This is a genomic window from Streptomyces sp. NBC_01116, assembly GCF_041435495.1.
Taxonomy (GTDB): Bacteria; Actinomycetota; Actinomycetes; order Streptomycetales; family Streptomycetaceae; genus Streptomyces.
The window spans coordinates 5,207,457-5,320,404 of sequence record NZ_CP108644.1 but is presented as its reverse complement, the minus strand read 5'-3'; the positions used below and the strand labels follow the sequence as shown (position 1 = coordinate 5,320,404).

General features: G+C 71.5%; 114 protein-coding genes (2 of these 114 only partly in view). 31 read left to right on the top strand and 83 right to left on the bottom strand.

Annotation, left to right across the window (positions count from 1 at the left end):
- Positions 1-389, top strand: partial view of an NlpC/P60 family protein gene (locus tag OG245_RS23530; RefSeq protein ID WP_371625434.1) — the 3' end only. It extends 814 nt beyond the left edge of the window; only the last 389 of its 1,203 coding nucleotides appear in the window; its start codon lies off the left edge, out of view; its stop codon occupies positions 387-389.
- 45 nt (positions 390-434) lie between these two features.
- On the opposite strand, the gene OG245_RS23525 is transcribed toward OG245_RS23530, so the two are convergent.
- Positions 435-788 carry a hypothetical protein gene (locus OG245_RS23525; protein WP_371625433.1) on the bottom strand — a complete coding sequence of 118 codons (354 nt, stop codon included), beginning with the start codon at positions 786-788 and terminating at the stop codon, positions 435-437.
- A 256-nt stretch (positions 789-1,044) separates the two neighbouring features.
- On the opposite strand from OG245_RS23525, the gene OG245_RS23520 reads away from it, so the two are divergent.
- Entirely contained in the window at positions 1,045-2,124 is a 1,080-nt protein-coding gene (locus OG245_RS23520; RefSeq protein ID WP_371625432.1) for an NlpC/P60 family protein, read from the top strand.
- Between the two features lie 609 nt (positions 2,125-2,733).
- Positions 2,734-3,504 (top strand): GNAT family N-acetyltransferase, encoded by a 771-nt coding sequence (locus OG245_RS23515; protein WP_371625431.1) that lies wholly within the window; start codon positions 2,734-2,736, stop codon positions 3,502-3,504.
- Positions 3,505-3,540: 36 nt separating this feature from the next.
- On the opposite strand, the gene OG245_RS23510 is transcribed toward OG245_RS23515, so the two are convergent.
- From OG245_RS23510 to OG245_RS23490, 5 genes are all read right to left on the bottom strand, one after another.
- Positions 3,541-6,774, bottom strand: coding sequence for an N-6 DNA methylase (locus OG245_RS23510; protein WP_371625430.1), 3,234 nt, complete (start codon positions 6,772-6,774; stop codon positions 3,541-3,543).
- Positions 6,775-6,865: 91 nt separating this feature from the next.
- Complete coding sequence (locus OG245_RS23505) at positions 6,866-7,582, bottom strand: RloB family protein (RefSeq protein ID WP_371625429.1); 717 nt, start codon at positions 7,580-7,582, stop codon at positions 6,866-6,868.
- The gene (locus OG245_RS23500; protein ID WP_371625428.1) at positions 7,582-8,835 is read right to left on the bottom strand and encodes an ATP/GTP-binding protein; all 1,254 of its coding nucleotides are present in this window, start codon (positions 8,833-8,835) and stop codon (positions 7,582-7,584) included. Before OG245_RS23500 ends, OG245_RS23505 begins: the two co-directional genes overlap by 1 nt.
- Before the next feature lie 65 nt (positions 8,836-8,900).
- Positions 8,901-9,596, bottom strand: a complete 696-nt coding sequence (locus OG245_RS23495; RefSeq protein ID WP_007450924.1) for a response regulator transcription factor — start codon at positions 9,594-9,596, stop codon at positions 8,901-8,903.
- Positions 9,593-10,879: a PspC domain-containing protein gene (locus tag OG245_RS23490; protein WP_371625427.1), complete on the bottom strand. Its 1,287-nt coding sequence runs from the start codon at positions 10,877-10,879 to the stop codon at positions 9,593-9,595. The genes OG245_RS23495 and OG245_RS23490 overlap by 4 nt, the downstream gene beginning before the upstream one ends.
- A gap of 217 nt (positions 10,880-11,096) precedes the next feature.
- On the opposite strand from OG245_RS23490, the gene OG245_RS23485 reads away from it, so the two are divergent.
- Both OG245_RS23485 and OG245_RS23480 read left to right on the top strand, forming a co-directional pair.
- A complete protein-coding gene (locus tag OG245_RS23485) occupies positions 11,097-12,449 on the top strand; it encodes a PspC domain-containing protein (protein WP_371625426.1) in 1,353 nt (450 codons plus the stop codon).
- Positions 12,436-12,699, top strand: coding sequence for a hypothetical protein (locus OG245_RS23480; RefSeq protein ID WP_371625425.1), 264 nt, complete (start codon positions 12,436-12,438; stop codon positions 12,697-12,699). The genes OG245_RS23485 and OG245_RS23480 overlap by 14 nt, the downstream gene beginning before the upstream one ends.
- On the opposite strand, the gene OG245_RS23475 is transcribed toward OG245_RS23480, so the two are convergent.
- The 6 genes from OG245_RS23475 to guaA form a co-directional block, all read right to left on the bottom strand.
- Entirely contained in the window at positions 12,606-13,115 is a 510-nt protein-coding gene (locus OG245_RS23475) for a DoxX family protein (protein WP_371625424.1), read from the bottom strand. The two genes, OG245_RS23480 and OG245_RS23475, sit on opposite strands and share 94 nt — an antisense overlap.
- Positions 13,116-13,234: 119 nt before the next feature.
- Positions 13,235-14,503: a hypothetical protein gene (locus OG245_RS23470; RefSeq protein ID WP_371625423.1), complete on the bottom strand. Its 1,269-nt coding sequence runs from the start codon at positions 14,501-14,503 to the stop codon at positions 13,235-13,237.
- Positions 14,504-14,616: 113 nt separating this feature from the next.
- The gene (locus OG245_RS23465) at positions 14,617-15,405 is read right to left on the bottom strand and encodes a class II aldolase/adducin family protein (RefSeq protein WP_371625422.1); all 789 of its coding nucleotides are present in this window, start codon (positions 15,403-15,405) and stop codon (positions 14,617-14,619) included.
- Between the two features lie 94 nt (positions 15,406-15,499).
- Entirely contained in the window at positions 15,500-16,255 is a 756-nt protein-coding gene (locus tag OG245_RS23460; RefSeq protein WP_371625421.1) for a cyclopropane-fatty-acyl-phospholipid synthase family protein, read from the bottom strand.
- A gap of 46 nt (positions 16,256-16,301) precedes the next feature.
- Entirely contained in the window at positions 16,302-16,910 is a 609-nt protein-coding gene (locus tag OG245_RS23455) for a Uma2 family endonuclease (RefSeq protein ID WP_371625420.1), read from the bottom strand.
- Positions 16,911-17,036: 126 nt separating this feature from the next.
- Positions 17,037-18,623 (bottom strand): glutamine-hydrolyzing GMP synthase, encoded by a 1,587-nt coding sequence (gene guaA, locus OG245_RS23450; protein ID WP_371625419.1) that lies wholly within the window; start codon positions 18,621-18,623, stop codon positions 17,037-17,039.
- 378 nt (positions 18,624-19,001) lie between these two features.
- Between guaA and OG245_RS23445 the strand changes: the two genes are divergently transcribed.
- A complete protein-coding gene (locus OG245_RS23445; protein ID WP_371625418.1) occupies positions 19,002-19,319 on the top strand; it encodes a chorismate mutase in 318 nt (105 codons plus the stop codon).
- 452 nt (positions 19,320-19,771) lie between these two features.
- Here the strand turns inward: OG245_RS23445 and OG245_RS23440 are convergent, their stop codons facing one another.
- From OG245_RS23440 to OG245_RS23410, 7 genes are all read right to left on the bottom strand, one after another.
- A complete protein-coding gene (locus tag OG245_RS23440) occupies positions 19,772-21,523 on the bottom strand; it encodes a peptidase (RefSeq protein WP_371625417.1) in 1,752 nt (583 codons plus the stop codon).
- A gap of 101 nt (positions 21,524-21,624) precedes the next feature.
- Entirely contained in the window at positions 21,625-23,520 is a 1,896-nt protein-coding gene (locus OG245_RS23435; protein WP_371625416.1) for a GMC oxidoreductase, read from the bottom strand.
- Between the two features lie 60 nt (positions 23,521-23,580).
- Positions 23,581-25,197, bottom strand: coding sequence for a succinic semialdehyde dehydrogenase (locus OG245_RS23430; RefSeq protein WP_371625415.1), 1,617 nt, complete (start codon positions 25,195-25,197; stop codon positions 23,581-23,583).
- 275 nt (positions 25,198-25,472) lie between these two features.
- Positions 25,473-27,209, bottom strand: a complete 1,737-nt coding sequence (locus OG245_RS23425) for a serine/threonine-protein kinase (RefSeq protein ID WP_371625414.1) — start codon at positions 27,207-27,209, stop codon at positions 25,473-25,475.
- A 197-nt stretch (positions 27,210-27,406) separates the two neighbouring features.
- The gene (locus OG245_RS23420) at positions 27,407-30,487 is read right to left on the bottom strand and encodes a protein kinase (RefSeq protein ID WP_371625413.1); all 3,081 of its coding nucleotides are present in this window, start codon (positions 30,485-30,487) and stop codon (positions 27,407-27,409) included.
- Between the two features lie 280 nt (positions 30,488-30,767).
- Entirely contained in the window at positions 30,768-32,909 is a 2,142-nt protein-coding gene (locus OG245_RS23415) for a serine/threonine-protein kinase (RefSeq protein ID WP_371625412.1), read from the bottom strand.
- A 433-nt stretch (positions 32,910-33,342) separates the two neighbouring features.
- The gene (locus OG245_RS23410; protein ID WP_371625411.1) at positions 33,343-35,049 is read right to left on the bottom strand and encodes a glycerol-3-phosphate dehydrogenase/oxidase; all 1,707 of its coding nucleotides are present in this window, start codon (positions 35,047-35,049) and stop codon (positions 33,343-33,345) included.
- A 242-nt stretch (positions 35,050-35,291) separates the two neighbouring features.
- On the opposite strand from OG245_RS23410, the gene OG245_RS23405 reads away from it, so the two are divergent.
- Positions 35,292-36,554: a nucleotide sugar dehydrogenase gene (locus OG245_RS23405; protein WP_371625410.1), complete on the top strand. Its 1,263-nt coding sequence runs from the start codon at positions 35,292-35,294 to the stop codon at positions 36,552-36,554.
- Positions 36,555-36,686: 132 nt separating this feature from the next.
- Positions 36,687-37,343: a hypothetical protein gene (locus OG245_RS23400; RefSeq protein ID WP_371625409.1), complete on the top strand. Its 657-nt coding sequence runs from the start codon at positions 36,687-36,689 to the stop codon at positions 37,341-37,343.
- Between the two features lie 79 nt (positions 37,344-37,422).
- Here the strand turns inward: OG245_RS23400 and OG245_RS23395 are convergent, their stop codons facing one another.
- The 4 genes from OG245_RS23395 to OG245_RS23380 all read right to left on the bottom strand — a co-directional run bounded on the left by OG245_RS23395 (position 37,423) and on the right by OG245_RS23380 (position 41,770).
- On the bottom strand, positions 37,423-38,547 hold the full coding sequence (locus OG245_RS23395) for a GuaB3 family IMP dehydrogenase-related protein (protein ID WP_371625408.1): 1,125 nt from the start codon (positions 38,545-38,547) through the stop codon (positions 37,423-37,425).
- Positions 38,548-38,663: 116 nt separating this feature from the next.
- On the bottom strand, positions 38,664-40,166 hold the full coding sequence (guaB, locus tag OG245_RS23390) for an IMP dehydrogenase (RefSeq protein ID WP_371625407.1): 1,503 nt from the start codon (positions 40,164-40,166) through the stop codon (positions 38,664-38,666).
- Positions 40,167-40,304: 138 nt separating this feature from the next.
- Positions 40,305-40,880, bottom strand: coding sequence for a sigma-70 family RNA polymerase sigma factor (locus OG245_RS23385; protein WP_018960265.1), 576 nt, complete (start codon positions 40,878-40,880; stop codon positions 40,305-40,307).
- A gap of 278 nt (positions 40,881-41,158) precedes the next feature.
- A complete protein-coding gene (locus tag OG245_RS23380) occupies positions 41,159-41,770 on the bottom strand; it encodes a response regulator transcription factor (protein ID WP_003948568.1) in 612 nt (203 codons plus the stop codon).
- Positions 41,771-42,223: 453 nt separating this feature from the next.
- On the opposite strand from OG245_RS23380, the gene OG245_RS23375 reads away from it, so the two are divergent.
- Positions 42,224-42,553 (top strand): WhiB family transcriptional regulator, encoded by a 330-nt coding sequence (locus OG245_RS23375; RefSeq protein WP_371625406.1) that lies wholly within the window; start codon positions 42,224-42,226, stop codon positions 42,551-42,553.
- Positions 42,554-42,692: 139 nt separating this feature from the next.
- On the opposite strand, the gene OG245_RS23370 is transcribed toward OG245_RS23375, so the two are convergent.
- Entirely contained in the window at positions 42,693-43,583 is an 891-nt protein-coding gene (locus OG245_RS23370) for a LysR family transcriptional regulator (protein WP_371625405.1), read from the bottom strand.
- A gap of 80 nt (positions 43,584-43,663) precedes the next feature.
- Here OG245_RS23370 and OG245_RS23365 point away from each other — a divergent pair, with 80 nt between their 5' ends.
- The 4 genes from OG245_RS23365 (at position 43,664) to OG245_RS23350 (ending at position 49,163) form a co-directional block, all read left to right on the top strand.
- Positions 43,664-44,332 (top strand): MOSC domain-containing protein, encoded by a 669-nt coding sequence (locus OG245_RS23365; protein WP_371625404.1) that lies wholly within the window; start codon positions 43,664-43,666, stop codon positions 44,330-44,332.
- Between the two features lie 269 nt (positions 44,333-44,601).
- Positions 44,602-46,185 (top strand): PQQ-binding-like beta-propeller repeat protein, encoded by a 1,584-nt coding sequence (locus OG245_RS23360; RefSeq protein WP_371625403.1) that lies wholly within the window; start codon positions 44,602-44,604, stop codon positions 46,183-46,185.
- Between the two features lie 121 nt (positions 46,186-46,306).
- Positions 46,307-47,080 (top strand): SDR family NAD(P)-dependent oxidoreductase, encoded by a 774-nt coding sequence (locus tag OG245_RS23355; RefSeq protein WP_371625402.1) that lies wholly within the window; start codon positions 46,307-46,309, stop codon positions 47,078-47,080.
- A gap of 790 nt (positions 47,081-47,870) precedes the next feature.
- The gene (locus OG245_RS23350) at positions 47,871-49,163 is read left to right on the top strand and encodes a hypothetical protein (RefSeq protein ID WP_371625401.1); all 1,293 of its coding nucleotides are present in this window, start codon (positions 47,871-47,873) and stop codon (positions 49,161-49,163) included.
- Positions 49,164-49,226: 63 nt separating this feature from the next.
- Here OG245_RS23350 and OG245_RS23345 read toward each other — a convergent pair whose 3' ends face one another.
- The 6 genes from OG245_RS23345 to OG245_RS23320 all read right to left on the bottom strand — a co-directional run bounded on the left by OG245_RS23345 (position 49,227) and on the right by OG245_RS23320 (position 55,912).
- Positions 49,227-50,456, bottom strand: coding sequence for a cytochrome P450 (locus OG245_RS23345; RefSeq protein ID WP_371625400.1), 1,230 nt, complete (start codon positions 50,454-50,456; stop codon positions 49,227-49,229).
- Positions 50,434-51,141, bottom strand: coding sequence for a tRNA-dependent cyclodipeptide synthase (locus tag OG245_RS23340; RefSeq protein WP_371625399.1), 708 nt, complete (start codon positions 51,139-51,141; stop codon positions 50,434-50,436). The genes OG245_RS23345 and OG245_RS23340 overlap by 23 nt, the downstream gene beginning before the upstream one ends.
- A 130-nt stretch (positions 51,142-51,271) precedes the next feature.
- A complete protein-coding gene (locus tag OG245_RS23335; RefSeq protein WP_371625398.1) occupies positions 51,272-52,099 on the bottom strand; it encodes a class I SAM-dependent methyltransferase in 828 nt (275 codons plus the stop codon).
- 364 nt (positions 52,100-52,463) lie between these two features.
- Entirely contained in the window at positions 52,464-54,089 is a 1,626-nt protein-coding gene (gene groL / locus OG245_RS23330; protein ID WP_097871319.1) for a chaperonin GroEL, read from the bottom strand.
- A gap of 98 nt (positions 54,090-54,187) precedes the next feature.
- The gene (groES, locus tag OG245_RS23325) at positions 54,188-54,496 is read right to left on the bottom strand and encodes a co-chaperone GroES (RefSeq protein ID WP_003966899.1); all 309 of its coding nucleotides are present in this window, start codon (positions 54,494-54,496) and stop codon (positions 54,188-54,190) included.
- Between the two features lie 498 nt (positions 54,497-54,994).
- Positions 54,995-55,912 carry a polysaccharide deacetylase family protein gene (locus tag OG245_RS23320; RefSeq protein WP_371625397.1) on the bottom strand — a complete coding sequence of 306 codons (918 nt, stop codon included), beginning with the start codon at positions 55,910-55,912 and terminating at the stop codon, positions 54,995-54,997.
- A gap of 161 nt (positions 55,913-56,073) precedes the next feature.
- On the opposite strand from OG245_RS23320, the gene OG245_RS23315 reads away from it, so the two are divergent.
- Positions 56,074-57,297, top strand: coding sequence for a methyltransferase domain-containing protein (locus OG245_RS23315; protein ID WP_371625396.1), 1,224 nt, complete (start codon positions 56,074-56,076; stop codon positions 57,295-57,297).
- Between the two features lie 795 nt (positions 57,298-58,092).
- Here OG245_RS23315 and OG245_RS23310 read toward each other — a convergent pair.
- Positions 58,093-58,557: a VOC family protein gene (locus OG245_RS23310; protein ID WP_371625395.1), complete on the bottom strand. Its 465-nt coding sequence runs from the start codon at positions 58,555-58,557 to the stop codon at positions 58,093-58,095.
- A gap of 150 nt (positions 58,558-58,707) precedes the next feature.
- Complete coding sequence (locus OG245_RS23305; protein ID WP_371625394.1) at positions 58,708-60,225, bottom strand: MFS transporter; 1,518 nt, start codon at positions 60,223-60,225, stop codon at positions 58,708-58,710.
- Positions 60,226-60,352: 127 nt separating this feature from the next.
- On the opposite strand from OG245_RS23305, the gene OG245_RS23300 reads away from it, so the two are divergent.
- Positions 60,353-61,102 (top strand): TetR/AcrR family transcriptional regulator, encoded by a 750-nt coding sequence (locus OG245_RS23300; protein ID WP_371625393.1) that lies wholly within the window; start codon positions 60,353-60,355, stop codon positions 61,100-61,102.
- 108 nt (positions 61,103-61,210) lie between these two features.
- Here OG245_RS23300 and OG245_RS23295 read toward each other — a convergent pair whose 3' ends face one another.
- The 4 genes from OG245_RS23295 to tsaB are packed head-to-tail and all read right to left on the bottom strand — an operon-like array spanning position 61,211 to position 63,775.
- Positions 61,211-61,480 carry a hypothetical protein gene (locus tag OG245_RS23295; RefSeq protein WP_371625392.1) on the bottom strand — a complete coding sequence of 90 codons (270 nt, stop codon included), beginning with the start codon at positions 61,478-61,480 and terminating at the stop codon, positions 61,211-61,213.
- Positions 61,477-62,613: a tRNA (adenosine(37)-N6)-threonylcarbamoyltransferase complex transferase subunit TsaD gene (tsaD, locus tag OG245_RS23290; protein WP_371625391.1), complete on the bottom strand. Its 1,137-nt coding sequence runs from the start codon at positions 62,611-62,613 to the stop codon at positions 61,477-61,479. Before tsaD ends, OG245_RS23295 begins: the two co-directional genes overlap by 4 nt.
- Positions 62,613-63,098, bottom strand: a complete 486-nt coding sequence (gene rimI, locus OG245_RS23285) for a ribosomal protein S18-alanine N-acetyltransferase (RefSeq protein WP_371627965.1) — start codon at positions 63,096-63,098, stop codon at positions 62,613-62,615. Before rimI ends, tsaD begins: the two co-directional genes overlap by 1 nt.
- A 29-nt stretch (positions 63,099-63,127) precedes the next feature.
- A complete protein-coding gene (gene tsaB / locus OG245_RS23280; RefSeq protein ID WP_371627964.1) occupies positions 63,128-63,775 on the bottom strand; it encodes a tRNA (adenosine(37)-N6)-threonylcarbamoyltransferase complex dimerization subunit type 1 TsaB in 648 nt (215 codons plus the stop codon).
- Positions 63,776-63,909: 134 nt separating this feature from the next.
- Between tsaB and OG245_RS23275 the strand changes: the two genes are divergently transcribed.
- Positions 63,910-64,506, top strand: a complete 597-nt coding sequence (locus OG245_RS23275) for a hypothetical protein (RefSeq protein WP_371625390.1) — start codon at positions 63,910-63,912, stop codon at positions 64,504-64,506.
- A gap of 87 nt (positions 64,507-64,593) precedes the next feature.
- Here the strand turns inward: OG245_RS23275 and OG245_RS23270 are convergent, their stop codons facing one another.
- The 8 genes from OG245_RS23270 to glmS all read right to left on the bottom strand — a co-directional run bounded on the left by OG245_RS23270 (position 64,594) and on the right by glmS (position 72,218).
- The gene (locus tag OG245_RS23270) at positions 64,594-64,785 is read right to left on the bottom strand and encodes a hypothetical protein (RefSeq protein ID WP_371625389.1); all 192 of its coding nucleotides are present in this window, start codon (positions 64,783-64,785) and stop codon (positions 64,594-64,596) included.
- A 134-nt stretch (positions 64,786-64,919) separates the two neighbouring features.
- Positions 64,920-65,489, bottom strand: a complete 570-nt coding sequence (gene tsaE, locus OG245_RS23265) for a tRNA (adenosine(37)-N6)-threonylcarbamoyltransferase complex ATPase subunit type 1 TsaE (protein WP_371625388.1) — start codon at positions 65,487-65,489, stop codon at positions 64,920-64,922.
- Positions 65,458-66,699, bottom strand: coding sequence for an alpha/beta fold hydrolase (locus tag OG245_RS23260; protein ID WP_371625387.1), 1,242 nt, complete (start codon positions 66,697-66,699; stop codon positions 65,458-65,460). The genes tsaE and OG245_RS23260 overlap by 32 nt, the downstream gene beginning before the upstream one ends.
- Positions 66,696-67,874, bottom strand: coding sequence for an alanine racemase (gene alr, locus OG245_RS23255; RefSeq protein WP_371625386.1), 1,179 nt, complete (start codon positions 67,872-67,874; stop codon positions 66,696-66,698). Before alr ends, OG245_RS23260 begins: the two co-directional genes overlap by 4 nt.
- 60 nt (positions 67,875-67,934) lie before the next feature.
- Positions 67,935-68,324, bottom strand: coding sequence for a DUF488 domain-containing protein (locus OG245_RS23250; RefSeq protein WP_371625385.1), 390 nt, complete (start codon positions 68,322-68,324; stop codon positions 67,935-67,937).
- A 44-nt stretch (positions 68,325-68,368) separates the two neighbouring features.
- On the bottom strand, positions 68,369-69,817 hold the full coding sequence (locus OG245_RS23245; RefSeq protein WP_371625384.1) for an NAD(P)H-hydrate dehydratase: 1,449 nt from the start codon (positions 69,815-69,817) through the stop codon (positions 68,369-68,371).
- A gap of 127 nt (positions 69,818-69,944) precedes the next feature.
- Entirely contained in the window at positions 69,945-70,313 is a 369-nt protein-coding gene (locus tag OG245_RS23240; RefSeq protein WP_371625383.1) for a holo-ACP synthase, read from the bottom strand.
- Positions 70,314-70,370: 57 nt separating this feature from the next.
- Positions 70,371-72,218 carry a glutamine--fructose-6-phosphate transaminase (isomerizing) gene (gene glmS / locus OG245_RS23235; protein ID WP_371625382.1) on the bottom strand — a complete coding sequence of 616 codons (1,848 nt, stop codon included), beginning with the start codon at positions 72,216-72,218 and terminating at the stop codon, positions 70,371-70,373.
- A gap of 90 nt (positions 72,219-72,308) precedes the next feature.
- On the opposite strand from glmS, the gene OG245_RS23230 reads away from it, so the two are divergent.
- Both OG245_RS23230 and OG245_RS23225 read left to right on the top strand, forming a co-directional pair.
- Positions 72,309-72,530 carry a type II toxin-antitoxin system VapB family antitoxin gene (locus tag OG245_RS23230; protein ID WP_371625381.1) on the top strand — a complete coding sequence of 74 codons (222 nt, stop codon included), beginning with the start codon at positions 72,309-72,311 and terminating at the stop codon, positions 72,528-72,530.
- Positions 72,527-72,937: a PIN domain-containing protein gene (locus tag OG245_RS23225; protein WP_371625380.1), complete on the top strand. Its 411-nt coding sequence runs from the start codon at positions 72,527-72,529 to the stop codon at positions 72,935-72,937. Before OG245_RS23230 ends, OG245_RS23225 begins: the two co-directional genes overlap by 4 nt.
- Positions 72,938-73,008: 71 nt before the next feature.
- Here the strand turns inward: OG245_RS23225 and OG245_RS23220 are convergent, their stop codons facing one another.
- Complete coding sequence (locus OG245_RS23220) at positions 73,009-74,364, bottom strand: M14 family metallopeptidase (RefSeq protein WP_371625379.1); 1,356 nt, start codon at positions 74,362-74,364, stop codon at positions 73,009-73,011.
- Between the two features lie 197 nt (positions 74,365-74,561).
- On the opposite strand from OG245_RS23220, the gene OG245_RS23215 reads away from it, so the two are divergent.
- Positions 74,562-74,939, top strand: coding sequence for a hypothetical protein (locus OG245_RS23215; protein WP_371625378.1), 378 nt, complete (start codon positions 74,562-74,564; stop codon positions 74,937-74,939).
- 174 nt (positions 74,940-75,113) lie between these two features.
- On the opposite strand, the gene OG245_RS23210 is transcribed toward OG245_RS23215, so the two are convergent.
- The 3 genes from OG245_RS23210 to OG245_RS23200 all read right to left on the bottom strand — a co-directional run bounded on the left by OG245_RS23210 (position 75,114) and on the right by OG245_RS23200 (position 78,077).
- A complete protein-coding gene (locus OG245_RS23210) occupies positions 75,114-76,373 on the bottom strand; it encodes an RNA polymerase sigma factor (protein ID WP_371627963.1) in 1,260 nt (419 codons plus the stop codon).
- Between the two features lie 56 nt (positions 76,374-76,429).
- Positions 76,430-76,780: a YciI family protein gene (locus OG245_RS23205; RefSeq protein ID WP_050360936.1), complete on the bottom strand. Its 351-nt coding sequence runs from the start codon at positions 76,778-76,780 to the stop codon at positions 76,430-76,432.
- Between the two features lie 205 nt (positions 76,781-76,985).
- Positions 76,986-78,077 (bottom strand): epoxide hydrolase family protein, encoded by a 1,092-nt coding sequence (locus OG245_RS23200; RefSeq protein WP_371625377.1) that lies wholly within the window; start codon positions 78,075-78,077, stop codon positions 76,986-76,988.
- 149 nt (positions 78,078-78,226) lie between these two features.
- Here OG245_RS23200 and OG245_RS23195 point away from each other — a divergent pair, with 149 nt between their 5' ends.
- On the top strand, positions 78,227-78,682 hold the full coding sequence (locus OG245_RS23195; protein ID WP_371625376.1) for a MarR family winged helix-turn-helix transcriptional regulator: 456 nt from the start codon (positions 78,227-78,229) through the stop codon (positions 78,680-78,682).
- Between the two features lie 145 nt (positions 78,683-78,827).
- Here the strand turns inward: OG245_RS23195 and OG245_RS23190 are convergent, their stop codons facing one another.
- Complete coding sequence (locus OG245_RS23190; protein ID WP_371627962.1) at positions 78,828-79,832, bottom strand: hypothetical protein; 1,005 nt, start codon at positions 79,830-79,832, stop codon at positions 78,828-78,830.
- 379 nt (positions 79,833-80,211) lie between these two features.
- Complete coding sequence (locus OG245_RS23185) at positions 80,212-80,631, bottom strand: ATP-binding protein (RefSeq protein WP_371625375.1); 420 nt, start codon at positions 80,629-80,631, stop codon at positions 80,212-80,214.
- Between the two features lie 135 nt (positions 80,632-80,766).
- On the opposite strand from OG245_RS23185, the gene OG245_RS23180 reads away from it, so the two are divergent.
- From OG245_RS23180 to OG245_RS23140, 9 genes are all read left to right on the top strand, one after another.
- A complete protein-coding gene (locus OG245_RS23180) occupies positions 80,767-81,648 on the top strand; it encodes a helix-turn-helix domain-containing protein (protein WP_371625374.1) in 882 nt (293 codons plus the stop codon).
- Positions 81,645-81,836 (top strand): DUF397 domain-containing protein, encoded by a 192-nt coding sequence (locus OG245_RS23175; RefSeq protein WP_371625373.1) that lies wholly within the window; start codon positions 81,645-81,647, stop codon positions 81,834-81,836. Before OG245_RS23180 ends, OG245_RS23175 begins: the two co-directional genes overlap by 4 nt.
- Before the next feature lie 308 nt (positions 81,837-82,144).
- The gene (locus tag OG245_RS23170) at positions 82,145-83,092 is read left to right on the top strand and encodes a hypothetical protein (protein WP_371625372.1); all 948 of its coding nucleotides are present in this window, start codon (positions 82,145-82,147) and stop codon (positions 83,090-83,092) included.
- Between the two features lie 6 nt (positions 83,093-83,098).
- Positions 83,099-84,709: a M16 family metallopeptidase gene (locus OG245_RS23165; RefSeq protein WP_371625371.1), complete on the top strand. Its 1,611-nt coding sequence runs from the start codon at positions 83,099-83,101 to the stop codon at positions 84,707-84,709.
- Positions 84,710-84,913: 204 nt separating this feature from the next.
- Complete coding sequence (locus OG245_RS23160) at positions 84,914-85,546, top strand: RNA polymerase sigma factor (protein ID WP_371625370.1); 633 nt, start codon at positions 84,914-84,916, stop codon at positions 85,544-85,546.
- Complete coding sequence (locus OG245_RS23155) at positions 85,534-86,535, top strand: CU044_5270 family protein (protein ID WP_371625369.1); 1,002 nt, start codon at positions 85,534-85,536, stop codon at positions 86,533-86,535. Before OG245_RS23160 ends, OG245_RS23155 begins: the two co-directional genes overlap by 13 nt.
- A 154-nt stretch (positions 86,536-86,689) precedes the next feature.
- Positions 86,690-87,685: a type I pantothenate kinase gene (gene coaA, locus OG245_RS23150; protein ID WP_371625368.1), complete on the top strand. Its 996-nt coding sequence runs from the start codon at positions 86,690-86,692 to the stop codon at positions 87,683-87,685.
- A gap of 38 nt (positions 87,686-87,723) precedes the next feature.
- Entirely contained in the window at positions 87,724-88,689 is a 966-nt protein-coding gene (locus tag OG245_RS23145; RefSeq protein WP_371625367.1) for a DUF389 domain-containing protein, read from the top strand.
- Positions 88,690-88,752: 63 nt separating this feature from the next.
- Positions 88,753-89,850: a PP2C family protein-serine/threonine phosphatase gene (locus tag OG245_RS23140; RefSeq protein ID WP_371625366.1), complete on the top strand. Its 1,098-nt coding sequence runs from the start codon at positions 88,753-88,755 to the stop codon at positions 89,848-89,850.
- Positions 89,851-89,987: 137 nt separating this feature from the next.
- Here the strand turns inward: OG245_RS23140 and glmM are convergent, their stop codons facing one another.
- The 4 genes from glmM to OG245_RS23120 form a co-directional block, all read right to left on the bottom strand.
- A complete protein-coding gene (gene glmM, locus OG245_RS23135; RefSeq protein ID WP_371625365.1) occupies positions 89,988-91,346 on the bottom strand; it encodes a phosphoglucosamine mutase in 1,359 nt (452 codons plus the stop codon).
- 367 nt (positions 91,347-91,713) lie between these two features.
- The gene (gene rpsI / locus OG245_RS23130; protein WP_007453146.1) at positions 91,714-92,241 is read right to left on the bottom strand and encodes a 30S ribosomal protein S9; all 528 of its coding nucleotides are present in this window, start codon (positions 92,239-92,241) and stop codon (positions 91,714-91,716) included.
- A gap of 44 nt (positions 92,242-92,285) precedes the next feature.
- Positions 92,286-92,729: a 50S ribosomal protein L13 gene (rplM, locus tag OG245_RS23125; protein ID WP_018960214.1), complete on the bottom strand. Its 444-nt coding sequence runs from the start codon at positions 92,727-92,729 to the stop codon at positions 92,286-92,288.
- Between the two features lie 621 nt (positions 92,730-93,350).
- Entirely contained in the window at positions 93,351-94,970 is a 1,620-nt protein-coding gene (locus OG245_RS23120; protein WP_371625364.1) for an ABC-F family ATP-binding cassette domain-containing protein, read from the bottom strand.
- A gap of 146 nt (positions 94,971-95,116) precedes the next feature.
- On the opposite strand from OG245_RS23120, the gene OG245_RS23115 reads away from it, so the two are divergent.
- Positions 95,117-95,965, top strand: a complete 849-nt coding sequence (locus OG245_RS23115) for a hypothetical protein (protein WP_371625363.1) — start codon at positions 95,117-95,119, stop codon at positions 95,963-95,965.
- A 208-nt stretch (positions 95,966-96,173) separates the two neighbouring features.
- A complete protein-coding gene (locus OG245_RS23110; RefSeq protein WP_371625362.1) occupies positions 96,174-96,554 on the top strand; it encodes a hypothetical protein in 381 nt (126 codons plus the stop codon).
- A 12-nt stretch (positions 96,555-96,566) separates the two neighbouring features.
- Here the strand turns inward: OG245_RS23110 and truA are convergent, their stop codons facing one another.
- From truA to rplD, 29 genes are all read right to left on the bottom strand, one after another.
- A complete protein-coding gene (truA, locus tag OG245_RS23105) occupies positions 96,567-97,421 on the bottom strand; it encodes a tRNA pseudouridine(38-40) synthase TruA (RefSeq protein ID WP_371625361.1) in 855 nt (284 codons plus the stop codon).
- A gap of 94 nt (positions 97,422-97,515) precedes the next feature.
- Positions 97,516-98,019, bottom strand: coding sequence for a 50S ribosomal protein L17 (gene rplQ / locus OG245_RS23100; protein WP_018960210.1), 504 nt, complete (start codon positions 98,017-98,019; stop codon positions 97,516-97,518).
- 186 nt (positions 98,020-98,205) lie between these two features.
- On the bottom strand, positions 98,206-99,228 hold the full coding sequence (locus OG245_RS23095) for a DNA-directed RNA polymerase subunit alpha (RefSeq protein WP_003966937.1): 1,023 nt from the start codon (positions 99,226-99,228) through the stop codon (positions 98,206-98,208).
- A 137-nt stretch (positions 99,229-99,365) separates the two neighbouring features.
- The gene (gene rpsK, locus OG245_RS23090) at positions 99,366-99,770 is read right to left on the bottom strand and encodes a 30S ribosomal protein S11 (RefSeq protein ID WP_003956432.1); all 405 of its coding nucleotides are present in this window, start codon (positions 99,768-99,770) and stop codon (positions 99,366-99,368) included.
- Positions 99,771-99,874: 104 nt separating this feature from the next.
- Positions 99,875-100,255, bottom strand: a complete 381-nt coding sequence (gene rpsM / locus OG245_RS23085) for a 30S ribosomal protein S13 (RefSeq protein WP_007446719.1) — start codon at positions 100,253-100,255, stop codon at positions 99,875-99,877.
- A gap of 194 nt (positions 100,256-100,449) precedes the next feature.
- The gene (gene rpmJ, locus OG245_RS23080; protein WP_003956441.1) at positions 100,450-100,563 is read right to left on the bottom strand and encodes a 50S ribosomal protein L36; all 114 of its coding nucleotides are present in this window, start codon (positions 100,561-100,563) and stop codon (positions 100,450-100,452) included.
- 59 nt (positions 100,564-100,622) lie between these two features.
- Positions 100,623-100,844, bottom strand: coding sequence for a translation initiation factor IF-1 (infA, locus tag OG245_RS23075; RefSeq protein WP_003956442.1), 222 nt, complete (start codon positions 100,842-100,844; stop codon positions 100,623-100,625).
- A gap of 173 nt (positions 100,845-101,017) precedes the next feature.
- Entirely contained in the window at positions 101,018-101,854 is an 837-nt protein-coding gene (map, locus tag OG245_RS23070; protein ID WP_371625360.1) for a type I methionyl aminopeptidase, read from the bottom strand.
- Positions 101,855-101,988: 134 nt separating this feature from the next.
- A complete protein-coding gene (locus OG245_RS23065; protein ID WP_266424963.1) occupies positions 101,989-102,648 on the bottom strand; it encodes an adenylate kinase in 660 nt (219 codons plus the stop codon).
- Positions 102,648-103,961, bottom strand: a complete 1,314-nt coding sequence (gene secY / locus OG245_RS23060) for a preprotein translocase subunit SecY (protein ID WP_371625359.1) — start codon at positions 103,959-103,961, stop codon at positions 102,648-102,650. The genes OG245_RS23065 and secY overlap by 1 nt, the downstream gene beginning before the upstream one ends.
- Before the next feature lie 380 nt (positions 103,962-104,341).
- Positions 104,342-104,797: a 50S ribosomal protein L15 gene (gene rplO / locus OG245_RS23055; RefSeq protein ID WP_003966942.1), complete on the bottom strand. Its 456-nt coding sequence runs from the start codon at positions 104,795-104,797 to the stop codon at positions 104,342-104,344.
- 1 nt (position 104,798) lies between these two features.
- The gene (rpmD, locus tag OG245_RS23050) at positions 104,799-104,981 is read right to left on the bottom strand and encodes a 50S ribosomal protein L30 (protein ID WP_003966943.1); all 183 of its coding nucleotides are present in this window, start codon (positions 104,979-104,981) and stop codon (positions 104,799-104,801) included.
- Positions 104,981-105,586: a 30S ribosomal protein S5 gene (rpsE, locus tag OG245_RS23045; RefSeq protein ID WP_003966944.1), complete on the bottom strand. Its 606-nt coding sequence runs from the start codon at positions 105,584-105,586 to the stop codon at positions 104,981-104,983. The genes rpmD and rpsE overlap by 1 nt, the downstream gene beginning before the upstream one ends.
- A gap of 47 nt (positions 105,587-105,633) precedes the next feature.
- Positions 105,634-106,017, bottom strand: a complete 384-nt coding sequence (rplR, locus tag OG245_RS23040) for a 50S ribosomal protein L18 (RefSeq protein ID WP_015610732.1) — start codon at positions 106,015-106,017, stop codon at positions 105,634-105,636.
- A 2-nt stretch (positions 106,018-106,019) separates the two neighbouring features.
- Positions 106,020-106,559 (bottom strand): 50S ribosomal protein L6, encoded by a 540-nt coding sequence (rplF, locus tag OG245_RS23035; RefSeq protein WP_007446727.1) that lies wholly within the window; start codon positions 106,557-106,559, stop codon positions 106,020-106,022.
- A 21-nt stretch (positions 106,560-106,580) separates the two neighbouring features.
- On the bottom strand, positions 106,581-106,979 hold the full coding sequence (gene rpsH, locus OG245_RS23030; protein ID WP_007446728.1) for a 30S ribosomal protein S8: 399 nt from the start codon (positions 106,977-106,979) through the stop codon (positions 106,581-106,583).
- A gap of 224 nt (positions 106,980-107,203) precedes the next feature.
- A complete protein-coding gene (locus OG245_RS23025) occupies positions 107,204-107,389 on the bottom strand; it encodes a type Z 30S ribosomal protein S14 (RefSeq protein ID WP_003948630.1) in 186 nt (61 codons plus the stop codon).
- A gap of 2 nt (positions 107,390-107,391) precedes the next feature.
- The gene (gene rplE / locus OG245_RS23020; RefSeq protein WP_003966948.1) at positions 107,392-107,949 is read right to left on the bottom strand and encodes a 50S ribosomal protein L5; all 558 of its coding nucleotides are present in this window, start codon (positions 107,947-107,949) and stop codon (positions 107,392-107,394) included.
- Positions 107,949-108,272, bottom strand: a complete 324-nt coding sequence (gene rplX / locus OG245_RS23015; protein ID WP_007446729.1) for a 50S ribosomal protein L24 — start codon at positions 108,270-108,272, stop codon at positions 107,949-107,951. Before rplX ends, rplE begins: the two co-directional genes overlap by 1 nt.
- 2 nt (positions 108,273-108,274) lie before the next feature.
- The gene (rplN, locus tag OG245_RS23010) at positions 108,275-108,643 is read right to left on the bottom strand and encodes a 50S ribosomal protein L14 (protein WP_003966950.1); all 369 of its coding nucleotides are present in this window, start codon (positions 108,641-108,643) and stop codon (positions 108,275-108,277) included.
- 107 nt (positions 108,644-108,750) lie between these two features.
- The gene (rpsQ, locus tag OG245_RS23005) at positions 108,751-109,035 is read right to left on the bottom strand and encodes a 30S ribosomal protein S17 (protein ID WP_018960204.1); all 285 of its coding nucleotides are present in this window, start codon (positions 109,033-109,035) and stop codon (positions 108,751-108,753) included.
- Positions 109,035-109,259 carry a 50S ribosomal protein L29 gene (gene rpmC, locus OG245_RS23000; protein ID WP_003966952.1) on the bottom strand — a complete coding sequence of 75 codons (225 nt, stop codon included), beginning with the start codon at positions 109,257-109,259 and terminating at the stop codon, positions 109,035-109,037. The genes rpsQ and rpmC overlap by 1 nt, the downstream gene beginning before the upstream one ends.
- The gene (gene rplP / locus OG245_RS22995; protein ID WP_003966953.1) at positions 109,259-109,678 is read right to left on the bottom strand and encodes a 50S ribosomal protein L16; all 420 of its coding nucleotides are present in this window, start codon (positions 109,676-109,678) and stop codon (positions 109,259-109,261) included. The genes rpmC and rplP overlap by 1 nt, the downstream gene beginning before the upstream one ends.
- 5 nt (positions 109,679-109,683) lie before the next feature.
- Entirely contained in the window at positions 109,684-110,520 is an 837-nt protein-coding gene (rpsC, locus tag OG245_RS22990) for a 30S ribosomal protein S3 (RefSeq protein ID WP_007446736.1), read from the bottom strand.
- Entirely contained in the window at positions 110,520-110,867 is a 348-nt protein-coding gene (gene rplV, locus OG245_RS22985) for a 50S ribosomal protein L22 (RefSeq protein WP_004571827.1), read from the bottom strand. Before rplV ends, rpsC begins: the two co-directional genes overlap by 1 nt.
- 42 nt (positions 110,868-110,909) lie before the next feature.
- Entirely contained in the window at positions 110,910-111,191 is a 282-nt protein-coding gene (gene rpsS, locus OG245_RS22980; RefSeq protein ID WP_003966956.1) for a 30S ribosomal protein S19, read from the bottom strand.
- 12 nt (positions 111,192-111,203) lie between these two features.
- Entirely contained in the window at positions 111,204-112,040 is an 837-nt protein-coding gene (rplB, locus tag OG245_RS22975) for a 50S ribosomal protein L2 (protein ID WP_003966957.1), read from the bottom strand.
- A gap of 39 nt (positions 112,041-112,079) precedes the next feature.
- A complete protein-coding gene (gene rplW, locus OG245_RS22970; RefSeq protein ID WP_007446738.1) occupies positions 112,080-112,403 on the bottom strand; it encodes a 50S ribosomal protein L23 in 324 nt (107 codons plus the stop codon).
- Positions 112,403-112,948 carry the 3' portion of a 50S ribosomal protein L4 gene (rplD, locus tag OG245_RS22965; RefSeq protein ID WP_003966959.1) on the bottom strand. 105 nt of this gene lie beyond the right edge of the window, so the window shows 546 of its 651 coding nt (coding positions 106-651); the start codon falls outside the window, past its right edge; it ends in the stop codon at positions 112,403-112,405. Before rplD ends, rplW begins: the two co-directional genes overlap by 1 nt.

The window sequence follows — 112,948 nt, the reverse complement described above, 5'->3', positions numbered from 1 at the left end:
CCGGCTCCGGCACCGGTTCCGGTACGGGCAGCGGCTATGCCGCCAAGGCGGAGAAGGTGCTGGCCTTCGCCCGCGCGCAGATCGGGAAGCCGTACGTGTGGGGCGCGTCGGGCCCCTCCAGTTACGACTGCTCGGGGCTGACGCAGGCGGCGTGGCGGGAGGCGGGCGTGACCCTGCCCCGGACGACCTGGGACCAGGTGGAGGTCGGGACCCGGGTCGCCACGTCCGACCTGAAGCCGGGCGACCTGGTCTTCTTCTACGACGACATCAGCCATGTGGGCGTCTACAAGGGCGACGGGATGATGATCCACGCACCGAAGCCGGGTGCGAACGTGCGCGAGGAGTCGATCTACTCCATGCCGATCTACGGAAGCGTGCGCCCGGCGTAGTGCGCGTCCGGGGGGCGGCTTCCCGGCGGCCGCCCCCGGAACGTCTCAGGTCCAGACAGTGGCGATGAAGATGTTGGCGGCCGTCAGTCCGCCGACGGCGGCGAACGCGCCCTTGTCCACCGTCTCGTCGTCCCGCTTGACGTAGACGAGGGCGAGGATCACGACCAGCAGCGCGAGCTTGATGCCGATCTTGACGTTGTTCACGGCCTGGTCGTCGGCCTGGTTGAGTCCGACCAGGGCGACGCCGGTGACGAGCATGGTCAGCGCGCCGTGCAGCATGGCGGGGGTGAAGCGGGCGGTGCCCGCTCCCATGGCCTTCATCTGCGTCAGGAAGCCGCCCAGCAGGGAGGCGATGCCGATGATGTGCAGGGCGACGAAGACATTGATGAGTACGTCCATGGCTCCGGAGCCTAACCATGGCCAAGGTTTTACCTTTCAGTGAGGCAAGCCTTCCTTGCGCACCTCCTCCGGAATTGACCGCATTGTCACGCATTGCCCCGATGCACGGAGGTATCAGTGATCAACCAAGGCCACGGAAAGGTCACATCGGGGCAATAGCAGTCATGGCGACTCTTTTCCCGCCACCAGGATTAGCGTCCTTCACGGACCCGCCGGTATCCCCCGGCGGGCAGCCGGCAGGAAGGATGCCGCCCCCGTGGCAGCGCACCGCAGGTCAGCCCACCGAAAACCCAAGCAGCGCCCGCTCACCGGCTCTGCTGCCCGCACCGCCGCCACCCTGGCGCTCGCCGGGGCGGCCACCGCCGGCTCGGTCACCGGAGCGGGCGCGGCCCCCGCCGAACCGGCCCCCACCGCCACGCAGGTCAGGGCGAAGGCCGACCGGCTGTACCACGACGCCGAGGTCGCCACCGAGAAGTACAACGGGGCGAAGGAGAAGGCGGCCACCGCCACCCGCACCGTCGACGCCCTGACCGACGAGGCCGCCCGCCGCACCGCCCGCCTCAACACCGCCCGGCACGCCCTCGGTTCACTGGCCACCGCGCAGTACCGCAGCGGCACCCTGGACCCGGCCCTGCAACTGGCGCTCTCCTCCGACCCCGACGCCTTTCTGCAACGCGCCTCCTACCTCGACCGGGCGGGCGACCGGCAGAGCGGCCTGCTGCACGGCATCCGGCGGCAGGTCTCCCAGATCACCCGCGTCAAGGCCCGCGCCGACCGGGAGACCGAACGCCTCGCGGCCCGCCGCGCCGAGCTGCGCGAACACCGCACCGCGATCCGCGCCAAGCTGGCCGACGCCCGCAGGCTGCTGGACACCCTGACCGCCGACGAGCGCGCCGCGTACGAACGCGGCGCCGACGCCCGGCACGGCGGCGGCCCGGCCCACGCCGACCGCTCGGCCGTTCGCGGCGCTCAGGCCCCAACCGCCGGCTCCCGCGCCGCCCGGGCCATCGCCTTCGCGCACGGCGCGATCGGGAAGCCGTACGTCTGGGGCGCGACGGGCCCGAACGCCTTCGACTGCTCGGGCCTGACCCAGGCGGCCTGGAAGGCGGCGGGCGTGAGCCTGCCGCGCACCACCTACACCCAGATCAACGCCGGGGCCCGGGTCCCCCGCTCCGAACTGGCCCCCGGCGACCTGGTGTTCTTCTACTCCGGGATCAGCCATGTCGGCCTCTACATCGGCGGCGGCCAGATGATCCACGCCCCGCGCCCCGGAGCACCGGTCCGCATCGCGCCCGTCGATCAGATGCCTTTCGCCGGAGCGACCCGGGTGGCATAGTCCGCCGGGCGGGTGCCGGTTCCGAACAGAGATGCCCGGTACGCCCATGTGACACGTTACGAGCGCCGCTCGTACACCGTCACTCGTCGTCCGAGAACCTGCCGATCCGCCACCACCGTGCAGGACGCCCGCAGCGCCGACAGCTTCGCCTCGTCCCGCACCGCCGACAAGAATCAGCAGGGAGAGCCGGTTCAGCAGCGCGCACAGCAGCACCGTGCCACCGTATGCCGCCCATCGGCGCCGTCGGCCAAGGCCAAGGCCACGGCCACAGCCGGAAGCAGGCCGAACGCCAGCCCCGCCGTCAGGCCGACTGCCCGGCCAACCGACGGGCGATGACCGCCACACAGGCCGCCGCGCATGACATGGCCAGCACCGACGGCAGCCGCGGGGTCGTGGTACCGGACCCGAAGCAGGACAGTTGTTCGGAGGAGCTCGCCTCCGCACCTCTTGGCCGAAAGCGCACTCAACTCACCGTTGGCGGTTCACCCGGACCAGGACCCGACAGGAAGCCTGGACAACACGCGGGATCCCCAGGTAGTACGGACACCGGCCGACAACCGAGAACCGGAACCTGCGGCCGGTCCCGACCCCCGCCGGAGGAACTCCCGTATGACGTCGATGGCGAACGCCGTCCAGGACTACGCCCGGGCACTCGCGCTGGGCTCCCCGGATCACTACCGGGTGGGCCCGTTCACCGTCCGGCACAACCCGGGCTGGGAGCTGAAGTACGCCAACTACGCCATCCCCAACCGGGGCGCGGAACCCACGGCGGACGACGTGGCCGCCTTGGTCGACGCCTTCGGGAAGCACGGACGGCTTCCTCGCCTGGAGTTCCTGCCCGCCTGGGCACCGGCCGTCGAACCGGCCCTGCTGGCCTACGGTTTCACCGTGGAGAACCGCGCCCCGCTGCTCGCCTGCGGCCGCGAGGACCTTCGGCCGCCGAAGCCGGTGGACGGGCTGCGCATCGGCACACCGGTCACCGAGGCGGAGTTCACCGAGGCCGCCCGCGTCCAGCACCGCGGCTTCGGCGGCGAGGGCGACCCCGAGCCGGGAATGACCGACTGGCTGCGGGCGGCGGCCTCCGGCGACGGGGTCGCCGCACTGGCCGTCCTCGACGGCACGCCGGCCGGGGCGGGCGGCTGCTCGCCCGCGATCGACGGCCTGAGCGAGCTGGCCGGGCTCGCCGTCGCCGCCCGCTGCCGCCGCCGGGGCGTGGGCGCCGCGCTCTCCGCCTGGCTGACGGAACGGGCCTTCGGCCAGGGCTGCCGGGCGGTCTGGCTGGAGCCGGGCGACGCCGACGTCGAACGCGTCTACGCGGGCATCGGCTACCGCCGGATCGGCGAGAAGGTCAACATCTCGCTGGAGCCGACCGCCGTCTGAGGCATGGCTCCGCCCCAGACGGCCGGCGGTGAATGGCTAGAGGTAACTCACGGAGATCTGATCCGCAACGAGATCGTTCATCATCGTCTCTTTGATGAGCCGGAGCTTGGCCAGCTGCTTACGGCGTCGCGCACGCTGGCCAAGCAACACCGCGCAGGATTCGGCGAGCTGTCGCTGCTTCGAAACCGGCGGCAACTCGATCTCGACGTCGAGCATCCTGCTGACGGACAGCTGTCCCCGACCGGTCACGAACGAGGCGTCCGACTCGGCGATCGCCTCGGACCGCAGCCGGACCTGTGCCATCGGGTGACGGAGCCAGGCCACCAGATAGTCACTGTCCAGCCGGTCATGATCCGGTGTGAGGCACAGGACACCCTGGGAGACCGTCGCTTCGGGCAGGACCTTCCGCCAGACGGCCGCCCGGTGGGGCTCGTGCGGCTGGGCGAGGCCGAGAGTGAAGAGCACGTCACCATCGCGCAGAAGATGATCGGAGGAGACGACCGAGCTGGTGCGGGACATCCTTGAGAGTGCGATGCCGTCGTCAACCAGTGCGCTGCCCCGTACCGCCGGAAGCCCGTCACCCTCTCCTTCGGCGGCAGGGCGCGTGTAGTTGCCCTGCCATGCCACGCTCACGACATCGCGAAGGGGGCAGCTCGCCGAGGTTTCCCCGCTTTCCGCGCGGGGGGCGAAGAGCGGAATCAGCAGCATGTGCAGGTCGATGTCCAGCTTCGCCGTCGCGGCTTCGACTGCCTTCTCCGTGTCGATGATCTCGTGGAGACGGCGGGCCACCTTGTGGCGGGTGCCGCCCGGCACCGGCACGATGCTGTCGAAACTCCAAGGAGACTCCTGCGACCAGGGGTTGTTCTCGATGAACGCCTCTGGTTTCCCGGAGAGTTGGCGTTCGATCTCGCGAAACGAGAGCCGGTACTTGCTTTCCCAGTTCTCGTAGGATCCCAACAGCTCCCGCCGCCTCCGGAGAAGCTGCGCGTCCAGTCGGTCCGCAAGCCTGCGACCCAGGATCCCCAGCACGACGGCACGATCGCCCTGGGCGTCCAGAGCTGCCCGCGCCCGCGCCAGCCGCGGCATCGACGCGGGCGTCCCGTCGCCGGACCTCCTGCCCGGTGCGGACCCCCAGAAGCTGTTCTCCACAACGCGGACAGCGCGCTTGGCTCTCGTCTGGTCACGTCTGAGGTCAGCAGTGGGCCTCAGCTCCTTCAGATCCGCCAAGGCCTGCTCCGCAGCGGCCAGTTCGTCCACGAAAGTGGGCAGGATGGCTGAGACCACCTCGTGCTGGTACACCTGCCGGCGCTCCGCGGCGGAAAGCCCTGCCTGCCCTCGTCCCTCCATGAGGACATCGCCGACCCAGTGGTCCACGAGACCTCCGAAGCCATGGTGGGCAAGGATCTTCAGGTCGGTCCCGGTGGCCTGCCACCAATCGGCCAGGGCACTCCCGACCGCGTCCCGGTCGAGAGGCCCCACCGGGACGAGACCGTGTCGCGCGGAGGCGAACAAGCCGGCCCGGAGGTCCCCCGGAAACGGACCGGAGCGAGCCCGTTCTCCCCGCTGCCGTGCCAACGCGTCGACGTCCGCGGCGCGACCGGGCCACCATTCCTCGAACGTCCTCCGGAAATCCGTCTCCCGCTCCACCGTGAGCCGTGTCAGCCTTTCGGCCTGAGACTCTTCTCGGCCGGTGGGGTGGTCGACGTACGCGTCATCGTCGGGGCGCCCGGCGAACAGCCACGGCGTGGTGACACCGTAGGCGTCCAGCAGCGACTCCTTCGACCGGATCTCAGCCACGGGCACCCCGCCGACCAGGTGCGCCCGGAGGTCCTGCGGCTCCGGCGGCGGGCCGTCCACGTAGCGCTGGACGGCCAGGCTGTCGCGGGCCCCCGCGATCTCGTCGCGGCCCACGAGTCGCGCGAAGCCCTCGACGTCCGTCCGCGCGTGGAAGGCCGAGACAATCCGCTCCACGTGTTCGGGCAGAAGGACGTTTCGCGCCCGGGTAGCCCGGAAGTCACGCGAGCCGTCGATGAAAAGCACGGTGTCGCGCATCTCCTCCGACCGTGCCTCCGGCTCCCGCAGCACCATTACACAGGCAGGTATGCCGGTGCCGTGGAACAGGTTGGGCGGAAGCCCGATCACCGCCTCGACCATCCGGGCGTCCAGCAGCCCGGAGCGCACCCGCTGTTCCTCACCGCCTCGGAAGAGAACGCCATGAGGCAGGACGGTGAACACGGATCCGCCACGCCCCCGGACCATGTGCAGCATGTGCTGAAGGAACATCAGGTCGGACTTGCCCTTCTCGGGCGCCTCCCCGTACGGCATGCGCTCCTTCAGGTCCGGCACCTCGGCCCGGCTGTAGTCCATGGAGAACGAGGGGTTGCTCAGCACCAGATCGAAATCACCGCCCCGGTGCCGTGGGTCGGTGAGGGTGTCACCCACCTCCAGCGAGAAGCGCTCGACACCGTGGAACAGCATGTTCATGGTCGCCATGGCCCAGGAGCCGCCGTTGACGTCCTGGCCGGCGAGCAGCAGGTCGCTGGAGTCTCCGCTGTGATCGTCGACATACTCCTTGGCATGGATCAGCATGCCACCGGATCCCACGCACGGGTCGTAGACGCGCATCCCTGCCGTCGGGCGGGCCAGCTCGACCATCATCCGGCTGACTGCTCGCGGGGTGTAGAACTCGCCGCCCCTACTGCCCGCCGCGTCCGCGGACTCCTTGATCAGGTATTCGTACGCGGCGCCGATCGTGCCGGGGAACCCGAGGTCCTCATCGGTCAGCCGGAGGGTTCCCAGGCTCTTCACCAGCGCGGCCACCCGCTGGTCCACGACGTGCCCCGCCGTGGAGCCCCGGGCCGCATGACCTCTGCTGAAGTCGACGTGGTCGAAGAGGCCTCGCAGCTCCTCGTTGCCCTGGCGGATCTCCAGACTGTCGAGCGCCGCATACACATATCTGCCGACCACGCCGTCCGCCGCCGCCCCGGCCAGTCGCTCCCAGCGAGCCTCTTCAGGTACGTAGAAGACGCCACGGGTCCGATAGCTCTCGTGGGCCTCGGCGCTCTCCAGCGCCTCCTCGTGCGAGCGCCCCGTCGCCAGCGCCTCTGCGATGATCGCGTCACGCGTGGCTTCGAACGCGTCGTTGAACCGCTTGAGGAGAAGCAGGGCGGAAACGAGGTCACGGCATTCGGCCGCGTCCATACTCCCGCGCAGAATGTCCATGGCACCGACGAGATGTCGTTCCAACTGGGCGAGCGTGAGCCTGGCCACGTACGGCACTCCCTCTGCGTCCTACAGTGACATCGCGGTCATCGGGAAGCCTACGACGTGGAAACGAGCAGGGGCATGGGTGTGCTCCCCCTCAGTAGTCGCGGACACCGAGCCCCTCCTCCACGAAACGCCATACGTCCGTATAGGGGTCCCACTGGGTCTGGTCCGGCCGCCGGGCGTTCCTCGCATTCTGTTCCGCGAACTTCCGTGCCTTTTCGTATCTGCCCCGGAGCTGCTCCGGCATCACGTGCTTCGCTGCCTCCGGGGAGACGCGCAGCATGTTCGGACCGTACGTCTGCACGAAGCCCGGCTGCTGCTTGAGGCGGTCGGCCGCGCTGTCGCAGACGCCCCCGAAGGTACTCGTGTAGTTCTGGTAGTGAAAAAGGCGCCACAGCTCGAAGCAGGGGTGCGAATAGGCGATCCGCACGCCTGCCTTCTTGGCCCTGGCGAAAGCGGAGGGAATGTCCTCGTGCTGGTCACGATCGAAGAGGCACCACACCTGCGGCCAGTTCCAGGCATCCTCCTCGATCCCAGCCTTTCGGGCCGCTCGCTCCGCCGACGCAACGAAGGGAATGGCCTCCTCCACCAGTGGTAGCGGCTTCCGGCGCTTGGACGGCGCGTTCAAGTTCTTGTAGAGGATTTCCACTCTCCGGCCCGGCTCCCTCCGTGTGCCGTGGAGCCGTACGTACTCGACGAAATCACGTTCCGTGACTTCGCCTTCCATCAGGACGTACACCTCGCGCGGGCGCAGCTCCGGTGGCTCTTTCCTCTTGCGCCCCGGAGTGTCCCGCCCCCTGTCCCTCGCCATCAGGAACCCTCAGCCTCCCCTGCCCGCACTGCCAGCACGGTGCGCCCGATCTGCCCCGCCGTCACCTTGGGTACCCCCCCGAAGGCTCCCGCCAGATAGGAATCCGTGAGGTCCTCGTCCTCCCCCGGTTCCACGTCACTCAGCGGGTAGATCTGAGTGGCCCCGTCCCGGTCCTTCTGGGTGAGCCAGATCTGGCCCGGTTCCAGTTGACGACCGCCCCGGGGCGAACTCAGCAGCGAGGGGTCGTGCGAGGTGAAGACGAGCTGGGCGCCCCTGGTGTTGGCCCAGGGAGCCTGGAAGAGCCGCACGACCTCCGCCGCGAAGCGTGGATGCAGGCTGGCGTCCAGTTCGTCGACCAGCAGCACCGCACCTTCGTCCAGAGCAAGCAGAAGCGGTCCGATCAGCGCGAACCAGGAGCGTGTCCCGAACGACTCGTGCTTCCAGTCGAACGCCACGGGCCCTTCGCTTCCGCCCCCGTGCAACAGCCTGAACGACAGGTCCTGGCCGGGCCGCTGCTCCACCTCGGCTCCGCTGATGCCCAGGTCCGCTACGCGCAACAGCTCCTCGATGCGCTCCCGCGACCGCTCGTCCAGCAGCTGGCGGGCGGTGAAGGCCTCGCGCTGCGCGATCTCGGTCTCCGGGGTGATGTCCCACAGGTTTCGCTTGAACCAGTCGAAGATACGGGTGAGTTGCTGGTGGTTGTCGTTGGCCGCGCGGGAGAGCAGCAAGGCATCCGCACGGGTCATCCGGGCGAGCAGAGCACGGTCGTGGACGCGATCACCGGGAAAGTCGAAGATCTTCTCCCGGGTCGCATCGCGGTCGAACCACACCTGCCTTCGGCCCTTGGGGTAGGCATGCAGCCATTCGGATTCCACACGTTGTGCGCCGAGCTCGAAGCCATAGGTCCAGCGGACACCGTCCTCCAACACGAAGTCGGCTTCGTAGAAAGAGCTGTCTTCGACCGCCTTCGGGTCAAGGGCGAACACATCGCGGGGAATCCCCTGGTACGAAGCCCAACCGCCGTACGAGTTGAGAACAGCCTCACGCATCTTCTTCAGGGCGAAGATGACGTTGGACTTGCCGGACGCGTTCGCGCCGAAGATGCCGAGCAGCGGATAGACCTGAAGCTGTTTCCCGTCGGAGAGCGCGACCGTCCTCGCGACGTCGGATTCCTCGCCCGGCGGTACGACGAACGAAAGCTCCTGCTCATCACGTAGCGACCGGACGTTCGCCGTGCGGAAACCCAGCAGCATGCGGCCCTCCTCTCGTGGCGCACAGAATAACGGTGTGCCGGTGCGTCCGCCTGCCCCAGCCCGGCTCAGACCAGCCGTCGGGCCGTCGCCCACCGGGTCAGCTCGTGCCGGTTGGAGAGCTGGAGCTTCCTGAGGACCGCCGAGACGTGCGACTCGACCGTCTTCACCGAGATGAACAGCTGCTTGGCGATCTCCTTGTACGCGTAGCCGCGCGCGATCAGCCGCAGCACCTCGCGCTCGCGCTGGGTGAGGCGGTCCAGGTCCTCGTCGACCGGCGGGGCGTCCGTGGAGGCGAAGGCGTCCAGGACGAAGCCGGCCAGCCGCGGCGAGAAGACCGCGTCGCCCTCCTGGACCCGGAAGACCGAGTTCACCAGGTCGGTGCCGGTGATCGTCTTGGTGACGTAGCCGCGCGCGCCGCCCCGGATGACGCCGATGACGTCCTCAGCGGCGTCCGACACGGACAGCGCGAGGAAGCGGACCGGGTTCTCGGCCGTGCCCATCATGGGGGCGCAGCGGCGGAGCACCTCGACGCCGCCGCCGCCCGGGAGGTGGACGTCCAGGAGGACGACCTCGGGGCGGGTCGCCGTGATGACGGTGACCGCCTGGTCGACGTCGGCGGCCTCGCCGACCACCTCGACGCCGGTCTCCTCGGTGCGGCCGATCTCGGCCTGCACCCCGGTGCGGAACATCCGGTGGTCGTCGACGAGCACGACCCGTACCCGTCGCTCCGGGCCCCCGGTGGCTTCGGTGTTCTCGGTCATTCGCTCGCCCTCTCCATCTCCAGCTCGACCTCGGTGCCCCCGCCGGGCACCGAACGCAGCCGGGCGCTGCCGCCGTTGCGCTGCATCCGGCCGATGATTGATTCTCGTACGCCCATCCTGTCCCCGGGAACCTCGTCGAGGTCGAAGCCCGGACCCCGGTCCCGTACGGACACGAAGACCGTGCGGCCCTCGACCTCCGCGAAGACCTGGACGGCGCCGCCCTCGCCACCGTACTTGGCGGCGTTGACCATCGCCTCGCGCGCGGCCTGCATCTGCGCGGTCAGCTTGTCGTCGAGCGGGCAGTCCCCGACCACGACGACCTCCAGCGGGACGCCGTGCTTGTCCTCGACCTCGGCGGCGGCCCGCTTGACCGCCTCGGCCAGGGTCTCCGGCTCGTCGTCCTCGTCCTTGCCGGTGCCCTCGGGGTTGTAGAGCCAGTTGCGCAGCTCGCGCTCCTGGGCGCGGGCGAGGCGTCTGACCTCGCCGCCGTCGTCGGCGTTGCGCTGGATCAGGGTGAGGGTGTGCAGCACGGAGTCGTGGACGTGGGCGGCGACCTCGGCCCGCTCCTGGGCGCGGATGCGCATCAGGCGCTCCTCGGAGAGGTCCTGGGTCATCCGCACCAGGTAGGGGCCGGCGAGCAGGGCGATGCCGGTGAGCACGGCGATGGCGGCGGTGAGCACGTTGCCGAGCTGGGCGGCCGAGCCGCGCACCACCATGAACACGGCGAGGCCGAGGCCGACGAGGGCGACTCCGGCGAGGCCGCGGGCCAGGTGCAGCAGCTTGCGGTTGCGGCCGGTCTCCATCCAGCGGGCGCGGCGGGCGTTGTCCGCCTGCCGCCAGACCAGGACGGAGCCCGCGCCGATCAGGAGGGTGGGCCAGATGTAGCGGTCGGCCCCGCTGCCCATGTCGACGTTGGCCACGAACACGACGGCTCCGACGGTCAGGGCGACCAGCGCGAAGACCTGGCCCTTGTCCGGCTTGCGGAGCTTGCGGCGGCCGTCCGCCGACGTCTCGAACACCGAGCGCGGGGCGTCGACGCCGCCGACGCCGAGCGGCACGACGATCCAGAACACCGCGTAGAGCACCGCGCCGAGGCCGTCGGTGAAGAACAGCCCGAGGAAGAGGAACCGCACCCAGGCGACGGGCAGCCCGAGGTGTCCGGCGAGGCCGCGCGCGACGCCGCCGAGCAGCCGGCCGTCGGCGCTGCGGTAGAGCTTGCGCGGCGCGGGCTCCTCCGGGTCGGCGGCGAGGGAGCTGGCGGCTCGGGCGGTGGCGGCTGGCATACCCCGATCGTCACACGCGCGGACGCGGGGCGGCATCAGGGTAGGCCCCCGAAGTGACCCTGATGCTCTCCCCAGCGCACGCCTGACGGCAGCTCCCCTCCCCTGCTCCGCCCGGCGTGCGCGCCCCGGCCCTTCAGGGGCGTACGCGGGCAATATCAGGGACCGTCCAGGGTCGGCGCGGGTCCCGGCGGGCGGTCCGGACCGTCACCATGGAGGCATGACCGCTCCCTCGGACGCCACTCCCGGCGTCGCGCCCCCCGAAGCGCCGAAGCCGACGCTGCGGCGCACCCCGCGACAGAAGGTGGTCGCCGGGGTGTGCGGCGGACTCGGCCGGTACTGCGACGTGGATCCGGTGATCTTCCGGATCGTGCTCGGTGTGCTGTCGGCGACCGGAGGCATCGGTCTGATCTTCTACGGCTTCGCCTGGCTGCTGCTGCCCGCCGACGGCGACGACGAGAACGAGGCGCGCAAACTGCTGTCGGGACGGGTCGACGGAGCGTCCCTGGTGGCGCTGCTGCTGGCGCTGATCGGCTGCGGGCTGTTCCTGTCGATGCTGCACAACCGGGGCATGCTGGCGTTCGCCGCGCTGCTGACGCTGGCCGTCGTCGGGTTCTCCGTGTGGACGCAGTCCCGGCGGGCGGCGGGGGCCCCGGAGGACCCGGCGGCGCCGCCCGGCACGTCGGCGGCCCCGCCCGGCCCCGTGCACACCGGCGGGCTCGGCACGCCGCCGCCGGAGGTGAAGGCGCCGCCGACGCCGGGCGGGCCGTCGTGGTGGCGGGACCCGATCGTCAAGGACGGGACCACCGGGCCGGCCGGGTCCGGCTATCTGTGGGGTCCGCCGGACACCGACGCCGGCACGGTGCACGCCGGGGCGAAGGCCGGGCGGCCCACTGCGGACGCCCCGTTCCTGAGGCCGCAGCCGTCGCCCGTGGAGCGCGGGCCGCGTTCCATCGGCGGTCCGGTCTTCGTGGCGGCGCTGGTGGCGGGCGGTCTGGGCACCGGCCTGAGCTGGGAGCAGCAGCCGCTGGGCACCGCCCTCCAGATCGGCCTGGTCGCCGCTCTCGCCGTGTTCGGGCTCGGCCTGCTGATCGCCTCGTCGCTGGGGCGGACCGGTTTCGGCACGGTCCTGATGGCGATGGTCACGGCGGGCCTGCTGGCGGGTGCGGCGGTGCTCCCGAAGGACATCGACACCTCGTGGGCGCGCCAGGAGTGGCGGCCCGCCTCGGTGTCCGCCGTCGCCCCGCACTACGCGCTGCGTACGGGCGACGCCCGGCTGGACCTGTCCGGGCTGAAGGTGGCCGAGGGCGAGACCGTGCGCACGGGGCTCGACGTGGCGGCGGGGCGGGCGGCCGTCGTCGTCCCGGAGAACGTGACGGTGAAGGTGCGCGCCGAGGCGGGGCTCGGGGAGATCCGGCTGGAGGAGGGGCAGCGGGTCCAGGTCCGGATCAACAGCGACGAGGCGAAGCGGCGTACGCTGCCGCCGCCGGCGGGCACGAAGCCCGCCGGAACGATCGAACTGATGCTGGAAGTCGGCATCGGACAGGTGGAGGTCACCCGTGCTGCGTCATGAGTTCCGGCCCGGCCGCGCGGTGGCGGGCCTGGTGATGCTGGGCCTGGCCGGCGGGTACGCGGCCGATGCCGCAGGGGCCTGGGAGGTCCCGTGGACGTTCTTCCTGCCGCTGTACCTCGGCGGGCTGTGGCTCGCCGCGGCGGTGACGTGGGCCGCCTACATGCTGCGGCGGCGGCGCGAGGCGAGGAAGGCGTCCGCGGAGAACACGGTGGCGCCCGCGAGCACCAGCGGCAGCCACGCCATCAGGTAGGGCAGGTCGTTGCCGTAGTAGTACGGGGTGGCCTGCCAGCTCACGGTCAGCCAGAGGCTCAGGGAGATCAGCGCGCCGCCGAGCGCCGCGAGCCGGGCCCAGAGGCCGACGAGGGTGCCGAGGCCGACGAGGAGTTCGCCGATCGCGATGGCGTAGCCGAAGCCCTCGGGGCTCTTCAGCGCCAGGTCGACGAGGGCGGGGATCGCGGAGGAGTCGCGCACCCCGCGCATCATCTCGCCGATGGAGCCGGTGCCGGTCGCGGACAGGAACACGCTGTCCGTGAGCTTGTCGAGGCCCGCGTAGACGAAGGTGACGCCGAGGAAGATCCGCAGCGGCAGCAGGGCGTACGTGCCCGCCTGCTCCCTCAGTGTCCTGCGCTCGCCCAGACCGTACGATCCGCCGCCGTAACCGTTCATCACCGCTGCCCTGCTTCCCGAAGTCCCGTCACCTCGACCATACGTACGCCCTGGGCGCGCTGCTCACCAGGGCTGGGACGCGATCGGCGGCGGAAATCCGCCCGGGGGTCCGGTGCGGGTCAGTCCGTGACGTCGATCGGGCAGCGGTTGGTCTCCACCCCGGCGGCGGTGACGACCTGGACGTCCACGGTCCCCGGCTCGACCTCGACCGGGACGGGCACGGTCAGGACGGTGTCGGTCGGGTTGGCGAAGCCTCCGGCGACCGGGATCAGCGGTACGTGGACGTGGACCGTGCCGATCCGCACGACGAGCCGGGCCAGCCGGTCGGGGGTGCCCGCGCCGGGCGGTACGAAGCCGGCGCCCCGGATCTCGATGTCGTCGCCGGTCCGGATCGGGGCGTCCAGGTCCCCGGCCTCGCGGGCCCGCACGACGGACAGTACGACGGGCCGGCCGCCCTCCGCGTACTTCCCGGCGAAGTAGGTCGCCGCCGAGACCGCCACCAGCAGCGCGAGCCCCCACGGCAGGTCGGGCAACTGCTCGGGGCGGCGGGCCAGGCGGACCGCGGCGAACAGCACGGCGACGGCGCTGACCAGCACGTACTGCACATCGGTGAAGGAGCCGCGCCCCGAGTCGTCGGTGAGCAGGTCGGCGGCGCGCGGCCGGTCCGCGCGGAGCTTCTGGAGCCGCTGGCCCAGCACCCGTACGGTCACCACGCGGCGCACGACGACGGCGACCGCGCACACGAGCGCCAGCACGGCCACGACGCCGGCGGAGCGCACGAGGTCGAGCCCCTCGATCAGCGCGTCCCGCTCGTCCGGGTCGGAGGCCCCGGCCAGTTGCAGCGCGAGGACGAGGACGGCGAAGACGGCGAGCAGCACCCAGGCCCCGGCGACCGTGCGGGAGGTGGAGAGCCGGTTGTCCTCCCCGATCAGCGGGGCGAGGAGGCCGCCCCGGGCGCGGTGGAAGCGGGCGGCGGCGGTGAGCAGCCCGGCGGTGATGAGGGCGGCGATCAGTCCGGCGGTACGGGCGGTGGACCAGCCGGCCCCGATCGCGGTGAGGCTCGCGCCGACGAGGAGGGCGCCGGCCGCCCCCCAGACGGCGAACAGCGTCCCCCGCCAGACCTGGTGGAGCCAGGCGTCACCGGCTTCCCGGGCCCGTTCGGCGACGGTTCGGGCGGACCCGGTCAGCTCGTCGGACACCCACTGCCGGGAAGCGGAGGCGGACTGGGCGACCCCGGCGGGAAGCCCCTTGCCCGCCGCCAGTTCGTCCCGTTTGGCCAGGAACGCGGCGACGGCGCGCCGGTGTCCGTGGCGGGCTCCGTGCGGGCAGTCGCCGCACGTACAGCCGCCGCTGTGCATGCCGCTCGTCCTGGATTCGTCCAACGCCACGGAGGATTACGCCCTTTCCCGGCCCGGTACAGCCAACTCACTTGCGATATCTGCGAATTGTGCCGTACCGGGCGGGCGTTGCCCGCATCGGGGCGGACCGCGGGCGGGGGTCGTCAGAATGTTCGAGCGATCCGCTGCCACAGGGGCTGGTAGTTGATCCAGGCCACCAGGTCGCCGCCGAGGTGCTCGCGGGTGGTGACGGCGTCCCGGTGCGAGATGAGCACGGGCTTCCCGGCGGCCCGCGCCAGCAGCTGCACCTGGCAGGCGCGCTCCATGGTGAGGAACCACCAGGCCGCCGCGTCCACCGAGTCACCGACGGTCAGCAGCCCGTGGTTGCGCAGGATCACCGCCTTGTGCGGCCCGAGCGCGGCGGCGATCCGCCGCCCCTCGTCCTCGTCCACGACGACCCCGGAGTAGGCGTCGTACAGCGCGTGGTCCTCGTAGAAGGCGCAGGATTCCTGGGTGATCGGCTCGATCGGCTCCCCGAGCGCGGCGAGCGCCCGCCCGTGGGTGGAGTGGGTGTGCGCGACGGCCACGGTGTCGGGGCGGGCCCGGTGCACCGCGGCGTGCACGGCGAACGCGGCCTGGTTGACGTGGAAGCGGCCCCGGAGCACCTGGCCGTCGCCGTTGACGAGGATCAGGTCCTGCGGGGCGATGTCGGCGAAGGGCGCGCCGAACGGGTTGACCCAGAAGCAGTCCGCCAGCTCGGGATCGCGGGCGCTGATGTGCCCGGAGACCCCGTCCTCGTATCCGAGCTGCCCGAACAGCCGCAGCGCGCCCGCCAGCCGCTCCCTGCGGTACGCGCGCTCCTCGTCCGGCGAGGCGTGCACGGGCGGCATCGCGAACTGGAGCTGCTCGACGGGGATCGGGGCGGGGGCGGGCACGGCGACCGGCTCGGACATGGCGGCTCCTCGGGTTCCCTGGGCGTTCGGGACCGGAAGCTACCGCCGGGTGGGTCAGGTGGCCAGAGGTGCGACAAGGCCTCCCGGGCGTCTGTCAGGTGCTGAGCACCAGGTAGGCGAGCGTGAGGTACGAGCGGTAGCCGCCGTAGTAGCCGGTGCGGCGGGCGTCGATCTCGGCCGTCACCTCGGCGTGCAGGGGATGGTCCGGGTGTTCCAGGGCCCAGCGCTGGCCGCGGCCGATCGGCCCCTCGGACTCGAAGAGGTCCCATTCGCGCTCGTCGGCGACGGTGACCTGGAGCGCGCGCAGCCCGACGGACTCCGCCAGCCGGATCAGCTCCAGCAGCGACCCGAAGTCGCCCGGCTCGGCGCCGACGCCCTCCAGCGCGGCTCGGGTCGGCTCCTTCAGCCAGATCCCCTCGCCGAACAGGACCCGTCCGCCGGGGCGCACGGTGGCGGCGAGGGAGGTGAGGGCCTCCCGGGTCGTGCCGGGCCAGGCGTGCGAGGAGCCGATGGAGACGGCGAGGTCGTATCCGTCCCCGGCCCACTCGGCGGCGGGCACCTCGTGGAACCGCACGCGGTCACCGAGCCCGCGCTGCCCGGCGAGCTTCCGCCCGCGCGCCACGGCGTCGGGGTCGGTCTCGACGCCGTCCCCGCTGGCCCCGGGCGCGGACTCGACGAGCCGCATCAGCAGTTCGCCCCAGCCGGAACCGAGGTCGACGATCCGGGAACCGGGGGCGGGGGCGCAGGCGGCGATCAGCCGGGCCGCGTGCTCCTCGGAGAGCGGGGTGTTCCAGGTGAGGCGGTCATTGCCGGCGGCGGACACGATGGCGCGGACTTCTTCGGCGGACATGGTGGAGGAGCCTGGCACGGGCGGCGAGGCCCGCGCCAGGGATTTCCTACGGACGGCGCCGGTTGATCGCGGTGAGATCGATGGTCAGAGGGAACGGAGCGGTGAGGGTGAGCTTGTCGCGGTGGATGCCGGTGGGCACGTACACCTCCAGAGAGGGATCGAGTTCGTAGACGTACACGATCGGCACCCCCACGTCGTCCGCCTCCACACGCCAGAAGTGCCGCACCCCGGCAGCGGCGTACTTGCGTGGCTTTACCTCCCGATCACGCTCCACCGAATCGTCCGATACCACCTCGACGGCCAGCACGACGTCCTCGGGCCGGAACCAGGTCTGACGGTGGCCCGTGTTCGCCTCGACGGGGAACACGAGCACGTCCGGCTCAGGCCTGTTCTTCTCGTCCAGTTTGATCGTCATCTCGCGCAGGACGTCCAGATGAGCAGGCGCCTGGTCCAGAAGCGCGTTCTCGAACAGACGCATGGCACGCCCGTGAAAGGCGGTCTGCGGACTCATGAAGACGAGACTCCCGTCGATCAGCTCGGTGTGGGGCGGGAGGCCCGGAATCCGGTCGAGGTCGTCCGCCGTCCAGCCGCCCTCCGGCGGGACCGGCCACCGGTTCGGCTGCTGCTCAAGCCCGTCCTCGGGTGCGGCGCTCATAGTTACTCCCATACGCCGAAGTCTCGTCTCTTCACTCAGCGTACCCATCCGATACGACAATGCCGCCGCCCAAACGAATGAGCGACGGCACCGGCGTTGACGTGGGGGCTCAGAGAGCGGGGAAGGTCACTCCCACTCGATGGTCCCCGGGGGCTTGCTCGTCACGTCGAGGACGACGCGGTTGACGTCGGCGACCTCGTTGGTGATGCGGGTGGAGATCTTCGCCAGCGTCTCGTACGGCAGACGCGACCAGTCGGCCGTCATGGCGTCCTCGGAGGAGACCGGGCGCAGCACGATCGGGTGGCCGTAGGTGCGGCCGTCGCCCTGGACGCCGACCGAGCGGACGTCGGCGAGGAGGACCACCGGGCACTGCCAGATGTCGCGGTCCAGGCCGGCCGCCGTCAGCTCCTCGCGGGCGATGGCGTCGGCCTCGCGGAGCAGGTCCAGGCGCTCCTCGGTGACCTCGCCGACGATGCGGATGCCGAGGCCGGGGCCGGGGAAGGGCTGGCGCTGGACGATCTCCTCGGGGAGGCCCAGCTCCTGGCCGACCATGCGGACCTCGTCCTTGAACAGCTGGCGCAGCGGCTCGACGAGCTGGAACTCGATGTCGTCGGGGAGACCGCCGACGTTGTGGTGGGACTTGATGTTGGCGGTGCCGGTGCCGCCGCCGGACTCGACGACGTCCGGGTAGAGCGTGCCCTGGACGAGGAAGGCGACCTCCGGGCCGTCCTCCTGGAGGATCTCCAGCTGGGCCTGCTCGAAGACGCGGATGAACTCGCGGCCGATGATCTTCCGCTTCTGCTCCGGGTCGGAGACCCCGGCCAGGGCGTCGAGGAAGCGCTTCTTCGCGTCGACGACCTTGAGCTTCGCGCCGGTCGCGGCCACGAAGTCCTTCTCGACCTGTTCGGTCTCGCCCTTGCGCATCAGACCGTGGTCGACGTACACGCAGGTGAGCTGGGAGCCGATGGCCTTCTGGACGAGGGCCGCGGCGACCGCGGAGTCCACACCGCCGGAGAGGGCGCAGATGACGCGCTTGTCGCCGACCTGCTCGCGGACGAGCGCGGTCTGCTCCTCGACCACGTTGGTCGTGGTCCAGTTCGGCTCGATGCCCGCGCCGCGGTAGAGGAAGTGCTCCAGGACCTGCTGGCCGTGGGTGGAGTGCATGACCTCCGGGTGGTACTGGACGCCGTAGAGCTTCTTCTCGTCGTTCTCGAAGGCGGCGACCGGTACGACGTCGGTGGACGCGGTGACGGTGAAGCCCTCGGGGGCCGCCGAGCAGGCGTCGCCGTGCGACATCCACACCGGCTGCTCGGTGGGCGTGCCCTCGAAGAGAGTCGAGCCCGCCTTGCTGACGTGCAGCGGGGTACGGCCGTACTCACGGGCCCCGTTGTCGTCGACCGTGCCGCCGAGCGTGGTGGCCATCAGCTGGAAGCCGTAGCACATGCCGAAGACGGGCACCCCGGCCTCGAAGAGCGAGCGGTCCAGGGACGGCGCGCCCTCCGCGTACACCGACGAGGGGCCGCCGGAGAGGATGATCGCGCGCGGGTTCTTCGCCAGCATCTCGGCCACCGGCATGGTGGACGGGACGATCTCGCTGTAGACCCGGGCCTCACGGACACGGCGGGCGATGAGCTGGGCGTACTGCGCGCCGAAGTCGACGACGAGGACCACGTCGGCCGTGGCGTCGGGGGCGGCGGGGGGTGCTGCTGGCACGGGGGCGGCCTTCCGGCGGTGGTGAAGGGGGTCGGTTCTTCCGATTCTACCGGCCGTGCGCGACCCCTCCGCCGGGCCGGGGACGGGGCGGGCGCCTCACGATCGGTGCACGTGGCGTCTCGGGACCGCCGCGCGTCGCGTCTCAGGATCCGGGCCCCGTTTTGTGGAGGCCGCCGGGCCGGGGCCATACTGTGCCCATGCGTCAGCACACGACCTTCGTCTTTACCTATGGCATCCGGCCCGCCGGCTGCCATGGTCGTGCTGCTTGATCTACTGACAAGCAACGTTCCAGGCGCCCCGGGCCAGCAGGCCCGGGGCGTCTCGCGTGTCCGGGCCTTCTCGCCCCGGGGGGCCGTCACCCCACCGGGAGTCACCACCATGAGCAGCACCACCGGCACCACCGGCACCACCGCTGTCACCCCCGCCGAGCTGACCGGCGCCCGCACCGACGAGGCCGCCGCCCTGATCGGCGGCGCCCGGGAGCGCATCGACGCCCTCGACGACCGGATCATCGGCCTCGTCCAGGAACGGATGGCCGTCTCGGCGGTGATCCAGGAGGCCCGGATCACCTCCGGCGGCCGGCGGGTCAACCTCTCCCGGGAGACGGCCGTGCTCGGCCACTACAGGGACGCGCTGGGCAAGCCGGGCACCGCGCTGGCGATGACGCTCCTGGAGCTGTGCCGCGGCCGGGTGTGATAGCTGGTGAGCGCCCCGGGACGGAACGGTTCTCCGCTTGCCGGACAGGGGCCGTATCTGCGTTCGGGGCCCGTCTCACCCGTACGGCGCGTGACCGGGAGCGCGGTGCCTTCGTTGAGCCTGATGTCCGTGCCAACCAGGGGCGGCATCGGTAGGAAACCACGCGTGGCTCCGCCGGGACGTGTGACGTACTGCAGGTACGTCGTGGGACCACGTCCCGGCGTAAGTGACCGGTCCGCAGGGGACAGCAGCCCGGTCACCCCATATGCGGCCGGACCCGGGGACGCCCGGGTCGGCCGCATCGGAACGTTCCTGATCAGACATGCACGGATCGGAATGTTCCGGGCGGAGGCCGGCTCCCTCCTCCGCCGCTCTCCTCTTGCTCTTCTCCTCCTGCCGTTCTCCGTCGGCCTCCGCCCGTCTGACGTGCCGCCCGTCAGACGTGCCGCCCGTCAGACGTGCCGCCCGGCCCGTCGCCGCGCCGCCGTGAACAGCACCAGGCCCGCCGCCAGCGCCGCGGCCGCCGCGCCCGAGGCGATCAGGGCGGTCGATCCCGTCGAGGCCAGGCCGCCTCCGCCGCCGGAGCCCCCGGCCGCCCCCGCCGAGCCGCCGCCGGACGTGGCGGAGGCCGAGGGTCCGGAGGTGCCGGACGGGCTCTCCTCCGGGTCCGGGGCCGAGGTCGGCGGGGTGGGCGGTTCGCCGGCGCCGCCCGTCGTGCCGCCGGAGTCGCCGCCGCCCTCGCCGTTCAGGACGAGGAACGCGGTGTTGTCGGACGGCTTCGGGTCGAACGGCAGCGCCGGGTTCTGCGGCCAGGTGCCGCGGACGGTCACCTCGCCGCTCGCGCCGATCAGGGCCCTGTCGATCCGCAGCTCGAAGGACAGCCCGAGGTCGGCCCCGTCCCACACGGTCATCGAGGTGTCGCAGACATAGCGCGGCGCGGGGCTCCTCTGGTCCTCGCGGTACTTCCCGTCCGCGGTCACCGCACGGCAGCGGTCCGGCTTCGCGGTGACCGACGCGCCCTGCGGGACGGTGAAGTCGACGGTGGCGACGGGCTCGCCGGAACGGAGGTGGCCGATCCAGGCCGGGCCCTCGTTGCGGAAGCCGATGTCGGCCCTCACCGTGGTCCCGGCGGCTCCGGACGCCTCGTCGCCGTACGCCGCGAAGTCGGCCGTGTTCTTCGTACGGAAGTCGGCCTCCTGCTGGTTGTCCTCCGGATTGAGGTCGCCGCCCCGGGCGGTCGCGCCCTGCTGGGAGGCCCTCGCCGGGACCGCCCTCAGCACGGGGCCCGCGCCCCGCGCGAAGGGGGCGCCCGCACGCAGGGCGGTGCGCTGGGCGGCGCCGTCCTCGTGGATGCGGTAGACGAAGGTGTCGTCGTAGGCGCGGGTGGTGGCCTCGATGGTCAGCGGCGTCGCCAGGGTGTACGTCCCGCCCGCCTCGAAGGCGCCCTCGACGGAGCAGAGGGCCGTGGTCCAGCCGATGCCCGGGACGTCCGGGCCGTCCACGGTGTACTCGCAGTTGGCGTAGCGCTGCGGAATATCGAGGCCGCGGGTGTACATGAGGGTGAGCAGCACGCCGTCGGCGTCCCGGCTGCCCCGGTTGGTGAAGGTGATCGGGGCCTGCTGCTCGTCGCCCGGGTCCAGCTCCTGGTCGAAGGGGAGCCGCTCCATGACCAGGTCGGTGCCGCCGACCGTGAGCCGGGTGGTGAACGGGGTGAAGGTCGCGCCCTCCGCCTCACCGGTCACCCTGATCGTGCCCGTGGCCCCGTCCTCGCTGCCCTCGGCGGCGGTGACCAGGAGGTCGGCGACGGGCCGGCCGCCCGGCCGGATGCCCCGGTCCTCGCAGACCGCCTTCGCGCCGGTGACCTCGCAGTCCGCGCCGCCGGACTCGCCGTCGAACGCCACGTCGGCGACGCCGTCGATGCCGCTGAGGTCGAAGGTGAGCGTGAAGTCGCCCGCGTAGCCGCCGTTCTCCTCGTCCTGGCTCGGGTTGCCGACGGTGATCCCGACCGTGGAGTGCCGCGGCTCGCCGCTCTCCGGGTACGGGTTCAGCCCCGTCCCGGCGGGGCCGCCGAGGGCGAACACCGGGAGGTCCGCGGCCGCCGCCGGAGCGGCCGCCCCGGCGAGCGGGGCCGCGGCCAGCAGGCCGCCGGCGGCGAGGGAGACCGCCGCACGGCGCAGCGCTGACCTCGGGGAGAAGGGTGTCATCGGGGACCTCGGGGACTCGGCGGAAGCTGTGTGACCGCTGTGACGGTCACCGCGGTACGGGTTCGACCGCGCAGCTCACCGAAGAGTTGCCCGGAGGAAGATCACGGATTGGGTACGGGGGTGTTCCCGACGCCCTCGATGCCCGCCCCGGCCTCCGCCGTCCCCTTCGGCGGCACCACGGGGAGGCCCAGGAACGGCAGCTTCAGCGCGCCGAACGCCTCCTTCGGCACGGCCGGCGCGAGCGGCTCCACGGGCGTGAGCCGCTCGTAGGACTCGCCCTGTTCCGGGCGAGGGTCCGCCTCGCCCTTGTTGGGCCAGAAGGACATCGCGCGTTCGGCCTGGGCGGTGATGGTCAGCGAGGGGTTGACGCCGAGGTTGGCGGAGACCGCGGAGCCGTCGACGACGCTGATGCCGGGGTGGCCGTAGAGGCGGTGGTACGGGTCGATGACGCCTTCGTCGGCGCTCGCGCCGATCGGGCAGCCGCCGAGGAAGTGGGCGGTGAGCGGGGTGCCCATCAGCTCGCCGACGTTGGAGCCGGCGAAGCCGTTGATCTCCTCGGCCAGCAGAGTGGCGCTGCGGGTGGCCTCGGGAATCTGGGTCGGGTTGGGGGCGCCGTGGCCCTGGCGGGCGGTGAGCAGGCCCTTGCCGACGCCGCCCGCTTTGCGGTACGTCGTCAGGGAGTTGTCCAGCGACTGCATGACCAGGCCGATGATGGTGCGTTCCGACCAGTGGTGGTTGGAGAGCGACCGGGCGGCGAGGGTCGGGTGCTTGACCATGTTGGCGAGCCAGCCGCGGACCCGGTGGGCCCCGTAGGGGACCTGGAGGATCGACATCGCGCCCATGGCGTTGGAGCCCTTGCCGTAGCGGACGGGCTCGATGTGGGTGTTGCCGTCGGGGTGGATCGAGGAGGTGATCGCGACGCCCTGCGAGAAGTCGGCCTTCGCGGTGCCGTGCTTCTTGCGGTAGCGGCGGTCGCTGGTCTGGGAGCCGACCAGTGCCTCGGAGTTGGTGCGGGTCAGCTCGCCGAGCCTCGCGGAGAGCCGGGGCAGCAGGCCCCGGTCCTTCATGGTGTGCAGCAGGGTCTGGGTGCCGTACGTGCCGGCGGCGACGACGACCTTGCGGGCGCGCAGCTTCGTGGGCTTCGCCCGGCGGCGGCGGTCGGTGGGGACGGTGAGGACCCGGTAGCCGCCCTCGGGGTCGTCGGTGACCGCGACGACGGACGTCATCGGGTGGATGACCGCTCCGGCCTTCTCGGCGAGGTGGAGGTAGTTCTCGTTGAGGGTGTTCTTGGCGCCGTGGCGGCAGCCCGTCATGCACTCTCCGCACTCGGTGCACGCCTTGCGTGCGGGGCCCGCGCCGCCGAAGTACGGGTCGGGGACGGTGCCGCCGGGCCGGGCCTTCGCGGTGCCGTCGGCGTCCTTGCCGTCGCCGAAGAAGACGCCGACCGGGGCCAGGTGGAAGGTGTCGCCGACGCCCATGGCCTCGGCGGCGGCCTTGAGGTGGACGTCGGAGGGGGTCATGGTCGGGTTGAGGCGGACCCCGAGCATGCGGCGGGCTTGGTCGTAGTACGGCTTCAGCTCGTCCTGCCAGTCGGTGATCGAGGCCCACTGGCGGTCCTCGAAGAACGGGGCGGGCGGCACGTACAGCGTGTTGGCGTAGTTGAGCGATCCGCCGCCGACCCCGGCCCCGGCGAGCACCATGACGTTGCCGAGGAGGTGGACGCGCTGGATGCCGAAGAGGCCCAGCGCGGGGGCCCAGAGGTAGTTCCTCAGGTCCCAGGAGGTCTTGGGGAGGGTGCCGGGGGTGAAGCGGCGGCCCGCCTCCAGGACCCCGACCCGGTATCCCTTCTCGGTCAGCCGGAGCGCCGACACCGCTCCCCCGAAGCCCGATCCGACGACCAGGACGTCGTAGTCGTACGCGGCGTCGTCCTCGGCCGGGACCCGGCTCACCGGGGCAGGGCTCGCGGCCTGTTTCTGGGCAGGGCTGTCCTGGGACATGGCACTCCTCGGAACGGGATCGGTACGAAAAGGGCGGACCTCGCCGCGGCCCCCGGGCGGTCAGCGCAGCCGGAACGCCTTCATCGCCCTGAGGCTGCGGGTCATGAACGCGGCGTACTTCTCGTCGTCCATCCCGAAGGAGGGCGCGAGCGGGATCAGCCGCTGCTGGGCGACGGTCTGGGCCTCGGTGTACTTGAGGATGCCCTCGGAGCCGTGCCGTCGGCCGAGGCCGGACTCCTTCATGCCGCCCATCGGGGACTGGACGCTGCCGTAGGCGGGGGCGTACCCCTCGTTGATGTTGACGGTGCCGGTGCGCAGCCGGGCGGCGACCCGGTGGCCGCGCCGGGAGTCGGTGGTCCAGACGCTGGAGTTGAGGCCGTACGGGGTGGCGTTGGCCAGCGCGATCACCTCGTCCTCGTCGCTGAAGCGGTAGATCGAGACGACCGGCCCGAAGGTCTCCTCGGAGCAGACGGTCATCGGCGCCTCCACCCCGTCGAGGATGGTCGGCTCGTAGAACAGCGGGCCGATGTCGGGGCGCGCGACGCCGCCGGCGATGAGCTTCGCGCCCTTCTCGACGGCCTCGTCGACGTGCTGCGTCACGGTCTCCAGCTGGCGTTCGCCGACGAGGGAGCCCATGTCGGCCCCGTACGCGAGGGCGCTGCCGAGCCGCATGGCCTTCGTCCGGGTGGCGAAGCGCTCCACGAAGTCGTCGGCGATCGACTCGTGGACGTACAGCCGCTCGATGGAGATGCAGAGCTGTCCGGCCGAGGAGAAGCAGGCGCGGACGGCTCCGGCGGCGGCCTTCTCGACGTCGGCGTCCTCCAGCACGAGCATGGCGTTCTTGCCGCCGAGCTCCAGGGAGACGCCGACCAGCCGGGACGCGGCGCCGACCGCGACCTCGCGGCCGGTGCGGGTGGAGCCGGTGAAGGAGACGTAGTCGGCGCGGCTGACGACCTCGGGGCCGACGACGGGTCCCTCCCCGAGGACGACCTGGAAGACCTCGGCGGGCAGTCCGGCCTCGATCAGCAGGTCGCGGGCCCACAGGGCGGTGAGCGCGGTCTCCGTGTCGGGCTTCATCACGACGGCGTTGCCGGAGACGAACGCGGGCAGCGCGTCGCCCACGGAGAGTTCGAGCGGGTAGTTCCAAGGGGCGATCTGGCCGACGACGCCGCGCGGCTGGCGCAGTTCGGTGACCTTGGTGAGCGTCGGGACGACGCCGGTGTGGCGGCGGGGCTTGAGGTAGGAGACGGCCTTGCGCCCGTAGTGGCGGGCGGCGACGGCGACGGCCAGCACCTCCTCGTGGGCGTGCAGGCGGGCCTTGCCGGTCTCCAGCTGGATGAGGTCGAGGACCTCGGACTGGCGGTTGAGCACGAGGTCGTGGAAGCGCAGCAGGACGGCGGCCCGCTGCCGGACGGGGGCGGCGGCCCAGACGGTCTGGGCGGCGCGGGCCCGGTCGAAGGCGGTGGCGACGTCCTCGGGGGTGGACTCGGGCAGGTCGGCCAGCTTCTCCCCGGTGAAGGGGGTGTGGTTGGCCGTGCGGCCCGACCCGACGACACCGCGGGTCAGCTGGGCGATCACCTCGGGGGTGACCACGTCGGCGGCGGTACGCACACCGGCGGGCACGGCCGCCACGGGGTTCGTACCGAGAGGGGCGTCAGGGGCCTGCGAGTCCGTCATGAGGCCGAGAGTATGTCCAGCCGGAGCCTTTGGGTACCCGTGGGTAACAGTTTTTCACAGGACCCGCCACCCCTGCCGGACCCCCTCCTCGAACCAGCCAGTGATCGCTGGCGACATAACCGCTGATCAGTGGCTATGCGACCGGCCGACCCTCGGCGGCCTACCCTCGGCACTCAGGAGGCGCGAATCTTCAGCCCCTCGGTGACCTCGCCCCGGTGAAGATCGCGTCGCCGTCCTTCGCCGCGTCTCCGGAGGCCCTGCGTCTTGGGGGGGGCTCACTGCGGCTTCGGGGCGCTCCAGCTGCGCAGCATGATGTCGAACTTCTCGCGGCTGGCCTCCCAGCCCTCCTGCGGGGCGGTCAGATACAGCGCGTACTCCGGGCCGCCGGGACCGCCGTAGTACATCTGGTCGATGCCGTGCCGGGGTCCCGGGTGGTCCTTGGTCTCGTTCCAGGTGAACTCCCAGCGGGCGCCCGGCCGGTCGCGGAAGGTGTTCTTCTCCATCCCGATCCGCTGGTAGCCCGGCAGCCGCTCGGAGAGCTGCTCCTCCATGTTCTCCATGTGCAGATACGGATGGTCGAAGTCCGGGTCCGGGTCGACGCTGATGCGGATCCGGTGGGCCCCGCCGTCCGGCGTGTAGTCGATCTGGCCGTCCTGGACCTGCCGGGTCCAGTCCACCGGCACCACCAGGCTGAACCCCGCCGGATCGTCGACCCGGTGCCAGCCGTCGGGTATCTCCGGTATCCCCTTCGAGGAGACGGCCGGATCCGGGGAGGTCTGCTCCGAGGAGGTCCGCCCCGGGGACGGCGTGCCGGCGGCGACCGTGCCGCCGCCCGTGGTGCCGGGGGCGTCCGGGCCCTCCCCGTACTTCATCGCGAACAGCCCGGCCGCGCCCCCCAGGACGGCGGCGGCGACGACCACGACGAGCACCGTGCGCCGGCGGGAGCCGGTGCGCCGGGTCACCGGGGCGGAGGCGGGGCCGGTGACCGGGGCTGTGGTGTCCGGGCCCGGGGCGGGGGGCGCCGTCGCGGAGGAGGCCGCGCCGGGCAGCCGGGCGGTGGCGCCGTCGGAACCGTCGGCTCCGTCCGGGCCGCCGGGGCCGCTCGCGTCCTGGTAGCCGTACCGGGCGTCCTCGGGGAGGCGCTGGGTCGGCACGTGCGCCTGGGCGGCGCGGGGTTCGCGGCCGTCCATCGCGTCCAGCAGCATCTGCTCGGTCTGGGCCGCCGTGGGCCGGTCGTCCGGGTCCTTGCGGAGCAGCGCGGTGATCACGGCGCCGAGCGGACCGGCGTTGACCGGGGCGGGCGGCTCCTCGGTGACGACGGCCTGCATGGTGGAGATCGGGGAAGTACGGCGGAACGGCGAGGTCCCCTCGACCGCCGTGTACAGCGTCGCGCCCAGGGACCAGAGATCGGAGGCCGGTCCGGGGTCGCCCCCGCGTACCCGTTCCGGGGCCAGGTAGTCGATGGAGCCGACCAGTTCGCCGGTACGGGTGATGGTGGAGTCGCCCTCGATCGCGGCGATGCCGAAGTCGGTCAGCAGCACCTGCCCGTCGCGGGCCAGCAGGACGTTGCCGGGCTTGACGTCACGGTGCAGCACCCCGGCCGCGTGCGCGGCGCGCAGGGCGCTCAGCACGTGCAGCCCGATCCGGGCCGCCTCGCGCGGGGCGACCTCGCCGCTCTCCTTGGCGGAGTCGGCGAGTGAGGGCCCGTCGACGTACTGCATGACGATCCAGGGACGGTGGTCGTACTCGATCACGTCGTGGACGGTGACGACGCCGGGGTGCGTGATGCGCGCCGCCGCCCGCGCCTCCTTCTGCGTCCTGGCGTGCAGGACGAGCCGGTCGGCCTCGGCGACGTACAGCCCGGCGGTCAACTCCTTGACGGCGACCGTGCGGTGCAGCACCTCGTCGTGGGCGCGCCAGACCTTGCCCATGCCGCCCCGGCCGAGGACGTCGCCCAGCCGGTAGCGTCCCGCCAGCACCAGTCCGGCTTCCGTGCTCTGTGATCGATCCACGTGATGTCCCCGCCCCGTTCCTCGAATGGCCAGATTACGGAGGCAGGGCGGGGAGGCGGAACCGGGGATCGCCCACGAGACCGCACTGTGATGGTTGTCGGCACCGCACAACGCCCCTGGCGGAGCGGTGGCGATGACGTGCGGTCAGGTGTCGGATCACGGACAGCCACGTGCGCGCGGCCGGGTGTGACCGGCGGTCAGGTGACCCGGTACGAGGCGATGGCCTGCTCGTAGATCTCGGTGACCTTGTCCCGGTCGCTCTCGGGCCCGATGACCTGGATGACGTGGTACCTGCCCTCGACGATCATGGCGAGATTACGGACGTACACCTCGCGCCCGCCGCTCTCCTGCCAGGTGAACTGCCCCTCGGCCATGGCCTGTCGCCCGACATCGACGCGGCGCAGGCCGGACGAGGAGGACCAGCTGGAGTCCCGGAACGGCTGGAGCTCGGGCTCCTTGTCCCGCTGGTAGTCCAGCGGATCGCCGCCTCCCGCCTTGACGGTGTCCCGGCCGGGCACGACGAGCAGGGTGAACCCGTCGCTGCCGTAGCGGATCTGCCGGTCCGCGTTGGCGGGGCTGCGCTGCCAGTCCTTCGGTACGCCGACCTCGAAGCCCTCCGCGTCCTTGCGGAGCGCGTAGCCGGGGGCGAGCGCGACGGCCGACCGGCTGGTCTGCGGCTGCTGGGAGCCGGGATCATCGGCGGACCCGTCCGCCGAGGCGGAAGGACCGGGCTCCCCCGAGGCGGCGGGCGGCGCGGCGGAACCGGCGGGCGACGTCGGCGCTCCGCCGTCCTTGCCCGGTTCCTGCTTCGGCATGAACATCACGGCGTACACGACGGCGGCGGCCATCAGCAGCAGGATGAGGACGAGCAGCAGCCGGCCGAGCCTGCGCGGGGAGGAGGGCTCCTCGCCCCGGCGCGGCGGTTCCCGCAGCACCCGGGGCCCCTTGGGCGCACGGGGGGCGCGGGCCGGGCGCTCCTCCTCCCAGGTCTCCACGGGCATCCCCACGGAACGGTCGGGCGGCAGCAGCGACTCCTGAAGGTCCCGCCGGTCGCCGCCACCGCGCTGCTTCGGCGGTTGCTGACGCTTCCCCTGGCGGTGCCTGCCCTGCGCCGAGCCGCCGCCGAAACGGCCCCGGCGCCGGCGGACCAGCTCGCCCCGGCGGCGTACGACGGGGAGCCTGGTGGCGTCGGGCGCGGGCAGCGGCACGACGTCGGCGCCCGCCTCCGGCTCCGGCGCGGAGCGCACCAGCGAGCGCAGCCAGCCGCGCAGCTCCTCGAAGTCGGGCCGCTCCGTGGGGTCCTGGCGCAGCAGCGACTCGACGACGGGCCGGAGCGGACCGCACTCCTCCGCGAAGGCGGGCGGCTCCCCGCACACCATCTGGACGAGCTCGGCCGCGTTCTCCTCGGGGTAGGGGGCGTGGCCCTGGACGGCGCGGTAGAGCAGAGCGCCGAGCGCCCACAGGTCGGTGGAGGGGCCGATGGGCGGCGCGAGCTGCCAGTTGTCGTGGACCGGGCCCGCCTGCTCGGGGGCCCAGCGCTCGGTGACGGCTCCGACGACGGCGATCCGTGCCTGGCGGGCTCGTTCGGCGGCGAGCGGGGTGGCGGGGCCCCGGTAGACGGCGGGCTCGTCGCCGCCCGCGACGGCCTCCTCCCAGGCCCGGGGGGCGGTCCGCCCGTCCCGGGACGGCGCGGTGCGGGCGAGCTGTCCCGGGGACGGGGCCGACGCTCCGGGCCGCCGGGAGTCGGCGCGCAACGCGTCCTCGCCGGAGCCGCCCGCGGAGACGGGTCGCGCACCGGGCCCGTCGTCCCAGGTCCCGGCGAGGTGGACGCGGCGGCCGGGCGTGCGGGGGCCGTCCTCGTCGTCCTCGTCCTCGTCGTCGTAGGGGTCCTCGGCGGGGATGCCCCAGGGCGAGGTCAGCCCGGGGGGCGTGGGGGCTCCCGGGGCCGGGGCACCGGGAGCCGGGCGCTGGGGCGGGAGGATGCCGGTGTCGGCGTCCGCGTCGGCTCCGGTGATGCCGCCGGTGCCCGGGGCGGGCGCGCGCCCTTCCGGCGGCGACTTCGTGAGGTCGGCCGGTGCGCGGTCGGTCTGGTGCCGGTCCTCGGTGACCCGGGCGGCGGCCCGTGCGCCCGCCCGGTAGGCGGCGATGGCTCCGGCGCGCGCGGCCCGCAGCTGGGCGGCGCTCGCGGCTCCGGGCTCGGCGGGGGGCGGCACGGCGGTGTACGGGACGGCGGGGGCGGCGGGGCGGGGGACGATCTCCTGCCCGGCGGGCGACGCGAAGGGCGCGGCTTCCGGGCCGCCCGGCGGCAGGTCGTACCGGTCGTCGTGCTGATCGTCATACCCGTCGTCGGGTCGCTCGTCATCACGGTCGTCGGGCCGGCGCGGTGCGTATCCCCGCGGCAGCGACGGAACGGAAAACCCCTGGTCCGCCCGGTGCGCCCGGTCCGAACGGACGTCGCCGTCGTCATCGGCGTACTCCTGGACGTCCGCTTCCGCGTACTCCGCGTACTCCTCGACGTCCGCGGAGCCCTCGCCGTCGTCGACGGGCCCGTAGCCCCCGACCGGCGCGTACTCCGTCTCGCCCCTGGCCGGCGGGAGCGCGTAGGCGCCGTCCGGCTCACCCGGCGGTGCGGGCTCGCCGGCCGGGATGCCGTACGTCGTGGGGCCGGCCACCGGATCGGTGTCGGGCACCGGTCCGGGGGCGTACCCGCAGAGCGCCTCCTCGGCGGCGCCCGCCGCGAGACCGGTGAGCATGACGCGGCCGTCGTCGCACACCAGGACCGTGCGCACGGTGATGTTGCGGTGGGTCCAGCCGTGGGCGTGCAGCACCCGCAGGGCGGTGAGCACGTCGGAGCCGATCTCGGCCGCCCGGTAGGGGTTGAGGGGGCGTTCGGCGAGCAGGGCGGCGAGCGGACGGGCGGGGACGAGCTCGCTCACTATCCACAGCGAGCCCGCTTCGGCGAACACGTCGAAGACCTGGTCGAGCCGGGGGTGGTCGGGCACCTGTGCGGCGGCCTGCGCGGCCTCGATCGCCCTCCGGACCGCGGGGTCCGTGCTGCGGCGTACCGCGCGCCCGGTGGCGCGTCCGGACGCCGAGGGGTACCCGTCGGCGTCGAGGACCTCCGCGTCCACGATCTCCGGCAACGGCACCTGGCGGACCAGGACTTCCTGTCCGCTGTAGGTGTCGAACGCCCGGGTCTCCGCCAGTTCGTACCCGTCGGACGGGGGCAGCGGAAGGCGGTAGCGGTCGGCAAGCACCCGACCCGCATAGTCGTCCACGACGCCTCCCCAGAGCGCGCTCTTCCCCCGGCCATCGGAGATGCACGTATCCGTCGGTCACGGTCGTTCGGTGGCCAATTGGCCCGCCGTTCCGGCTGCTTACGGTCTCCGGCCTCCTACGATACGTGGCAACGCAAGTCGACGGGCCGGGTCGCGCCAACCCGGCCTGCACAAACGTTTCCCATCGGCCCGTTCCGGGCGCCCGACCGGCCCGCGGGCCTGCCGGAGAGCCGGTCCGGGGAGGCGCCCGGCGGCCGGCCCGTGGGCTGGTGCCGGAAGGTCAGCCCGTGGGCGTGAACGTGGAGAACGCCGTTTCGCGCAGCGTCCGGCACTCGTCGTCCCCCCACTCGTCCACCTTGCAGCTGATCATGATCGAGTAGCCGCGCTTGGCGTCCACCTTGAAGCCCCGGTTGAGCACCTTGACCCGGACGCCGTTGTGGTTGCGTTCGAACGTCCAGTCCGCGACGGTCGGATAGCCGTTGTACTCGACCTTCTTTATGCTGCCGTGCTGGTAGCCGTCGCTGAGGACCTTGACGCTTCCGACCGCCCCGCGCCAGGCGGCCGCCGCGTCGTTCTTGGGCGAGCTGTTGAAGTCGACCTGGACGCGGGGGAAACTGCTCCGCTCGGCGTTGTAGATGCCGCCGGAGTTGCTGCCCGCGATGGCGGTGCGCCGGAAGCCCTCGGGCATCGCCATGGTGAAGTGGAACCGGGTGTCGGTGACCTCCTCGTACCCGGCGGGCAGTGCGTCGCCCGGGTCCGCCCCGTCGTCCTCGGAATCGCCGGAACCGGAGTCGTCGGCGTCGTCCGCGTCGTCGGCGGGCGGGTCCTCGGTGGCGCGGCCGTCGTCCGTGCCCTGGCCCTCCTTCTGGCCGCCGCCCTTCTCGCCGGCCGAACCGCCGCCGGTGTCGCCGCCCTTGTCGTCGGCGCCGCCGGACGCGGCTCCGGCCGAGGCGGCCGTGTCGCCCTTGCCGCCCTTGTCCGCGTCGTCGCCGCCGAGAGTGAGCGCGAGGACCGTGCCGAGAACGGCCAGCGCCACGACGGCCGCGATGATCGCGAGGGTGCGGCGGGGCACCACGTCGGTGATCGAGGCGCGCGTGGACGCGATCGAGGACGGCGGTCGCTGCCCGGGGACGGAAGCACTCGCCGCCGCGGACTCCGGGGCTCCGGCGGGGGCCGAGGCGGCTCCCTTCGCCGTCGCCGGGGCGGACGCGGCGCCCGCTCGGGACTTCGCACCGGAAGCGGGGGTCGGGGTCCCGGGCGGCGACGGCGGCTTGGGCGGGGCGGCGGGCGAGCCGCCGGCAGCGGCGGCCGGAGAGCTCGCCGACGCCGCGGCCACGCCCGCCGCGGCACCCGCCGCCGCCGCAGGGGTCTTCGCGTTGCGCACGGAGCGCAGGGCTCCGCGCAGCCGGTCGCGGGCGCCCTCGCCGGACTCGCCAGAGCCGGTGGACTGCTTCGGCGGCTTCGGCGCCTTGGGCTGCTTCGGCGTCCGCTTGACGAGGGGGTCGGCGGCGGGCGTCGGCGGCAGCGCCATGATCCGGGTGGAGTCCGCGGGGGCCGGCGCGGGGGCGTCGGGGGCGTTGATGACGTCGTTGAGCAATGCCCTTGCCCCGGCGTCGTCGAGGCGCTGGTCGGGGTCCCGGGCGAGCAGCCCGTAGATGACGTCGGTGAGCGGACCGGCGTTCTTCGGCGGGTCGAGCGGTTCGGTCATCACGGCCGTGAGGGTGGCGATGGCCGAGCCCTTGTCGTACGGCGGACAGCCCTCGACGCTCGCGTACAGCAGTCCGCCGAGCGACCACAGGTCCGCGGGCGGGCCCGGCTTGTGACCGCGGGCCCGTTCCGGCGAGATGTACGAGGGGGCGCCGACGAGCATCCCGGTGGAGGTGACCGACGGGTCGCCCTCGACCTGGGCGATGCCGAAGTCGGTGAGCACGACGCGCCCGTCCTCGGAGATCAGCACGTTGGACGGCTTCACGTCGCGGTGCAGGATGCCCTCGCGGTGCGCCGAGCGCAGCACGTCGAGGATGGCGAGCCCGACCTCGGCGGCCCGCCTCGGTGTGAGCGTGCCGTCCTCGCGGATCGCCTCGGCGAGCGACTTGCCCTCGATCAGCTCCATGACGATCCACGGGCGGTCGTCCTCGTCGACCACGTCGTAGACGGTCACCGCGCTGTTGTTGCGGATCCGTGCGATCGCCTTGGCCTCACGCAGGGTGCGCGTGATCAGCCGGCGCTTCTCGTCCTCGTCGATCGCCGAGGGGAACCGCAGTTCCTTGACCGCGACCGTGCGGCCGAGCGTCTCGTCCTCGGCGCGCCAGACCGTACCCATGCCGCCTCGGCCGAGCACCTCACCGAGCCGGTAGCGCCCCGCGAGGAGACGACCGTTCTTGTCCCGTTGGGGCTCCCGTGCCTGCTCCGCCTCCGACATGCGTCCCCTCTGCGATCAACCCGCCCTGGCAGAGCGTTCATTGTCCCTCACCCCGGGACCGGTCCTGGTGCCGGGTCCGGGGTCCGGCGCGCCAGGGCCTGTCGTCAGGCTGCCGTCGTCGCCCGGAGGGCGGCCGGGCGACGCATGGTGCGTACGATCGCAAGGCGCCGGAATGGTCTCGTAGCGGAGCTACTTGGCCATTTCGGCAACGCCGCGAGCGTGCGTGCCATGCGTCGCCCGGCGGACGGCAGCTTGACGACGGGCCCTGGGCCCGAAGAGGGAAGCCCCCACAGCCTGCTACCAACCCGGGCTCCCCGTCCAGGCCGGTCCGGGCCACCGCCGCGGCTCCACCGGGCCCGCGGCCCCCAACTGGCCCGGTGAAGGCGGGCGGTGACCGCGGCACAGGGACGCGCGGACCGCGGGAGGACGTGTCCTAGATCGGCACAATGTCCGGTGCGCCGAGCCGGGCCGCGTCCGCCGTGAGGTCGTCGGGCTGCCGCTGCGATTCGCGCTCCGCCTCCACCCGCTTCTCGTAGTGCTGGACCTCCCGGTCGATCCGTTCCTCGTCCCAGCCCAGCACCGGCGCCATCAGCTCCGCGCAGAGCCGGGCGCTGCGGGTGCCCCGGTCGAAGGTCTCGATGGAGATCCGGGTGCGGCGGGTCAGCACGTCGTCCAGGTGGCGGGCGCCCTCGTGGGAGGCCGCGTAGACGATCTCGGCGCGCAGATAGTCGTCGGCGGCGGGCAGGGCCTCGCCGAGGGTGGGGTCGGCGAGGACCAGTTCCAGAACTTCCTCCGTCATTGAGCCGTACCGGTTGAGCAGATGCTCCACCCGGGCGACATGGAGGCCGGTCCGGGCCGCGATCCGGGCCCGCGCGTTCCACAGGGCCTTGTATCCCTCGGCCCCCAGGAGCGGGGTGTCCTCGGTGACGCAGGCGGCGACCCGCTGGTCGAGTCCGTGCACCGCCTCGTCCACCGCGTCCTTGGCCATGACCCGGTACGTCGTGTACTTGCCGCCCGCCACGACGACCAGGCCGGGGGCGGGGTGGGCCACCGTGTGCTCGCGCGACAGCTTGCTGGTGGCATCCGACTCGCCGGCCAGCAGCGGTCGCAGTCCGGCATAGACGCCCTGGACGTCGTCCCTGGTCAGCGGGGTGTTCAGGACGGAGTTGACGTGCTGGAGGAGGTAGTCGATATCGGCGCTGGAGGCGGCCGGGTGCGCCTTGTCCAGGTCCCAGTCGGTGTCCGTGGTGCCGATGATCCAGTGCCGGCCCCAGGGGATGACGAAGAGGACGGACTTCTCGGTACGCAGGATGAGGCCGGTGGAGGAGTGGATGCGGTCCTTGGGGACGACCAGGTGGATGCCCTTGGAGGCCCGGACGTGGAACTGCCCGCGCTCGCCGATGAGGCCCTGGGTGTCGTCGGTCCACACGCCGGTCGCGTTGACCACCTGCTTGGCCCGGATCTCGTACTCCGCACCGCCCTCGACGTCGCTGACCAGCGCGCCCACGACCCGCTCGCCCTCACGGAGGAAGCCGGTCACCCGGGCCGCGTTCGCCACGTGGGCCCCGTAGGACGCCGCGGTGCGCACCAGCTCGGTGACGAAGCGGGCGTCGTCCATCTGGGCGTCGTAGTACTGGAGGGCGCCGACCAGGGCGTCCTTCTTCAGCGCGGGGGCGACCCGCAGGGCGTGCTTGCGGGAGAGGTGGCGGTGGACGGGGAGGCCCCGGCCGTGGCCCGAGGAGACCGACATCGCGTCGTACAGCGCGACGCCGGAGCCGGCGTAGAGCCGCTCCCACCCCTTGTGCTGCAAGGGGTAGAGGAAGGGCACGGGCTTCACCAGATGCGGGGCCAGCCGTTCCAGGAGGAGTCCTCGCTCCTTGAGCGCCTCCCGGACCAGGGCGAAGTCGAGCATCTCCAGATAGCGCAGGCCGCCGTGGATCAGCTTGCTCGACCTGCTCGATGTGCCGGACGCCCAGTCGCGCGCCTCGACCAGGCCGGTCGAGAGGCCTCTGGTGGCGGCGTCCAGCGCCGTGCCCGCGCCGACCACGCCCGCCCCCACGACCAGCACGTCCAGTTCGCGCTCGGCCATGGCGGCGAGCGCGGCGGTGCGCTCGGCGGGTCCCAGTGTCGCTGTCCTCACTGCTGCCTCCCGGTGGATCGGGGTGGTCGGACACGGGAGTGCGAACCGGCCGCGGGGCCGGTCGCCCGTGTCCACCCCTCGATTCTGTCCGCGCTCCCCGAGTTCAGCCACCGCCTGTGGACAACACCCGGGCGACCGGAGCCGCACAATGCGACATATAGGTCATATTTACGCCTAGTCTGACATTGCGCTGTCCACAGCAGTTGCGATCTTCGCTCTCCGCACTTAGGGGGTCTTCCTGTATGCCCGCAGACCTCGCCGTCATCGGACTCGGTCACCTCGGCCTGCCCCTCGCCCGGGCCGCCGTGACCGCCGGGATCGACACCGTCGGCTACGACCCCGACCCACGCCCCTACGCGGAGCTCAGAGCCGGGCGCAGCCCCGTCGAGGGCACCCTCACCGCGTCCGAGATCCGCCGCATGCTCTCCGGCGGCTTCCGGCCCACCACCGACGCCGCCGAGCTGGGCCGGGTCCGTACCGCCGTGATCTGCTCCCCCACCCCGCTCGGCCCCGACGGGGGGACCGACCTCACCGCGCTCCGCGACGCCGCCCGCGCGCTGGCGGCCCGGCTGCGCCCGCACACCACCGTGCTGCTGGAGTCCGCCGTGCCGCCCGGCACCACGGAGAACGTCCTGCGCCCCCTGCTGGAGGAGGGCTCCGGGCTCGTCGCCGGACGGGACTTCCACCTCGCCTGCTCGCCGAGCCGGCTCGACCCCGGCAACCGCACCCACACCCTGGCCAACACACCCAAGGTCATCGGCGGCCTCACCCCCGCCTGCACCGAGTCGGCCGCCGCCTTCTACGGACGGCTCACCGACAAGGTCGTCCGGGCCCGGGGCCCGCGCGAGGCGGAGATGACGAAGGTGCTGGAGACCAACTTCCGGCACGTCAACATCGCGCTGGTCAACGAGATGGCGGTGCTCTGCCACGACCTCGGCGTCGACTTCTGGGACGTCATCCGGTGCGCCGAGACCAAGCCGTTCGGCTTCCAGCCCTTCCGGCCGGGGCCCGGCGTCGGCGGGCACGGCGCCCCGGTGGACCCGGGCTGCCTGCCCCACAGCCCCCGCTCCCCCGGAAACCCGCTGCGGATGGTCTCGCTGGCGCAGGAGATCAACGACCGGATGCCCAGCTACGTCATCCAGCGCTGCGCCACCCTGCTGAACGAGCACGGCAAGTCCGTCCGGGGCGCGCGCGTGCTGCTGCTCGGCGTCACCTACAAGCCGGACAGCGCCGACCAGGAGGCCGCCCCCGCCCGCGAGATCGCCACCCGGCTGATGGACATGGGCGCCCAGATCGGCTTCCACGACCCGCACGTCCTGGACTGGCGGGTGCGCGAACGCCCCGTCCCGCGCGCCGACTCGCTGTACGAGGCGGCGGCCGCGGCCGACCTGACCGTACTGCTCCAGCAGCACCGCACCTACGACCTCCAGGGCCTCGCGGTCAAGGCCCAACTGCTCCTGGACACCCGGGGAGCCACTCCGGCGGGGGCCGCGCACCGGCTCTGAGGACGGTGCGGAAGGCCGAAAAGGATTACCGGTGACCGGATCCGGTGCGTACTGCTACCCTGCGGCGTCACAACGCGCACAGATGTGCGCATCAGCACACTCGTGCGCAGTCATCCCAGGGGGAGCCCCACCGTGAGTCAGCCCGTGCAGCCGCCGAACCAGCCCCAGCAGCCCTACGGCGGTCAGCCCGTCGACGGCAACCCGTACGCCGGCCAGCCCACCCCCGCCGCCCCGACCGGCAACCCGTACGGCCAGCAGCCCCCGACGGCCCCGACGGGCAACCCGTACGGCCAGCCCCCGGCCTCGACCGGCAACCCGTTCGCGGGCCAGCAGCCCGGCCAGAGCGCCCCGTTCGGCGGCGGCGCGCCCTTCGCCCCGGCGCCGCCGGCCCGCAACAACATCCTGCTCGGCGTGCTGGTCGCCCTGGGCGCGGCCGTCGTCGCGGGCATCCTGTACGGCGTGATCGCGGGCTCCATCGAGCGCGAGGTCGGCTACGCGGCGGTCGGCGTCGGCTTCCTGGTCGGCTTCGCGTCGAGCAAGGTCGGCGGCTCCAACCCGGCGGTCATCGGCGCCGCGGCCGTCTTCTCGATCGGCGCCGTCTACCTCGGGCAGCTCGTCGGCATCTCGATGGTCCTCTCCGACCTGGCGCAGATCCCCTTCTCCGAGGTCGTCGGCGACCACTTCGGCACCGTGACGGAAGCCTGGTCCCAGGAGGCCGACTTCATGACCTACCTCTTCCTCGCACTCGGCGCGGTCGCCGCCGTCGGTGGCGCCAAGAAGGCCGGCTGACACCCAGCGGAACGCGCGCACGCACGCGGAGGGGCCCGGACCGACGACGGTCCGGGCCCCTCCGCGTGCGTGCGGGAGATCAGCGGCGGTGCTGCGAGTCCGCCACCGTCACCTCGACGCGCTGGAACTCCTTGAGGTCGCTGTAGCCGGTGGTGGCCATCGCGCGGCGCAGGGCGCCGAAGATGTTCATCGAGCCGTCCGGGGTGTGCGAAGGACCGGTGAGGACCTCCTCCGTCGTCCCGACCGAACCGAGGTCGACCAGCTTGCCGCGCGGCACGTCCTCGTGGACGGCCTCCATGCCCCAGTGGCGGCCGCGGCCCGGCGCGTCCGTGGCGCGGGCCAGCGGGGAGCCCATCATCACGGCGTCCGCACCGCAGGCGACGGCCTTCGGCAGGTCGCCGGACCAGCCGACGCCGCCGTCGGCGATGACGTGCACGTACCGGCCGCCGGACTCGTCCATGTAGTCGCGGCGGGCCCCGGCGACGTCCGCGACGGCGGTGGCCATCGGGACCTGGATGCCGAAGACGTTGCGCGTGGTGTGCGCCGCGCCGCCGCCGAAGCCGACGAGGACACCGGCCGCGCCGGTCCGCATCAGGTGCAGGGCGGCGGTGTAGGTGGCGCAGCCGCCGACGATGACCGGGACGTCCAGCTCGTAGATGAACTGCTTCAGGTTCAGCGGCTCGGCCGCGCCCGACACGTGCTCGGCGGAGACCGTCGTACCGCGGATGACGAAGATGTCGACGCCCGCGTCGACGACCGCCTTGGAGAACTGGGCGGTGCGCTGCGGGGAGAGCGCGGCGGCGGTGACGACGCCCGCGTCGCGCACCTCCTTGATGCGCTGCCCGATCAGCTCCTCCTGGATGGGGGCGGAGTAGATCTCCTGGAGCCGGCGGGTCGCGGACTCGACCGGCATCTCGGCGATCTCGTCCAGCAGCGGCTGCGGGTCGGCGTGCCGGGTCCACAGGCCTTCCAGGTTCAGCACGCCCAGGCCGCCCAGCTCACCGATGCGGATGGCGTGCTGCGGGGAGACCACGGAGTCCATGGGAGCGGCCAGGAACGGCAGCTCGAAGCGGTAGGCGTCGATCTGCCAGGCGATCGAGACCTCCTTCGGGTCCCGGGTGCGGCGGCTCGGAACGACGGCGATGTCGTCGAATGCGTAAGCCCGGCGGCCGCGCTTGCCGCGCCCGATCTCGATCTCAGTCACGATGTGTGGCCTTTCCCTCTACGTCTGCGCTGACCAGTATCCCCGACGCACACGTGAGGGGCGGTACCGGGAACTCCGGTCCGCCCCTCACCTGCGGTGATGCGTTACTTCCCGCGTTACTTCCTGCTGTAGTTCGGCGCTTCCACCGTCATCTGGATGTCGTGCGGGTGGCTCTCCTTGAGGCCCGCCGAGGTGATCCGGACGAACCGGCCCTTGCTCTCCATCTGGTCGACGGACGCGGCGCCGACGTAGCCCATGGTCTGGCGGAGACCGCCGACGAGCTGGTGGAGGACGTTGGCCAGCGGGCCGCGGTAGGGCACCTGGCCCTCGATGCCCTCGGGGACGAGCTTGTCGTCGGAGGACACCTCGGCCTGGAAGTAGCGGTCCTTGGAGTAGGACCGGCCCTGGCCCCGGGACTGCATCGCGCCCAGCGAGCCCATGCCGCGGTAGGACTTGAACTGCTTGCCGTTGATGAACATCAGCTCGCCCGGGGACTCCTCGCAGCCCGCGAGGAGGCTGCCCAGCATCACGCTGTCGGCGCCGGCGGCCAGCGCCTTGCCGATGTCGCCGCTGTACTGGAGGCCGCCGTCGCCGATCACGGGGACACCCGCGGCACGAGCGGCGAGCGCGGCCTCGTAGATCGCGGTGACCTGCGGGACGCCGATACCGGCGACCACGCGGGTCGTACAGATCGAGCCCGGGCCGACGCCGACCTTCACGCCGTCGACTCCGGCGTCGATCAGGGCCTGTGCGCCGTCGCGGGTGGCGACGTTGCCGCCGATGACGTCGACGCCGACGCTCGACTTGATCTTCGCCATCCAGGCGAGGGCGTTGCTGTTGTGTCCGTGCGAGGTGTCGACGATCAGGAAGTCGACCCCGGCGGACGCGAGCGCCTGCGCGCGCTCCAGCGCCTCGGGGCTGGCCCCGACGGCCGCGCCGACCAGCAGACGGCCTTCGGCGTCCTTGGCGGCGTTCGGGTACTGCTCGGCCTTCTTGAAGTCCTTGACCGTGATGAGGCCCTTGAGGATGCCCGCCTCGTCGACCAGCGGCAGCTTCTCGATCTTGTGGCGGCGCAGCAGCTCCATGGCCTCGACGCCGGAGATCCCGACCCGCCCGGTGACGAGCGGCATCGGCGTCATGACCTCGCGCACCTGGCGGGAGCGGTCCGACTCGAAGGCCATGTCGCGGTTGGTGACGATGCCCAGCAGCTTGCCCGCGGCGTCGGTGACCGGCACGCCGCTGATGCGGAACTTCGCGCAGAGCGCGTCCGCCTCGCCGAGCGTGGCGTCGGGGTGCACGGTGATCGGGTCGGTGACCATGCCCGACTCGGACCGCTTGACCAGGTCGACCTGGTTGACCTGGTCCTCGATCGAGAGATTGCGGTGCAGCACGCCGACGCCGCCCTGACGGGCCATGGCGATCGCCATGCGGGACTCGGTCACCTTGTCCATGGCGGCGGAGAGCAGGGGGATGTTCACCCGGACGTTGCGCGAGATGAGCGTGGACGTGTCCACCGCGTTGGGCAGGACCTCGGACGCGCCGGGCAACAGCAGCACGTCGTCGTAGGTCAGCCCGAGCGTCGCGAACTTCTCGGGCACTCCGTCGACGTTTGCAGTCATGACACCTTCCCCAAATGGCCTTGATCGGTGCGGATGTCCATGCTAACGGGCTCCACGGGCGTCTCATTCCACGATCAAGATCACTTGGCTGATCTGTAGCTTCCTACAGCGCCGCCGACGAGGGCCGGCGCGGGCGCCCTACTGCTCGGCGAGCGCCCGCAGCCTGCTGAGCGCGCGGTGCTGGGCGACCCGGACCGCGCCCGGGGACATCCCGAGCATCTGGCCGGTCTCCTCCGCGGTCAGCCCGACCGCGACGCGCAGGACGAGCAGCTCGCGCTGATTGTCCGGGAGGTTGGCGAGGAGCTTCTTGGCCCAGGCGGCGTCGCTGCTGAGCAGGGCGCGCTCCTCGGGGCCGAGGGAGTCGTCGGGCCGCTCGGGCATCTCGTCGGAGGGGACGGCGGTCGATCCCGGGTGGCGCATCGCGGCGCGCTGGAGGTCGGCGACCTTGTGTCCGGCGATCGCGAAGACGAAGGCCTCGAAGGGCCTGCCGGTGTCCTTGTAGCGCGGGAGCGCCATCAGCACGGCGACGCAGACCTCCTGCGCCAGGTCCTCCACGAAGTGGCGAGCATCACCGGGGAGGCGGTTCAGCCGGGAGCGGCAGTAGCGCAGGGCGAGGGGGTGGACATGGGCCAGCAGATCATGGGTGGCCTGCGCGTCGCCGTCGACGGCCCGGTGCACGAGGGCACCGATCACCGTGGTTTCGTCGTCACGCATCAAACCATGGTGCCCTGCGGCCACCCGGTCCGCTCCACCGCGTCCCGAGTTGTGCACCGAAGCGTTATGAGCGGGTGCGCCGGATGTCATGTCCTGCGCCCTCCCCTTCCGCTCGACCGAATCGTTCCTGAGGAACTCCACGACTCAAGGATGCGTCATCGGCCGGGAAGCGTCACATGGCGCCGCTGGACGGGCGCCCGGATACGGGGTGTGGAGCCGGTGGCCCGCTCCGTGCCCCCGTCCGCCGGTCTGCGGAAGGGGCGCGGCCGGGCCGGTCGTCAGCGGACCAGGCCCCAGCGGAATCCGAGGGCGACCGCGTGCGCGCGGTCCGAGGCCCCGAGCTTCTTGAACAGGCGCCGGGCGTGGGTCTTGACCGTGTCCTCGGAGAGGAACAGCTCACGGCCGATCTCCGCGTTGGAGCGGCCGTGGCTCATGCCTTCGAGCACCTGGATCTCCCGCGCGGTGAGCGTGGGGGCCGCCCCCATCTCGGCGGACCGCAGACGGCGCGGGGCGAGCCGCCAGGTCGGGTCGGCCAGCGCCTGGGTGACGGTGGCCCGCAGCTCGGCGCGCGAGGCGTCCTTGTGCAGATAGCCGCGGGCGCCCGCGGCGACCGCGAGCGCGACGCCGTCGAGGTCCTCGGCGACGGTCAGCATGATGATCCGGGCCCCGGGGTCGGCGGAGAGCAGTCGACGGACCGTCTCCACACCTCCCAGACCGGGCATGCGTACGTCCATCAGAATCAGATCCGAACGATCGGCACCCCAGCGGCGGAGGACTTCCTCGCCGTTGGCCGCCGTCGTCACGCGCTCGACGCCGGGCACGGTGGCCACCGCGCGACGGAGCGCTTCTCGGGCAAGCGGGGAGTCGTCGCAGACGAGGACGGATGTCATGACCGTCCTCCGCAGCTGATGCGCGTCACCTTGAGCCTCCAGGCTGATACAAGTCGTCACCTGTGCGGTTGACCCCCTCGGACATGTGCCCGAGCCGGATATCCGTCAACCGCATCCGTTCCTTTAACGACGGTCACTCGAAAGAGTTACGGGTCGGGCGGTCGGGTTCGGCACTCTACGTGAAGGCCCGTTTACGGAGGAGAACGACGCGGGTGATTCACCCGTCAACTGAATCTTCACTCGTTGGCATGCCCTTTTTGGCGCTATTTCTTCCCTTTTAGGGGTGTCTGTGGCTAGATTCGCAATCAGTCATATTTACATCTACTAGCACCGTAGATGTACGGTCGAGACTTCGGTCACACCGATCACAGACGGTCCGATCACAGCAGGCCGTCGATCACAGACGGTCGAGGATGCCGCTTCCGACGCAGCACAGCTCCGAGGGGACAAGCAATGGCAGATTTCTCCCGCCTTCCCGGACCCAACGCAGACCTGTGGGACTGGCAGCTGCTCGCCGCCTGCCGAGGCGTGGACAGTTCCCTGTTCTTCCACCCCGAGGGGGAGCGCGGCGCGGCCCGGAGTGCCCGCGAGACCTCCGCCAAGGAGGTCTGCATGCGCTGCCCGGTACGTGCCGAGTGCGCAGCGCACGCCCTGGCCGTGAGAGAGCCCTACGGAGTGTGGGGCGGCCTGACGGAGGACGAGCGCGAAGAGCTGATGGGCCGGGCCAGAACCCGGCTGATCACCGCGGCGCCCGCCGCGGGACCGGGCCCCGGCACCACCTGACACCCGTACGCCGCAACCGTCCGCAGAAACGTTTCTGCGTCACCTTCAGCCATCCGGCCCGCAGCCGGCCGCCGGCGGGAACGGCCTTCTCACCGCCCCTGGGGCGCGGGGCCCGGCGGGCACCGGGCCCCGTCCGGCCTCAGCGGGCGGCCGTGCGCGACAGCTGGTCCAGGGTGGCCGCCACCGCCGGGACCCGGGCCAGGTCCGGCAGGGTCAGCGCGACGATCTCCCGCTCGATCGCGGGCTCGACCGGCACGGCCCTGGCCCCCTTGGGGCGTACCGACTCGACGGCCAGCTCCGGCAGCACCGCCACCCCGAGCCCGGCTCCGACGAGCCCCATCACCGCCGGGTAGTCGTCCGTGGCGAAGTCGATGCGCGGGGCGAAACCGGACTCCTCGCAGACCTCGACCAGCTGCCGGCGGCACCGCGGGCAGCCCGCGATCCACGACTCGTCGGCCAGTTCGCCGATGGACACGCTGGAGGCCTCCGCCAGCCGGTGCCCCTCCGGGACCAGGCCGATCAGCCGGTCGGTGAGCAGCGGCCGGACCACCAGGTCGTCCCATTCGCCGCCGGTGCTCCCGTAACGGAACGCCAGCGCGATGTCGCAGTCGCCCTCGCGCAGCAGGTCCACCGAGCGCGGCGGCTCGGCCTCGACGAGCGACACCCGGGTGCCGGGGTGTTCGGCGCGCAGCGCGGCCAGCGCCCCCGGGACCAGGGTGGAGCTGCCGCTGGGGAAGGAGACCAGCCGGACCCGGCCGGCCCGCAGTCCGGCGATGGCGGCGACCTCCTCCTCGGCGGCGGTCAGCCCCGCGAGGATGCCGGAGGCGTGCCGCACCAGCGCCTCGCCGGCCTGGGTGAGGCGCATCTCGCGTCCGGTGCGGATCAGCAGCGTGGTGCCCGCGGAGGACTCCAGGGCCTTCATCTGCTGGCTGACGGCGGGCTGGGTGCAGCCGAGTTCGCGGGCTGCGGCGGAGAACGAGCCGGTGGTGGACACGGCGCGCAGGACACGGAGGTGGCGAGCTTCGATCACCCCGCCATCATAAGAAATTCTTGGAGACAGGGCGAATTAATGAGGGGAATCTTTGGGATCAAGGAGGCTAGCGTGACCGCATGAAGCTGCTGACCGTGAACATCGGACAACCTCGCCCCTCCGCGCAGACCGACGGCCCGGGTGGCGTCACCGGGATCGACAAGCGGCCGGTGGACGGTCCGGTCGAGGTCCTCGACCCCGGGCCCAGGGGCCGCGGCGGCAGCGGGCTGGCCGGGGACGCGGTGTGCGACCTGCGCCATCACGGCGGCAGCGACCAGGCGGTGTACGCCTTCGCCCGGGAGGAGCTGGACGCCTGGGAGCGGGAGCTGGGCGGCCGGAAGCTGGCCAACGGGGTGTTCGGCGAGAACTTCACGACCCTCGGCCTCGACGTCAGCGGCGCGCGGATAGGCGCGCGCTGGCGGGTGGGGACGGACCTCGTGCTGGAGGTGACCTCGGGCCGCGTCCCGTGCCGGACCTTCGCCGACCACCTCGGGGAGCGGGGGTGGGTCCGGCGGTTCACCCGGCAGGGCGCCGCCGGCGCGTATCTGCGGGTGATCGAACCGGGCGCCGTCCGCGCCGGGGACCCCATCGCGATCGTGCACCGCCCGGACCACGAGGTCACCGCCGCAATGCAGTTCCGGGCGGTCACGACCGAACGCACTCTGCTGCCCGCGCTGCTGGCCGCCGGGGAGGCACTGCACCCCGAGGCGCTGCGCAAGGCGCGGGAGTACGCCGCGCGGCAGGGCTGAGGAGGAGAGGAGGGGGCGGGCCGGCGGTCCCGTACGGAGGGACCGGCGGTCCGGTACGAAGGGGGAGGCGGCCGTCCGGTACGAAGGGGGAGCCGGCCGTCCGGTGCGCACGGGAAAGCGGCGGTCCGGTCAGGTGACGCGGCGTCATCCGGCGCGAGTTCCGGGGGCGTTGCGGCGGGAACTGGATCGGTGCGGGGCGCGTCCACCACCAGTGACCTGTGCCCGAGGAGGAGTCTTCGAGCCGAGCAGCGCGTCTCAGGGGGAAGACCATGCCCGACCCGCAGCAGCCCTGGTACGCCCAGGGCCCGCCGCAGCAGCCCGTTCCCGGCAACCCGTACGCCTCGGAGGGCGGCGGGCCGCGGGGTTTCGGGCCGCCGATCGTGCCGACACCGCCGCCGCGTCGCCGGTTCGGCCGGGGGCCGGTCGTCGCCGCGGTCGTCGCGCTGGTGCTCGTGGCCGTGGCGGGAGGGGCGTACGCGCTCTCCGACCAGTGGCGGGACGAGCCCGCGAAGCCCGTGGCGAAGGAGTCGCCCGGCCCCTCCGGACCGGCCTCCCCGTCCCGTACCCCTGCGGCGGGCGGCCCGGAGCCGAGCCACATTCCGACGACGAAGGAAGTCGCCGCAGCCCGGAAGCCGGCCGAGTCGGCGGCGTGGATCGCCGACGACAGGACCGACCTGCCCAAGCAGATCAACAAGGTCCACGACCTGTGGATCGTGGGTGACACCGCCGTCCAGGCCCTGCACCGGAAGGTCACCGCCTACCGGCTCTCGGACGGCGCCGAGGTCTGGAACGTCGACCTGCCCTCCTCCGTCTGCGAGACGCCGGCCAACCCGACACCCGACGGCAGGGTCGTGGTCCTCCATCACGAGCGGCCGGACAACGAGCGGGGCAACCAGTGCAACCAGATGCGGATGATCGATCTGAGGACCGGGAAGCAGGGCTGGCACAAAGAGCTCGACGAGCCCGGTGACCGGGACAACACGTTCATCGTCTACAGCGCCATCAGCGGCGACATCCTGTCCGTCGCCCGGAACATGCAGGCCGTCACCTACCGGATGGACGACGGGAGCAAGCTCTACGAGATCCCCCGGGAGAACAGGGACAAGTGCGTCCCCGATGACGTGGCGGGCGGCGTCTCCCGGCTCCTGGTGACCTCCGACTGCATGATCGCCATCGACCGGAGCAGGAACTACGGCCAGGTGCGCGAGCTCGACCCGCGTACCGGCAAGGTCCTGTGGCGCTACCGGATGAAGACCGGCTGGAGCTTCGGCAGTCTGATCTCCATGGACCCGGTCGTCTTCACCACCTACAACAACGAGGACACCGCCCGGGACTGGCGGGTCACGGTCCTGGACCCCCGAGGCAAGCACCGCACCACGTTCGACGCCCGGGACAAGGGCTTCGAGCACTGCGGCGGCGAGGGGGCCGGCGGAAACATCCAGCCCTGCCGGGGCGCCGGGGTCGGCAAGGGCCTCATCATGCTGGGCGGCACCGAACAGGTCGGCGCGTACGACCTGAAGACCGGGAAGTTCCTGTGGGGCATCAAGTCCGAGGAGCTGCGCAGGCTGTATCCGCTGCGCGCCGAGGACGGCAGGTCGATGCTCATCTACGAGGCCGCCACGTCGAGCCGCCCCGGCCGGACCTTCCTCATGGGCCCGCGCGGCGCCGGCACGGAGAAGGACATCGTGAAGCACCCGGTGGCGACCGCCCGGTGGGAGTACGAGATGTCCCTGGGGCACACGGCCTACGTCGACGGGCGGCTCGTCCTGACGCCGACGATCGTGAGCGGCGACGAGAACCGCAAACCCGTGCGCGAGGCCCGCATGCTGTCCTTCGCCCCCGCCGCGCCCTGACCGTCCCCGCCCCCACCCACCCACGACTTCCCTGTGCACGAGGTGCGGTTCCGGGTCCTGGACGTGGACGGGAAGCGGGCGGGTGAGGTCCCGGATCACGCGGGGCGTTAACGTGCCGCGTATGACGACTGCACTGATCACGGGCGCGACGGCGGGCATCGGGGCCGCGTTCGCGCGGCGGCTCGCGGCCCAGGGGCACAACCTGGTGCTGGTGGCGCGGGACACCGCGCGGCTGCGCGAGCAGGCCACCGAACTGCACGACCGGCACGGCATCGAGGCCGAGGTCCTGAGCGCCGACCTGTCCACGGAGGACGGGATCGAAGCGGTGGAGAAGCGGCTCGCGGACCGCACGCACCCGGTCGATCTGCTGGTCAACAACGCCGGGTTCGGCAACAAGGGGCGCTTCCTGGAAGTGTCGATGACCGATGAGCTGACGATGCTGAAGGTGCACTGCGAGGCGGTGCTGCGGCTGACCTCGGCGGCCGTCACCGGGATGAAGGAACGGGGCCGGGGCGGGGTCGTCAACGTGGCGTCCGTCGCGGCGTTCGTGCCGCGCGGTACGTACGGGGCGTCCAAGGCGTGGGTCGTGCAGTTCACCCAGGGCGCGGCACGGGATCTGGCCGGTTCGGGGGTGCGGCTGATGGTGCTGTGCCCCGGGTTCGTGCGGACGGAGTTCCACGAGCGGGCCGGGATGGGCACGGACAACATCCCGGGCTGGATGTGGCTCGACGCGGACAAGCTGGTGGCGTCGGCGTTGACGGACCTGGCCCGGGGGAAGACGGTGTCGATCCCGGACCCGCGCTACAAGGCGCTGATGGGGCTGGTGAAGGTCGCCCCGCGCGGGCTGCTCGGCGGGGTCACGTCGCGGACGGGGCGCAAGTACGGCCCCCAGTAGGCGGTTCGCGGTACGCGGAGCTGCTGGTGGAGCGGCCGTCCGGGCCCCGGGATCAGGGAACCGGGCGGGGACGGGCCGGCGCCCGGCGGCATGTGGCGCCGCGGCCGGCGCTGCGGGTGCGGGGCTCCCGCGGGCGGCCCGCGCCCGGGCCGGCCGTCCGGGCGGGACGCTCCATGCCGGACGCTCCATGCCGGACGCGCCCGGCCGGACGCGCCGACCGGCAGCGGGGCTGTCCGCGGGGTGGTCGGTTGTCGTGAGGCGACCTGGGGGTTGCTGCGACCGATGCGGTGTTGGGTCAGGCTGCGGCGGTGGGTCCGGCAACGGCGGTGGCGGCTGCTCGCAGTCGGCCGTTGGGGGCTACAGAATCGTTCCCTTGCGTGTCACGGCTCGCGTCGCGTGCTGGGATGGCTCGCCACCGTGGACGAACGCGATAGCGATGGACCATGACAGACCCTTTCGCGCTCTGCCCCCTCCCGGTGCCGAGCGATTCACCGGCGTTTCCGCCTTCTTCGTCCGCTCTCCGCCCTTGCGAGGCCGGGGAGACGGTCGCCGATCCAGCCGACCTCGGTCAGGGGCCGGAGAAGGAAGGACCGGTGACAGGCCCGAAGTGATCCCGCTCCTCGGGATCACGAGGAAAGGACCGGACAAAGCCCTCCTGAACTCCACAGACCTGACCGGAATTCGCGGGGACGTGGACAGCCGACGGTCCTAGGGTGGAAGTCGCCGGCATCGTGGCCGCCGTTTCCACCCTCGGCCAGGGTCACACCGGGGCCGGCCGACAGGGGAAGCCGTGCCCAAGGGGACGCGTAACACTCGCCTGGCCGCTCTTCAGCGGGAGGCACGGTGGACCAACGGGGAGCTGGCCCGGGAGGTCAACCGGCTCGGCACTCTCCATGGCCTGCACCTGGCCTACGACCGGACAGCGGTCGCGCACTGGCTGTCCGGGTCGCGCCCGCGCCCTCCCGTACCGGCGCTGGTGGCCGAAGTCCTCAGCCGTCGCCTGGGCCGGCTGGTGACCTCCGAGTGGACCGGATTGTCCCCCCGCCAACGCGCGACCCCTTCCTCCACCACGCACCCGGTCCTCGCACTCGCTGAATTCGCCGTCGAGCACGTCGACTTCGGGCGACAGGGCGACCCTGAACGACTCTTTTCCGGTCAGGAGATCGAAACCGAACTCAGCACAGCGGCAGGGCTCCGGCTGCGGAACTCCGACAGCCTCGGCTCGTCCACCGCTCAGCGCCTCGAACACCTCAGCAGCTTCTTCTTCGAGCACGTCCAGCGCTATGGGGGTCTCACGCTCGGAAGCACCCTGTCACGCTACATAGCCGATGAAACACCTCGCCTTCTCCTCGTACGCAGCACCGAGACCGACAGACCGGAATTCCTCACCGCCCTCGCCCGGCTCAGCTACGTCCAAGCCGCCATAGCCGGCGACAGCGGCCGTCCGGGGCTCGCCCAGGGCTACTACCAGCACGCGCTGAGACTTTCCCGACGGGCCGGATCCCGGACCGACTTCGCCATCACTCTGCGCGCTCTGGCCACCCTGGCGGACAGCGTCGGCGAAAGTGCCCTCGGCCTGAAGCTCACCAGCCGCGCCATCGAGATCGCAGGACCGAACGCGGCCCCTGCGGTCCGGAGCTTCCTCCACTCCGGTCGCGCCCTCGCCCTGGCCCGGGCAGGCGACCGCCCCGGGGCGCTCCGCGCCCTCTCCACCGCCGTACGGATACATCCGGAGGGCGATCAGGCGACGAGCCCCTTCGACACCTACTCCCTGGCTTCCCTCCAATACCAGCGCGCCCTCGTTCTCGGGGCCCTGGGAGCAGGCCCCGACCACCTCCAGGCTCTTCTCGAATCCCTGAGGACACGACCGGTCGACCATCACAAGGCCCTGGCCATCACGCACAGCCGGATCGCGCTCGCCCTGCTCCACACGGGGCAGTGGGACCAGGCACTCCCCCACGCCCACGCGGCCTTCGCCGCCGCGCGGGCCGTCTCCTCCGTGCCCACCCACACGAACGTGGCGGAACTGCGCCGGTCCATGGCGGCCTTCCGCCGCCGCATGGGGGCCGGCCCCGGCCCGTGAGGCCGGGCGCGTGCCGAGCACCCACGGGCGGGGCCGGTTGTGCGGAGTGCGGTCCTGGGGGTCTCAAGACCACGTGACGGGCAATTCCGTGGGCCGGGTGAACAGGTAGGTGTCCGGTTCCCAGGCGATGTCCTCGTGCTTGGCCGCCAGGGCCAGGTCCGGCAGGTGGGTGAAGAGGGTCGAGAGCGCCGTGTGCAGATAGGTGCGGGCGATGTTGACACCGAGGCAGAAGTGGGGGCCGGTGCCGAACGTGATGGCCGGGTCCTCCCGCGCGCTGCGGTCGAGGCGGAATCGCTCCGGCTGTTTGTAGTGCTCGGGGTCCCAGGTCGCGGCGACCCAGGGGGTGACGACAGCGTCACCGGCCCGGATGCGCACCCCGTGCAGTTCGGTGTCGGTCAGGGCCATGCGGGGCATGGACGTCATGCCGTTGTGGTGCATGCGCAGCAGTTCAGCCACCGCGGTGGGCCACAGCCCGGGATCGCGCAGTATGCGGGCGAGTTGGTCACCGTGCCGCAGCAGGGTGTAGACGCCGGTGGTGACCGGGCCGGTCACGGGTTCCGCGGAGGTGACGAACAGGTACATCACCGTGGCGTGCAGATGCTCCGAAGTGATGGTCCCCTGCTGGTGGGCGCGGATCAGCGCCTCGACCGGGTCGCGCGGTTCGCGTTCGTCCCGGTAGTCGGCCCTCTTGGCTTCGATGACCTCGTCGGCGAAGTCGAGCATCCACCGGGTGGAGGTGTCGATCTTCGCGGCGGGTGTGGCGTAGTCGACCTGTGAGCGCAGCCGGGGCACGATCTTGCGGCGCTGGCGTGGGGCCACCCGCATGAGGTCGCAGGCCAGGGTCGCCGCGAGAGGGTGTGCGTAGGCGCGGTGCAGGTCCGCGGGGTTGGGGCCGTCGCGCAGTGCCGTCGCCAGGTCGGAGGCGGCCAGGGCGATGGCCGGTCGGAGGGCCGTCGCGGCGGCCGGGCTGAAGAACGGCTGGACCACGCGCCGTACGGTGGTGTGCTCGGGCGGGTCGAGGTTGAAGATGCCGCCCGGCACGCTGTTGAAGTCGTCTCCGGCGATGCGCTGACCGCCGGGGCAGGTGAGGTCGCGGGAGAAACCGCGGCTCGATCCGATCGCGGTGATGTCGTCGCGGCGGGTCACCAGCCAGGCGCGGTGGCCGGAGGGGAAGGTCACCGGGGCCACCGGCCGCTCGCGCCGCAGGAGGTCGAACATCTCGGGGGGCAGGCCGTGTCCGCGGGTGGGGAAGGAGTCGGGCCAGGTCAGTTCATCGGGGATCGTCGTTGCCACGGTCGTTCCTCTCGTCGGTGAGCACGGACAGGGCGTGGCCCGCCCCGACGGTGAGGCCGGGGACCTGGCCGGAGGCCACTACGTCGTAGATGGGCACCCTGCGGTGGTAGACGAACAGGGTGCTGGGTCGCGCGAGCATTCCGGCCGCGTCCAGCAGCAGCGGAGCCTCGGCGAAGATGTAGCGGGTGTTGAGCTCGATCTGGTCCGGTGTGGGATCGGAGTCGGTGGAAGTGGCCAGGGCTGTACGGGTCATCGCGTGCACCGCCTCCCGCATCGGAGCCTGCGTGCGGTAGGCGCTCTCGATGCGGGCCCTGCTCCTCTGGTAGCGCGGGTGGGACGCGAAGCGGGTCATCACATGGACCCGCGCGTCCGTGTCGGGCACCCCGCAGTCGGCCAGGGTGCGACGTGCGACGTTGCGCATGTTGTGGATGACGCGCTTGGAGCGCTGGACCGCGTGGCGAGGCTCCTTGCCGGCGGTGATGTAGCGCAGCGCGGATTCGGGCGCTCCCGGGAGGACCACGTGCACGTCGGAGAAGGACGCGGCGGCGCTCTGGCACAGAGCGGTCACGGTCTGCGTGGAGTAGAAGGAGTTGAACGGTGACAGGCCCAGCACCATGGTGCCGTACCGTTCGGCCAGGCCGCGGTTGTGGAGATCGAGTCCCTCCACCCGGAAGCCGCTGGGCACTGAGGGATCCTGTTCCGTCGTGCCGTCCGTGTCGTTGGTGGATGGTGAGGCTGTACGGAGTCGGTTCATGGAAGTGGCCTTGCTTCTCTCGTCGGTCGGGGCGGAGTGGCGCGCGGGGCGGGAGGAGTGCTCACTCCGGCGGGGCCGCCGCGGTGCTCCCGGCCGGGTCGGCGGGGCTGTCGACCACAGCCGCGGGGCCGACCTGCGCGTCGATGATCAGTGCGTGGGGACAGTCGAGGTAGTTCGCCCAGAACGCCTCCCCGTACCTCGCCCGGCCCTCTCCGGAGACGGTCGGGCGAATCCATGAGACGCGGTCGAATCCGGCGGCCTTGAGAGCCTGCTCGTGCGCTGTCGCGGACCAGCGGAAGAAGTCCAGGTCCAGCACCTCCGGACCGACCCAGGCCCGAAGGTGCCCCGGCGTGCCCTCCTCCGGTGCCTGCTGTGCGCTCAGGAGCATGCCGTAGTGCCGGTACCACTGCGGGTCCGTGGAGAACTCGGGGTTGAGGACCGCGGCGACGAACCGTCCGCCCGTGTCGCGCAGCGCTCGCCGCGCCGTCACGCAGAACCCCTCCAGCTCTTGCCGGCTGGACGCGTAGGGCAGCACGTACACCGCCGTGACCACGTCGAATGATCCGGTGATGTCCTGCGGCACGGCGGCGGGGTCGGCGGCGTTCGCCGCCAGGTACTCCACCCCGAGCCCCTCGCGCTCCTCCCGCCGCCGCGCGTGCTCCACCATGGCGGCCGACTCGTCCATCCCCACCGCACGGGCCGCCCCGGAACGGCGCAGGCGACGGGCGTACAGCCCGCTGCCGCACCCGATGTCGAGCACGTCCCGGCCGACGACGTCACCGACCGCGTTCAGGAAGCTGTACGCCTCGACGTGCTCCCGGAAGGGCATCTCCTCCATGCTGCTCTCGTACGCCGCTACCGCTGTGTCGAACTGGGAATCCACCGTCATCTCCTCGCTCTCGCGTGTCGCGTGCGCGGTCGTCCGCGGAGGACGCCCGGCAGGGACACGAGGGGTCGTTCTCCGTCGTGTGCTTCCTGTCGTATCGCCGCGGGGCGACGCGATACGAGTCCGCGAGCGGTCGAAGGCGTGAACGCGTTGAACGCCGATGCGGGAGCGAGGGCCGCGGACGGCGGTCCGCGGGGGCGGGCCGGCTGGTGGGGGGACCGGTGTTCGGACGGGCCGGGCTCTCTGAGCCCCTGTCGGGCCGCGGGACCTGGCTCGGCCGCCGGAACGCACTGAGGCCCGGCACCCCCGTGACGGGGGTGCCGGGCCTCAGTCGTACCGGACGGCGTACCGAACGGTGCGGGCCGTACTAGTGGGAGTGGCCGTGGCCGCCGTGACCGGCGTCGGCCTCTTCCTCGGCCGGCTTCTCGACGACCAGGGTCTCGGTCGTGAGCAGCAGCGACGCGATGGACGCGGCGTTCTCCAGGGCGGAGCGGGTGACCTTGACCGGGTCGATGACGCCGGCCTTGACCAGGTCGCCGTACTCGCCGGTGGCGGCGTTGAAGCCCTGGCCCTTGTCGAGCTCGGAGACCTTGGAGGTGATGACGTAACCCTCCAGGCCCGCGTTCTCGGCGATCCAGCGCAGCGGCTCGACGGCGGCGCGGCGGACGACCGCGACACCGGTGGCCTCGTCGCCGGTCTTGCCGAGGTTGCCCTCCAGGACCTTCACCGCGTGGACGAGGGCGGAGCCACCGCCGGAGACGATGCCCTCCTCGACAGCGGCGCGGGTCGCCGAGATGGCGTCCTCGAGGCGGTGCTTCTTCTCCTTGAGCTCCACCTCGGTGGCGGCGCCGACGCGGATCACGCACACGCCGCCGGCCAGCTTCGCGAGGCGCTCCTGGAGCTTCTCGCGGTCCCAGTCGGAGTCCGTGGACTCGATCTCGGCCTTGATCTGGTTGACGCGGCCCTTGACGTCCTCGGAGTTGCCCCCGCCGTCGACGATGGTCGTGTCGTCCTTGGAGACGGTGACGCGGCGGGCGGTGCCCAGCACGTCGAGACCGGCGCCGTCGAGCTTGAGGCCGACCTCCTCGGCGATGACGGTCGCACCGGTGAGGGTGGCGATGTCACCGAGCATGGCCTTGCGGCGGTCGCCGAAGCCCGGGGCCTTCACCGCGACGGCGTTGAAGGTGCCACGGATCTTGTTGACGACGAGGGTGGAGAGCGCCTCGCCCTCGACGTCCTCGGCGATGATCAGGAGCGGCTTGGAGGCGCCGGCCTGGATGACCTTCTCCAGCAGCGGGAGCAGCTCCTGGATGGAGCCGATCTTGCCCTGGTGGATCAGGATGTACGGGTCGTCGAGGACGGCCTCCATACGCTCCTGGTCGGACACCATGTACGGGGACAGGTAGCCCTTGTCGAAGGCCATGCCCTCGGTGAACTCCAGGTCCAGACCGAAGGTGTTGGACTCCTCGACGGTGATGACACCGTCCTTGCCGACCTTGTCCATCGCGTCCGCGATGAGCTCGCCGACCTGGGTGTCCTGCGCGGAGAGCGCGGCCACGGCGGCGATGTCGGACTTGTCGTCGATCGGGCGGGCGGTCGCGAGGAGCTCCTCGGACACGGCCTTGACCGCGGCGTCGATGCCCTTCTTCAGGGCGGCCGGGGAGGCGCCGGCGGCGACGTTGCGCAGGCCCTCGCGGACGAGCGCCTGGGCCAGCACGGTCGCGGTGGTGGTGCCGTCACCCGCTACGTCGTTGGTCTTGGTCGCCACCTCCTTGACGAGCTGGGCGCCGAGGTTCTCGTACGGGTCGTCGAGCTCGACCTCACGCGCGATGGTGACACCGTCGTTGGTGATGGTGGGAGCGCCGAACTTCTTGTCGATGACGACGTTGCGGCCCTTGGGGCCGATCGTCACCTTGACCGTGTCGGCAAGCTTGTTGACGCCGCGCTCAAGGGCGCGACGGGCGTCCTCGTCGAACTTCAGAATCTTCGCCATGGGCTGTGTTCCCTCTCAAAATGAACTGCGCCCCTCGCCGCCCGGCTAGTTATTTCGCAGGGGGCCAGGGGCGCAGAACACAAGCAAACGTGGGTGAATTACTTCTCGACGATCGCGAGAACGTCGCGGGCCGAGAGGACGAGGTACTCCTCGCCGTTGTACTTCACCTCGGTGCCGCCGTACTTGCTGTACAGGACGACGTCGCCGGTCTTGACGTCGAGCGGAAGCCGCTCGCCGTTCTCGAAGCGGCCCGGGCCCACGGCGAGGACGACGCCCTCCTGGGGCTTCTCCTTCGCGGTGTCCGGAATGACCAGGCCGGAAGCCGTGGTCTGCTCGGCGTCGAGCGGCTGGACCACAATGCGGTCCTCGAGCGGCTTGATCGCAACCTTGGAGCTGGTGGTCGACACGATCCGGTCTCCCCCTTCGGAGATCTCACGGGGTTTAACAGTCTGTGGGCGGCGACCTGACCGGCCCGTCGTCGCGGGTGCCGGACCTGTCCTGTCGCGCAGAGTGCTGCTGGCACTCTCCAGGGGGGAGTGCCAGCACCGAGACTATGACCGCGATTAGCACTCGGTCAAGCGGAGTGCCAATTCACCACCCTCGCGCCGTCTCGATCGGGGCTCCATCGGATCACCGTCCGGACAACGTCGGGATGGAGCGTGACGTTCCGTACGACGCTACGCGGATGACGCCTCCCGAGAGCCGCCTGCCGGGAGGACCGCCCGAGAGGGACACTTCGCGGTCCTCGGCCCCGGACCCCTGGGCGGACCGCGGCCCCGCCCCCACGATCAGCCTGTCCTCCGCGGGGGACTCCCCGCCCTGCCGCGGCGGGGGCGACAACGGCGCATGCGCGCGCAGCGGGGGCTGAGCGCGCATGTGCGGCCGGATACGGGGATGGGCGCGGATCAGACGTAGTCCTCCAGCTTCGCCACCGCGTACCCCTTGTCGGTGATGGTCTTCATGACCTGGCGGATCATGTCGGGCATCGAGCCCTTCCAGTCCTCCTCGCCCCGGAAGTGGGTGAGGACGATGTCGCCGGGGTGCAGGTCCCGGTCCCACTCGCGCCACTCCATGTGGTCGGGGAAGGCCTCGGAGGACCACAGGGGCACGGCGGTGATCCCGCAGGACTTGGCGACGACGAGGGTGTCGCGGTTGTAGTTGCCGTAGGGCGGCCGGAAGAGGGTGGGCCGCTTCCCGAAGTGCTTGAGGATCTTCTCCTGCTGGCCGCAGATCTCCTGCTTCTGCTCGGCGCGGGAGAGGCCGGGCAGATAACGGTGGTTGAGGGTGTGGTTGCTGATCGTCACCCCGCGCTTCTGCATCTTCTGGAAATAGCCGTAGTCGTCGTTGGTGACGTAGTCACTGAGGAACGCGCTGTACGGGATGTCGAGTTCGGTCATCATCCGCAGCAGCTCGGGGTCCTTCTCGGCGCCGTCGTCCATCGTCAGGAAGACGATCTTCTCCTTGGTCGGGACGGTGGTGAAGACGGGCGGCAGCCCGGCATCGTCCCGGACCTCGAAGCCCTTGCGGGTGGTGATGCGCGGCTTCACCTCCGGCGGCTCGGGGGCCGCGAGCGGGGTCCTGGCGAGCCCCCACTTCTTCGCGGCGACGGCCCGCGCGGCCTGCTTCCTCGTGAGCGCCTCGGCGTAGGTGTCCAGGGCCCGGGCGGGCCCGGCCTTCGGAGCGGCCTCGCCCGGCTGGCCGGCGGCCGGCTTCGCGGGCCCGCCGGGAGCACCCGCGCCGCCGCCCGGCTCCTCCGCGCACCCGGAGGCGACAGCGGCGGCCAGCAGGGCCGCCAGCACGACGCCCGGCCTGTGCCGCTTCATGACTGATTTTTCGTTTTGTCGTACTAGCTGCATGGCGCCGCATCCTGCCAGCCGTCGGCCCGCCTCCCGCCCCGACACCGCGAGCGGACCGGCGCCGTCCCCCGGCCGGCCCACAGCGGCCTCCGGCGGCGCGGGCGGCGGCGCCCCGCGCACCGGCCACAATGGACCGGGTGAACGCGACGACCTCCTCCGCCCCGGACGACGACCCCGCCCGCGCCGCCTTCGCGGCGCTGCGCACCCCCGAGGGCGAGCAGCTGCTGGCCGAGCTGCGCGACCACGACCCCGCCGACGAGCTGGCCACCGCGACCCGGCTGCGCCGCGCGCACCCGGCGGAGCTGGTGTCGGCTGCGCTGGGCCAGGCCCGGCTGCGGCAGCGGGCGGTGGCCAAGTTCGGGGCCGAGGACGCCCACCGGATGTACTTCACGCCCAACGGGGTCGAGCAGGCCACCCGCACCTCGGTCGCCGCCCACCGCGCCGCGCGGTTCGCCGGGCTCGGCGTGCGGAGCGTGGCCGACCTGTGCTGCGGCATCGGCGGCGACGCCCTCGCCCTGGCCCGCGCCGGGATCTCCGTCCTGGCCGTGGACCGCGACCCGCTGACGGCCGAGGTGGCCCGCGCCAACGCCGAGGCGCTCGGCCTGGCGGGCCTGATCGAGGTGCGGTGCGCCGACGTCACGGAGATCGACACCGCCCCGTACGACGCGGTCTTCGTGGACCCGGCACGGCGGGGCGGACGGGGCAGGATCTTCGATCCGGAGGCGTACTCACCGCCGCTGTCCTGGGCGGCGGCCGCCGCGCTGAAGGCCCCGAGGGCGGCGTTGAAGATCGCGCCGGGCGTCCCGCACGAGGCGATCGGCCCGGAGGCGGAGGCCGAGTGGATCTCGGACGGCGGCGACGTGAAGGAGGCGGTGCTCTGGTACGGGGAGGGCTTCGCGCCCGGTGCGTTCCGGGCCACGCTGCTGCCCTCCGGGGCGACCCTGACCGCCCCGGCCCCGCTGCCCGCCCCGCCCGTGGGCCCGGTCGGGCGCTATCTGTACGAGCCGGACGGCGCGGTGATCCGGGCGCATCTGGTCGCCGACATCGTGGAGCGGTGCGGCGGGCGGCTGGTGGACGAGACGATCGCGTACGTCACGAGCGATACGCGGTACTCCTCGCCGTACGTCTCCGGGTACGAGATCACCGACCGGCTGCCGTTCGGCGTGAAGAGGCTGAAGGCACTGCTGCGGGAGCGGGAGGTCGGCGTACTGACGGTCAAGAAGCGCGGTTCGGCGGTCGAGCCGGAGGAACTGCGTCGCCGGATGAAGCTGAGCGGTCCGCACGCGGCGACGGTGTTCCTGACCCGGGTGGCGGGGGCTCCGACGATGCTGATCGGCCATCCGCTGGGCTGACCCGCCCGGCGGGTCCCATCAGGACGCCCACCACCCAGCGGCGGTGCGCCAGGGCCGTGACCGCGCCGGTCAGCGCGGTCAGCCAGGCCACCATGCCGAGGCCCATCATCAGGGCGACCAGCCCGTACGTCTCCCGGCCGGGCCGCGCGCTCGCGGGCCCGATCACGCAGAGGGCGAGCCCCGCCGCGCCCACGACGAACGACAGCAGCAGCCAGACGAGGCTCGTCCCGGGCATCCGCAGCAGCCGGTCGCGCTCCGGGTCCCGGTCCAGCGCGCCCCAGGCGGTGAGCAGCGTGCGGACCTTCCGGTCCCGCGCGACACCGAGGCAGCAGAAGACGACGGCCGGGATCAGCACCGCCGCGCCGACGACCAGGCTGACGATTCCGCCGATGACGCTGACGAAGTCGGCCAGGTCAATCGCCTGTTCGAACATGACGATCGCGGAGCCCACCAGGCTCCAGCCGATCGCGGCGATCCCCGCCCACATCCACAACAGCCCGAGCCGCCCCGCCCCCACGTGCGTCTTCACGAGTTCGGCCAGGACCACCGACCGGTCGGCGAGCATCGTCTCGCGGTCGGGCCAGGAGCGGATCTCGACCGGCGGCGGAGGCGGTGGGAGCGTGGCACGGCGTGGCATGCGCAGAACAGTACCGACCGGGTCGCGGGGCCCGCGCGCGCGTTTCGGGCCCGCCAGGCCACGCACTGCCGCGCACCGGCCGAGGCTCCTCCGGCCGCGCTCCGGTTCAGGTTCCCGCGAGCGCGTGGTGGCTCGAGCCTCCGCGACCGCACGCCCGTTCAGGCGTCGCGCAGCGCCTGGACGTCCAGCTTGGCCATGCCGAGCATCGCCTTCATGGTCCGGTCCGCCTTCGCCGGGTCCGGGTCGGCCAGCAGGCGCGGCAGCTCGTTCGGCACGATCTGCCAGGAGACGCCGAACCTGTCCTTGAGCCAGCCGCACTGCCCCTCCTCACCGCCCTCGGAGAGCGCGTCCCAGAACCGGTCCACCTCGGCCTGGTCGGCGCAGTCCACGGAGAGCGAGATCGCCTCGGTGAAGGGGAACTGCGGGCCGCCGTTGAGTCCCGTGTAGTCCTGGCCCGCGAGCCGGAACCCGACGGTGAGCACGGAGCCCGTCTCGCCCGGGGCCGACTCGCCGTAGTAGGTGACGTCCAGGATGCGGGAGTCCCCGCCGAAGATCGCGACGTACGTCTCGGCCGCCTCCCGGGCCTTGCCGTCGTACCAGAGACAGGGGGTGATCTTCTGCATGGTCTTCTCCTTCTTCGGGCCCTCTTCGGGTCCTCTTCGGGCCGTCCGCGCGTCCGGGCCGGGCGGTCCGGACGTCGTGGAAGGTAGACCCGGCCGCCCGCCCGAACTCATCGGACACGCCCCGGCCCCGCCGCCCCCACCCGCACGGGCTCAGCGGGGGGCGGCGTCGCCCTCCCGCTCGGCTCCCCGGCCCCGCTCCGCGGCCGCCGGCCCGCCGGGGGCCTTCCGCTCCGCCGGGAGCAGGACGTACGCGGCCAGCGCGGCCAGCGCCAGGAGTCCCGCCGCCGCCCAGAACGCGGCCTCGTACCCCGAGGACAACTCGGCGAGCCCGGTGGAGCCGCCCGTGACCTGGGCGGCGACGGTGACCAGGACCGCGAGGCCGAGCGAGCCGCCGACCTGCCGCGAGCTGTTGAGCAGCCCGGAGGCCATGCCGGTCTCGCCGGGGGCCACGTCGGTCGTCGCGGCCGTGCCGAGCGGCACGAAGCAGAGCCCTATGCCGAAGGAGCAGACCAGCGAGGGGCCGAGGATGGAGACGAGGAAGCCGCCGTCGACCGTGGCGGTCGCCGCGAACCAGGCCATGCCGAGCGCGGCGAGCGTCGCGCCCACCGTCATCAGCCGCCGGAGGCCGAGCACGGCGACCGCGCGGGCAGCGAGGACCGAGCCCGCGACGACGCCCACGCAGAACGGCAGGAACGCGAACCCGGCGGCGGTCGCCCCGAACCCGAGGACCAGCTGCATGTAGAGCGAGACGAAGTAGAACGCGCCGAACTGGGCCGAGGCCAGCAGCAGACAGAACAGGTTCGCGGTCAGCACCGGCCGCCCCCGCAGCAGGCCGGGCCGGAGCAGCGGGGAGGCGGTCCGCAGCTCGACGGCGACGAAGGCCGCCAGCAGGATCACCGCGGCGCCGAGGGAGGCGAGCGTGACCGCCGAGCCCCAGCCGTGGTCCGAGGCCCGCACCAGCCCGAGGACGAGCAGCGTCGTCCCGGCCGTGACCAGCAGCGCCCCGGCCACGTCCAGCCGCGCCCCGGCCCGGCGCCCCCCGCCGACGGGTCCGGTGCGCGCGGCGGCGGCCAGCGCGAAGGCGACGATCGGCACGTTGACGAGCATCACGGACCGCCAGCCCGTCGCGTCGGTGAGCACCCCGCCCGCCAGCACCCCGACCGCGCCGCCCGCCGCGCCCGCCATGCCCCACAGCCCGAGCGCCCGGGACCGGGCGGGCCCGGCCGGGAAGGCGAGGGTGATCAGGGCGAACGCCACCGGGGCGAGGGCCGCCGCGCCGACGCCCTGGACGGCCCGCGCCGCCACCAGCGACCCGGGCGACCAGGCGAGCCCGCCGGCCAGGCTGGCCAGACCGAAGAGCACCAGACCCGCCGTCAGGACGCGGCGCGGGCCGACCAGATCGGCGAGCCGGCCGCCGAGCATGAGGAGCCCGCCGAAGGCGAGGGCGTAGGCGTTCACGACCCACAGCAGGCCGTCCCCGCCGAAGCCGAGGTCGCTGCGGATGTCGGGCAGCGCGACGTTCACCACGGACATGTCCAGGGACACCAGGAACTGCACCGTGAGCGCGACCACCAGCAGCCACCGCGCGTGCCGCTCCCCCGCGCCCGGCGCGCGCGCCGCCCCGCTCCCGGCCGCTCTTCCCGTCCCGCTCTCTCCCGCGCCGTCCATGACGTCCCCTTCCCTTCGCGCTTCTCCCGGTCGAGAATTACCATACACGTATAGAAAATAAGCGCCGGAGCACCGGGAGGGCCCCGCGGCGGACCGGAGCGGAGCCCCGGAAGGAGAGAATGCCCAGGTGTCAGGCACCGAGAAGACCGAGAAGGCGAAGAAGATGAAAGATCCGGCGGCGGGCGGCAAACCGGGCACGGTCGGCCGGCCCGCGGGACGGCCCGTGGGCCGGCCCCGCCGGCTGGACCCGGACGTGATGGTCGCCACCGCGCGCCGCATCGTCGAGGAGGAGGGCGTGGCCGCCCTGTCCATGCGGCGGGTGGCGAAGGAGCTGGGCAGCACGCCCATGGCGCTCTACCACTACGTGCAGGACAAGGACGAGCTGCTGATGCTGACCCTGTCCGGCACGGCGGCGGCGTTCCCGCGCCCGGAGCTGCCCGAGGACCCGCGCGAGCGGCTGGTGGCGGTGGCCGCGCACATGCACGACATCATCGGCAGGATCCCCTGGGTGCTGGACATCCTGGCGCTCGGCGAGCTGACCGACCGCAACGCCCTGTGGATGGTGGAGGAGATCATCGACTGCGCTCTCGCCTGCGGACTCTCCCCGGCCCGCTCGGTCCGGGCGTACCGGACGATCTGGAGTTACGTCTACGGGGACCTGGTCTTCCGCAGGGCGGCGGACCGCCGGGCGGAGAACCCGTCGCGCCGGGAGTTCTTCCCGGAGATGATCACCGAGCAGGACGCGGCGGAGCTGCCCCGGCTCACCGGGGTCAAGGACCGCTGGCGGGAGTACGCGGCCGACTACGAGACCGTCGAGGAGCTCGACGCGATCGTGGACGGCCTGCTCAGGCGCGGAACGCGGGGCGCGAAGGGCTGACCGGGCCCGGGCGCGAAGGCCTCAGGAGCCGGGCTCGAAGGCCTCAGGAGCAGGGGCGCGAAGGTCTCGGGGCCGGGGCGCGAAGGTCTCAGGGGCCCGGGCCGCCCCTCAGCCCACCGCCTCGAAGCGCCACCGGTGCACCGGACGGGTGATCAGGGCGGCGTCGGGCTCGGGGAGTTCGGGGAGGTCGTCGCCGTACGAGGCGCCCCTCCACCACGTCATCACCAGCACCCGGTCCTGCGGGGCGCGCAGCAGTTCGCCGCGGTCGGGCTCGCGGGCCAGCTCGGCGGCCCGCACCCGCGCCCACTCCAGGAGTTCGCCGCCGCGCCCCTCGGTGGCGCGGGCCTCCCACATCAGGACGATGGTCCCGGCGCTCATGAGTACAGGTTGTCCTTGCTGATCTCGTGCACGTGGTCGTGATCGTGCGCGTGTCCGTGTCCGTGCGGGTCTCCGTGACCGTGGTCGGCGCCCGGCACGTGCGGCTCGGTCACCGGCAGCGAGGAGTCCGCGGACAGCTCCAGGTCGGAGGGGCGGCGATTGCGGGCGACCATCTCCGCGCCGAGCGCCGCGACCATCGCCCCGTTGTCGGTGCAGAGCCCGGGGCGCGGCACCCGCAGCCGGATGCCGGCCCGCTCGCAGCGCTCCTGGGCCAGCGCGCGCAGCCGGGAGTTGGCCGCGACGCCGCCGCCGATCATCAGGTGGTCGACGCCCTCGTCCTTGCAGGCCCGGACCGCCTTGCGGGTGAGCACGTCCACCACGGCCTCCTGGAAGGACGCCGCCACGTCCCGTACCGGCACCTCCTCGCCCGCCGCGCGCTTCGCCTCGATCCAGCGGGCGACGGAGGTCTTGAGCCCGGAGAAGGAGAAGTCGTACGGGGCGTCGCGCGGGCCGGTCAGACCGCGCGGGAACGCGATCGACGCCGGGTCGCCCTCCTTCGCGAGCCGGTCGATGACCGGGCCGCCGGGGAAGCCGAGGTTCAGCACGCGGGCGATCTTGTCGAAGGCCTCGCCAGCCGCGTCGTCGATCGTCGCGCCGAGCGGGCGGACGTCGCTGGTGATGTCGGGGGCCAGCAGGAGCGAGGAGTGGCCGCCGCTGACCAGCAGGGCCATCGTCGGCTCGGGCAGCGGGCCGTGCTCCAGCTGGTCGACGCAGATGTGCGAGGCGAGGTGGTTGACACCGTAGAGCGGCTTGCCCAGCGCGTACGCGTACGCCTTCGCGGCCGAGACGCCGACGAGCAGCGCTCCAGCGAGCCCGGGGCCCGAGGTGACGGCGATCCCGTCGAGGTCGCGGGCGCTGATCCCGGCCTCCTTCAGGGCGCGTTCGATGGTGGGGACCATCGCCTCCAGGTGGGCGCGGGAGGCGATCTCCGGGACGACGCCGCCGAAGCGGGCGTGGGTGTCGACGCTGGAGGCGACGGCGTCCGCGAGCAGGGTCGTGCCGCGCACGATGCCCACGCCGGTCTCGTCGCAGGAGGTCTCGATGCCGAGTACGAGGGGTTCGTCGGCAGCCATCATTCAGTCCCGGTCTCTGCTGGGTGCTCGTGCACTGCTTGCTCTTGCATGGTGAGGCGCATGACCAGGGCGTCGATGTTCCCCGGCTGGTAGTAGCCGCGCCGGAAGCCGATCGGTTCGAAGCCGAAGCGCTCGTACAGCTTCTGCGCCCGCGTGTTGTCCACGCGGACCTCCAGGAGGACCGTGGCGCACTCGAAGGCGGTGGCGGCCTTCAGCAGGTCGGCGAGGAGTTCGGAGCCGAGGCCGGTGCCCCACGCCTCGCGGCTGACCGCGATCGTCTGGACGTCGGCCAGGTCGCCGAGGGCGGCGAGCCCGGCGTAGCCGACGATCCGCCCGGCGGGGTCCTCGGCGACGACGTAGTGGCGGGTGGCGCCGGGGCCGCGCGCGTGGGCCAGCTCGGACCAGAACATGCCGGGCGACCAGGCGTCGTCCGGGAACAGCGCGTGTTCGAGTTCGAGCACCGGCGCGATGTCCCACCAGCGCATCTCGCGCAGTACGGCGGCGGTGGCGGTGCTCACGTGGGGGTGACCACCTTGTAGTTCTTCGGGACCTGCGCGTCGGGCCTGCGCAGATAGAGCGGCCGGGGCTCCAGGAGCTCCTGTCCGGCGGCGAGGCGTTCGGCGGCGAGCCCGGCGAGCGCCCCGGCGGATACGTGCTCGGGGCCGCGCGCGTCCGGGAAGGCGTCCGGGTAGAGCACCGCGCCCGCGCCGACCACGGGGAGCCCGGCGAGCGCCCCGGCGATGTCGGCGGGCCGGTCGACGGCAGGTTCGCCCGAACGGGTGCGGGCGTCCTCGTACCGCGCCCAGTAGACCTCCTTGCGGCGCGCGTCGGTCGCCACGGCGAACGGCCCCTGGAGGCCCTCCAGTCCGGCGGCGTACGCGAGGCCGTCCAGGGTGCACAGGCCGTGGACCGGCACGGAGAGGGCGGAGCCGAAGGTGGCGGCGGTGACCAGGCCGACCCGCAGGCCGGTGTACGGGCCGGGGCCGACGCCCACGACCACGTCCGTCACGGCGTCGAGCCCCGTCCCGGCCTCGGCGAGGACCCGGTCGACGGCGGGGAGCAGCAGCTCCCCGTGCCTGCGGGCGTCGACCTGCCCGGAGGAGGCGATGACGGACGTGCCGTCGTGCAGGGCGACGGTGACGGCGGGCGTGGCGGTATCCATGGCGAGCAAGAGCACGCAAACAGCCTACGGCTCCGCCGACGGCGTTACGGCGTCCGTACGGCGTCCCGGCCCGCCCGCTCCCTGCTGCTACCGTCACCGGGTATCCGCGGGTACGACGTAAACGCTTGTACGACATGCGGCAACGGCAGTCGAAAGGGGATTTCACGGTGGCTAGGGGAAGCTCGGGAATCGTGGCCGGGCTCACTGCGGCGGCGGTCGCCGCGGTCGCCTTCCTCGCCTACCAGGCCTCGGCGAACGCACCCGCCTCGGTGGCGTCCACGCCGAGCAAGAAGCCCTCCGCCTCCGCCTCGGCCCAGCCCTCCGCCAAGCCGAAGCCCGAGGCCGACCCGCTGGCGGTCCCGGCCGCGTCCGGCAGGGGCGAGCGCGTGGTCTACGCGCTGAAGGACCGCCGGGTGTGGCTGGTCGACGAGGGCAACGAGGCGATCCGCACCTTCACCGTGATGCCGAGCCCGGTCAGCCCGCCGCCCGGGGTCCACAAGGTCACCTCGCGCTCGGGCACGGTCCAGGGCTCGGACGGCGTCCCGATCGAGCACGTGGTCCGCTTCGCGAACGTGGACGAGGTGGCGATCGGCTTCAGCGCGGCGCAGGACGGCTCGATGGCCAGCCCGGACCCGACGTCGAAGACCGGCGGCGTCCGGATGAAGCGCGCGGACGGCAACGCGATGTGGACCTTCGCGACGGTCGGCGCGAAGGTCGTCGTCGTCCCGTAGGGCCCGTCGCCGTCCCGTAGGGCCTCGGGCCGGGGCCTTCCTCCTCGGACCGGGGCCTTGCCGCCTCGGTCCCGGGGCTTTCGGCCCTCAGGCGGCCCTGGGGCCGCGCCTGGCCGGCGGGGGAACCACGGCGCGGGCGTCCGTGCCGTCCTCCTCCGCCGCCTCGTCGTTCGGCGGGGTGGAGATCGCGGTGGCCGCGGCACACGAGGCCAGCAGGGCTTTCATCGACAGGGCGGACGGAGTCGGTCGCGGCTGCGCTGCGCGCTCGGGCGTCGGCATGGATGCCTCCTTGATGCTCCGGTGGAGGGCGTGGTTAGGTAAGCCTAACCACACCTCGTACCCATGTGACCACGACCACGGGTCCGGACGCAACAATTTACCGACGCCTTGTCGGGAAGGCTACTCCCGGAGCCTCACTCCAGGTCCGCCCGCAGCCCCGCCCAGCGCGCACCGATGCCGACCAGGGTCACCTCGCGCCGCTCGTCCTCGGTGTCGCCCGTCGCGCGGTCGATGAGGACCCGCAGGCGGTCGTCGGCCAGCTCCTCGACCTTGCCGTCGCCCCACTCCACGACCACCACCGACTCCGGCAGCGACACGTCGAGGTCCAGGTCCTCCATCTCGTCGAGCCCGCCGCCCAGGCGGTACGCGTCGACGTGGACCAGGGCGGGGCCCCCGGTCAGCGAGGGGTGGACGCGGGCGATGACGAAGGTGGGCGAGGTGACCGCGCCGCGCACGCCGAGGCCCTCACCGAGGCCCCGGGTCAGCGTCGTCTTCCCGGCGCCCAGCTCCCCGGTGAGCATGACCAGGTCGCCGGGGGCCAGCACCCGGGCGAGCCGGCGGCCCAGGCCCTGCATCTGTTCGGGCGAGGTGACGGTGAGCGTCACCGTCACGGCCTCGGGGAGGGCCCCGGCGGGCTCGGGAGCGGTCGTCCCCGCTGTCTCCGGAACGGTCTCAGCGGCCGGGCCGCTGTGCGGTGCTTCCATGTCCGCCAACGTTAGCGCCCGGCACCGTGCCGCTGCGTACGAGCAGGTCGGCCAGCCGGTCGGTGACCGTCTCCGGGTGCTCCAGCATCACCAGGTGCCCCGCGTCCGGCACGATCACCAGCTCGGCGTCGGGCAGGACGTCCGCGATGGCCTCGCTGTGCGAGCTGGGGGTGACCAGGTCCTTCTCCCCGGCCAGGATCAGCACGGGCACGTCCCGGAACGCGGGCAGCGCACCGCTCTTGTCGTGCTCGGTGAAGGCCGGGTAGAACTCGGCGACCACATCGATCGGGGTGGACTCGATCAGCCGTTCCGCGAACCGGGCGACCGCCGGGTCCACGTCCCGCGAACCGAACGAGTACCGCTTGATCAGCCCGGCGAAGAGGTCCGCGGTGGCGCGCCGCCCCTTCTCCACCAGCTCCGTCTGCGAGCCGAGCGCCTTCAGCACCCCGGGCAGCACCCGGCGCACCGCGTTCACGCCCGCCACCGGCAGCCCGAAGTCGACCTCGCCGAGCTTGCCGCTGGAGGTGCCGATCAGGGCCACGGCGGCGACCCGGTCGCGGATCAGGGCCGGGTACTGGTCGGCGAGCGCCATCATCGTCATGCCGCCCATGGAGTGCCCGACCAGCACCAGCGGGCCCTCGGGCGCCGCCGCGTCGATGACCGCCTTCAGGTCGCGGCCGAGCTGGTCGATGCCGAGCGGCACCCCGTCCGCCTGAGCCCGGCCCCGCCCGGAGCGCCCGTGGCTGCGCTGGTCCCAGTACACGGCGCGTACGAGGCCGCGCAGGGCGGCCCGCTGGAAGTGCCAGGAGTCCTGGCCGAGGCAGTAGCCGTGGCTGAAGACGACGGTGACCGGGGCGGGCGCCTTGCGCCCGAAGAGCCTGCGGCGGCGGGTGCCGGAGGAGCCGGTTCCCTCCTCGCCCGGGAGCGGAGCCTCCTCCGCCTCCTCGATCTCGTAGTGCAGCTCGGTGCCGTCGTCGGCGACGGCCCGGCCCGGCGTGCCGCGCAGCGACCCGTAGGGCCCGGTGGCGTCCAGGGCGAGGCGGGCCTTCTTGCGCATGCCGCGCCCGACGGTGAGCCGCTCGACGGCGACCCCGGCGGCCGCGCCGGCGGCGAGCACTCCTATGGCGGCCCCGGCGATCCCGGCCCGGCGCCAGCCGGCCGCACCGGCCGCGGTCGCGGCCACCACCTCCCCCGCGCTGCTCTCGCTCACCGCTGCACGCCCCCGGTCGGCCCGCTCGGATCGGCGGTCCCGTTCACGTGCACCCTCGGCACCCGGGAGCCGATGCGGGTGACGATCTCGTACGCGATGGTCCCGGCGGCCTCCGCCCAGTCCTGCGCGGTCGGCTCGCCCCGGTCGCCCGGTCCGAACAGCACCGCTTCCGCGCCCGCCTCCGGCCGGTCGCCGCCGAGGTCGACGACGAACTGGTCCATGGCGATCCGGCCCGCGACGGTGCGCACCTTCCCGCCGACCAGGACGGGGCCGGTGCCCGACGCGTGGCGCGGGACGCCGTCCGCGTAGCCGACGGGGATCAGGCCGAGGGTCGTCCCGGCGGTCGTCGTGTAGTGGTGGCCGTAGCTGACGCCGTGTCCGGCCGGGGCGTCCTTGACCAGGGCGACGGACGCGGCGAGCGTCATCACGGGCCGGAGCCCGAGGTCGGCGGACGTGCCCAGCTCGGGGGCGGGCGAGATGCCGTACATCGCGATGCCGGTCCGCACGAGGTCGAAGTGCGCCTCGGGGATCGTGAGCGTGGCCGGGGAGTTGGCCAGGTGCCGCACCTCGGGCTCCACGCCCTCCTTCTCCGCGTACGCCAGCATGTCGCGGTAGACGCCGAGCTGGGCGGCGATCGAGGGGTGGCCGGGCTCGTCGGCGCAGGCGAAGTGGGACCACAGGCCGGTGATCCGGACGTGTCCGGTCCGCTCGGCGGCCAGCGCCTCGGTGACCAGCTCGGGCCAGTCGGCGGGCTGGCAGCCGCCGCGGCCGAGGCCGGTGTCGGCCTTGAGCTGGATCCTGGCCGGGCGGCCGGCCCCGGCGGCGGCCGCGACGACCTCGCGCAGCGCCCACATGCCGCTGACCGACACGTCGATGTCGGCGTCGATCGCCTCGCGCCAGGGGCCCCCGGGCGTCCACAGCCAGCACATGATCCGGCCGTCGAGTCCGGCCGCGCGCAGGGCGAACGCCTCCTGCGGGGTCGCGGTGCCCAGCCAGGTGGCCCCGGCCTCGCGGGCGGCCCGTGCGCAGGGCACGGCCCCGTGCCCGTATCCGTCGGACTTCACCACGGCCATGAGCTGTGCCCCGGCCGCACGCTCGCGCAGGACGCGCACGTTGGCGCGCAGCGCGGCGAGGTCGATCTCGGCTCGGGCTCTCAGGGACGCTGTCTCGTTCATCGCGCCCAGTCTCTCAGAGGCGTCGGTCGCCTCCGAGGCGGTGCACGCCGATATCCAGCCTTATGTACGTTTCATCACATGCTTCAGGTGGTCGACCAGGACCGGGACATGGCTGTCGGCCACGTCCTTGACGGCGGTGATCAGGGTGACGGGGCCGCCCTCGCGCACCAGGCCGACGAGCCGCTCGACGGCCTCCGTGTGCGCCGGGTCGTCCAGTTCGGTGCGGTAGCGCTCGACGAAGGCGTCGTGGCGTGCGCCGGAGCGGTCCTGGTGGTACCAGGAGCGCAGTTCGTCGGAGGGGGTGACGTCCTTCAGCCATACGTCGATCGCGGCCCGCTCCTTGGAGACGCCCCGGGGCCAGAGCCGGTCGACGAGGACCCGGGTGCCGTCGCCGTCCTCCGGCGGGTCGTAGACCCTGCGTACGCGTACGGGTTCGCTGCCGCTCGCCATGTCCGGCCGCCCTTCCTCTTCCGGGCCTCCACCCTCGCCCCCGCTCAGCCCGCCCGCACGTCGCGCCAGGCGGCCTGGATGCCGTCCGCGACGTCCTGCGCGGAGACCGGGGCCCCGTCCGAGCCGTGCCGGGCGGCGAGCCCGTGGAGATACGCGCCCACGGACGCGGCGTCGCGCGGGGCGAGTCCGGCCGCGAGCAGGGACCCCGTGAGACCGGAGAGCACGTCGCCGCTGCCCGCCGTGGCGAGCCAGGACGTGCCGGTCGGGTTGACCCGTACGGGGGTGTCGCGGGCCTCCGCGACCAGGGTCGTGGAGCCCTTGAGGAGCACGGTGGCGCGGTAGCGGGCGGCCAGCTCGCGCACCGCGGCGAGCCGCCCGGCCTCCACCTCCTCGCGGGCCGTGCCGAGCAGGGCCGCGGCCTCCCCCGCGTGCGGGGTGAGGACGGTGGGGGCGGTCCGGGTCCGCACGGTCTCCGCGTCCAGCAGCCGCAGCCCGTCCGCGTCGACGAGCACGGGGACGTCGGCGGCCAGGACGTCGGCGACGGCCGCCTCCGCGCTCCGCCCGTCGCCGAGCCCGGGACCGACCACCCAGGCCTGCACCCGCCCGGCCTTCGACGGCGGCCCGGCGTGCACCAGCGCCTCCGGGTAGCGGGCGATCACCGCGTCCGCGCCCGGTCCGACGTACCGCACGGCCCCGGCCCCGCCGCGCAGCGCGCCCGCGACCGCGAGGACGGCCGCGCCCGGGTAGCGCACGGACCCGGCGACGACGCCGACGACCCCGCGCCGGTACTTGTCGCTCTCCGGGCCGGGGGCCGGGAGCAGCGCGGCGACGTCCGCGTACTGGAGGGCCTCCAGGTCCGGCGGCTCGGGCAGGTCCGGGCCGAGCCCGATGTCCACCAGCCGCAGGGCCCCGGCGTGTTCGGCGGCCGGGTCGATCAGGAGGCCGGGCTTGTACGTGCCGAAGGTGACCGTCGCGTCCGCGCGGACCGCGTCGCCGTGCACCTCCCCGGTGTCGGCCTCCACCCCGCTCGGCAGGTCGACGGAGAGGACCGGGGTACGGTCCCGGGTCACCGTGTGGAGCAGCCCGGTGGCGTCCTCGCGCAGCCCGCCGCGCCCGCCGATGCCGGTGATGCCGTCCACGACGAGGTCGAGCACGCCGAGCCCGTCCGGCCCGTCGACGACCTGTCCCCCGGCCGCCAGCAGCGCGGCGAGGCCGCCGGGGTGGGCCCGGTCGGGGGCGAGCAGCAGGGCCCGGACGCCCGCGCCCCGGCGGGCCAGGCGGGCGCCCGCGTACAGCGCGTCGCCGCCGTTGTCGCCGCTGCCGACCAGGAGCAGGACCCGGGCCCCGTACACCCGGCCGTTGCGCCGCAGCAGATCGCCGCAGGCCACGGCGAGCCCGGCGGCGGCGCGCTGCATCAGGGCGCCCTCCGGCAGCCGCTGCATGAGGGCGGCCTCGGCGGCCCGTACGGTCTCCACGCTGTAGGCACGTCGCATGGGTCCCACCCTCCGCGATCACGGGGGCCGACGCCACCCCCGTACGCCCGACCCCGTACGCCCGACCCCGTGGGCCCGCCGCGCGTGCGGCGGTCTCACCCCCGCGGGTCGTCCGGCCGGGCGGGGTTCACCCCTCCGCGATGACCACGGCCGACGCCACGCCCGCGTCATGGCTGAGCGAGACGTGCCAGCCGCGCACGCCCAGTTCGGCGGCGCGGGCGGCGACCGTGCCGCGCACCCGCAGCCGGGGCTGCCCGCTCGCCTCGACCCAGACCTCCGCGTCGCTCCAGAGCAGCCCGCCGGGTGCGCCGAGCGCCTTGGCCAGGGCCTCCTTCGCGGCGAACCGGGCGGCGAGCGAGGCGATGCCGCGCCGCTCGCCGCTGGGCAGCGTCAACTCGCTGTCGACGAAGAGCCGGTCGGCCAGCTGGGGCGTACGCTCCAGCGCCGCGCCGAACCGCTCGATCTCGGCCACATCGATCCCGACCCCGATGATCACGACCCCACCCTCGCTGTTCCTGTCGCGCTCGCGCCCCGGACGCCCCGGGCCGCTCGCTCACTCCACGGTCACGGACTTCGCCAGGTTGCGCGGCTGGTCCACTTCGTTGCCGCGGGCCGTCGCGAGTTCGCAGGCGAAGACCTGGAGCGGCACGGTGGCGACCAGCGGCTGAAGCAGCGTAGGCGTTGCGGGGACCGTGATGAGGTGGTCGGCGTACGGGACGACGGCCTCGTCGCCCTCCTCGGCGACGACGATGGTGCGCGCGCCCCGGGCCCGGATCTCCTGGATGTTGGACACGATCTTGTCGTGGAGCACGGAACGGCCGCGCGGCGAGGGGACGATGACGACGACCGGGAGGCCCTCCTCGATGAGCGCGATCGGCCCGTGCTTCAGCTCGCCGGCCGCGAAGCCCTCGGCGTGCATGTAGGCGAGTTCCTTGAGCTTGAGCGCGCCTTCGAGGGCGACCGGATAGCCGACGTGCCGGCCGACGAACAGGACGGTGTCGTGGTGGGCGAGGGACCGGGCCAGTTCGCGCACGGGCTCCATCGTCGTGAGGACGCGGTCGACCTCGCCGGAGATCGCGGAGAGCTGGCGCACCACCGTACGGATCTCGTCGCCCCACTTGGTGCCGCGCACCTGCCCGAGGTAGAGCGCCACGAGGTAGCAGGCGACGAGCTGGGTGAGGAAGGCCTTGGTGGAGGCGACGGCGACCTCGGGCCCGGCGTGCGTGTAGAGGACGGCGTCGGACTCGCGCGGGATCGTCGAGCCGTTCGTGTTGCAGATGGCGAGCACCTTCGCACCCTGTTCGCGGGCGTGCCGCAGCGCCATCAGGGTGTCCATGGTCTCGCCGGACTGGGAGATGGCGACGACGAGGGTGCGCTGGTCCAGGATCGGGTCCCGGTAGCGGAACTCGCTGGCGAGTTCGGTCTCGCAGGGCAGCCGGGTCCAGTGCTCGATGGCGTACTTGGCGATCATCCCGGCGTGGAAGGCGGTTCCGCAGGCGACGATGACGACCTTGTCGACCTCCCGCAGCTCGGCGGCCGGGATGCGCACCTCGTCGAGGTGGAGCGTGCCCTCCCCGTCGACCCGGCCGAGGAGGGTGTCGGCGACGGCCCGGGGCTGGTCGGCGATCTCCTTGAGCATGAAGGAGGCGTAGCCGCCCTTCTCGGCGGCGGAGGCGTCCCAGTCGACGTGGTACTCGCGCACCTCGGCGGGCTCGCCGTCGAACCCGGTGACGACGACGCCCTCGCGGCTCAGCTCGACGACCTGGTCCTGGCCCAGCTCGACGGCGGACCGGGTGTGCGCGATGAAGGCGGCGACGTCCGAGGCGAGGAACCACTCGTCCTGCCCCACGCCGACGACGAGCGGGGAGTTGCGCCGGGCGCCGACGACGACGTCCGGCTGGTCCGCGTGCACGGCGACCAGGGTGAAGGCCCCCTCCAGCCGCCGGCACACCTGGCGCATGGCCTCCGCGAGGTCCCCGCCGGCCGAGAACGCCTCGGCCAGCAGATGCGCGACGACCTCGGTGTCCGTCTCCGACTCCAGGGCGTGGCCGCGCCCGGTCAGCTCGCGGCGCAGGGCCGCGAAGTTCTCGATGATCCCGTTGTGCACGACGGCGACCCGGCCCGCGTTGTCCAGGTGCGGGTGGGCGTTGGTGTCGGTGGGCGCTCCGTGCGTCGCCCAGCGGGTGTGCCCGATGCCGGTCCGCCCGGCCGGCAGCGGCCGGCTCCCCAGCTCCTTCTCCAGATTGACGAGCTTGCCCGCCTTCTTCGCGGCGGCGAGCCCGCCGTCCGCGAGAACGGCGACGCCCGCCGAGTCGTAGCCCCGGTATTCGAGGCGCTTGAGTCCTGCGACGACGACGTCCTGCGCCGACTGCATCCCGACATAACCCACGATTCCGCACATAGCGGCACCCTAAGGCCGGAAGCGCCTCGCGAGAGGAATGTTGGTCGCATACAATTTCTTGTACATGACCCACACGAAGGGCGGCCGGGCATGTCAGTGACCCAGATCGACATAGACGATGAAGCCCTGGAGCGGGCGATGGCCCTGTCCAAGGCCCGGACGAAGAAGGAGACGGTCAACCTCGCCCTGCGCTTCTACGCGGAACAGCAGGAGCGTGCGGCGCGGATCGGCCGCCACTTCGAGCGCGCGCGCGACTGGGCCGCGGTCGAGGACGCCGAGCGGCGGCATCGGGCGGAGAAGGACGGCCGGTGATCTATCTGCTCGACACCTCGGGCCTCGTCCGGCTGCTCTCCGATGCCTCTCTGCAGTCGGCGTGGTCCGAGGCGATCGAGGCCGGAACGATCGCCTCCTGCTACCCGCAGCGAGCGGAGTTCCTGTACGGCGCCCGGAATGCACGCGAGTACGACGAGATCGTGGAGATGTTCACCGACCTCTACCCGGACGTCTCCGTACCGAAGAGCGCGGGACGCTGGGTCGCCTCGGTCCAGCACCGCATGGCACGCGCCGGGCAGCACCGCAGCGCCTCCGCCGTGGACCTCGTCGTCGCCGCCACCGCGGCCCACCACGGTCTGACGGTCCTTCATGACGACCTCGACTACCGCACGGTCGCCCGGCACGCTCCCGACCTGGGCGAACACAGCGTGCACGACCTGGCCTGAGGCTCCGGTGCGGGCCCGTGCGGAGTTCCGCACCGGAGCGGGATCAGCCCATCAGGAGCACTGGACCCCCGTCACGAGCAGTACTGCGCCTCCTTGCCGATCGACCGGTACATGCAGTCCGCGTTCTCGATCAGCTGGAGCACCGCGTCCCGGTTGCGGGAGGTCTCGCGCTCGATGACCTCGTCGGGCGGGTAGAAGCCGCCGCCGGACGCCGAGCGGGGGTACATCTCGAAGGTGTAGCCGAAGATCTTCTGCGAGCCCCACAGCCAGTCGTCGATCGACCCGTCGGTGATGTACAGGTCGCTGGACTGCTCGGCGGTGTAGCCGTTGCTCGCCGCCATCTTCCGGCCCACCGCCGCGAACGCGTTGCGGTCGTCGGCGGTCATGCCGGGGGCGGTGTCGTTGTACGTGTAGCCGAAGGGCCACAGCACCAGTTCGCTGTACGTGTGGAAGTCGATGGCCGCCGTGATCTGCTGCTTCCCGCCGATCACCCGGCTGCGCACGAAGTCCGCCACGATCTTCGTCTCGGGGGCCGACTCGGCGGCCGGCCCGCGGTAGGTCTCCGACGACGGGCTGGTGGAGGATCCGCCGCAGCAGCCCCACTTGTAGGCCCAGTTGCGGTTGAGGTCGGTGCCGACCGCGCTGGAACCGGAGTTGGGCTGCCGGTTCTTGCGCCAGCTGCGGTACGAGCCGGAGGCGATGTCGTACTCCCCGCCGTCCGGGTTCATGTCCGGCACGATCCACAGCTCGCGGCCGTCGACCGCCTGCTTGATCCGGGAGTCGGAGCCGTAGCCCTGGCCCAGTTCGCGGAGCAGGTAGAGCGCCATCTCGACGGTCAGGTGCTCGCGGGCGTGCTGGTGGGCGGTGAACAGGACCTCGGGTTCGGCCTCGTCGGCGGCGACGTTGTCGCTGACCTTGACCGCGATGACGTCCCGGCCCTGGTAGGTCTTGCCGATGACGCGCTTGCTCATGATCGAGGGGTTCGCGGCGATGCGCGCGTCGATCGCCGCGTTCATCTCGGCGTAGTTGTGGTAGCGGGAGTCGGCGGGCGGGAAGTCGAGGGCGCCCACGCCGTCCGCCGCGCCCGGCCCGGCGTCCGGGGCGGGCAGGGCCTCCAGGACGTGGCCGCGCGCCCGGAGCTTCCGGGCCTGGGCCGCGTCCGCGGTGATCACGACGCCGTGGTCGTGGACCTCGTCGATCGAGACGCCCGCGCGGGCGATGTCGGTGCGGGCGGCAGGGGTGGTGCGCCCGGTGATCTCGTACTGGAGCGTCCGCTCGTCCGCGGCGACGGCCGCGTTCGGGGCCGAGGCCCCGGCGGTCGCCACGGCGGTGGCGGGAGCGGCGAGGGCGAGGGCGAGCAGGATGGTCAGGGCGGCGTTGCGCCGGGGCTTCGTCGGCCGGGATCTCCGTGCGGTGACGAGTCGCATGCTGGCATCTCCTGGGTCCGTCGGGGTGAGGGGGGGTGGAGCTGTGCGACGGGCACAGGATGAACTCATGTCATGAGCGGGTCAAGGCAAGGATTCCGGCCATCCCCTGCTGTTTGGCCGAACGGGAATCGACAGGAGAATGGCTCCGGGGGCCGCTTCGGGACGAGGCGGCACACGGAACGGTGGGGAGACAACGGGTGTCGGCGGAGAGTCTGACGACGGGTCAGTGGTGGATCGTGGCGGTGGCCGCGTCCGTGTCGTTCCTGGCGGCGGTCCACTTCTGCTTCAGGAACCGGAGGGCGACGGTCTACTCGGTGATCGCGCCCGTCCTCGGAGCGGGCACCGTCCTGGGGTTCGACGGCACACACGGGCACTCGGAGATGGAGGCGCTGGTCATCTTCTCCGTCTCGCTGCTCTCGCTGGCCCTGCTGGTCGTGGCCATACGGCCGGACATGGAGAAGATCCGGGCGAGTGCCCTGACCGGTGAGACCTACGAGGTCCCGAAGTGGAGGATCAACCTCTACGGGGTGCTGGTGGTGGCGTTCGCGGTGGTCGTGGTGTTCCTGCTGCTGTAGCCGCGGGGCCCCCGCTGTAGTTGCGGGGAACCTTGCTGGGGAAGGGGAAACGGGGACCTGCCGCTACCCCGCTCCCGTACTTCCCTGCCCCCTGCCCCCTGCTCCCTGCTCCCTGCCCCCTGCCCCCTGCCCCAGGCTTCCGGCTTCCGGCTTCCGGCTTCCGGCACAGCACGGCTACTCCCCCAGCTTCCGGCGCAGCGCGGCCCGCTCCGGCTCGGTGACCGGGAGCATCAGCGCCTCCCGGTACGCGTCGGCGGCCTCCCCGTCCCGCCCCAGCCGGCCGAGCAGGTCCCCCCGCGCCACGACGTACGGCGGGTACGCCCGCAGCCGGGGCTCCCCCGCCAACGCGTCGAGCAGCGCCAGACCGGCCGCCGGCCCGTCCCGCATCGCCACCGCCACGGCGCGGTTCAACGCCACCACGGGGGACGGGGTGAGCGTGAGGAGCACGTCGTACAGGGCCACGATCTGCGGCCAGTCCGTGGCCGCCACGTCCGCCGCCTCGTCGTGCAGGGCGGCGATGGCGGCCTGCACCCCGTACGGCCCGGCCGGTCCGCCGGTCAGCGCGCCGACGACCAGGGCGCGGCCCTCCCCGATCATCGGCCGGTCCCAGAGCCCCCGGTCCTGGTCCTCCAGGAGCACCGGCTCGCCCTCCGGCCCGGTCCGCGCGTCGCGCCGGGCGTGGACGAGGAGCAGCAGCGCGAGGAGCCCGGCGCACTCCCGCTCGGCGGGCAGCAGGCGGTGCAGTATCCGGGCCAGCCGGATCGCCTCCTCGGCCAGGTCGAGCCGCTGGAGACGGGGTCCGGAGCTGGCCGCGTACCCCTCCGTGAAGACCGAGTAGACGACCTGGAGGACTCCGGGCAGCCGCTGGGGCAGTTCGTCGGGGCCGGGCACCCGGAACGGGATACGGGCCTCGCGGATCTTCTTCTTGGCCCGCACGATGCGCTGGGCCATGGTCGCCGTCGGCACGAGGAACGCCCGCGCCACCTCCGGTGTGGTGAGCCCGGCGAGGCACCGCAGGGTCAGGGCGGTGCGGTCCTCGGCGGCGAGGGCGGGATGGGTGCAGGTGAAGAACAACTGGAGCCGTTCGTCCGGCAGTTCGCCGTCCCCGGCCCGGGGCAGGTCCGGAGCGGGGGCGGGCTCGGCGCGTTCCGCGTCGGCGGCGAGGACGGCGAGCCGGGCGGCGTACGCCTGGTCGCGCCGCAGCCGGTCCACCGCCCGACGCCGGGCGGTGGTCAGCAGCCAGGCCCCGGGCCGGGCGGGGACGCCCTCGGCGGGCCAGTGCCGCAGCGCGGCCTCGATCGCCTCGGACGTCACCTCCTCGGCCAGGTCGAGATCCCCGAACCTGCGGACGAGGGAGGCGAGCAGCAGCCCGCGCTCCTCCCGGAACACCGCCTCGACGGCTTCGGCGGCCACCCGGCCCCCGCGCGGGGGCACGCCCTTCCCCAGGCCCTCGCCCTCGCCCGGGGGCTCCTCCTCGCCCGGCACGGCTCTCAGGCCCCGAAGTCCGCGACCGGCCGGACGACGACCGAGCCGCCGTCCCGCGAGCCGGGACAGCGCGCGGCCCAGTCGAGGGCGGCGTCGAGGTCGGGCACGTCGATCACGAGGAACCCGCCCAGCAGCTCCCGCGTCTCGGCGAACGGCCCGTCCGTCACGGTCCGCTCCCCGGCCGGCGAGACCCGCACGGTGGTCGCGGTCACCAGATCGGCCAGCGACTCCCCGGAGACGTGGATGCCCGCGTCGCGTACGTCCTTGTCGTAGGCCATCCAGTCCTCGACGGTGCACTGGGGCGCGCCGCCCTGCTCGTCGACGGCTCCGCTGTGGATCAGCAGCATGTACTTCATGGTCGGCTCCTTCTCGCCTGTGTGTCGCGCCCGCCGTGCGGGTCGCCCTACACGATGACGACGAACGGGACCGGGCCCGATCGACACGCCGCCCGAACATTTTTCACGACGTCCCCCGCGACTTCTCGCGACTCACGGCAACCGGGCGACCCCTCCGACGCCCCGACGATCGCCAGGTGAAGCGAACGAGGAAGAAGCCCGGTCGCTACGTGCGCCCCGACAGGCTGCCGAGGAAGAAGGCCCGGACGTCCTCGGCGAACAGCTCCGGCACCTCCATCGCCGCGAAGTGACCGCCGCGGTCGAATTCCGACCAGTGCCTGATGTCGTACAACCGCTCGGCCAGCGGCCGCACCGACTGCGTGATGTCGTGCGCGAACACCGCCACGCCGACCGGCACCGGGCACGGCTCCGTCCGCCGCGCCGCCTCGCGGTGCAGCCGGGCCGAGGAGGCCGCGGTGGCGGTCAGCCAGTACAGCGATACGTCGGTGAGCATCCGCTCGTCGCCGATCGGCGTACGGGGGTCGGTCCACTGGGCGAAGCGCTCGGCGATCCAGGCCAGCTGACCGACGGGCGAGTCGGTCAGCGCGTAGCCGATGGTCTGCGGGGTGGCGGCCTGGAGAGCCTGGTACGGGGGGCGGTTCGCCATCATCCGCCTGACCTTGTCCAGCCGGGCCTCGTCCTCCTCGGACAGGTCGACGCCGGCGTCCGGGTCCGGCCGGGTCGGCAGGTAGTTGACGTGCACGCCGACCACCTGCTCGGGGGCCAGCGCGCCGAGAGCCGTCGAGATGCCCGAGCCGAAGTCGCCGCCCTGCGCGCCGTAACGCTCGTACCCGAGCCGGCGCATGAGCTCGGCCCAGGCCCGTGCGATCCGGACCATGTCCCAGCCGCGCTCGCGGGTCGGTCCGGAGAAGCCGTAGCCCGGGATGGACGGGATCACCAGGTGGAAGTCGCGCGCCAGCGGCTCGATCACGTCGAGGAACTCCAGGAAGGACCCGGGCCAGCCGTGGGTGAGTATCAGCGCGAGTGCGTCCGGTCTCGGGCACCGGACGTGGACGAAGTGAACGTTCTGGCCGTCGATCTCGGTGGTGAAGTGCGGAAGTTCGTTGAGCACGGCCTCGTGCTCGCGCCAGTCGTACCCGGTGCGCCAGAGGTCGGCCAGTTCCCTGAGCCGTGCCAGCGGGAAGCCGTAGTCCCACCCCGCGTCGGCGATCTCGTTGGGCCAGCGGGTGCGGGCGAGCCGGACGTTCAGGTCGTCGAGGTCGGACTGGGGAACGTCGATGCGGAACGACTTGATCATGGTGGTGGCTCCAAGGCTATGAGGTGGCGATCTCCGGACGGTCGGCTTGTTCCATGACGCCGGCTCCATATCGTTGGTCCAGCCAACGTTGGCTGGACCCACCCTATGCCTGATCGTGGGTGGGGCCAACAAGTTGTTACATTGCGTCCGTGGAAACGGAACACGGGACGCCGCAGCGGCTGCGCGCGCTGTCGAGCAGGCTGGTCAACCAGGCGGCGCTGGCCGCGAACCGGATCGTGGATCACGAGCTGGCCCGGGCCGGCGCCCGGCGCTACCACTACGCCCTGCTGGCGGCTGCCGAGGAGTACGGCCCGTCGAGCCAGGCCGACCTCGGGCGCCGTACGGGCATCGACCGCAGCGACATGGTGGCAACGGTCAACGACCTCGCCGAACGGCGGCTCCTGGAGCGCGCGCCCGACCCGGAGGACCGCAGGCGCAACGTCATCACCATCACCCCGCCGGGCCGGAGAGAACTCACCCGCCTCGACCGGCTGCTGGCCGCCGCGCAGGACGAGTTCCTCGCCCCGTTGCCCGCGGCCGACCGGCGGAACCTGATCGACCTGCTCAACCGCCTCGTGGATCATCACCGCGGCGACCACGGCTGAACGCGCCGCAGGGACCGCGGGAAGCAAGCACGGACCGCCACTACTGCCCGCACGTGCTCCCCGGCCCCGCCGTGGTGAGCCTTTGGTGAGCGCCTTGACGCATGCTGCGGAGTCAGGCGGTCCCGGCCTCCGGCCTCTGGACTGCTCACGCGCCGAGCAGGCACGGCTCGGCGGCATACGCCCAGCCCTCGCGGCATTCCCCGCAGCACCCCGGCACGGACGACCGGAAGGCCCGGTCGCAGTCGTCGCAGTTCTGGAGGGGGACGACGGGCACGGCGGCGGGCAGGGGCGGCGGAAGCAGCGCGACGAGCCGGTGCCGCACCAGCTTCGCCGGATGCCGGAGGGGCACGGGCGGGTCATCGGTGAGCGCGACCCGCACGGCATCAGGCCGCACGCCACGCTCCAGCCAGGCGGCGACTCCGGGGGTGAGCCGCTCCACGTCCGCCTCGGAGAGGACGAACAGGGGCGCGGAGACCTGGAGCCCGGCGAGCAGGCGGGCGGCCTCGTCGAACAACGCGGCGCTGGGCCTGCGGGGGAAGGGCAACGGCGGGGGCGGCGGCTTGGACGCGGTGGGCGCCGGCACGAGCCGGGGCGCGGGCGAGGACGAGGGAGCGGCGGCATCCGGTACGGGAGCGGGAGCGGGCTCCCGCTCAGGTGCACCTACGGGGGCGGGTGCGGAGGCGGGGACGGACACGGTGGCGGGGACGGCGGCGCAGGCGCGGGCTGAAGTCGCCACAGAGGCCACAGAGGGCGCAGAGGGCGCAGAGGGCGCAGAGGGCGCAGAGGCGGCCCCGGCCCGCCGGGCAGCAGCCTCCGGGTGGTTGTACGACTCCGTACGTGTGGCCATCCGCCCGCCCTGGACGCGTTCGCGGATGCGGCGCAGGAACCCGTGGCGCTCCAACTCCCGCAACGCGGCGGCGATGCGGGCCTCGCTCTCCGGGAAGACCGCGGCGAGCGCCTTGACGCCGATGCGCCTCCCGGCGGGCAGCGACTGGATGTGGGTGCCGAGGCCGATGGCCAGCAGGGACATGTCGCGGTGCTGGGAGAGCCGGTTGGAGATGATCGAGTACCCGTCGGTGAGCCGGATGTTGATGTGTACGACACCGGAGGACGGGACGCGCGAGGGCACGCTAATCTGCTGGGTATCCATCGGGAAGGCTCCTGCTTCCTCGGTGGTCAGGTCCTCGATCGGGATGCCAGTCCCGGCCGGGGGCCGTCTCATGTCTGGGGTGGTGGTCAGCGTGAGCATATGCCCGCCAACAGGTCATAAATCCAGCCCGGTTGGCACACTTCACCCATGCGAGTGATGACGCCCTCGCGCGCTTACGCGCCCGCGCGCCCGGCGGTGGCCACTGGCCGGATCAGGGTGGGGTTGGGTTATTTCCCCAGTACTTAAAAGCAGTACTCAAAAGCTTTTACGTCGCGGGCGACCGCGACGCGGTCCACCACGTCGCGGCCAAGCACATCCCGGCTCACCGGGTCGCGGTTCACCGGGTCGCGGCAGTCACGATCCGGTGAGCGCGCGGCAGTCACGATCCGGTGAGCGCCACCTCCGCCCAGACCGTCTTGCGCGGGAACGGCCCGTGCTCCGTGCCCCACCGCACCGACAACGCCTCGACGAGCAACAGCCCGCGCCCGCTCTCGGAGTCGGCGGCCGGGGCCTGCTTCTCCGGGAGGCGCTCACCCCGGGTGTCGACGACCTCGATGCGCAGGATGTCGTCGTACACGCTGAGCAGAATCCGGAAGTCTCGCCCCGGGACGTACCCGTGCAGGGCCGCGTTGGTCGCCAGTTCACCGATCACCAGGCTCGCGTCCTCCAGCGGCAGCCCCCAGGTGCGCAGTTGTTCGGTGGCGAGCAGCCGGGCGAGGCGAGCCCCCCGGCGGGTGGCGGAGAGCTGGACGGCGAACTGTCCCGTGCGTGCCCTCGGTTGGGTGATTCTCTGGTTCATGTCACTCAGAGTGTCCGGGCGTATCTACTCTGAGAAGCACTGACGTGAGTACGGACAGTGACTGTCCCCGGTGCGCCGGGCCCCGTCCCCGCCGTACACGTCCGGCACACGCATACGGGTGGAGGCTCCTGCCGCATGACTGACATGAACAACCAGGACCGCGAGGACCGCACGGCGCTCGACGGGGACGACGAGGACCGGGACTTCGGCCTGGAGGACGACTCCGGCGCGGTCATCGCGGCGGTCGGCCGGCAGATCAAGCTCTGGCGCGAGGCGGCCGGACTGCGGGCGGCCGAGCTGGGCACGGCCATCGGTTACAGCGAGAACCTGGTCTTCAAGGTCGAGGGCGGGCGGCGCATCCCGAAGCCGGAGTTCCTGGACCGGACCGATGACGTCGTGGGCGCGGGCGGCAAGATCGCGGCGATGAAGAAGGACGTGGAGGAGGCGCGGTATCCGAAGAAGGTCCGCGACCTGACGAAACTGGAGGCGGAGGCCGTCGAGATCGGTTCGTACGCGAATGGAGTGATCGACGGGCTGCTCCAGACCGAGGAGTATGCGCGCGCTCTGTACCGCGAGCGACGCCCCGCGTACAGCGAGGAAGACATCGAGCGTCTGGTGACGGCCCGCATGGCCCGGCAGGTGGTCTTCGACCGACGGCCCGCGCCGCTGCTGACCTTTGTCCAGGAGGAGTCGACCCTGCGCAGGCGGACCGGAGGCAGAATGGTCCTGCGTCGCCAGCTCGAACACCTGCTTGAGCTGAGCCAGTTGCGGCATGTCGAGATCCAGGTCATGCCGATGGAGGCGGAGGAGCACGCGGGCCTGGGCGGTTCACACGAGGTGATTAAGCTCAAGGACGGAAAGACGGTCGGGCACAACGAGGTCCAGCTCATCAGCGGGCTGATCACCAACCCGCGTGAGGTGCAGATCCTGGAGATGCGGTACAACCTGATCCGGTCACAGGCCCTCACTCCTCGGCTGTCACGGGAATTCATCGAGAAACTGCTGGGAGAGACATGAACAGCACCGAGCTGAGCTGGTTCAAGAGCAGTTACAGCACCAACGACGGCCCTCAGTGCATCGAGGTCGCCGCCGCCCCCTCCACCATCCACGTACGCGACACCAAACAACTCCCCGCCGACGGCCCGCACCTCGGCTTCGCCCCGGCCGCCTGGGCGGCCTTCGTCACGTACGCCTCACAGACCTGAGCCCTGCCCGCAACGCCGGTCGTGTGGGCCGACGACTTCTCGGCCACCTCGTCCTCGGCGTAGGGGAACGTGGAGCGGAGGCGGGAATCCGGGCAGTCGGGCCGGCGCGGGTCCCGGCCCGGCCGCCGTACCAGCGGCCGGGCCCGCACAGGGCCCGGCCGTTGTGGGAAACTCCCCGGCGCGCCCGGCTCACCGGGTGCTAGCCTCCCGTTCCGATCATCGTCAGCCGCCCGTTCGCCGACACGCCACGCGCTTCGTGCGCCAGGCCCCCCACCGGTCGCGTCCGCCGCCAGAGCCCGAGGACCGACGTGTCTCCGACCGACCCCGACCTGATACGCGCGGAGTTCGATCTCTGCCGCCAGATCCCCTCCCTCGTGGACCTCCGCACCGCCGTACGCGGGAACGACTGGAACACCGTGGAGGCGTACTTCGACTTCCTGGACGACGAGGACGAGCGTGCCGTGGCCGCGAACGTCGTCGCCGACCTCAGTTCCTCCGAACGCTTCCTGGAACGCGCCGCGGCCGACCACGGGTCCCCCCTGGCCCGGACGCTGCTCGCCGCGCGCTACATCATGGTGGGCTGGGACATCCGTGGCTCGTACACGGCGGAGCACGTGTCGCGGGATCAGTTCCAGGCGTTCCACGCCTGGCTGCGGCGTGCCGAACAACTGCTGATCGGCGTGTGCGCCGACGAGCCGGCGTACGCCCTCGCCTGGACGTCCCGGCTGACGACCGCCCGGGGACTGGAACTCGGGGCGAGCGAGGTGCGCCGGCGGTACGACCGGCTGGCGGAGCATCACCCGCACCACATCCAGGCGCAGATCCTGCTGCTCCAGCAGCTGTGCCCCAAGTGGGGCGGCCGGTGGGAAGACGCGTTCGGCTTCGCGCGGGCGTGCATGGACGCGGCTCCCGCGGGAAGCCACGCGGGACGGCTGGTGGCGCAGGCGCATCTGGAACGCTGGCTGGACGGCAGTGACACCGGGCCGGGCGACTACCTGCGCCCGGCCGAGGTGCGCGACGACATCCTCGCGGCCGCCGACCGGTCCGTACGGCACCCGGACTACCGGCCGGGCTTCCACTGGGTGGGCGACCACAACGACTTCGCCGGGGCCCTGAGCCTGGGCGGTCACTACCGGGAGGCGGCCCCGTACTTCCGCACGCTCGGGGACAAGGCGACCGAGACCCCGTGGGGTTACTGGGGCGACCGGGAAGTGCAGTTCCTCAAGCACCGCAGACGCGCCATGGCGAAGGGCTGACCGACGATGACACAGCAGACCGACGGGCCCGCCGCCACCGCGCAGCCCGCACAGCCCACGAGCGCCCCCGCTTCCCCGGAACGCGGGCTCATCACCGCCACCGAGGTCGACCACATCCCGACCCTGCTGGCTCCCACGTCCGGCGGCCCGGTCACCGCCGGGCTGTACTTCCGGGTCGGGGCGGCGGACGAGACGCTCGCCACGGCCGGCCTCACCCACCTCGTGGAGCACCTGGCGCTGCACCGGCACGGTGTCTCGGACCTCCACTACAACGGCTCCACCGCCGCCACCCACACCCACTTCGTGGTGTCCGGGACCATCGAGGAGGTCGTCACCTACCTCAACGGGGTCTGTGCCTCCCTGCGGGACCTGCCGGTCGAACGGCTCGCCACCGAGCGGGAGATCCTGCGGACCGAGCAGGCGGGCCGCGGCCGGGGCCCCAACCACTCCCTGCCGCTGTGGCGTTACGGGGCCCGGGGCTACGGGCTCGTCACCTACCCGGAGTACGGCACGCTGCACCTGACGGCCGACGCGGTGCGCGACTGGGCCAGGACCTGGTTCACCCGGGACAACGCGACCCTGTGGATCACCGGCGACACCGTGCCCGAGGGGCTGGACCTGACCCTGCCGGCGGGCCGGCGGCAGCCGCTGCCCGCACCGTCCTCGGCCCTGCCCGTCACCCCTGCGTACATCACGGGCGGCAGCGGCGGAGTGGTGCTGGACGGCATCGTGCGGCGCAGTTCGGCGGCGTCCCTCTTCGCGGACGTGCTGGGCCGGGCGCTCTACACGGACCTGCGGCAGAAGGGCGGCTACTCCTACACCGCCGACTGCGGCTACCACCCGCGCGACAACGACCACGCGACCATCACCGCCTACGCGGACGCGCTCCCGCAGAAGCAGGACGCGGTGGTGGGCGGTTTCATCGACGTACTGGCACGGCTGTGCGCCGGAACGATCGGGCAGGCCGAGCTGGACTCGGCCCGGTCGAAACGCCTCAAGCAGTACGAGACCCCGGACCTCGGCGCGGCCTCTCTGCCCTCGCACGCACTGAACGTACTGACGGGACACGCCAACCTCACCCCCGAGGAACAGCGCGCCGAACTGGCCGCCGTCACCGTCGAGGACCTGCGCGACGTGGCCCGCGAACTGCACGCCTCCGCCCTGATCCAGGTACCGGGGCGGCCCGTGGACTGGGCGGGCTTCACCGAGGCTCCGCAGTGGTCGACCCCGGTGGACCCCGCCCCGGCGAGCACCGTGCACCGGTCACGGGCCGACCACAACGTGAGCCTGGCCGTCGGACCGGAGGCCGTCACCCTGGCCACACCCGCCGGGCAGATCACCGTGCGGTACGACGCGTGCGCCGCGATGCGCGTCTTCCCGGACGGGGCCCGGCACCTCATCGGCTTCGACGCGTTCGTGGTGGAGGTGGAGCCGACGCTGTACGCGAAGCTCACCCCGGACCGGATCGCGGTCATCGACGCGGAGGTCCCGGCCGGGGCCGCGGTCCCCATGCCCGCACGCGACCCGGACGAGGTCCCGCAGCCCCCCGCGCGACGCGGCGTGCTGAAGGGCCGGGCGCTGGGGATGCTGCGCTCCCTGCGGCCGGGGCGCGGCTGACAGGCCGCGCGGAACACGGAGCACGGAAGGGCGGAACACGGAAAGGCGGCGGGCCCGTGCCGGCAGGCCCGCCGCCGCCCGGCTGCGGCCGGTGACGGTGCCTGTGCGCCTTTCCGCCCGGCACCATGCCGGCCGTGAACCTTTCCGGCCGCTGCGGACAACAGGGGTGACAGTCACACCGACCGACGCACCCCTGGAGGCGCAGTGACCGGACCACCTCCGGCCCGCCCCGACACCGAGCACGAGGGCGAGGGCCGGGCGAGAGACGACGCGGACGTCATCGCGCAGTCCCTCGACGAACCCGAACTGTTCGCCGGGCTGTACGACCGGCATGCCCCGGACATCCACCGCTACGCCGCCCGCCGCCTCGGCGAGGGCGCGGCGGACGACATCACGGCGGAGACGTTCCTCATCGCGTTCCGCACGCGGAGCCGCTACGACACCGCCCACCGGCTGGCCCGGCCCTGGCTGTACGGCATCGCCGCCAACCTGATCGGCAAGCACCGCCGTACCGAGGTCCGCGCGCTGAAGGCGCTGGCCCGCACCGGCCACGACCCGGTGGCCGCGTCCTGGAGCGACCGCTCGGACGACCGGCTGACCGTCCAGGCCCCCCTGGCGGGGGCACTCGCCTCGCTCTCCACCGGCGACCGGCACGTCCTGCTGCTCGTCGCCTGGGCGGACCTCGGCTACCAGGAGGTGGCCGACGCGCTGCGGATACCGCTGGGCACGGTCAGATCCCGGCTGAACCGGGCCCGCCGCAAGGTCCGCGAGGCCCTCAGCACCGATCCCGCGTTCACCTCGGCCGAACAGGAGCTGAACCCGTCATGGACGAACTGACCCGGCTGCGGGAGCTGCGCGCAGACGCCCCCGTACCCGACCGCGCCGCCCTCGCCCCCGGCCGCGCACGCCTGACCGACGCCATCGCGGGCCGGAACCGCCGCGCCCGCGGGCTGCGGGCCGACTGGCGGTTCGCCTCCCTCGGCGCGGTGGTGGCGATCACCGCGGCGGCGCTGTTCATCACCCAGCTCGTGGACACCCCCGCGCCCCGGCCCTCGGCCCCGGCGACCGTGGCGGGCGACCTCGACCTGTCCGGCCCGGAGGCCGCCCTGGGGCGGGCCGCCGACTTCCTGGAGCGGCAGGAGGTGCCCCCGGAGCCGAGGACCGACCAGTGGATCTACCTCTGGCAGGTCGGCGGAGTGCCGGCCCAGCCGACCAGGAAGGACGGGTCGGAGCCCGAAGTGAAGGGCACCTTCGAAGTGCCGGATCCCGAGCCCTCCTGGATCCCGTACGACGACAAGGCCGCGGAGAACGACGAGTCCGACACGGACTACCGGACCGCCCGCGAGTCCTACGAGATCGCCGCGGATCTCCCGGAGGAACCCGAGGCCCTCCTCGCGGCACTGCGGAAGGTCTTCCCCACCGGCAGCGGACCCGACGGACCCCCCGAGGCCAAGGACGAGCACAGCTTCCGCGCCCTGCACGTCCTGCTGGAGTCCTACCCGATCCCGCCCGACGCTCTGGCCCGCATCTACCGGGCGATGGCCACGGTCGGCGACGTAAAGGTGACCGACCACCTGATCCGGGACGCCTCCGGCCGCCAGGTCATCGCCGTGACCCGCGAACACGACGGAGGTGACACCCGGCGCGAGATCCTCATCGACCCCGTCGACTACAGCTACGCGGGAATGCGCGACGTGGTCACCAGGACCCACGAGGTCTCCGCCCCCGATGACCCCATTGCCATGGTCTACCGGCGCGGCGACGTCCTGATGGACGTCGCGAGGGTCAAGGCGGCCGTCGTCGACGCCAAGGGCCAGAAGCCCTGACCGTACCGCTCGCTCGCACCGTCCACGGGCGCGGGCCCGGTGTCCGGCACAGGGGAGCGGACACCGGGCCCGCGGCCATCGGCCGCCCCCGCCCCACCACCCACGTGACCGAGCCCACCCCCCACACCGTTAAAACTCCCGCAACAATGAACAGGTGATCACCTCACCCGCACGGAGCCCCCACCGTCGCACCGAGCACGCGCCGACCCCCTACGTCGACCTCTCGCGCGACGAGTGGAGCGCACTGCGGGACAAGACACCGCTGCCGCTGACCGCCGACGAGGTGGAGCGGCTGCGGGGGCTCGGGGACGTCATCGACCTGGACGAGGTGCGGGACGTCTACCTGCCGCTCTCCCGGCTGCTCAACCTGTACGTCCAGGCCACCTCCGGGCTGCGCGGCGCGCTGAACACCTTCCTCGGGGACGCCGGGAACGGGCACGGGGCGCAGCGCGGCACCCCGTTCGTCATAGGGGTCGCGGGCAGTGTCGCCGTAGGCAAGTCCACCAGCGCCCGTATCCTCCAGGCGCTGCTGGCCCGCTGGCCCGAGCACCCGCGCGTCGAGCTGGTGACCACGGACGGGTTCCTGCTGCCGATGAAGGAGCTCAAGGCGCGCGGGCTGACCTCCCGCAAAGGGTTCCCGGAGTCCTACGACCGGCGCGCCCTGACCCGCTTCGTCGCCGACATCAAGGCGGGCAAGGACGAGGTGACCGCACCCGTCTACTCGCACCTGATCTACGACATCGTCCCCGGCGAACGGCTCACCGTGCGCCGCCCCGACATCCTCATCGTCGAGGGCCTCAACGTCCTCCAGCCCGCGCTGCCCGGCAGCGACGGCCGCACCAGGGTCGGGCTCGCCGACTACTTCGACTTCAGCGTGTACGTGGACGCCCGCGCCGAGGACATCGAGACCTGGTACCTGAACCGCTTCCGCAAGCTGCGCGCCACCGCGTTCCAGGACCCGTCCTCGTACTTCCGCAAGTACACCCAGGTCTCCGAGGACGAGGCACTGGACTACGCGCGCACCATGTGGCGGACCATCAACAAACCGAATCTGCTGGAGAACGTCGCGCCGACGCGCGGCCGTGCCACCCTGGTGCTCCGCAAGGGCCCGGACCACAAGGTCCAGAAGCTGTCCCTGCGCAAGCTCTGAGCCAGCTCCGACCGCTTCGCCCTGGGGAGGCCGCCCACGTGCTGCACCTGCGTCTGATCGTGCCCGCCGACACCACGGACGAGGTCGTGTCCCTGCTGGAGTCGACCGTCGGCACCGCCCATCTGGTGGTCCTGCCGGGCGCCGCCCGCTCCCCCGCCGGCGACGTGGTGATGTGCGACGTGGCGCGCGAGGCCGGCGACGAGCTGATCGGTGCGCTGCGCCGCCTCGGCATCGACCGGACCGGGTCGATCACCATGGAGAACATGGAGCTGACGCTCTCCGACCACGCCGACCGGGCGGAGGAGGAGGCGCCCGGCGATGGTGCCGACGCGGTGCTGTGGGAGGAGCTGACGGAGGCGACGCACGAGGAGTCGACGTTCTCCATCACCTACGTCTCCTTCCTCGCCCTCGCCACGATGCTCGCCGCCTGCGGGGTGATGCTCGACAACGCGGTGCTGATCGTGGGCGCGATGGCGGTCGGCCCGGAGTTCGGTCCGCTGGCCGGGATCTCCACGGCCCTCGTGCAGCGCGCCCCGCGCCTGGTGGCGCGGTCACTGTGGGCCCTGGTCGGCGGCTTCGCCCTGGCGATGCTGATCACCGCGGGCTTCGCCTGGCTGATGGACGCCTTCGGCCTCTTCAACAGCGGGATGATCGACAAGCCCCGGCCCAACACCGGGTTCATCTGGCACCCGGACTGGATGTCGTTCGTCGTGGCGTTCCTCGCGGGCGTCGCCGGGACGCTCTCGCTCACCTCCGCGAAGTCCGGGGCGCTGATCGGGGTGGCGATCTCGGTGACGACCGTCCCGGCCGCCGCCAACGCGGCCGTCGCGTTCAGCTACTCCGACTACCAGCAGACCGTCGGATCCGGGCAGCAGCTGCTCGCCAACCTCGGCGGGATCATCCTCGCGGGCACGCTGACGCTGCTGCTCCAGAAGGCCCTGCTGAGGTTCCGGCGCGCGCGGAAGCCCTCACCCAGCACACCAGGGACTTCCGTGCGCACCTGACCGTGCGCCGGGCCGCCTGCTCCTGCCGGTGCGAACCGTGCGGGGCCGGTGTAGAGAGGAGGCATGTCCCAGCGCCGCACAGGACCCCGCCCCCGGTGGGCGCTGGTCGCCATCCCGATCGCCTGGATCGTCGCGGTGTCCGTGATCGACGTGCTCGCCCCGCCCGACATCCATCTCGGTCCGCTGCTCGTCGCGGCCCCGGCGATCACGCCGTCGTTCGGCGGGCCCCGGACCGTGGGCCTGGTCGCGGCGCTGGCGGTCGTCGCGCAGACGCTCATCGGGGTCATCCGCGATCCTGACGATCTTCTCTCGGCCAACCACGAGGCACAGATCATCGCCCTGATCCTGGTCGGCACGAGCCTGGTGGTCTTCTGCGTCCTGCGGGAGCGTCGCGCGGAGGAGCTGACGCAGGTGCGGTACGTGTCCGAGGTCGCCCAGCGCGTGGTCCTGCCGCCGCTGCCCGGGAAGCTCGGCCCCCTGCGCGCCTCCGCCCTCTACCTCGCCGCCGAGGCCCGGATCGGCGGGGACCTGTACGCGGCGGCGCGCACCACCTCCGGAACCCGGCTGATCGTCGGCGATGTGCAGGGCAAGGGGATGACCGCGGTCAACGACGCCGCCCTGCTGCTCGGAGCGTTCCGCGTCGCCGCCCACCGCGAGGCCGCCCTCGACGAGCTGATGACCTACCTCGACCGGAGCGTGTGCTGGGACCTGACGGAACCGGGCGAGACGAGCCGCTACGGAGAAACGTTCATCACCGCCACCGTCATGGACATCCCCGACCGGAACGGCCCGGTCCGGATGATCTCCTGCGGGCACCCGCCGCCGGTGATCCTGCACGACGGCCGGCCGACGACGATCGACGTCCGTCGCCCCGCGCCCCCGCTGGGCCTGGGCGAACTGACCTCCCCCCGGTACCACGTCGACAGCTTCCCGTTCGAGCCGGGAGACCTCCTGCTGGTGCACACGGACGGCGTCACCGAGGCCCGCGACGCCACCGGCGCCTTCTACCCGCTCACCGACCGCATCACCGGCTGGAGCGAGAGCGACCCCGACGCCTTCCTCACCCGCTTCCGGCACGACCTGCTGCGCCACGTCGGCGGCCACCTGAACGACGACGCCGCCATGGTCGTCGTCACCCGCCCCTCGCTACCAGGGACGTGACCACGCGACATCACACCGAACAACGCCGCACCGCACCGCGCGACCACCCGGCACCGTACGCGAAGGCCCCCGGCGACCACATGGATTCCCGTGGTCGCCGGGGGCCTTCCGCACGCGGCGCGAAGGGGCGTCGCAGCTCAGCCCAGCGCGGACTTCACCACATCGGCCAGCCGGCCCGCGACGGCCCGCGCCTGCTCGATGTCGGCGGCCTCGACCATGACCCGCACCAGCGGCTCCGTGCCCGACTGGCGCAGCAGTACGCGCCCGGTCTCGCCCAGCTCGCGTTCCGCCTCGACGACCGCGGTGGCCAGCTCGGAGGAGGTGTTCACCCGGGTCTTGTCGACGTCGGGGACGTTGATGAGGACCTGCGGCAGACGCTGCATGACCCCGGCCAGCTCGGCGAGGCTCCGGCCGGTGGCGGCGAGGCGGGCCGCCAGCATCAGGCCCGTCAGCGTGCCGTCGCCGGTCGTGGCGTGGTCCAGGACGATGACGTGCCCGGACTGCTCGCCGCCGAGCGCGAAGCCCTCGGCCTTCATCGACTCCAGGACGTACCGGTCGCCGACCGCCGTCTGGACGAGCCGGATGCCCTCGCGCTCCATGGCCAGCTTGAAGCCGAGGTTCGACATCACGGTGCCGACGACGGTGTCCTTGCGGAGCTGACCGGCGTCCCGCATCGCGAGGGCCAGCACGGCGAGGATCTGGTCGCCGTCGACCTCCTCGCCCGAAGCGTCCACTGCGAGGCAGCGGTCGGCGTCGCCGTCGTGCGCGATGCCGAGGTCGGCCCCGTGCTCGACGACGGCGGCGCGCAGCAGCTCCAGGTGGGTGGAGCCGCAGCCGTCGTTGATGTTCAGGCCGTCCGGGTCCGCCCCGATGGTGACGACCTCGGCCCCGGCCCGCGCGAACGCCTCGGGCGAGACCCGGGCGGCGGCGCCGTGCGCCTCGTCCAGGACGACCTTGAGACCGTCGAGCCGGTTGGGAAGGACGCCGATGAGGTGGGCGACGTACCGGTCGAAGCCCTCCGTGTAGTCGGTGACCCGGCCGACGCCGGCGCCGGTCGGGCGGTTCCACGGCTCACCCGTGCGGTGCTGCTCGTAGACCGTCTCGATGCGGTCCTCCAGCTCGTCGGCGAGCTTGTGACCGCCGCGCGCGAAGAACTTGACGCCGTTGTCGGGCATCGCGTTGTGGCTGGCGGAGAGCATCACGCCGATGTCCGCGCCGAGCGAGCCGGTCAGATACGCCACGGCGGGCGTCGGCAGGACGCCGACGCGCAGCACGTCCACACCGGCGCTGGCCAGGCCCGCCACGACGGCGGCCTCCAGGAACTCTCCGGAGGCCCGCGGATCACGTCCGACCACGGCGGTCGGGCGATGGCCCGCGAAGGTGCCCGCCTCGGCGAGTACGTGCGCCGCCGCGACCGAGAGGCCGAGCGCGAGCTCGGCCGTCAGATCGGCGTTGGCGACACCGCGTACTCCATCCGTACCGAAGAGTCGTCCCACTGGTGTCCTCCGAAGTGCTCCGAAACCACAAACCACTGCACAGCAAACGAACTGAGCAACCGAACCATGCAAGCAACGCAATCAACGCGAGCAACGCTTGCAGGACAAGCGGCGAACAACCGCGAAGAGGCACGTCGGGCGGCGTGGCGCGACCGACCTGCCGATGCGCGACAGCGCTCACCGGGGTCGCGGTCCGTCGCGGTCCCGTCCCGTCCTGTCCAGTCCGGCCCAGTTCCAGTCCAGTCCGGCCCAGCCCCGGTCCGATGAACGCCTTATGCCGTTATACGCCCGCGAGCGCCGATAAACGAACGCCCCAGCGGCACGGAGTGTGCCGCCGGGGCGAACGTGGCAGTCGAGCAGGCGATGTTTAGCGCTTGCTGTACTGCGGGGCCTTACGGGCCTTCTTGAGACCGGCCTTCTTGCGCTCGACCGCACGGTCGTCGCGGGAGAGGAAGCCGGCCTTCTTCAGCGTGGCGCGGTTGTTGTCCACGTCCGCCTCGTTCAGCGAGCGGGCCACACCGAGGCGCAGCGCGCCGGCCTGGCCGGAGACACCGCCACCCGAGATGCGGGCCACGACGTCGTAGCGACCGTCGAGCTCGAGAACCTTGAAGGGCTCGTTGACTTCCTGCTGGTGCACCTTGTTGGGGAAGTAGTCCTCAAGGGTGCGACCGTTGATCTTCCACTTGCCGGTGCCCGGGATGATCCGGACGCGGGCGATGGCGTTCTTGCGACGGCCAAGGCCGGCCGCGGGCTGCGGGTCGCCGAAGCGGCCCGCGAGCGACTCGGAGGTGTACTCACCCTCGACGGGGACCTCGGACTCGAAGGTGGTCACCTCGGCGAAGGTCTCCTCGCCCTCGGTGCCCTCGACGGGGGTCTCAACAGTGGTCTCGGCCACGATTCTCCTCAGATCTTTCTGTATGTCTTAGGGGGTGGCCGGAACTACTGCGCGACCTGGGTGATCTCGAACGGGACCGGCTGCTGAGCAGCGTGCGGGTGCTGGTCGCCCGCGTAGACCTTGAGCTTCGAGAGCATCTGACGGCCCAGGGTGTTCTTGGGGATCATGCCCTTGATGGCCTTCTCGACGGCCTTCTCGGGGTTCTTCGAGAGCAGCTCGTCGTAGCGCACCGAACGGAGACCGCCCGGGAAGCCGGAGTGGCGGTACGCCATCTTCTGGGTCTTCTTGTTGCCGGACAGGTGAACCTTGTCGGCGTTGATGATGATGACGAAGTCGCCCATGTCCATGTGGGGGGCGTAGATCGCCTTGTGCTTGCCTCGGAGGAGGTTCGCAGCCGTGGTGGCCAGACGGCCCAGGACGATGTCCTGAGCGTCAATGATGTGCCACTGGCGCGTGACATCGCCGGGCTTGGGGCTGTACGTACGCACTTCGCAGCCTTCGCTTCTTCAGTGGATGGGATCCAGACACACGGCACCTCTGAAGCGATATGCAGCTGGGGCTCACAATGCCGGGGACGCTGCCCGTATGCGAGCCACTGGTAACTGCTCCAGGGAACCTACGTAAGGCCCTTCGCGTGAGAACGACGAAGCCAATACGTATAACAAACGGAGAGCCTACCGGGGAGCCCCCGCACGGGTCAAAACGACCCCGCTGAACCGGCCCCCGCCGCCCTCACTCGGCTTCGCCGCACCCTCCCGGCCCCGCCGAAGCCCGAGGCGACGTTCCCAGCCCCGCCGCACCCCTCCCGGCCCGGCCGACGCCCGAGGCGCCCTTCCTCAGCCCCGCCGCACCCTCCCAGCTCCGCCGCACCCCTCCAGCCCCGCCGGCGCTTGAGGCGACCGTTCCCAGCCCCGCCGGCGCTTGAGGCGACGTTCCCAGCCCCGCCGGCGCTTGAGGCGACCGTTCCCAGCCCCGCCGGCGCTTGAGGCGACGTTCCCAGCCCCGCCGGCGCTTGAGGCGCGGGGGCCCGGGGGCAGCGCCCCCGCAACGACGCCGCACGGCCCCCCGCACCCGCACCCACCCCGACTCCCCGCCGCCGACCGCCAAGGTCACCGCACCCGCTCCACCCTCCGCTCGTCCCACACCGGCTCCGCCGTCTCCCGCACGACGCCGTCCGACCCGAAGACCAGATACCGGTCGAAGGACTTCGCGAACCACCGGTCGTGCGTGACGGCCATCACCGTGCCGTCGTACACCTCAAGACCGTCCTGCAACGCCTCCGCCGACTCCAGGTCCAGGTTGTCCGTCGGCTCGTCCAGCAGCAGCGCCGTCGTGCCGGCCAGCTCCAGGAGCAGGATCTGGAACCGCGCCTGCTGCCCGCCGGACAGCTTCTCGAACGGCTGGTCCCCCTGCCGCTCCAGCTCGTAGCGCCGCAGCACCGACATCGCCCCGCCCCGGTCCTTGGCGTGCTCGGACCAGAGGATCTCCACCAGCGTCTTGCCGAGCAGCTCCGGATGCGCGTGCGTCTGGGCGAAGTGCCCGGGCACGACCCGCGCCCCGAGCTTCCACTCCCCCGTGTGCGCCACCGGCTCCCCCGCCAGCAGCCGCAGGAAGTGGGACTTGCCCGACCCGTTGGAGCCGAGGACCGCGACCCGCTCCCCGTAGTAGATCTCCAGGTCGAACGGCTTCATCAGCCCGGTCAGCTCCAGGCCCTTGCAGGTCACCGCCCGCACCCCGGTCCGGCCGCCGCGCAGCCGCATCCTGATGTCCTGCTCGCGCGGCGGCTCCGGCGGCGGGCCGGCCTCCTCGAACTTCTTGAAGCGGGTCTGCATCGCGTGGTAGCGGTTCGCCATGTCGGGGCTGTTCGCCGCCTGCTGCCGCATCCGCAGGACGAGCGCCTTCAGCCGGGCGTGCTCCTCCTGCCAGCGCCGCAGCAGCTCCTCGAAGCGGGCGAAGCGCTCCTTGCGCGCGTCGTGGTACGTGGCGAAGCCGCCGCCGTGCACCCATACGTCGCTGCCCGCCGGACTCGGCTCGACACTGACGATCTTCTCGGCGGCACGGGACAGCAGCTCCCGGTCGTGGGAGACGAAGAGGACCGTCTTGCGGGTCTCCTTCAGCTTCCCCTCCAGCCACCGCTTGCCCGGCACGTCCAGATAGTTGTCCGGCTCGTCCAGCAGCAGGACCTCGTCGGGCCCGCGCAGCAACGCCTCCAGCACCAGCCGCTTCTGCTCGCCGCCGCTGAGCGTGCGGACCTCGCGCCACTGCGCCTTCTCGTACGGGACGCCCAGCGCGGCCATGGTGCACATGTCCCAGACCGTCTCGGCCTCGTAGCCCCGCGCCTCCGCCCAGTCGCTCAGCGCCTGGGCGTACGCCATCTGCGCGGCCTCGTCGTCGACGGTGAGGATGCGCTCCTCGGCCGCGTCGACGGCCTTGGCGGCCTCCCTGATCCGAGGCTGCGCCACGGACACCAGGAGGTCCCGTACGGTCCGCTCGTCCCGCACCGAGCCCACGAACTGCGGCATGACGCCGAGCCCGCCGCTCACCGACACCGTGCCGCCGTGCGGCTGGAGCTCACCGGCGAGCAGCCGCAGCAAGGTCGTCTTCCCCGCGCCGTTCGCCCCGACGAGCGCGACGACGGCCCCGTCGGCCACCCGGAACGAGGCGTCGCCGAGCAGCACCCGCCCGTCCGGTAGGTAGTACTCCAGGTGGCCTGCTTCGAGATGTCCCATACAGAGCATTGTCACGGTCCGCGAACTCCTGGCCCAACCGGTTTACGTCACCCCCTGAGACCGACCGGCAATCGAGGGGCGGCGTCGCGGGGCTGGGCACGCTCCTTCTCCCACCCCCCAATTGCCGGTCGGTCTAAACTGCGCGCATGAGCTTTGGGCAAGGGGGGGCCTCCTGGGGGCCCGGGGGCGACGGGACTCCGGACTGGGCGGCGCTGGCGGAGGAATCCGCGGCGCGCGCCCGCCGGAAGAAGCTGATGATGATCGGCGGTGGCGCACTGGCCACCGTGGCGATAGGCGCGATCGTGACCACGGCCGTGGTCACGTCGAACGGCGGCGGCACGGGCAAGGCGGACAAGAACGCGAGCCGGCTGCCCGCGCCCGCCGACCTCCCGGAGGACACGTCGGCGCCCGCGCCCTCGTTCTCCTCGGTCGCACCGCCGCCCCCGCCGGACCCCAAGGAGTACATCTCCAGCGCCAAGAAGGACAGGGCGCCGATCACCGCCGACGGGTTCTTCCCCGGCAAGCGGCTCACCATGGGCGGCCGCGTCCACCTCAAGGGCGCGACGAGCGACACCGCGAAGTGCGCGACGGGCACGCAGGGCGCCCTCGGCTCGGTCCTCGTGAACAACGGCTGCGACCGGCTCATCCGGGCCACCTACCGCAAGGACGGGGTGGCCGTCACGGTCGGCGTCGCCGTCTTCGAGACCGAGGCCCGCGCGAAGAAGGCCGTCGACCAGAGCTCGGGCGGCCTCGCCTCCCTCAGCGGCGGAGGCATCGACACCTTCTGCCGGGGCGGCACGGTCTGCCTGCGCACCGCCAACTCCTACGGCCGCTATGCCTACTTCACCGTCGGCGGCTTCCTCGACGGCAAGCGGGTCACGGCGGCCGACAAGGGCGTCTACGCGGTCAACAAGGACCTGACGAACTTCACGTTCCGCCAGATCCACCGCCGGGGCCAGCTCCAGGCCTCGCAGGCGGTGCAGGCCGGTTCGTAGCCGGGCCACCCCGGCAGGATCACGCACGAGGCTCAGAGGCTCAGAGGCTCAGAGGCTCAGAGGCTCAGAACTCCAGGTCCCAGGTCCCAGGGCACCGCGCACCCCCACCGAAGCTGAACGTGTTCAATAATGGACACGCGAGGGCCCCTGCCCCCGCCGGGGGGCGCGGGCCCTCCGCACGCCGAGGCACGTGCGAAGGACGACTCCCATGAGCAACCCGGCAGCCCCGACCGAGGCCAGAGCCTGGAGCGCCCCCGGGCCCCGGAGGAAGGCCCGCCGCTTCGCCGTCGGCTACATCGGCCTGGTCCTGGCCATCGCCCTGGCCTACGAGCTCGCCGGCCGCCCGTCGGCCCTCGACGCGACGACGGCCCTGATGTCCTTCCCGGGCACCGTCCTGGTGCTGGTCGCCTTGGTCTATCCGCTGGTCATGCTGCTCGGCGACAGCTCCGGGACGGAGGAGACCGGGTTCAGCCTCCTCACGCCCCTGTTCCAGGGGGCCGGGGCGCTGGCCAACGTCCTGATCGTGTGGGGCGTCCTCGCCCTCGTACGCCACTTCAGGAGCGAGGCCCACCGCAGCCGCGACCGCTGAGCGCGTACGCCCTCAGCAGCACCCCGCCCCCGGCAACGTCCTGACGTTCCGTGCCTCCACGGCACGGGCCGCCAGCAACTCGTCCGCCGGGTACGCCACTTCCTCCAGCGTCAGCCCGTGCGGGCGCACCACGTGCACCCCGGGGTCGCGCACCTTCGCGGCGAGCACCTCGGCGGGCCAGCCGGCCGGCCGCCGCCCGTCGCCGACGAACAACGCCGCCCCGATCAGGGCCCGCACCATGTTGTGGCAGAACGCGTCCGCCTGCACGGTCGCGGTCAGCACCCCGGACGCCGGGTCCCGCACCCAACTCAGCTTCTGGAGCGTACGGATGGTCGTCGCGCCCTCTCGCTTCTTGCAGTACGCCGCGAAGTCGTGCTCGCCCACCATCAGCGCTGCCGCCTCGTTCATCGCGTCCACGTCCAACGGCCGGTCGTGCCACAGCACATGACCCCGGATCAGCGGATCGACGCCGCCGGGCCGGTCCCCCACCCGGTAGGCGTACCGCCGCCACAGCGCGGAGAACCGGGCGTTGAACCCGGCCGGCGCGGGGGCCGCGCGCCAGATCCGTACGTCCAGTGGCAGCCGGCCCGCCAGCCGCCTCAGCAGCTTCTCCTCGTGCTCGGCCCAGACCGCCTCCGGCAGGTCCACATGGGCCACCTGGCCGCGCGCGTGCACCCCGGCGTCCGTCCGGCCGGCCACCGTCAGGTCGTACGTCACGGCGGAGCGGGTCACGGTCCGCAGCGCGTCCTCGATCTCGCCCTGCACCGTGCGCCGGCTGGTCTGCTTCGCCCAGCCGGAGAAGTCCTTGCCGTCGTACGCCAGGTCCAGCCGCACCCGTACGAACCCGGGCTCCGCCTCGTCACTCACCGTGTCTCCCTCTCCCCCACCCCTGGTCAGCGAAACGGGCCCGCACCGCCCCGAAGGGTGATGCGGGCCCGTTCCGTGGTCCGTCTCAGAACGCTCAGGCGTCCTTCGACTCCGCGTCGTCGGCCGGCTTGGCGTCCTCGACGGACTCGGCCGCGGGGGCCTCGTCCTTCTTGAGGGCGTCTTCCTTGACCGCACGCTTCGTCGCGGCCTCGGCCTCACCGGTGGCCTGCTGGGCCACGGTCAGCGCCTCGACCAGCTCGATGACCGCCATCGGGGCGTTGTCGCCACGACGGTTGCCGATCTTGGTGATACGGGTGTAACCACCGGGGCGGTTCTCGTACCGGGGAGCGATCTCGGTGAAGAGCGTGTGGACGATGCTCTTGTCCGTGATCGTCTGGAGCACCAGGCGACGGTTGTGGATGTCGCCCTTCTTCGCCTTGGTGACGAGGCGCTCGGCGACCGGACGCAGGCGACGGGCCTTGGCCTCGGTCGTCGTGATGCGGCCGTGCTCGAACAGCGACTTCGCCAGGTTGGCGAGGAGCAGACGCTCGTGCGCGGCGCTGCCGCCCAGACGGGCACCCTTTGCGGGACGCGGCATGGTGATTCTCCTTGTGTGCTGCACCGGCCGTATCAGGTACCGGTGTCAGTTCCCGTGAGGCGGACGCCTCCCGGAAGTGAAAGCGGCCGTTCGGGCCGATGTGTCAGCCCGTCCGGCGATTGAGGACGAGGCCTCGGCCCGGGCCCGGGGCGCCTTCGGAATCGGGCGCCCCGGCCGGGAGGTGACTCAGTACTGCTCGGTCTCCACGAAACCGGCGTCCGCGTCGTCGTCGGCGCCGAAGGCGTCGGCGGCGGCGGTCGGGTCGAAGCCGGGAGGCGAGTCCTTGAGCGCGAGGCCCATACCGGCCAGCTTCGCCTTGACCTCGTCGATCGACTTGGCGCCGAAGTTGCGGATGTCGAGCAGGTCCGCCTCGGAACGGGCCACGAGCTCACCCACGGAGTGGATGCCCTCGCGCTTGAGGCAGTTGTACGACCGAACGGTGAGCTCCAGCTCCTCGATCGGCAGGGCGAGATCGGCGGCGAGCGCGGCGTCCGTCGGCGACGGGCCCATGTCGATGCCCTCGGCGTCGATGTTGAGCTCGCGCGCCAGACCGAACAGTTCGACCAGGGTCTTACCGGCCGACGCCATGGCGTCACGGGGACGCATGGCCTGCTTGGTCTCGACGTCGACGATCAGCTTGTCGAAGTCGGTGCGCTGCTCGACACGGGTCGCCTCGACCTTGTACGTGACCTTGAGCACCGGCGAGTAGATGGAGTCGACCGGGATGCGGCCGATCTCCTGGCCGACCTGCTTGTTCTGGACGGCGGAGACGTAGCCGCGACCGCGCTCGACGGTCAGCTCCATCTCCAGCTTGCCCTTGCCGTTGAGCGTGGCGAGAACGAGGTCGGGGTTGTGCACCTCGACACCGGCCGGGGGCGCGATGTCGGCGGCGGTGACCAGACCCGGGCCCTGCTTGCGCAGGTACATCACGACGGGCTCGTCGTGCTCCGAGGAGACGACCAGCTGCTTGATGTTGAGGATGAGGTCGGTGACGTCCTCCTTGACGCCCGGCACGGTGGTGAACTCGTGCAGGACCCCGTCGATCCGGATGCTGGTGACAGCGGCACCGGGGATCGAGGAGAGGAGGGTGCGGCGGAGGGAGTTGCCGAGGGTGTAACCGAAGCCCGGCTCCAGCGGCTCGATCACGAACCGGGAGCGGAACTCGTCGACGACCTCTTCGGTCAGCGACGGACGCTGAGCGATAAGCATGCGGTGATCCTTCAGTCGTGGGCACCCACTATTTGATGCCCGACAGATGTAACAAGGGTACGGGCGGTACGCCCCGTAAGAGGTGTACCGCCCGGACCGAACGCTACTGACGCACGGCCGTCACCGGCCGTGACGCATCAGACGCGGCGACGCTTCGGCGGACGGCAGCCGTTGTGCGGCGTCGGGGTGACGTCCTGGATCGAACCGACCTCCAGGCCGGTGGCCTGGAGCGAGCGGATCGCGGTCTCACGGCCGGAGCCGGGACCCTTGACGAAGACGTCGACCTTGCGCATGCCGTGCTCCTGCGCGCGGCGGGCGGCCGACTCGGCGGCCATCTGCGCGGCGAAGGGGGTGGACTTGCGCGAGCCCTTGAAGCCGACGTGGCCGGCGGAGGCCCAGGAGATCACGTTGCCCGAGGGGTCCGTGATCGAGACGATGGTGTTGTTGAACGTGCTCTTGATGTGCGCGTGGCCGTGAGCGACGTTCTTCTTTTCCTTGCGACGCACCTTCTTGGCTGCGCCCTGACGACCCTTGGGGGGCATGTCTTGACTCCAGATGGAGAGGGGAGGTGATCGGTCCTACAGCGAAGACCGCTGGTTGCTGCGGGTTCCGGAGAACCGGAGGTCCGCAGTGCGTCCGCTGAGGACTACTTCTTGCCCGGCTTCTTCTTACCGGCGATGGCGCGACGCGGGCCCTTGCGGGTACGCGCGTTCGTGCTGGTGCGCTGACCGTGGACCGGCAGACCGCGGCGGTGACGAATGCCCTGGTAGCAGCCGATCTCGATCTTGCGGCGGATGTCGCCCTGGACCTCGCGGCGGAGGTCACCCTCGGTGCGGAGGTTGGCGTCCACGTACTCGCGGATCTTGACGAGGTCTTCCTCGGCAAGGTCGCGGACGCGGGCGTCCGGGTTCACGCCGGTGGAGGCGAGGATCTCCTTGGACCGGGTGCGCCCGATGCCGAAGACGTAGGTGAGGGCAACCTCCACGCGCTTTTCGCGCGGGATGTCAACACCTGAAACGCGTGCCATTCAATGGCTCCAGTTGTTAGATCGGGGGTCTTCCGCAGTGCCACTCCCGACCGCCGACCGCTCACGAGGAGCGGTGGTACGTCCGGGTCCCCGGCCCCCGCCGGAGGTGTCGTCAGCCGTGGCTTGGACGGGCTCTGCGTATGTACGAATTACGTGCGTCGCGCGAAGAACTGCGAGATGCAGGCGGTCGTGCGTCAGCCCTGGCGCTGCTTGTGGCGCAGGTTGTCGCAGATGACCATGACCCGACCGTGACGGCGGATCACCTTGCACTTGTCGCAGATCTTCTTGACGCTCGGCTTGACCTTCATGGGATGTCAGGTTCTCCGGGTCAGTGCCATCACCCGCCGAAACGGGATGCCGGCAAGATCTACTTGTAGCGGTAGACGATCCGGCCACGCGTCAGGTCGTACGGAGAGAGCTCCACCACGACCCGGTCATCCGGGAGGATGCGGATGTAGTGCATCCGCATCTTGCCGCTGATGTGCGCCAGGACCTTGTGACCGTTCTGGAGCTCCACCTTGAACATTGCGTTCGGGAGGGACTCGATCACGGTGCCCTCAATCTCGATGGCACCTTGCTTCTTGGCCACGCTTCGCCTTTCGAATCGGCTACCTTGATCGGCTCCTGCTCATCGGTGCGCTGATATGCGGGCACACTGATGCACGAGAGCCGACGAGTCAGTCTACGTCAGCGGACTCCAAAAGACGAATCCGTCAAGTTTGCCCAGCCGGAGTGATCCTTAGACCTCCCGGAGGGGTCACATCACCCCAGAGGGTCGGGGGCCGCTTCCACTCCGTACTCCGCGAGCTTCGCCCTGCCGCAGTCCGGGGCGGTCAGGACCAGGGGGCCCTGTTCGGTCAGCGCGATGGAGTGCTCCCAGTGCGAGGACCAGGTGCCGTCCGTCGTGATGACCGTCCAGTCGTCGCTCAGGGTCTCCGTGCGCGCCGTACCGAGCGACACCATGGGCTCGATCGCCAGGCAGACGCCCGGGACCAGCTTGATGCCCTTGCCGCGCTTGCGGGAGACGTAGTTCAGCAGATGCGGGTCCATGTGCATCTCGGTGCCGATGCCGTGGCCGCCGAAGTCCTCGATGATCCCGTACTTCCCGGTCGCCGGCCGGGGCTGGCGGCGGATGTAGGACTCGATCGACCGGGAGATGTCGACGAGGCGGTTGTTCACCTTCATCGCGGCGATCCCGGCCCACATCGACTCCTCGGTCACCCGGGAGAGCTCGATCAGCTCCGGAGCGTGACCGGTGCCCACGAAGGCCGTGTAGGCCGCGTCGCCGTGCCAGCCGTCGACGATCGCGCCGGCGTCGATCGAGATGATGTCGCCGTCCTTCAGGACCGTCTTCTCGTCCGGGATGCCGTGGACGACGACCTCGTTGACCGAGGTGCAGATGGTCGCGGGGAACCCGCCGTAGCCGAGGAAGTTCGACTTGGCTCCGTGGTCGGCGATCACCTTGCGGGCGACCTGGTCCAGGTCGTGCGTGGTGGCCCCGGGAACGGCCGCCTCACGGGTGGCGGCGTGAATGGCAGCGACCACCAGGCCCGCCTCGCGCATCTTCGCGATCTGCTCGGGGGTCTTGATCTGCACCATTGCTCGGCGCCTCTCTGCATCGACGGTGACGGGTACGGCTCGGCGTGTTCAACGATACGGGGCGCAAGCAGTCGGCCGCGGCGCCATGGGAGGCGCCGCGGCCGGCTTGCACTACGGGTGGTGCGGGGTGACGCTCAGCCCTCGTCGGAGGCCTTCAGCGCCTCCATGGCGCGGGCGGTCACGTCCGCGACCTTGCCCAGCGCGGAGATGGTCACCACCAGGCCCTGGGCCCGGTAGTAGTCGATGATCGGCTCGGTCTGCGTGTGGTAGACCTCCAGCCGGGTGCGGACCGTCTCCTCGCTGTCGTCGTCCCGCTGGTACAGCTCGCCGCCGCAGGCGTCGCAGACGCCCTCGGTCTTCGGCGGGTTGTACGTCAGGTGGAAGACGTGCGCGCTGTCGTTGCGGCAGACGCGGCGACCCGCGATCCGCTTCACGACCTCGTCCTCGGGGACCTCGAGATCGAGGACCGCGTCCAGCTTCACGCCCTCGTCCTTGAGCATCACGTCAAGGGCTTCGGCCTGGCCCACGTTCCGCGGGAAGCCGTCCAGCAGGAAGCCGCCCGCGGCGTCCGACTGGGCCATACGGTCCTTGGCCATCCCGATGGTGACCTCGTCCGGCACCAGCTGCCCCGCGTCCATGTAGGCGCGGGCCTGCTTGCCAAGGTCGGTGCCCTGGCTGATGTTGGCGCGGAAGAGGTCGCCCGTGGCGATGTGCGGAATCGAGAGGTTCTGAGCAAGGTACGCAGCCTGCGTTCCCTTGCCGGCACCCGGAGGCCCGACGAGGACGATTCGCATCAGCGGAGGAACCCTTCGTAATTGCGCTGCTGGAGCTGACTCTCGATCTGCTTCACGGTCTCCAGACCCACACCCACGATGATGAGGATGCTCGTCCCTCCGAAGGGGAAGTTCTGGCTAGCACCGCCGAAGCCTGCCAACGCCATCGTCGGCACCAGAGCGATCAGGCCCAGATACAGCGAGCCCGGCCAAGTGATCCTGTTGAGCACGTAGCTCAGGTACTCGGCAGTAGGTCGACCTGCCCGGATACCCGGGATGAAGCCACCATACTTCTTCATGTTGTCGGCGACTTCGTCGGGGTTGAACGAAATGGCCACGTAGAAGAAGGCGAAGAACACGATGAGAACGAAGTACGTCGCGATGTAGTACGGGTGCGTACCGTCCACGAAGTGGTCCTGGATCCAGGTGGCCCAGCCTCCGCTCGACCCGGAGAACTGAACGATCAACGCGGGGATGTAGAGCAGCGACGAGGCGAAGATGACCGGAATCACACCCGCCTGGTTCACCTTCAGCGGGATGTACGTGGACGTACCGCCGTAGGACCGGCGCCCGATCATGCGCTTCGCGTACTGCACCGGAATGCGGCGCTGGGCCTGCTCGACGAAGACGACGAGGCCGACCATCACGAAGCCGATGAGGATGACGGTGCCGAACTCGATCCAGCCGTCCGCCAGCTTGCCGCTCTCCTTGATGGCCCACAGGGCGCCGGGGAACGTGGCGGCGATCGAGATGAACATGAGGATCGACATGCCGTTGCCGATGCCGCGGTCGGTGATCAGCTCACCGAGCCACATGACGGCGGCCGTACCGGCGGTCATCGTGAGGACCATGATGACCGTGGTGAAGATCGACTTGTCCGCGACGATCTGGCTTCCCACGGAGCAGTTCTGGAAGAGCGCACCGCTACGGGCGGTCGCGACCAGGCCGGTGCCCTGGAGGATGGCCAGCGCGACCGTCAGATAACGCGTGTACTGCGTGATCTTCGCCGTGCCGGACTGCCCCTCCTTCTTCAGGGCTTCCAGCCGTGGGATGACCACGGTCAGCAGCTGGAGAATGATGCTCGCCGTGATGTACGGCATGATGCCGAGCGCGAAGATGGTGATCTGCAGCAGGGCGCCACCGCTGAACATCTGCATCAGACCGAGGAGGCCACCCGAGTCGGCCTGGTCGATGCACTGCTGCACCTTCGCGTAGTCGACGCCGGGGGCCGGGACGTGCGCCCCGAGCCGATAGATCACGATGATGCCGAGCGTGAAGAGCAGCTTCTTGCGCAGGTCGGGCGTCTTGAACGCTCGGGCGAACGCGGTGAACACGGTGCCTCCTGCGACCCCCGCGCTATGCGTCAGAGGCGACGGGTCTGGATGGGACTGGACGGGATCGGATACAAGGCAGCCCTACATCGTAAGGAGGCCACAAAAGATTAACGGCGCCACCCTACCCGGCCCAGGACTGAGCCGGAAACACGCGCCGCACACCGGTGCACGGCCCGCTTCCCGGCCCGCGCCGCGAAAGACCGGCCAAGCCGCACCATTTGGGACGTGAACGCCCCTCCGCTCCCCCACCGCCGGTGCGGTGGACACCCGTTCAACCTTTCCCGAGCCTTTACGGTTCCCGTACAGCGGCACAAACACAGAAAAGCCTGGCCGGCCACCTCCGAAGAGGCAGCCGGCCAGGCTCAGTTCTGTCCCGCGGCTCAGACGAGCTCGGTGACCGTACCGCCGGCGGCGGTGATCTTCTCCTTGGCGGAGCCGGAGACGGCGTCAACCGAAACCTGCAGCGCCACGGAGATCTCGCCCTGTCCGAGGACCTTGACGAGGTGGTTGTTGCGCACGGCGCCCTTGGCGACCAGGTCGGCCACCGTGACCTCTCCACCCTCGGGGTAGAGCGTCGCGAGCTTGTCCAGGTTCACGACCTGGTACTCCGTGCGGAACGGGTTCTTGAAGCCCTTGAGCTTCGGGAGACGCATGTGGAGGGGCATCTGGCCACCCTCGAAGCGCTCCGGAACCTGGTAACGAGCCTTCGTACCCTTGGTACCACGGCCTGCGGTCTTACCCTTGGACGCCTCACCACGACCCACACGGGTCTTGGCGGTCTTGGCGCCCGGGGCAGGCCGGAGGTTGTGGGCCTTCAGCGGGCTGTTCTCCGCCATGTCAGTCAACCTCCTCAACCGTCACGAGGTGGCGGACGGTGTGCACCATTCCGCGGAACTCGGGGCGGTCCTCCTTGACAACCGAGTCGTTCAGGCGCTTGAGCCCGAGCGAACGCAGGGTGTCGCGGTGGTTCTGCTTGCTGCCGATGTACGACTTCGTCTGCGTGATCTTGAGGCGAGCCATTACGCACCCGCTCCCGCACGTGCACGAAGCAGAGCCGCGGGGGCGACGTCCTCGAGGGGCAGACCGCGGCGGGCCGCGATCTCCTCGGGACGCTGCAGGCCCTGGAGGGCCGCCACGGTCGCGTGCACGATGTTGATCGCGTTGGACGAGCCAAGCGACTTCGACAGGATGTCGTGAACGCCGGCGCACTCGAGCACGGCACGCACCGGGCCACCGGCGATAACACCGGTACCGGGGGACGCCGGCTTGAGCAGGACGACGCCCGCAGCCTTCTCGCCCGTGATCGGGTGAGGGATGGTGCCCTGGATGCGCGGGACCTTGAAGAAGTTCTTCTTGGCCTCTTCGACACCCTTGGCGATGGCCGCGGGAACTTCCTTGGCCTTGCCGTATCCGACACCGACGGTGCCGTCACCATCGCCCACCACGACCAGCGCGGTGAAGCTGAAGCGACGACCACCCTTCACAACCTTGGCGACGCGGTTGATCGCGACGACGCGCTCGACGTACGCGGTCTTCTCGGCGGCGCTGGCGCCACCGTCACGGCCCTTCCGGTCCCGCCGCTCGCCGCCACCGGCACCGCTTCCGCGGCGCTGGGGTCCAGCCATTGGATTTACCTCTCTCTGTTACGTCCGCTGTGCGTAGGAACCGGGGCTTAGAACTTCAGCCCGGCTTCACGGGCGGCGTCAGCCAGAGCGGCAATCCGCCCGGCGTACTGGTTACCACCGCGGTCAAACACGACGGCCTCGACGCCTGCGGCCTTGGCACGCTCGGCGACCAGGGCGCCGACCTGCTGGGCCTGGGCGCTCTTGTCACCCTCGCCACCACGGATCGAGGTGTCCAGGGTCGACGCCGACGCGAGCGTGTGGCCCGCGATGTCGTCGATGACCTGGGCCACGATGTGGCGGTTGGAACGCGTCACGACCAAGCGAGGACGCTCCGGCGAACCGGAGATGTGCTTGCGGACGCGGATGTGGCGGCGCTTGAGGGCGGCACGCTTGTACGCGTCGCCCTTGGCGATCTTCACACCGTATGCCATGGCTACTTACCAGCCTTTCCGACCTTGCGGCGGATGACCTCGCCCGCGTACTTGACGCCCTTGGCCTTGTACGGGTCGGGCTTCCGCAGCTTGCGGATGTTGGCGGCTACCTCGCCGACCTTCTGCTTGTCGATGCCCTCGACGCTGAGCTTCGTGGGCGACTCGACCTTGAAGGTGATGCCTTCCGGAGCCTCGATGAGGATCGGGTGGCTGTAGCCCAGGGCGAACTCCAGGTTGGAGCCCTTCGCCTGGACGCGGTAACCGACACCGCTGATCTCGAGCGCCTTGGAGTAACCCGCGGTCACGCCGGTGATCATGTTCGCCACCAGCGTGCGGGACAGGCCGTGGAGGGCCTTGTTCTGACGCTCGTCGTTCGGGCGGGAGACGTTGAGCACGCCGTCCTCACCCTTGGAGACCTCGATCGGCGCGGCAACGGTGTGCGTGAGGGAACCCTTGGGGCCCTTCACCGCGACCGTGCGGCCATCGATGGTGACGTCCACACCGGCGGGAACCTGGATGGGGAGCTTGCCGATTCGCGACATGAGCTTTCCTTCCTTTCCCGACTACCAGACGTAGGCGAGGACTTCCCCACCTACGCCCTTCTTGCCTGCCTGCTGGCCGGTCAGGAGACCGTGGGACGTGGAGATGATCGCCACGCCCAGGCCGCCGAGAACCTTCGGCAGGTTGGTGGACTTTGCGTATACACGCAGACCCGGCTTCGAAATCCGCTTGATGCCGGCGATCGAGCGCTCGCGGTTCGGGCCGAACTTCAGCTCGAGGACGAGGTTCTTGCCGACCTCGGCGTCCTCGACCTTCCAGCCGGTGATGAAGCCCTCCTGCTGGAGGATCTCCGCGATGTGCGACTTGATCTTGCTGTGCGGCATCGAGACATCGTCGTGATATGCCGAGTTCGCGTTACGCAGACGCGTGAGCATGTCTGCGATGGGATCAGTCATGGTCATGAGTTGGCCTTCGGCCTCTCTCGCCGGGGTTTCCTGTATGCGCCATCCCTCTCCCCACTCAGTGGCGGGACGGGTGCGGTGCGGGGACCTACGGCGTAGTAAGTCGGTCGTGGGCGGCAGGCGCCCAACCCTTCAAGCCTACGGCATGAAAGGAGGGGCTCCTGCCGACCCAGATGCTTACCGAGAGTCTCCGGAACTTCCCTTTGCCCGAGGGCAGAGGGGAGTTACCAGGAGCTCTTGGTCACGCCCGGCAGCTCGCCACGGTGAGCCATCTCACGAAGGCACACGCGGCACAGGCCGAACTTGCGGTAGACGGAGTGGGGCCGGCCGCAGCGCTGGCAGCGGGTGTACCCGCGCACGCCGAACTTCGGCTTACGGGCGGCCTTAGCGATCAGAGCCTTCTTCGCCACGGTCAGTTCTCCTTGAACGGGAAGCCGAGGTGACGAAGGAGGGCACGACCCTCGTCGTCGTTGGTCGCCGTGGTGACCACGGTGATGTCCATGCCCCGGACCCGGTCGATCTTGTCCTGGTCGATCTCGTGGAACATGACCTGCTCCGTGAGACCGAAGGTGTAGTTGCCACGGCCGTCGAACTGCTTCGGCGACAGGCCACGGAAGTCACGGATACGCGGAAGCGCGAGCGACAGCGTACGGTCCAGGAACTCCCACATCCGGTCACCACGAAGGGTGACGTGGCAGCCGATCGGCTGGCCCTCGCGCAGCTTGAACTGCGCGATGGACTTGCGGGCCTTGGTGACGGCCGGCTTCTGGCCGGTGATCGTGGTGAGGTCCTTGACGGCACCGTCGATCAGCTTGGAGTCGCGGGCGGCGTCGCCCACACCCATGTTGACCACGATCTTGACCAGACCGGGAACCTGCATGACGTTCTCGTACGAGAACTCCTCACGCAGCTTGCCGGCGATTTCCTCGCGGTAGCGCGTCTTGAGACGCGGCGCAGTGGTGGCAGTCATCAGATGTCCTCACCGGTCCGCTTGGCAACGCGGATCTTGTTGCCCTCGTCGTCAAAGCGGTAGCCGACGCGGGTGACAACCTTGTTGCCGTCCTTCTCCACGACCAGCTGAACGTTGCTGATGTGGATCGGGGCCTCGGTGGTGACAATGCCACCCGTCTGCGAACCGCGAGCCGTCTGACCGGCCTTGGTGTGCTTCTTGACCCGGTTGACACCCTCGACGAGGACGCGGTCCTGAGCGGGGTAGGCCACGATGACCTTGCCCTGCTTGCCCTTGTCCTTACCGGTGATGACCTGAACCAGGTCGCCCTTCTTGATCTTCATGCTTACAGCACCTCCGGCGCGAGCGAGATGATCTTCATGAACTTCTTCTCGCGCAGCTCCCGGCCCACCGGGCCGAAGATGCGGGTGCCGCGGGGGTCGCCGTCGTTCTTCAGAATGACGGCGGCGTTCTCGTCGAAGCGGATGTACGAGCCATCCTGACGACGACGCTCCTTGACGGTGCGAACGATGACGGCCTTGACGACGTCACCCTTCTTCACGTTGCCACCGGGGATCGCGTCCTTGACGGTGGCGACGATGACGTCACCGATACCCGCGTAGCGACGACCCGAGCCACCGAGAACACGAATGGTGAGAATTTCCTTCGCACCCGTGTTGTCGGCGACGCGCAGTCGCGACTCCTGCTGGATCACGTCTATCTCCTGATCGTCTGCCGGTTCCCGGCGGGTGCCTCTCCGTTACGGGAGAGGCACCCCACCGAGCCTGGCGGAACTGACCCGAGGGGAGAAACCCTCAGGAATTACTTGGCCTTCTCGAGGATCTCGACGATGCGCCAGCGCTTCGAGGCGGACAGCGGACGCGTCTCCATGATGATGACGCGGTCGCCGACGCCGGCACTGTTCTGCTCGTCGTGGGCCTTGAGCTTGTTCGTACGGCGGATGACCTTGCCGTACAGCGCGTGCTTCACGCGGTCCTCGACAGCGACGACGACGGTCTTGTCCATCTTGTCGCTGACGACCAGACCCTCACGGGTCTTGCGGAAACCGCGGTCGGTGTTCGTCTCAGTCACAGTCTTCTCGCTCATCAGGCGCTCTCCACCGTCTCGATGCCCAGCTCGCGCTCACGCATCAGGGTGTAGATCCGGGCGATGTCCTTACGGACGGACTTGAGCCGGCCGTGGTTCTCGAGCTGGCCCGTCGCCGCCTGGAAGCGGAGGTTGAACAGCTCTTCCTTGGCTTCGCGGAGCTTGTTGAGGAGCTCCTCGTCGCCCAGCTCGCGCAGCTCGGACGCCTTGGTACCGGCCGACATCACGACTCACCTGCCTCGCGCCGAACGATCCGGCACTTCATCGGAAGCTTGTGAGCAGCGCGGGTGAGCGCCTCACGAGCAATCTTCTCGTTCGGGTAGGACAGCTCGAACATCACCCGACCCGGCTTGACGTTCGCGATCCACCACTCGGGAGAACCCTTACCGGAACCCATGCGGGTCTCGGCGGGCTTCTTCGTCAGGGGACGGTCCGGGTAGATGTTGATCCAGACCTTGCCGCCACGCTTGATGTGACGGGTCATCGCGATACGAGCGGACTCGATCTGACGGTTCGTCACGTACGCCGGGGTCAGCGCCTGGATGCCGTACTCGCCGAACGCAACCTGCGTGCCACCCTTGGACATACCGCTGCGCTTCGGGTGGTGCTGCTTGCGGTGCTTGACCCTACGGGGGATCAGCATTTCGGTCAGGCCTCCGTTCCGGTGCTCTCAGCAGCCGGAGCAGCGGCGGCGGGAGCGTCGGCCTTGGGGGCCTCGGCTGCCGGCGACTGCTGCGGCTTACGGCCGCGACCGCCACGCTCGCCACCACGGCCACCGCGGCCGGCCGGGCGGTCAGCGCCGCCACGAGCCGGACGGTTGCCGGCGCGGGCCGCGGCGTTCTCGGCGCGAACCTCGGCGATGTTCTTGACGTCGCCCTTGTAGATCCAGACCTTCACGCCGATGCGGCCGAAGGTCGTCTTGGCCTCGAAGAAGCCGTAGTCGACGTTCGCACGGAGCGTGTGCAGGGGCACACGGCCCTCGCGGTAGAACTCCGAGCGGGACATCTCGGCGCCGCCGAGGCGACCGCCGCACTGGATCTTGATGCCCTTGGCGCCGGCCTTCATCGAGGACTGCATGCTCTTGCGCATGGCCCGACGGAAGGAGACGCGGGAGGAGAGCTGCTCGGCGACGGCCTGGGCCACCAGCTGAGCGTCCACCTCGGGGTTCTTGACCTCGAGGATGTTCAGCTGGACCTGCTTGCCGGTCAGCTTCTCCAGCTCGCCGCGGATGCGATCGGCCTCGGCGCCGCGGCGACCGATGACGATGCCCGGACGGGCGGTGTGGATGTCAACGCGGACGCGGTCGCGGGTGCGCTCGATCTCGACCTTCGAGATGCCGGCCCGCTCCATGCCCTTCGTCATCATGCGACGAATGGCGACGTCTTCCTTGACGTAGTCCTTGTACAGCTTGTCGGCGTACCAGCGGGACTTGAAGTCCGTGGTGATGCCGAGCCGGAACCCGTGCGGGTTTACCTTCTGGCCCATTACCGGGTTCCTTCCTTGCTGCTGACGACCACGGTGATGTGGCTGGTCCGCTTACGGATCCGGTAGGCACGGCCCTGAGCACGCGGACGGAACCGCTTCAGGGTCGGGCCCTCGTCCACGTACGCCTCGCTGATGACCAGCGAAGAGGCGTCGGTGTGGTCGTAGTTGTGTGCAGCGTTGGCAATGGCGCTGTCCAGCACCTTGCCAACCGGCACGCTCGCGGCCTGCGGGGCGAAACGCAGGACCGCCTGAGCCTCCGTGGCATCCATGCCACGGATGAGGTCCACCACTCGGCGGGCCTTCATGGGCGTGACGCGGATGTACCGCGCCTGGGCCCTGGCTTCCATGGTTGTCCCTTCGGTGTAAGTCATAGTCGTTTCCACCCCGCGCTAGCGGCGCTTCGACTTCCGGTCGTCCTTGACGTGGCCGCGGAAGGTGCGAGTCGGCGAGAACTCGCCGAGCTTGTGGCCGACCATCGACTCGGTGACGAACACCGGGACGTGGATCTTGCCGTTGTGCACCGCGATGGTGTGACCCAGCATGGCCGGGACGATCATCGAGCGACGGGACCAGGTCTTGATGACGTTCTTGGTGCCTGCCTCGTTCTGTACGTCCACCTTCTTGATGAGGTGGCCGTCGACGAAGGGCCCCTTCTTGAGACTGCGCGGCATCTAAACCCGCTCCTAGCGCTTCTTGTTCGTCTTGCGGCGGCGGACGATGTACTTGTTGCTCGCCTTCTTGGGAGAACGAGTACGACCCTCCTTCTGACCCCACGGCGAGACCGGGTGACGACCACCGGAGGTCTTGCCTTCACCACCACCGTGCGGGTGGTCAACCGGGTTCATCGCGACACCGCGGACGGTCGGGCGAACGCCCTTCCAGCGCATACGGCCGGCCTTGCCCCAGTTGATGTTCGACTGCTCGGCGTTGCCGACCTCGCCGATCGTCGCGCGGCAGCGCGCGTCGACCAGACGGATCTCACCCGACGGCATACGAAGGTGGGCCATGGTGCCCTCCTTCGCCAGCAGCTGCACGGAGGCACCCGCGGAACGGGCGAACTTCGCGCCGCCGCCGGGCCGCAGCTCGATGGCGTGGATGGTCGTACCGACCGGGATGTTGCGCAGCGCCAGGTTGTTGCCGGGCTTGATGTCGGCGGTCGGACCGTTCTCGACACGGTCACCCTGCGACAGGCCACGGGGAGCGACGATGTAACGCTTCTCGCCGTCCGCGTAGTGCAGCAGCGCGATGCGCGCGGTGCGGTTCGGGTCGTACTCGATGTGCGCGACCTTGGCCGGCACGCCGTCCTTGTCGTGACGACGGAAGTCGATCACGCGGTAGGCGCGCTTGTGGCCACCACCCTGGTGGCGAACGGTCACACGACCGGCGTTGTTACGGCCGCCCTTGCTGTGCAGGGGGCGGACCAGCGACTTCTCCGGCGTGGACCGCGTGATCTCGACAAAGTCGGCGACGCTGGAGCCACGACGGCCCGGGGTCGTCGGCTTGTACTTGCGGATACCCATTTCTCAGTCCTCGTCCGATTCCGGACGACTCGACCTCCGTTAGGAGGTCGGGCCGCCGAAGATGTCGATACGGTCGCCCTCGGCGAGGGTCACGATGGCGCGCTTCGTGTCGGAGCGCTTGCCGAAGCCGGTCTTGGTGCGCTTGCGCTTGCCCTGCCGGTTGATCGTGTTGACCCCGGTGACCTTGACCGAGAAGACCGCTTCCACGGCCTGCTTGATCTGGGTCTTGTTGGAGCCGGGCGCGACGATGAACGTGTACTTGTTCTCGTCGAGCAGCGCGTAGCTCTTCTCGGAGACCACGGGCTTGACGAGAACGTCACGCGGGTCCGAGTACGTCTTGCTGGTTACGGTCGCCTCGCTCATCAGGCGTCGCTCCCTTCGGTCTCAGCGGTCTGGGGGCCAGACACGAAGGACTCGAAAGCGGCCTGGGTGAAGACCACGTCGTCAGAGACGATCACGTCGTACGTGTTGAGCTGGCCCGGCTCCAGGATGTGCACCTGGGGCAGGTTGCGCGCGGACAGCCACGCGGCCTCGTCGGCGCGGTCGACGACCAGGAGCAGGTTCTGGCGCTCCGAGATCTTGCCGAGCAGCGTCTTGGCGGCCTTCGTGGAGGCGGCACCCTCGACCACGCCGGTGACGACGTGGATACGGGAGTGACGGGCCCGGTCCGAGAGGGCACCGCGCAGGGCGGCGGCCTTCATCTTCTTCGGGGTCCGCTGCGAGTAGTCACGCGGCTGCGGGCCGTGGACGACGCCACCACCGGCGAACTGCGGGGCGCGGGTCGAACCCTGACGGGCGCGGCCGGTGCCCTTCTGGCGGTAAGGCTTCTTGCCACCACCGCGGACTTCGCCGCGGCGCTTGGTCTTGTGCGTGCCCTGACGGGCAGCCGCCAGCTGAGCGACAACGAC

Bases quoted from the DNA above. Each gene is read 5' to 3' on its own strand.
- OG245_RS23525 (WP_371625433.1), bottom strand. From the start codon at position 788: ATGGACGTACTCATCAATGTCTTCGTCGCCCTGCACATCATCGGCATC.
- OG245_RS23515 (WP_371625431.1), top strand. From the start codon at position 2,734: ATGACGTCGATGGCGAACGCCGTCCAGGACTACGCCCGGGCACTCGCG.
- OG245_RS23505 (WP_371625429.1), bottom strand. From the start codon at position 7,582: ATGGCGAGGGACAGGGGGCGGGACACTCCGGGGCGCAAGAGGAAAGAG.
- OG245_RS23500 (WP_371625428.1), bottom strand. From the start codon at position 8,835: ATGCTGCTGGGTTTCCGCACGGCGAACGTCCGGTCGCTACGTGATGAG.
- OG245_RS23495 (WP_007450924.1), bottom strand. From the start codon at position 9,596: ATGACCGAGAACACCGAAGCCACCGGGGGCCCGGAGCGACGGGTACGG.
- OG245_RS23490 (WP_371625427.1), bottom strand. From the start codon at position 10,879: ATGCCAGCCGCCACCGCCCGAGCCGCCAGCTCCCTCGCCGCCGACCCG.
- OG245_RS23485 (WP_371625426.1), top strand. From the start codon at position 11,097: ATGACCGCTCCCTCGGACGCCACTCCCGGCGTCGCGCCCCCCGAAGCG.
- OG245_RS23475 (WP_371625424.1), bottom strand. From the start codon at position 13,115: ATGAACGGTTACGGCGGCGGATCGTACGGTCTGGGCGAGCGCAGGACA.
- OG245_RS23465 (WP_371625422.1), bottom strand. From the start codon at position 15,405: ATGTCCGAGCCGGTCGCCGTGCCCGCCCCCGCCCCGATCCCCGTCGAG.
- OG245_RS23460 (WP_371625421.1), bottom strand. From the start codon at position 16,255: ATGTCCGCCGAAGAAGTCCGCGCCATCGTGTCCGCCGCCGGCAATGAC.
- OG245_RS23455 (WP_371625420.1), bottom strand. From the start codon at position 16,910: ATGAGCGCCGCACCCGAGGACGGGCTTGAGCAGCAGCCGAACCGGTGG.
- OG245_RS23445 (WP_371625418.1), top strand. From the start codon at position 19,002: ATGAGCAGCACCACCGGCACCACCGGCACCACCGCTGTCACCCCCGCC.
- OG245_RS23440 (WP_371625417.1), bottom strand. From the start codon at position 21,523: ATGACACCCTTCTCCCCGAGGTCAGCGCTGCGCCGTGCGGCGGTCTCC.
- OG245_RS23435 (WP_371625416.1), bottom strand. From the start codon at position 23,520: ATGTCCCAGGACAGCCCTGCCCAGAAACAGGCCGCGAGCCCTGCCCCG.
- OG245_RS23430 (WP_371625415.1), bottom strand. From the start codon at position 25,197: ATGACGGACTCGCAGGCCCCTGACGCCCCTCTCGGTACGAACCCCGTG.
- OG245_RS23415 (WP_371625412.1), bottom strand. From the start codon at position 32,909: ATGTCGGAGGCGGAGCAGGCACGGGAGCCCCAACGGGACAAGAACGGT.
- OG245_RS23405 (WP_371625410.1), top strand. From the start codon at position 35,292: ATGCCCGCAGACCTCGCCGTCATCGGACTCGGTCACCTCGGCCTGCCC.
- guaB (WP_371625407.1), bottom strand. From the start codon at position 40,166: ATGACTGCAAACGTCGACGGAGTGCCCGAGAAGTTCGCGACGCTCGGG.
- OG245_RS23385 (WP_018960265.1), bottom strand. From the start codon at position 40,880: ATGCGTGACGACGAAACCACGGTGATCGGTGCCCTCGTGCACCGGGCC.
- OG245_RS23380 (WP_003948568.1), bottom strand. From the start codon at position 41,770: ATGACATCCGTCCTCGTCTGCGACGACTCCCCGCTTGCCCGAGAAGCG.
- OG245_RS23375 (WP_371625406.1), top strand. From the start codon at position 42,224: ATGGCAGATTTCTCCCGCCTTCCCGGACCCAACGCAGACCTGTGGGAC.
- OG245_RS23365 (WP_371625404.1), top strand. From the start codon at position 43,664: ATGAAGCTGCTGACCGTGAACATCGGACAACCTCGCCCCTCCGCGCAG.
- OG245_RS23360 (WP_371625403.1), top strand. From the start codon at position 44,602: ATGCCCGACCCGCAGCAGCCCTGGTACGCCCAGGGCCCGCCGCAGCAG.
- OG245_RS23355 (WP_371625402.1), top strand. From the start codon at position 46,307: ATGACGACTGCACTGATCACGGGCGCGACGGCGGGCATCGGGGCCGCG.
- OG245_RS23335 (WP_371625398.1), bottom strand. From the start codon at position 52,099: ATGACGGTGGATTCCCAGTTCGACACAGCGGTAGCGGCGTACGAGAGC.
- groL (WP_097871319.1), bottom strand. From the start codon at position 54,089: ATGGCGAAGATTCTGAAGTTCGACGAGGACGCCCGTCGCGCCCTTGAG.
- OG245_RS23320 (WP_371625397.1), bottom strand. From the start codon at position 55,912: ATGAAGCGGCACAGGCCGGGCGTCGTGCTGGCGGCCCTGCTGGCCGCC.
- OG245_RS23315 (WP_371625396.1), top strand. From the start codon at position 56,074: ATGGACCGGGTGAACGCGACGACCTCCTCCGCCCCGGACGACGACCCC.
- OG245_RS23310 (WP_371625395.1), bottom strand. From the start codon at position 58,557: ATGCAGAAGATCACCCCCTGTCTCTGGTACGACGGCAAGGCCCGGGAG.
- OG245_RS23305 (WP_371625394.1), bottom strand. From the start codon at position 60,225: ATGGACGGCGCGGGAGAGAGCGGGACGGGAAGAGCGGCCGGGAGCGGG.
- OG245_RS23295 (WP_371625392.1), bottom strand. From the start codon at position 61,480: ATGAGCGCCGGGACCATCGTCCTGATGTGGGAGGCCCGCGCCACCGAG.
- tsaD (WP_371625391.1), bottom strand. From the start codon at position 62,613: ATGGCTGCCGACGAACCCCTCGTACTCGGCATCGAGACCTCCTGCGAC.
- rimI (WP_371627965.1), bottom strand. From the start codon at position 63,098: ATGCGCTGGTGGGACATCGCGCCGGTGCTCGAACTCGAACACGCGCTG.
- tsaB (WP_371627964.1), bottom strand. From the start codon at position 63,775: ATGGATACCGCCACGCCCGCCGTCACCGTCGCCCTGCACGACGGCACG.
- OG245_RS23275 (WP_371625390.1), top strand. From the start codon at position 63,910: ATGCGGCAACGGCAGTCGAAAGGGGATTTCACGGTGGCTAGGGGAAGC.
- OG245_RS23270 (WP_371625389.1), bottom strand. From the start codon at position 64,785: ATGCCGACGCCCGAGCGCGCAGCGCAGCCGCGACCGACTCCGTCCGCC.
- tsaE (WP_371625388.1), bottom strand. From the start codon at position 65,489: ATGGAAGCACCGCACAGCGGCCCGGCCGCTGAGACCGTTCCGGAGACA.
- alr (WP_371625386.1), bottom strand. From the start codon at position 67,874: ATGAACGAGACAGCGTCCCTGAGAGCCCGAGCCGAGATCGACCTCGCC.
- OG245_RS23250 (WP_371625385.1), bottom strand. From the start codon at position 68,324: ATGGCGAGCGGCAGCGAACCCGTACGCGTACGCAGGGTCTACGACCCG.
- OG245_RS23245 (WP_371625384.1), bottom strand. From the start codon at position 69,817: ATGCGACGTGCCTACAGCGTGGAGACCGTACGGGCCGCCGAGGCCGCC.
- glmS (WP_371625382.1), bottom strand. From the start codon at position 72,218: ATGTGCGGAATCGTGGGTTATGTCGGGATGCAGTCGGCGCAGGACGTC.
- OG245_RS23230 (WP_371625381.1), top strand. From the start codon at position 72,309: ATGTCAGTGACCCAGATCGACATAGACGATGAAGCCCTGGAGCGGGCG.
- OG245_RS23220 (WP_371625379.1), bottom strand. From the start codon at position 74,364: ATGCGACTCGTCACCGCACGGAGATCCCGGCCGACGAAGCCCCGGCGC.
- OG245_RS23205 (WP_050360936.1), bottom strand. From the start codon at position 76,780: ATGAAGTACATGCTGCTGATCCACAGCGGAGCCGTCGACGAGCAGGGC.
- OG245_RS23200 (WP_371625377.1), bottom strand. From the start codon at position 78,077: ATGATCAAGTCGTTCCGCATCGACGTTCCCCAGTCCGACCTCGACGAC.
- OG245_RS23190 (WP_371627962.1), bottom strand. From the start codon at position 79,832: ATGGATACCCAGCAGATTAGCGTGCCCTCGCGCGTCCCGTCCTCCGGT.
- OG245_RS23185 (WP_371625375.1), bottom strand. From the start codon at position 80,631: ATGAACCAGAGAATCACCCAACCGAGGGCACGCACGGGACAGTTCGCC.
- OG245_RS23180 (WP_371625374.1), top strand. From the start codon at position 80,767: ATGACTGACATGAACAACCAGGACCGCGAGGACCGCACGGCGCTCGAC.
- OG245_RS23175 (WP_371625373.1), top strand. From the start codon at position 81,645: ATGAACAGCACCGAGCTGAGCTGGTTCAAGAGCAGTTACAGCACCAAC.
- OG245_RS23165 (WP_371625371.1), top strand. From the start codon at position 83,099: ATGACACAGCAGACCGACGGGCCCGCCGCCACCGCGCAGCCCGCACAG.
- OG245_RS23155 (WP_371625369.1), top strand. From the start codon at position 85,534: ATGGACGAACTGACCCGGCTGCGGGAGCTGCGCGCAGACGCCCCCGTA.
- OG245_RS23140 (WP_371625366.1), top strand. From the start codon at position 88,753: ATGTCCCAGCGCCGCACAGGACCCCGCCCCCGGTGGGCGCTGGTCGCC.
- OG245_RS23120 (WP_371625364.1), bottom strand. From the start codon at position 94,970: ATGGGACATCTCGAAGCAGGCCACCTGGAGTACTACCTACCGGACGGG.
- OG245_RS23115 (WP_371625363.1), top strand. From the start codon at position 95,117: ATGAGCTTTGGGCAAGGGGGGGCCTCCTGGGGGCCCGGGGGCGACGGG.
- OG245_RS23110 (WP_371625362.1), top strand. From the start codon at position 96,174: ATGAGCAACCCGGCAGCCCCGACCGAGGCCAGAGCCTGGAGCGCCCCC.
- rplQ (WP_018960210.1), bottom strand. From the start codon at position 98,019: ATGCCGCGTCCCGCAAAGGGTGCCCGTCTGGGCGGCAGCGCCGCGCAC.
- OG245_RS23095 (WP_003966937.1), bottom strand. From the start codon at position 99,228: ATGCTTATCGCTCAGCGTCCGTCGCTGACCGAAGAGGTCGTCGACGAG.
- rpsK (WP_003956432.1), bottom strand. From the start codon at position 99,770: ATGCCCCCCAAGGGTCGTCAGGGCGCAGCCAAGAAGGTGCGTCGCAAG.
- rpsM (WP_007446719.1), bottom strand. From the start codon at position 100,255: ATGGCACGCGTTTCAGGTGTTGACATCCCGCGCGAAAAGCGCGTGGAG.
- rpmJ (WP_003956441.1), bottom strand. From the start codon at position 100,563: ATGAAGGTCAAGCCGAGCGTCAAGAAGATCTGCGACAAGTGCAAGGTG.
- map (WP_371625360.1), bottom strand. From the start codon at position 101,854: ATGGTGCAGATCAAGACCCCCGAGCAGATCGCGAAGATGCGCGAGGCG.
- OG245_RS23065 (WP_266424963.1), bottom strand. From the start codon at position 102,648: ATGCGAATCGTCCTCGTCGGGCCTCCGGGTGCCGGCAAGGGAACGCAG.
- rplO (WP_003966942.1), bottom strand. From the start codon at position 104,797: ATGGCGGAGAACAGCCCGCTGAAGGCCCACAACCTCCGGCCTGCCCCG.
- rpmD (WP_003966943.1), bottom strand. From the start codon at position 104,981: ATGGCTCGCCTCAAGATCACGCAGACGAAGTCGTACATCGGCAGCAAG.
- rpsE (WP_003966944.1), bottom strand. From the start codon at position 105,586: ATGGCTGGACCCCAGCGCCGCGGAAGCGGTGCCGGTGGCGGCGAGCGG.
- rplR (WP_015610732.1), bottom strand. From the start codon at position 106,017: ATGGCATACGGTGTGAAGATCGCCAAGGGCGACGCGTACAAGCGTGCC.
- rplF (WP_007446727.1), bottom strand. From the start codon at position 106,559: ATGTCGCGAATCGGCAAGCTCCCCATCCAGGTTCCCGCCGGTGTGGAC.
- rpsH (WP_007446728.1), bottom strand. From the start codon at position 106,979: ATGACCATGACTGATCCCATCGCAGACATGCTCACGCGTCTGCGTAAC.
- rplE (WP_003966948.1), bottom strand. From the start codon at position 107,949: ATGACTGCCACCACTGCGCCGCGTCTCAAGACGCGCTACCGCGAGGAA.
- rplX (WP_007446729.1), bottom strand. From the start codon at position 108,272: ATGAAGATCAAGAAGGGCGACCTGGTTCAGGTCATCACCGGTAAGGAC.
- rpsQ (WP_018960204.1), bottom strand. From the start codon at position 109,035: ATGAGCGAGAAGACTGTGACTGAGACGAACACCGACCGCGGTTTCCGC.
- rpmC (WP_003966952.1), bottom strand. From the start codon at position 109,259: ATGTCGGCCGGTACCAAGGCGTCCGAGCTGCGCGAGCTGGGCGACGAG.
- rplP (WP_003966953.1), bottom strand. From the start codon at position 109,678: ATGCTGATCCCCCGTAGGGTCAAGCACCGCAAGCAGCACCACCCGAAG.
- rpsC (WP_007446736.1), bottom strand. From the start codon at position 110,520: ATGGGCCAGAAGGTAAACCCGCACGGGTTCCGGCTCGGCATCACCACG.
- rplV (WP_004571827.1), bottom strand. From the start codon at position 110,867: ATGGAAGCCAGGGCCCAGGCGCGGTACATCCGCGTCACGCCCATGAAG.
- rpsS (WP_003966956.1), bottom strand. From the start codon at position 111,191: ATGCCGCGCAGTCTCAAGAAGGGGCCCTTCGTCGACGGCCACCTCATC.
- rplB (WP_003966957.1), bottom strand. From the start codon at position 112,040: ATGGGTATCCGCAAGTACAAGCCGACGACCCCGGGCCGTCGTGGCTCC.
- rplW (WP_007446738.1), bottom strand. From the start codon at position 112,403: ATGAGCGAGGCGACCGTAACCAGCAAGACGTACTCGGACCCGCGTGAC.